Source organism: Roseobacter weihaiensis (assembly GCF_020622345.1).
GTDB classification, from domain to species: Bacteria; Pseudomonadota; Alphaproteobacteria; order Rhodobacterales; family Rhodobacteraceae; genus Roseobacter; species Roseobacter weihaiensis.
Genome location: NZ_JACNMO010000002.1, coordinates 225,459 through 340,801, shown reverse-complemented (window position 1 = coordinate 340,801; position 115,343 = coordinate 225,459). Strand labels below are relative to the sequence as shown.

Below are 115,343 nucleotides of genomic sequence, written 5' to 3'. Positions count from 1 at the left end.
CCTGCAGGCGGCAGGTTTTTACGCGATTGACGTCTGCCCGACAGAGATTTCTCTGACGCCGCCAGGCACAGTTGCCGAGATTGCTGAGACCGCAACATGCCTTGGCCCCGCATCACGGACGCTAGAACACTTTGGCGGCGACCGGGCAGATGCGGACAGGATTACCGATCTTGTTGCCGAGGCTTTCGAGGTTTTCACCACGGCGGACGGTCTGCAGGTCCCCGCAGAGATCAACTTTGTCACCGCCCGCGTCCCGGCTGCGCAATAATCCTTGACGCCCGCCCGGTCAGACCATATTCGAACGCATGTTGCGGGTATGGTGAAAAGGTATCACGGCAGCTTCCCAAGCTTTAGTTACGGGTTCGATTCCCGTTACCCGCTCCAACACAACGCCTTGCGGATCAGTTCAGCTCAAAGGTCAGACCAAAGGTGAAAAGCGCATCCAGGGAGTCGCCGTCTGCCGGGATGAATTGCACAAAGACATTCTTGTAGCGCGCCTGAAGCCCGGCCAGCGGAACGAGGTCGCCGGCAGAGTACCGGAATTCGTCCCCGTCCCCAGGGTAGATCGCCAGCGCGAAGAACGCGCCGACATCAAAATCCGTTGCGACCTCGTAGTCGTAGCCAACGGAGGCCAGCGCCGAAATCTCTTTGTAGCTGTTGTAGTAGAGGCCAACGCTGTAGTTCAGCTGTCGCTCCCACGTGAGAAAGACACCGGGGTTGAATTCCTGAAAGCTCCGCGTCGCATTGACGTGGTTTGAGCCCAACAGGATCGATAAGCGATCAGGTCCTGCTGAGGCGGCAACGGGGGCAGTCAGGGCCAGGGTTGCCGTCAGGCACAGGGCTATCGATTTCACGTCAAATCTCCTCTCGCTATGCGGTAGTTATGCTCCGCCGGTTCGCGTCGGTCTACCGAAAAGAGATTAAAACGGTTTTACGATGTGAGGAGTGACTTATAGGTTTCACGTAGGTCGCGCTTGAGCACCTTGCCCGTGGCGTTGCGTGGCAGGCTTTCGGCAAAGACCACCCGGTCCGGGATCTGCCAATGCGCGATTTTACCCTCGAAGATATGCAGCACTTCTGTCTCTGTAGGCTCTTGTTCAGGGGCCGCCACCGCGACCAGCACGGGCCGCTCGTCCCATTTGGGGTGGGCCACGCCAATGACCGCCGCATCTGCCAACGCAGGGTGGGCAATGGCGATGTTCTCCAGCGCCACCGAACTGATCCATTCACCGCCCGATTTGATGATGTCTTTCGACCGATCCATGATCGTCAGGTACCCGTCTGCATCAATCGTCGCAACGTCACCGGTGTTGAACCAGCCGTCTTGCAGCGTCTCCTCCGTGCTCATGTGGAAATACGCCTCCAGAATGAAATGCCCCCGCACCAGCAGGTCGCCCTGGGTCTTGCCGTCCTCCGGCAGGCGGTTACCGTTTTCGCCCACCAGCGCCAGTTCGACCCCCCAGGGGGGCCGTCCCTGGTTTTCGCGCAGCCGGTGCAGCGTCGCCGCGGGCATCGACAGGTGTTTGGCCAGCGGCTGGTTCACGCTGCCCACGGGCGACATCTCGGTCATTCCCCAGGCATGTATCGTCTCGATCCCATATTCCTCGCGAAAGGCTGTCATCATCGAGGGTGGACAGGCAGAGCCGCCAACAATGGTCCGTTTCAGGCTGCCGAGCCGGGTTCCGCAGTCGCGCGCCGCCGCCAGCAGCCCGAGCCAGATCGTGGGCACCCCCAAGGCAACGGAGACCTTGTAGCGGTCGATCAGCGCCACCAGCGACGCCCCATCCAGACCGGGCCCCGGCAGCACCATCGCTGATCCGACCATCGCGCAGGCATAGGGCGACCCCCAGGCATTGACATGAAACATCGGCACCACGGGCAGCACCACATCCATGGCCGAAAACCCCGCGCTGTCCTTCAGATTGAGCGCCATGCTGTGCAGCACCGTGGAGCGATGGGAGAACAGCACGCCCTTGGGATGGCCGGTGGTGCCCGAGGTGTAGCACAGGCTGGAGGCCGTCAGCTCATCAAAGACCGGCCAGTCGTAACCGTCATCGCCACGCGCCAGCAAGACCTCGTAGGGTATGATCTCGGGCAGGTGGCCGGCGGCATCGCCGATGTCAGCCTCCATCAGCACGATGTGCTTGAGCGTACTCAGCTGATCGCGAATTGCGGCAACCAGCGGCACAAAGGTGCTGTCGATAAACAGAACATCATCTTCGGCATGATTGATGATGTAGACCAGCTGCTCGGGAAAAAGGCGCGGATTGATGGTATGGCAGACAAACCCGGCACCCGAGGTGGCAAAATACACTTCCAGATGGCGCCGGTTGTTCCAGGCGATGGTGCCACAACGCGCCTGCGGAGAAAGCCCCAGCCCGTGCAGCGCCGAGGCCAGCTTGCGCGCATTGCGGCCCACCTGCCCCCAGGTGGTCTCTTCCACGCCGCCGCCGGTGTTGACCGAGGTGATCGCCGTTTGCGCATGGTAACGTTCCGCATGCTCAACCAGCGACGAAATCAACAAGGGGGTCGTCATCATCTGACCCAGCATCGCAGTCTCCTCCCAAAGATCCCGCCAGCGTGCAACGTCGAGGGGCTCAGCGCAAGGCTTGGCAAGCCTGAAGCCGCGGGGTAGAGCCTGCGTTATGACGCTTCTTTATCACACCCCGCTCTCCCCCGAGGCGCAATCAGAGCTTGGCATCGCCCCGCCTGCCCCGCTGGCGATGGCCGATCAGGTGCGCTTTTCCGAACTTGACGCGCTCTGCCATGTGAACAACGCGGTCTATCTGCAGTGGTTCGAACGCCTGCGCGTGAAATACACCCAAATCTGCGGTCTTTCGCGCAATCTGGGCGGCGAGACTGGGCCACGCATCGTGATCCGCTCGGGGACAATCCACTACATCCAGGAGATGCTGATGGATGAGAAATACGTGGTGACCTGCGGGTGCGCGGCCTTTCGCAACACCTCCTTTACCTTGCACCAGGAACTCTGGTCCGATGGGCAAAAGCGCGCCACCTTTGACTGTGTGCTGGTGCTGCTTCGACAGGATGGGTCGGGGCGCTATCCGATCCCCGAGGCTGTCCGTGACCGCTTCATGCGCGTGGACGGGGCACAGCCCGAAGCCTGAGGTCAGCCCGCGTGGCGCAGGATGTAGTCTACCAGCTGCGCGGTGGAGCCGTCCTTGCCTGCGGTATCCTTGCGGCCCTCGATCACGGGCTGCAACGAGGTGGCCAGTTCCTTGCCCAGTTCAACCCCCCATTGATCGAAGGAATTGATGCCCAGGATGACGCCTTCGACAAAGACGCGGTGCTCATAAAGCGCGATGATCTGGCCCAGCGTGAAGGGATCGAGCCGGGGGTAGACCAGAGTGACAGAGGGCCGGTTGCCCGCAAAGACGCGGTGGCGGGCCTGACGCTCCAGCGCATCCCCCTTGAACCCTGCGGCTTGCATCTTGGCGCGCGCCTCCGTCAGCGAGCGGCCCCGCATCAGCGCCTCCGATTGGGCAAGACAATTGGCAACCAGCAGTTTGTGGTGATGGGCCAGCTCAGGCTCATGCCCTTCGGCCGCGACAAGAAACTCACAAGGCACCACCCGCGTGCCCTGATGCAGCAGCTGGTAGAAGGCGTGCTGACCATTGGTCCCCGCCGCGCCCCAGACCACCGGGCCACTGTCGACCGTGACGGGTTCGCCGCCCATCTGCACGCTCTTGCCGTTTGATTCCATCTCAAGCTGCTGCAGGTAATCCGGCAGTTTCGACAGCCGCTGATCGTAAGGCAAGACCGCGCGGCTGGCGTAGCCGCAGACCTGCGCATGCCAGAGCCCGACCAGCGCCAGCATCACCGACAGGTTGTCGCGCCAGTCCGCAGCCTGAAAATGCCGGTCCATCGCTTGGCCGCCGCGCAGAAAGGCGTCGAACCCCTTGGGGCCGATGGCGATCATCAGCGACAGGCCAATGGGCCCCCAGACCGAATAGCGCCCGCCAACCCAATCCTCGAACCCAAAGACCTGCGCGGGCGGGATGCCGAAATCGGCGGTCAGATCGTCGGCGGTCGAGAGGGCGGCAAACTGTGTGCCGGGGTCGCCGCCGTGATCCTGCATCCAGGCGCGGGCGGTGCGCGCGTTGGTCATGGTCTCGATTGTCGTAAAGGTCTTGGAGGCGACAATCACCAGCGTGCTCTTGGCCTCAAGCCCCCGCAGCGTGTCGGCAATATGCGCGCCATCCACGTTCGAGACAAAGTGACAGCGCGGCCCGTCGTGATAGGGGCTGAGCGCCTCGACCGCCATCGCAGGCCCCAGATCAGAGCCGCCGATGCCGATGTTCACGACATCCGTAATCTCACTGTTGCGGATCTTGTCGGCAAAGTCCCGCATCCGGGCCAGCGTGGCCAGAACACCGGGCATCACATCGCGGCCCCCGACGTCGATCGGGGCCCCGTCAAGATTGCGCAGCGCCGTATGCAGGACCGCCCGTCCTTCGGTGTCGTTGATCGGGGCACCGGAAAACATCGCCGCGCGTTTCTCGGCCACGCCTGCGGCCTCGACAAGCGCGCCGAGCATATCCAGCGTCTCGGCATCCAGGTTGGTCTTGGAATAGTCCAACAGCATGTCGCCGGTCTGCGCACTGAAGTTCTGTGCCCGCCCGGCATCCTCAAACAGCGACAGGATCGTGCGACCCTTGATCTTTGAGAAACGTTTTGCCAGTGCGTCCCACTGCGATGTCAGGCTGCCCAATGAATCTGTCCTTCTTCCAAAACGGCATTGATGGGGGCCTCGAGTGGCGGTTTTCCCGATGCCTCTTCGAGCGCACGCCGCTTGTCCTCGCCAAAGATCACCAGATGCTTGTCCATCGCGCCCTTGAGGACCGGCGCGCTCAGAGTGATCCGCGGCTCGGGCTGGCTCTCTGTCTCTATGGCACAGACGGCGGGGGCATCCGGTGCCATTGCCTGCGCCAACCCGGTTGCGCTGGGAAAGAGCGAGGCCGTGTGCCTATCCGCTCCCATCCCCAGCAGCACCAGTGATAGGGGAAGATGCCCCGCCATATCCTCGGACAGCAGAGGGGACGCTTCAGCAGCACTCAGCCCCTCGCGGTAAAACGGCATGAACCGCGCCTTGGCGGCAGGTCCCTGCAGCAAGCGGTCGCGGATCAGACCCGCATTGGAGCGCGCATGGGTGTCCGGAACCCAGCGCTCATCCGTGAGCATGACCGTCACCCGCTCCCACGCCAGATCGGCGGCACTCAACACGTCAAAGACCGGACCCGGTGTGGTGCCGCCCGGAACGGCGAAGCTGGCCACGGGATGCACCAGCAAGCATTGCTTGAGCGCCCCGGCCAGAACATCGGCCACACGCATGTACGCCATGTCGCGATCAGGATATTCGATCAGATTCATATCTCACACCTTTTGCCATTCGCGACCGTCACGCCGTATCAGCTGCAGGGCTGCATCCGGGCCCTGACTGTGACTGTCGTAAGGTTTGGGCACATCACCGCGCTCTGTCCAGCCCTTGATGACCGGATCGGTCCACTCCCAGGCGGCTTCCACCTCGTCGCCGCGCATAAAAAGGGTCTGGTTGCCCCGGATCACATCCATGATAAGCCGCTCGTAGGCGTCAACACTTTCGCTGCCCTCAGGGCCAAGCGCCTCGGCAAAAGTCATGTCGAGCGGCACATCGATAAGCCGCATCCCCCCCGGCCCCGGTTCCTTGATGGTCACGCCAAGGGTAATGCCCTCATTGGGTTGCAGGCGGATCGACAGGATATTGCGGTGCCGCCCGGCATCTTCAGGAAAGATCGAATGCGGTGTGTCCTTGAACACAACGGTGATTTCGCTGGAGCGCGCCTGCATCCGCTTGCCGGTGCGCAGGTAAAACGGCGTGCCGGCCCACCGCCAGTTGGCGATATGGGTCTTGAGCGCGACAAAGCTTTCGGTGGTCGAGCGCGGATTTTCCACCGCCGTGCGATAGTCGGGGTGCGCATCGGCGTTTTCGGGGTCCGCCTCATACTGACCGCGCACGATGTGGTGTGGCTCCACCGGATCGAGGGCGCGGATCACCTTGAGCTTTTCATCGCGCACCGCGTCGGGGTCAAATCGCGCGGGCGGCTCCATCGCAATCAGGCACAAAAGCTGCATGAGGTGGTTCTGCACCATATCGCGCATCGCCCCTGAGCGGTCGTAATACTCGCCCCGCCCGCCAACGCCCACAGTTTCGGCCACGGTGATCTGGATGTGGTCGATGAACTGGCTGTTCCACAAGGGCTCAAAGAGCATGTTGCCAAAGCGCACGGCCATCAGGTTCTGAACCGTCTCCTTGCCCAGGTAGTGGTCGATCCGGTAGATCTGGCGTTCGTCGAAGTACCGCGCGAGCGTGGCATTGAGGGCACGCGCGGTCTCCAGATCGCGGCCAAATGGTTTTTCAACCACGATACGCGCCTCCCGGTCCGCCAGCCCCTGGCTTTGCAGCTTCTCGGCCAGAGGGCCAAAGAGCGACGGGGCGACCGAAAAGTAATAGGCCTCGACCCGGTCCTTGGAGGTAACCTTTTCGGTCAGCTCCTGCCAGCCGGCCGTCCCCTTGGCGTCGATCACCACATAGGAAATACAATCGAGAAAGGCGTCCAATGTCCCGTCTTCACAGGCCTTTCCGCCCCCAAACTCGCGAATGGCCGCGCCAACCAGATCGCGGTAGCCGGTATCGTCGATCTCCGAGCGCGCGGCCCCGATGATCCGTGCCGAGGCGGGCATCTGCCCGGCGCAGTAGCGTCTGAAAAGGCCTGGAAGGATTTTTCGCCGCGCCAGATCGCCGGTCCCGCCAAAGATGACAAGATCGAACGGATCGACAGGGATAACGCGAGAAACCATATTGTGGCACCTTTGTTGTCATGTTGGCGTCGGACACCCGACCCATGGCGCATCTGTTAGCGCAAACACCGCTTGATCGTAAAGTCTTCACAAGACTGTGCATCGAAAACAGGCGTCGTTTTCTTGCCTTCCGCTTAAGCCTATCGCAAACACAGCCAAGTTGCAGCAAGGAGCGGGACCAAAATGAAAGACCAGCTTGAGGCCAATCAGGGCAAGTTCCAAAACCCTGATGTCACCGCCGACGGTGCCCCCCGCGCGCGCGTCGCTCTGACCCGTCCCAAAACGCTTTGGTTCAATACCGGTACGCTGTGCAATATCCAATGCGTCAACTGCTATATCGAGAGCAGCCCGACCAATGATGCGCTGGTCTATATCACGGCCGGTGAAGTGCGCGACTTTCTGGATCAGCTCACCGCGCGGTCCTGGCCGGTGACAGAGATTGCCTTTACCGGCGGTGAGCCCTTCATGAACCCGCAGATGATCGAGATCGCCCGCGCATCCCTTGAGCGCGGCTATGATGTTCTGATCCTCACCAATGCCATGCGTCCGATGATGCGCAAATCGATGCAAAAGGGACTGGTTGCGCTACAGACGGCATTCCCCGGCAAGCTGACGCTGCGCATTTCGGTCGATCACTACAACCCCGCATTGCATGACGCGGAACGCGGCGTGGGGGCTTTCGCCAAGACGCTCGAAGGCATGCAATGGCTCCGGGACAACGGGTTTCGCATGGCGGTGGCAGGCCGCTCGATCATGGCCGACAGCGAGGCGCAAAGCCGGGCCGGATATGCCGCTTTCTACAAAGAGCACGGATTCGAGATCGATGCGCACGATCCGTCGATGACCGTGCTCTTTCCCGAAATGGACACCACCGTCGAAGTGCCCGAAATCACCGCGGACTGCTGGGGCATATTGAACAAATCCCCCAATGACATGATGTGTGCGTCCTCGCGCATGGTGGTCAAGCGCCGCGGGGCCGCGCGTCTCGCGGTGCTCGCCTGCACTCTGCTGCCCTACGCGCCGGAGTTCGAGCTTGGCGCGACCCTTGAGGAGGCCGAAAAGGATGTCGCCCTGAACCACCCGCATTGTGCGAAATTCTGTGTTCTGGGGGGCGCGAGTTGTTCTGCCTGACCGGCCTGACCTGCTAATGAAGGGTCAGCTCACCGGTCACGTTGCGCCATTCGCCGGGGCCGATCATCTTGCGGTGGGTAAAGCGCACCGAATGCAGTGGCCCTTCGATCTCCGACTGCCAGAATTCGACGAATTTAAACAGTTTCGGATGGTCTGGCGCGAGGTCATAGTCCTGCCAGACGTAAGTATTGAGCACATGCGTGTAATCCGGCATGTGGTAGAAGAATTCGGCTGTCGTCAGCCCGTAACCCTTGAGCATCATTTCTGTCTCTGACTGGGGCATTTCTTACCTCTTTACTGCTTCACTCTCGGCAGCATGGCATGAAAAAATTACTTTTCAATAAAAACAGCGTGTTATCACTTATCTTCTGCGGCTGCCAAGAGGCTGTGAACTCAAGGATTGCACCTTATGTGCGCCCTCTGTTATGATTGATCCACAAGATATAGACCCTGCGGGAAAATTGAGCAGACAACGTGAGCGACACACCACAACCTCCTGAAAACGATGATGAAATGATGCCCGAACGGCCCGCTTATGAGGGGCCGTCGGTCAGCATTGAGGACGAAATGCGCACGTCCTATCTCGATTACGCGATGTCCGTCATCGTCAGCAGGGCAATCCCGGATCTGCGCGACGGGTTGAAACCGGTGCACCGCCGCATTCTGTTTGCAATGCATGAGACCGGCAACAGCCACGACAAACCCTACCGCAAGTCCGCGCGACCCGTCGGCGATGTGATGGGGCAGTATCACCCCCATGGCGACGGCGCGATCTATGACGCGCTGGTGCGCATGGCGCAGGATTTCTCCATGTCGCTGCCGCTCTTGGACGGTCAGGGCAACTTTGGGTCGATGGATGGCGATAACCCCGCCGCGATGCGCTATACCGAAGTGCGCATGGACAAGCCGGCCGCCTATCTGCTCGCCGATATCGACAAGGATACGGTCGATTTTCAGGACAACTATGATGGCAAGCAGCAGGAGCCGACCGTGCTGCCCGCCCGTTTCCCCAACATGCTGGTCAATGGCGCCGGTGGCATCGCCGTCGGTATGGCCACCAACATCCCGCCGCATAATCTGGGCGAAGTGGTGGATGCCACGCTCGCGCTGATCGAAGAGCCGGACCTGACCTCCGAGCAATTGATCGACTATGTCCCCGGTCCCGATTTCCCGACGGGCGGTATCATGCTGGGCCGCACCGGGGCGCGCAAAGCCTATCTTGAGGGACGCGGCAGCGTCATCATCCGCGCCAAGACCCGCGTCGAGGAAATCCGCAAGGACCGCTGGGCGATTGTCGTGGACGAAATTCCCTATCAGGTGAACAAGGCCACGATGATCGAAAAGATCGCCGAACAGGTGCGTGAGAAAAAGATCGAGGGCATCGCCCATGTCCAGGACGAATCCGACCGCAACGGTGTCCGGGTGGTGGTCGAGTTGAAACGAGATGCAACGGCGGAGGTGGTGATGAACCAGCTTTACCGGTTCACGCCGATGCAGACCTATTTCGGCTGCAACATGCTGGCGCTGAACGGCGGGCGGCCGGAGCAGCTCACCCTGCGCAAGTTTCTGACCTCCTTCATCGACTTCCGCGAAGATGTTGTGGCGCGCCGCACGGCCTATCTGCTGCGCAAGGCACGCGAGCGCAGCCATGTGCTCTGCGGCCTGGCCGTGGCTGTGACCAACATCGACGAGGTGGTGGCCACCATCCGGTCGTCCGCTGATGCGTCCGCGGCGCGCGAAAAGCTGATGACCCGGCGCTGGCCCGCGCAGGACATCCTGCCCTATATCGCGCTGATCGACGATCCGACCCATACGGCCAATGACGACGGCACCTATAATCTCTCCGAGACGCAGGCCCGTGCCATTCTTGACCTGCGGCTTCAACGCCTGACACAGATCGGCGTCAAGGAAGTCACCGACGAGCTGGAAGAACTGGCGGGCAAGATCAAGGAATACCTTGAAATTCTGGGCTCCCGCGACCGGATCATGGGCATCATCGCCGAAGAGCTGCGCGAAGTGCGCGAGCTCTTCGCCGTGCCGCGCCGGACAGAGATCGTCGACTGGTCCGGCGATATGGAGGACGAAGACCTCATCGCGCGGGAAGACATGGTCGTGACCGTGACCTCCGGCGGCTATATCAAGCGCACCCCCTTGGCCGATTTCCGCAGCCAGCGGCGCGGTGGCAAGGGTCTCGCAGGCATGCAGACCAAGGAAGAGGACGTGGTCACCACCCTCTTTGTCGCCAACACGCACACGCAACTGCTGTTTTTCACAACCGACGGCATGGCCTACAAGCTCAAGACCTGGCGGTTGCCTCAAGGGGGGCGCACCTCCAAGGGCAAGGCCATCGTGAACATCCTGCCGATCCCTGCGGGCGTCTCCATTGCGGCGATTCTGCCGATCGACCGCGACGAAAAGGACTGGTCTGAGCTGCAGATCGTCTTTGCGACTTCGGCAGGGACCGTGCGTCGCAATGCGCTGAGCGATTTCACCAATGTGAAATCCAACGGCAAGATCGCGATGAAATTCGAGGACGAACATGCAAAGACCACTCTGATAAATGCGCGCATCGCCTCGCCAGACGATGATGTGATGCTGGTCACGGCTTCGGGTCGGGCGATCCGATTCCCATCGACGGATGTGCGGGTGTTCAATTCGCGCAGTTCTTTGGGCGTGCGGGGCGTCAAGCTGACCGGCGAGGACAGGGTCGTCTCCATGTCCGTCATCCGCCATTTTGACGCAACCTCCGATGAACGGGCGGCCTATCTCAAGATGCGGCGCGCCATGGCGGGGCTGGCGGATGATGCCGATGCGCCTGCGGACGACGAGGAAACCGATGCGAATGCCACGATCAGCCCGGACCGCTACGCAGAGATGTCGGCGGCTGAAAACCTGATCCTGACCCTGACAGCGGGTGGTACGGGCAAGCTCAGCTCCAGTCATGACTATCCCGTGCGCGGACGCGGCGGCATGGGCGTGCAGGCGATGGATAAAGCCATGCGCGGCGGGGCGCTGGTGGCGTCCTTCCCGGTAGAGATGGATGACCAGATCATGCTGGCAACCTCCAAGGGTCAGTCGATCCGGGTGCCGGTAGAGGGGATTTCCTTTCGCTCGCGCAGCGCGGGTGGCGTCCGGGTTTTTAACACCGGCAAAGGCGAAGAAGTGGTCAGTGTTGCCTGGATTGCGGATCAGGGCGAGGCTGAAAACGGCACGGACGACACGGCTTAACCGCATATCAACTGTTTGACGGCACCCTTGTACAAAAGCTGTGCGAGGTGACCGGATGAATATCTATTGCTGCATGATCACATTGAAAGACGACGCCAAGGCCCTGCTCTTTGCCAAGGCGCTGGACGAATGGATGGGGCATCTGCAGGCGGCCGGGGTGATCGGCGCCTGGCGCCTGATGCGGCGCAAACTCAACCTCGCGGCAGATTGCTACCGCGACTTCATGCTGGAAATTGAGGTGGACGGGCTGGCGCAGCTGGACGAAGCTTTCCGGCTGACAGGGGCGCATGATGACGATGTGGCGGCAAAACACCGCGCCGTGAACGACCTCGTGGCCTCGGCGGAGTTCGCCCTCTACCGCCCCTACCCCGACATGGAGCGGGCAGAGCGCATGGCGCTTCTGTAACGCTCAAAGGCCGTATAGCGCGGTGAATTTCTTCGTCAGATAGGCCAGCAGGGGCGCTTCCGAAGGCGCGGCCCCGCGCGCCTGCGCGATCACTTCCCGCGGCTCATAGAGCCCGCCGTGGGTTTGCACATTCTCGCGCAGCCACGTGGTGGCAGCAGAGGTATCCCCCTGCGCCAACTGCCCGTCGAGATTTGGCAGCGCCGCGCACATCGCTTCATGCAAACAGCCCGCGTAGACATTGCCAAGGCTGTAGGTGGGGAAGTAGCCAAAGAGACCCACGGCCCAGTGCACGTCCTGCAATACCCCGTTGGAGGGTCTGTCCACGGCAAAGCCGAAATCAGCCAGAAAGCGGTCATTCCACGCGGTCTCCAGATCGCCGACCTGCAGATCACCAGACATCAGCGCGCGCTCCAGATCAAAGCGCAAGAGCACGTGAAGATTATATTGCAACTCATCCGCTTCGGTTCGGATAAATCCGTCAGAGACCCGGTTCACCGCGGCATAGAACGCGTCCTCATCCGGGATGCCGAAATCCCCAAACGCGTCTTTCATCTCGCCAAAGAGCCAGCCGGTAAAGGCGCGGCTGCGCCCGATCTGATTCTCATAGATGCGGCTCTGGCTTTCATGTACCCCCATCGACACGCCCTGCCCCAGCGGCGTCAGCAGGTAGCGGCGATCAATGTTCTGCTCATAGGCCGCGTGGCCGACCTCGTGGATCGTCGAATAAAAGCAGTTGAAAGGATCGGCGGGGTTGGTCCGGGTGGTGATCCGGACATCCAGACCCGAGCCGGAACTGAAGGGATGCACGGCCTTGTCCACCCGGCCATGCATCATGTCATAGCCAAAGGTCTTGGCAAGCTTGCGCGTGAGCTTCATCTGCGCCGTTTCATCAAAATGGCCCGTTACGGCGGCGGGCGCTTTCGCCTCCCGCACGGCGGCCCGCAGGGCGGTCAACTCGGGGCGGAGCGCGCCGAACATCGCTTCGATTTCAGCCCCGGTGGTACCGGGCTCGTAATCCTGCAGCATGGCGTCATAGATGTCGCCGCCCTCCGCGAGCGCCGCGCCTTCTTCGCGTTTCAACGCGATCACCTGCGTCAGGGTTGGGGCAAAACCGGCAAAATCATCCGTCGCCCGCGCCTCCGCCCAGACCCCTTGGGCTTCGGATGTGACGCGGGCAATCCCGGCTGCCAGTTTGGCAGGCACCTTGCTGGCCCGGTCAAAGCCGCGGCGAATATGGCGCAGTTGCGCTTGCGCCTCTCCATCAAGGTCCTCCCCCTCCGCCGCCGCAAGCCAGTCCGCCACGCGAGGGTCGGCCCGGCGCGCATGCAGCACCGTTTCCAGGGCCGCAACCTCTTGCCCGCGCTGTGCGCTCGCACCACGGGGCATCATGGTTTCCTGATCCCACTCCAACCGCCCGGCAATGGCAGACAGGGCTTGCGTGTCGCGGGCGAAAGACAGGAGTGCGTTGTAGGATGAGGCCATCAGGAGGCTCCTCTGACTGAGGTTGCAAGGGGATATCCGCTCAGGAACCGGGCCCGCAGGATCAGAACCCAGACAATGACGGCAAGCGTCTGGTGGAAAATCGCGATATGCGCGGGCGCGCCATAAAGCACCGTGACAATCCCCAGCACAATCTGCAGCGCCATGGCGGCCAGCACCGCATTGAAGGCAAAGCGCGTGTTTGGGTGCGAGGATTTGCGCCCGCGCAGCCAGACGACAACGGTGAAGGCGATCAGCACATAGCCGGTGACCCGGTGCATGAATTGGACCAATCCGGGGCTTTCAAAGAAATTGCGCCACAGCGGCTCGAAGCTCAGCGCGGTGGCGGGAAAGACCTGCCCGCCCATCAGCGGCCAGTCGGTATAGCTGCGCCCGGCGTCGATGCCGGCCACAAGCGCGCCCAGCAGGATTTGCAAAAACGTGAAATGCAAAAGCCCGGTCGAAAGCCCCCATTGCCGGGTCTCCTTGGCCCGGCGCGCCTGCATCAGATCAGAGGCCCTGCGGCCCAGTTCCATGATATACCAGGCAATGAAGCCCAGGATGATAAAGGCCAGCCCCAGATGCGTGGCCAGACGGTAGCTGGCCACATCGGTCATCCCCTCGCCCTGCGTCACACCCGACGCCACCATCCACCAGCCGATGGCCCCCTGTGCGCCGCCAAGCAGCCCCAGCCAGAGCAGCCTGCCATGCCACCCGGTGGGGATTTGCCGTCGGATGGCGAAGTACCCAAAGCCCAGAGCCCAGACAAGGCCGATGACACGGCCCAGCTGCCGATGCCCCCATTCCCACCAGTAGATGACCTTGAAATCGGCCATCTCCATCCACTGGTTCTGGATGCGGAACTCGTCGATGGCCTGATACTTTTCGAACTCGGACTGCCAGTCGGCGGCAGTCATCGGCGGCAGCGCGCCGGTGATCGGGCGCCATTCGGTGATGCTGAGCCCGCTGTCGGTCAGTCGGGTCAGCCCGCCCACGGCAATCATCAAAAAGACCAGCGCAAATAGCACTTGCAACCACAGCCGGATCGCGCGCCGCGCGCCGTCCTGGCCTTTGTCGATCCGGCCCGGCTGTGCTGCGGGTTTGGCCGCGTCGACCGTAGCCACTTCTTCAAACAACTTACGTTTGCCGCTCATCGGACATCCTCTTTGGCTCGCGCCGCGACCCTATGCCCGCGCGCGGGCAAGGTCCAGCGTGACTAGTCGCCGCGCGTCCTCCAGCGGATCATCTGGCGCATCATCCCGTGCAGCATCTGCACATCGGCGCGCGTCATCGGCATCCGGCTCCAGAAATTGCGCAGGTTGAGCCGCATGGAGTCCGATTTATGCGCCGGAAAGAAAAACCCCATCTCGTCCAGCCGCGCTTCGTAATGGCTGGCAAGGTGTTCGACCTCGGCAGTCTCGGCCCACTGGGTGCCGGCCATCTCGACGGTCTCGGGGGTGATCTCATGTATCGCGCGCTGCCATTCGTAGCCCATCAACAGCACGCATTGCGCGAGGTTGAGCGAGGGAAACGCCGGGTTCACCGGCACCGAAATGATCGCGTTGGCGCGCACGATGTCCTCGTTTTCCAGCCCTGCCCGTTCCGGCCCAAAGAGCACGGCCACGCGCTGTCCGTCGCGGATGCGCCTGGCTGTCGCGCGCATCGCTTCTTCGGGACTGAAAACCGGTTTGGTCAAATCGCGGGAACGCGCTGTCGTGGCAAAGACATAAGTGCAGTCGCTGATGCTCTCGGCCAGTGTCGGGGTCAGTTGTGCCTCATCCAGAAGCCGTCCCGCCCCGCTGGCCAGCGCCACCGCCGCCGGGTTCGGCCAGCCATCACGCGGCGCTACGACGCGCATCCGGTCCAGCCCGAAGTTCCACATGGCCCGCGCTGCCGCGCCGATGTTTTCCCCCATTTGCGGGCGCACCAGAACAAAGGCCGGGGAGGCGGGCGGATCAAGAACATCGGTCATGGGGGCCTCATACGATCCTCTGCGCGTCTTCGCAACGGAGCGCGTCCTCTGGTTGCGATGAAAAACCATCGAACGCGGGCAGATAGTTTTCATTTCCCGACACTTGCGCTACTGCTCCTGCGCAGCAAGACCCAAAGGACCGCGCGCATGGATATCCCCGAAAAACCGCAGCTTTACCTCATTACCCCACCGGAGTTTGAACTGAGCAGCTTTCCAGAGGTATTGGCCCGCACGCTGGATGCCCATGCGGTGGCCTGCGTGCGGCTTGAACTGGCCACACGCGACGCGGATAAGCTGTCGCGCGCCGCCGACGCGCTGCGCGAAGTGACCCATGCCCGCGATGTCGCGCTGGTGCTGGGCGACCACTCGGTGCTTGCGGATCGGTTGGGGCTGGACGGTGTGCATCTGACGGATGCGGCACGTTCCGTGCGCGAGACCCGCAAGGCGCTGGGTGAGGACGCCATTGTCGGCTGTTTCTGCGGCACCTCGCGCCATGATGGCATGTCCGCAGGCGAAGCAGGCGCAGATTACGTGGCTTTCGGGCCGGTCTCCGCCTCGGCCCTGGGGGATGGCAGCCACGCGCCGCTCGATCTCTTTGAATGGTGGTCGGAGGTGATCGAAGTTCCGGTGGTGGCCGAAGGCGGATTGGACGCCGCCCGGATTGCACAACTGACCCCGTTTACGGATTTCTTTGGTCTGGGCGAGGAAATCTGGCAGGCGGAGGACCCCGCCCGGCGGCTGGGTGAATTGATCGAAGCGATGGGCTGAACGGTCAGAAAAACACGCGCTCGATGCACCAGTAGGCCCCGATCAGCGCGATCAGCAGCGATCCGGGGATCGACACCGCGCGAAACATCACCGCATAGGTGCCCACGGGGGCTTCGACCTCAGAGAGATCAGACCGGCGCGCAAGCCTTGTGCATCCCAGCAGGACCAGGGCTGCAATGGCGATAACGGTCAGCTGCCCGATCTCGACCCCCACGTTGAATCCGATCAGGGCGGGGATGAACTGGTTCTCGGGCAGGCCGAAGGCCGCCAGAACGGAGGCAAAGCCAAGCCCGTGCAGCAGACCGAACCCGAAAATAATGAGCGGCCGCCAGCGTGTGAGACCGCGCTGAAACAGGTTTTCGACGGCCACATAGACGATGGAGGCGGCAATCAGCGGCTCCACGATACTGCCGGGCAGCGTGACCCAGCCCAAGGCGCCAAGCGCCAGCGTGACGGTGTGGGCCAGCGTGAAGGCACTGACCTGCCACAGCAGCGGGGCCCACTTCGTGCTGAGAAAGAACAGCCCCAGCACAAACAGAATGTGGTCGAGACCCTTGGGCAGAATATGATCGAAGCCCACCGGGATGTAGGTCAGAAAAGCGGCGCCCGGCGTTTGTGCCGCCCCACCGTCAAGCGCAATCGCGGGGCTCGATTGGCCGCCCTCCAGAAAGCCTGTGTAGGGGGCCTCCACCCCTTGCTGGCGCAAGACCAGTGCGCCGGAGCCCGCAGGCCAGTTGACGGTCAAAGCCTCCGTATTGGCAGGCAGCTGCCCGGTCACCCGCAGGTCCGAGATGCGCGGCAGTTCGACATCGATGTCATCCGGGATCGTCAACGCCTCAAGGCTCAGGGGCACCGCCTCCCCCGCCTGCACCAGCGGGTGCGCGTTCCAAAGCGCGATGATCTCCTGCGTCCGGGCCGTGATGTCGCTGGCAGGCAGCGCGCGCAGCACATCGTAATCCCCCGCCGCTGCATCTGCGTCGGTGTCCTCCACCGCATCAAGGTCGATGCCCGCCAGAAAGGCTTCGATGTTGATGCGCAGATCCAGCACCACCTGCCCCTCCCCGGTCACGGTGATGTCGGCGATGGTCGGCAAAACCTCATGCGCCGCGGGTTTCGACACCCCCGCCGCGAAAATGACCGTTGACACCACCGCCAAAAGGCACAGCTTTAAAACCAAACGGGAAAAAGGTTCAGACATGGGTTTCGCGCGCCTCTCGATCATTCTTGCACTCTTTGCCGGAGCCCCGGCGCTCGCGCACGAGTTTTGGATTGAACCGGAGCAATATCAAGTGGAAAGCGGCGCGCCGGTCATCGCGTCTCTCAAAAATGGTCAGAAATTCAAAGGGGTGTCTCAGGCCTACTTTGAAAACCGCTTTACCCGGTTTGAGACGATCCGGGGCGAGACCGTCAAACCGGTCGACGGGCGTCTGGGCGATAGCCCTGCCTTGCAAACCATTGCGCCGGATGAAGGTCTCTTGGTGATCGTACATGAGACAACCCCGTCGACCCTGACCTACCAGGAATGGGAGAAGTTTCTGGCTTTCGTGGCGCACAAGGATTTTCGGCACGCTGTTGAACACCATGAAGCAAAGGGCTGGCCGAAACAGCCGTTTCGAGAGCGCTACACCCGCCATGTCAAGGCGCTGATCGCTGTCGGAAGCGGCGCAGGGAAGGATCAACCCCAGGGACTTGCAACAGAATTCATTGCGCGCACCAATCCCTATCTGGAAGGTTTTGACGGCACGATGCGCGTGGAATTGCACGATCAGGGGCGCCCGCGCGCCGATGCTCAGGTCGAGGTCTTTGAGAAATCCGCTGATGGGGCCGTGGAGATCACGCTGTACCGCACCGATGCAAACGGTCTGGTGGCTGTCCCGGTGCGGCCCGGGCACAGCTACCTCTTTGATGCTGTCGTCCTGCGTGAAGCGCCCGCAGCGGCGGGGGACGACCGGGCACCCCTATGGCAGACGCTCTGGGCGGCGCTGACCTTCGCGGTCCCGGCACCGTGACCGGCAATCTAGGGGCTTGATCCGCCCTGGATTGCCGGTCACAAGACGGCATGACGCCAAAACCGGATATCCTGTGCATCGGGTCTGTTCTTTGGGACGTGATCGGACGTTCCGCCAGCGCGATGCGGCAGGGCTCGGATGTACCGGGACGCATCACGCGCCTGCCCGGCGGCGTTGCGATGAACATCGCGATGACGCTGGCGCGGTTTGGCCTGACACCGGCCTTGCTGACGGCGATTGGCCGCGACCCCGAAGGCGATGAGCTGATCGCCGCCTGTGCGGCCCGCGGCATGGTGACCGAGACGGTTTATCGATCCGATGATTTGCCCACCGACAGGTATATGGCGGTGGAAGGCGCAAACGGGTTGATTGCGGCCATCGCGGATGCACATTCCCTGGAAGCGGCCGGCGCGAAGGTTCTCTCGCCGCTGTCGGACGGGCGTTTAGCCTCGACGGCGGCACCGTATCAGGGGCCCGTGGCCCTTGATGGCAACCTGACGCTGGAGCTGCTGAGCGAGATCGCCCGAAGCCCGCTTCTGGCGGCGGCGGATTTACGGGTGGCCCCGGCCTCGCCCGGCAAGGCGGAACGTCTGACGCCCTTTGTGGCGGCCGGGCGCGGCACGCTCTACGTCAACCTCGAAGAGGCGGGATTGCTCTGTCAGACCACGTTCCGCTCATCACGACACGCCGCCGAGAGCCTGCTGGAAAAAGGTGCCGCCCGCGTGCTGGTAACCGATGGTGGTGCCGATGCAACCGAAGGCCACGCGGGCGGCCTTCTGACACAGACCCCGCCCCGGGTGCTGGTGACCCGCGTGACCGGCGCCGGTGATACCTTCATGGCGGCCCATATCGCGTCGGAAGTGCGCGGCGCGACGGCGGCCGACGCATTGGATCAGGCGCTCACCGCCGCCGCCACCTATGTTTCAGGAGAAACACCCCTATGACCGCCCTGCCCCTGCTGCATTCCACCGAAGTGGCCGCTGCCAAGGCCAGCAACAGGCCGGTCGTGGCGCTGGAAAGCACCATCATTACCCACGGCATGCCCTATCCCCGGAACCTAGAGGTTGCGCGTCAGGTCGAGGATGATTTGCGCGGCCTCGGCGTGACCCCCGCCACCATCGCGGTGATCGACGGCCGCCTGCATGCGGGTCTGGAACCGGATCAACTGGAGAGGCTCGCACAGGCCAAAGGCGTCGCAAAACTGTCGCGGGCCGATATCGCGGCCTGCATGGCCACGGGCGGCACCGGTGCCACGACTGTTGCCGCAACGATGATCGGGGCGCATCTCGCCGGGATCAGCGTTTTTGCAACCGGCGGGATCGGCGGCGTGCACCGCGGGGCGGAGAACAGCTTTGACATCTCCGCCGACCTGATGGAGCTGGCGCAAACGCCCGTAACCGTGGTCGCCGCCGGGGCCAAGGCCATTCTCGATGTGGACAAGACCCTCGAGGTTCTCGAAACCCAAGGGGTGCCGGTGATTGCCGTGGGTCAGGACCGGTTTCCGGCCTTCTGGAGCGCCTCCTCGCCGCTCAACGCCCCTTTGCGGATGGACAGCGCGGCCCAGATCGCCGCCGCACATCTCATGCGCGGCCAACTGGGGTTGCCGGGCGGTCAGCTGGTGGCCAACCCGATCCCGGCAGCGGATGAAATTCCGGCGGCGACCCTCGCCCCGATCATCGCGCAGGCGCAATCGGATGCAGACCGGCACGGGATCAAGGGCAAGGCCGTGACCCCCTATCTCCTGCAGCGCATTTTTGAACTGACGGAGGGCAAATCCCTCACCGCCAACATCGCGCTGGTGCGCAATAATGCCCGTCTGGCCGGGGCAATCGCCCAAGCCTTGAGCGCAGATGCACGCTGAGCGAGAATGAAGAAACCCAGTTTGACCCAGCCCATTGTAGAGCGCGGCGAAACCGCCTACCTACGCAGGGCGTCTTTTACGTCCGGACAGTGAATGAATACACCTTTCGATCCAGATACGCCCATGCCGCGCCGAGGATTCTTCGCGCGATTGCGGGCCAACTTTCTAACAGGTCTGGTCGTGATCGCCCCGGTCGGCCTGACAATCTGGCTGATCTGGTCTGTCGTCGGGTGGATTGACGGCTTTGTCCTGCCCCTGGTGCCCAACAACTACCAACCGGACCGGGTGCTTCAGGACCTGCTGGGTCTGGACCCCTCGGTGCAGATCAATGTGCGGGGCATCGGGGTCGTTATCTTCCTCGTCTTCACCATCATTGTGGGGTGGATGGCCAAGGGGCTGATCGGGCGGTCGCTGATTTCCTTTGCGGAAAGCCTCGTGGAACGGACCCCGGTGGTGCGGTCGATCTATTCGGGGATCAAGCAGATCTCCGAGACGGTCTTTGCCCAGTCTGAACGCTCCTTTGAAAAGGCCTGCCTGATCCAATATCCGCGCAAGGGGATCTGGGCCATCGGCTTCATCTCGACCCACACCAAGGGCGAGATCGCAGCACGGGGCAACGATGGCGCGCCGATGCAAAGCATTTTTCTGCCCACAACCCCCAACCCGACATCCGGATTCTTGCTCTTTGTACCCGCCGATGACGTGATCGAGCTGGATATGACCGTGGAAGAAGCGGCAAAACTGGTGATTTCTGCAGGACTTGTCTATCCAAACGGCAAAGAGCCCGAAAAGGCCTAGCTACTGAAACATCTCGACCAGATCGACCGAGCTTTGCTCGTTCAGTTCATCGCGATGCGCCGCCAGGAAATCATCCGCCGCCCTCTGTCCGGCCTGTTTCAGACGAGCCAGTGTATAAGGTGTGGGCAACAGCTTGGTTGCGACGGACAGCTCGTTCATCAGCGGATCATCGGCGATCATATGGACGAGCACGCGGCGCATTTCGCCCTTCTTCACCTTGCCCGCGGCCAGCAGTCGCTGCACAAAATCAATCGCGCGCAGTTCACGCAACAGAGATGAGTTAAAGCTGATCTCGTTGATCCGGTTCTGGATGCCCTGTGCCGTGCGCGGCGTTTCGCGCCGTTCCAGCGGGTTGATATTCACAATCACGATGTCCTCGGGCAGCGCTTCGTTAAACAGCGGGAAGAGCGCGGGGTTCCCGGTATAGCCGCCGTCCCAGTAGTCATCGGTCAGACCGGTCTCCGGGTCGGTGACCGCGACGGCCTGGAATATGGTTGGCAGACAAGCCGAGGCCATGATGACATCCGTGCTGATTTCGCTGTCCTTGAACACCCGGACCTTGCCGCTGCGCACTTTCGTGGCGCAAATGAACAGACAGGGCCCGCCGCTGTTTTCAGCGCAAACCTTATCGTAGTTGAACTGGGACACGATGGGCTTCAGCGGGTTGGTATAAAATCCGCCCAGGGCATAGGGCGAGACCGCCCGCGACCACGCATCCGCCGCCATGAAGGGGATCGAGTATTCAAGCGCCCGAGAGACACTGGACAGGGAAAACGGCACCATCCATTCTGGAATACGCATGTCGGGTCGCGCACCCACCTCCTCCCAGAGCCAGTCGAGCCGGGCGCGGGCCCCTTCCCGACCACCTTCGATCATGCCGGCCTTGAGCGCCGCCCCGTTCAAAGCGCCGGCGCTGGTGCCCGAGATCGAGGCAATTTCCAGGTCTTCATCGCTGAGCAGCCGGTCAAGTACGCCCCAGGTAAAAGCCCCGTGGGCACCGCCGCCCTGCAGGGCAAGGTTGATCCGTTTCTTTGTCATCGTCTGTTTCCACCTTTTTCAGGTCGTCCCCGCCGCAGTCGTTTTTCTGGGTCCAGAATATCCGGACCCTGCGCAAGAATTCCTTAAAGCGCCGTCCAGCCCCCATCGACGCTGATCGTGGTGCCCGTGATCTGGGCCGCAGCCTCGGAGCACAAGAAGGTCGCGGTGCCGCCCATCTGCTCCACCGTGGCAAACTCCTTGGAGGGCTGACGGGTCAGCATCACCTTTTCGATGACCTCTTCACGGCTCATGTCGTATTCCTTCATCGTGTCGGGGATCTGCTTTTCCACGATAGGGGTCAGAACATAGCCCGGACAGATCGCATTGGCGGTGATCGGCTCCTTTGCGGTCTCCAGCGCGGTGGTCTTGGTCAGCCCGACAATCCCGTGTTTCGCCGCGATATAGGCCGATTTATAGGGCGAGGCCGTCAGCCCATGCGCGGAGGCGATATTCAAGACACGGCCCCACCCCGCCTTGCGCATCATCGGCAGAGCCACAGCCGTGGTGTGAAAGGCAGAGGACAGGTTGATTGCAAGGATCGCGTCCCATTTCTCGGTGGGGAACTCGGGAATGCCCGCGACATGCTGGATGCCGGCGTTGTTTACCAGGATATCACAGACACCAGCCTTGGTGATGAGATCGCGGCACTGGTCGCCCTTGGACATATCCGCCGGAATGTAACGGGCAGTGACGCCGGTTTCATCGGCAATCTCCTTGGCCAGGGCGTGATCCTCCTCGCTGTCCGTAAAGGAATTCAGCACGATATCGGCGCCTGCACGCGCCAGTTCCCTGGCAATGCCCAGACCAATTCCCGAATTGGACCCGGTGATGACGGCGGTCTTTCCCGAAAGTGAAATCTCGAAACTCATGGTTGTGTCCTTCTCTGACCAGCGCATGCTGCATTGCACACATCATGGCGTGCTGCAGCTGCAAAGGAAACGGGAAACTGCCGGAAGGTGGCCCGCGCAGGGCATCCCGCGCGTCGTGTTACGGATCATAACCGCAGGACCCCAAAAAAAACGCCTGCACAAGGCAGGCGTTAAGTTATTGAGGCAGGTTTCATACAGGCAAGAAACCTATCGAGCAGTGCTCTCTTTATAAGCAATCTATGGCCGCTGTCCAAGCTAAAAGTTTGATAAGACGGAAATACCCCGGTAGGCTCTGGCGCAATAAAACAAGGGCAGCAGAGGATTGTCTCTGAAATGGGTACTGTTTTTTTCCATCGTCTTGGGCGATTTTTTGCTGCTGGGGCAGTGATTCTGTCGGGCGCCGCCGCGCAGGCGGAGCCGCAGCACGGGATATCTATGTACGGCACCCCGGCCCTGCCACCGGATTTTGTGTCGCTCCCCTACGTCTGGCCGGATGCGCCCAAGGGGGGCAGCATCACTTTGGGCAATACAGGCGGGTTCAACAGCCTCAACCCATACGTGCGCAAAGGGACCGTCCCCTGGCAGTTGCGGTTTTTCACCCATGAGGCGCTGATGGGCCGATCCTTGGACGAACCCTTCACACTTTACGGCCTGCTCGCCGAATCGGTTGAGGTGCCGGAGGACCGCGCCTGGGTCGAATTCACCCTGCGGCCAGAGGCGCGGTTTTCCGATGGCAGCCCGGTCACGGTCGAGGATGTGATCTTTTCCTATGAGCTTCTGGGAGCAGAGGGGCATCCGCGCTATCACAGCCTGCATCGGCAAGTGGAGACCATGGAACAAACCGGCCCCCGCAGCCTGCGCATCACCTTTAACAGCGACAATCGCGAATTGGCGCTCTTGGCGGGCATGCGCCCGATCCTCAGCAAGGCGCAATGGGAGGGGCGTGATTTTGCCAATGCGCCGCTGGAAGAGGTTCCCCTGGGGTCCGGCCCCTATATCGTCTCAAGCTACGAGGCGGGCCGGTTTGTCGAGCTGACCCGCAACCCCGACTATTGGGGGGCCGATATTCCGCTGCGACGCGGCACGAACAACTTTGACACCATCAAGCTGGACTTTTACGGTGATGCCTCGGTGATGTTCGAGGCGTTCAAGGCCGGTGAAATCTCCGCTCTGCGGGAGTTCAACGCGGAAAAATGGGCAACGCAATACAACTTCCCGGCCGTCACGCAGGGCAACATCGTGAAATCGGAAATACCGCATGGCAAACCTTCCGGGATGACAGGTTTCGTGATGAACAGCCGCAAACCACCCTTTGATGACTGGCGCGTGCGCGAGGCGATGATCCAGGCCTTCAATTTCGAATACATCAATGACACGCTCACCGGGGGGGCACAGCCCCGGATCACCTCCTATTTCTCCAACTCTGATCTGGCGTTTCAAAGTGGGCCCGCCAAGGGCCGTGTGGCGGACCTGCTGGCGCCCTTCGCCGCCCAGCTGTTGCCGGGCACGCTGGAGGGCTATGTCTTTGCGCAGTCTGATGGCTCCTTGCGCAACCGGCAAGGCATTCGCCGGGCCATGGCGCTGTTGGCAGAGGCGGGCTGGGCCGCCGAAGAGGGCGTGATGCAGGATGCGGAGGGCACGCCGCTGTCCTTCACCATCCTGCTTTCGCAGGGCAGCAGCGAAAACAAGGCCATTGCCGATCTCTATGTGAACACGCTGTCACGGCTTGGCGTCGATGTGCGCATTGAGACGGCGGATGATGCGCAGTTTGTGGCCCGGACAAATGCGTTCGACTTTGACATGGCCCCCTATCGCCGTGCGCTCTCGCTCTCGCCCGGCAACGAACAGAGGTTTTACTGGGGGTCCGAGGCTGCGGTACAGGAGGGCTCGCGCAATCTGATGGGGGTTGCCTCGCCGGCCGTGGATGCAATGATCGATGCGATGCTGACTGCCCGCAATGAGGCGGATTTCCTGGCCGCCGTCCGCGCTCTGGACAGGCTGCTCACGGCGGGGCGCTATGTCATTCCGTTCTGGCAGTTCACCACGGGGCGTATCGCGCATGAGGCGGAGATGGCGTTTCCCGACCGGCTGCCAATCGACGGAGACGGCCCGAACTTCATGCCGGAGGTGTGGTGGTCCGAGGCGCGCTGATCACACCAGCGAGGTGACCCAGAGGATATTGGCATCCTCGGCGCTGACAGACACAACGTTATGACCCATCGTGGCATCGTAATAGGCGCTGTCGCCGCGCCGCATCTCGATGGGTTCGTAGAACTCGGTATAGAGCCGGATCACCCCGGTCAGCACATAGAGGAATTCTTCGCCGTCATGGCGCACCCAGCCGTCAAACTCCGACATGTTGCGGGCGCGCACGCGGGCCCGATAGGGCAGCATCTGCTTTTTCGTCAACGTGTCGGCCAGAAGCTCGTGTTCATAAGTCACGGTTGCCTGTGCCGAGCCCTGCCCCGATTTCGTCACCGCAAGCCGTCCGTTGATCTGTCCGGTCTGCGGCGGCGTGAAAAGCTGCGGGATGGAAATTTCAAGGCCCACGGCCAGCTTTTTCAGCGCGTCGTAGGTGGGCGACATCTGCCCGTTTTCGATCTTGCTGAGCGTCGAGCGGGCCAGCCCGGCCTGGCTGGCGGCCTGCTCCAACGTCCAGTCCCGCGCCTTGCGCAGCTCGCGCACGCGCACGCCCAGGTCAAGCGGGGCTGCGGCTTCGTCAGGGCCGTTTTCGCGCGCGATGCGGATCAGGGTTTTGGGATCACTTTGGGTCATGCTCTTCTTTTTAGGGGGAAGTCTGACCGCTTGCAACGTCACCGGACGCAGGCTAGCACCAGCCTATGATGTCGCTGATCGATGACGGCCCCTTTCGCGCCTGCCCCGCACCTTTCAACATGGCCGCGCATGTGCTGGCCGCCGGCCAAAAGTCGCCCGAGAAAGATGCCCTTGTGGTGCTTTCCAAGACGCAGTCGGAGCGCTGGTCCTACGCCGCCCTGCGCCGCGCCGTTCTCGGAACCGCGCGCGGGCTTTTGGACCGCGGGTTGGTGCCGGGGGACCGGGTGCTCATGCGGCTTGGGAATACGGTGGATTTCCCCATCGCCTATCTGGGCGCGCTGGCCGCCGGGCTGGTCCCGGTCCCGACCTCCTCTGCCCTGACCGAAAGGGAGACGGCCTTTATCATCGATACCGTGTCGCCCGCCCTCACCCTGCATGATCCGCAGGTTGCCTGCCCGCCCGGCCCTGCGCGCCTCTCGCTTGAGGCCCTGCGCCGCTTCAGGGATCTGCCATCTGCCGCGTTTCATCAAGGCGATCCGGAGCGCCCCGGCTACATCATCTTTACCTCCGGCACCGCGGGCATACCGCGCGCCGTGGTTCATGCACACCGGGCCATCTGGGCGCGGCAGATGATGTTTGAAGATTGGTACGGGCTGGGCCCGGAGGACCGGCTGCTGCATGCGGGTGCCTTCAACTGGACCTATACGCTGGGCACCGGGCTGATGGACCCCTGGACGGTCGGCGCCACCGCACTGATCCCGGCCCCCGGCACCCCGCCCGAGGCCCTGCCGGGGCTGTTGCGGGAGCACCGCGCGACCCTCTTTGCCGCCGCACCGGGTGTCTACCGGCAGATGCTCGATCGCGCCTCGGACATGGAAATGCCGGACCTGCGCCACGGGCTGAGCGCAGGCGAAAAACTGCCCCAGAGCACGGCAGAGCACTGGCAGCACAGGACCGGCTGCCCGATCTACGAAGCCTACGGTCTGTCCGAATGCTCGACCTTTATCTCGCAGCCCCCGGCAAAACCGCGCGCACCCGGCACGCTGGGGCGTCCGCAGACGGGGCGGCGTGTGGCCTTGCTCAAGGACGGGGCCGTGGTGCCACTTGGCGTGGAAGGCACAATTGCCATCGACAGGCGGGATCCGGGGCTGATGCTTGAATACCTCAATGCCCCCGACGCCACCCGGGCGCGGCTCTCCGATTCGTGGTTTCTGACTGGAGATCAGGCGGTTATGGATACTGACGGGCAGCTCACCTATATGGGACGGCACGATGACATGATGAACGCGGGCGGCTACCGTGTCTCCCCCATCGAGGTGGAAAACGTGCTGGCACGTGTGCCCGGCATCACCGCCGTGGCGGCCACGGAAGTGGAGATCAAACCGGACACCACCGTGATTGCCGCTTTCTACACCGGACCGCAGGCACTGGACGACCAGCATCTGGCGGCTTATGTCACTGAAAAGCTTGCGCGCTATAAACAGCCGCGTCTTTTTGTTCATCTGCCTGCGCTGCCAATGGGGGCCAACGGCAAAATTCTACGGCGCGTTCTGCGTGACCAGTTCAAGAGGCAGACATGACAGATCCGATCAAGCTTGATATCATTTCAGACCCGATTTGCCCCTGGTGCTACATCGGCAAAGCGCATCTCGACAAGGCGCTGGCAGATCACCCCAACCATCCCTTTGCAATCGAATGGCACCCCTTTCAACTCAACCCCGATATGCCTGACGGCGGCATGGACCGTCGTGCCTACCTTGAGGGGAAGTTCGGCGGCAGAGACGGGGCCATCAAGGCCTATGCCCCGGTTGTCGAACAGGCCGGTGCGGCCGGTCTCAACATCAACTTCGAGGCCATGAAACGAACTCCGAATACCGTGGATGCCCACCGCCTGATTCATTGGGCGGGGATAGAAGGACGGCAGACGGCTGCGGTCTCTGCCCTCTTTGAGGCCTATTTTGTCGACGGCCGTGACATTGGCGATCATGAGGTTCTCTCCGACATCGCGGATGGGATCGAAATGGACGCGGCAGTGGTCGCCAAGCTGTTGAAATCAGACGCCGATGTGGAGGATATCCGCAAGCGTGATGCGCACAGCAGACAGATGGGTGTCAACTCGGTTCCGACCTTCATCGTGGCCGGGCAACATGCGGTGCCCGGTGCCCAACCCCCGGATCTGTGGCGCAAGGTGATTGCGGAACTCACTGCCGCTGCCTGATGCAGTTTCTTGCATGTTCGTTTTGTTCAGCACTTTACGCGATGTTGTGATTGAAGGGGCTTCAACTCTGAGTTATGTCTGACGCCAAATAGCACCAATTCGTAAACGCGTGTTTATACAGGGCGATCATTTTGACACGATCTTTTAACGAACTCCCGATGGGCCGGGCGGAGTTCATCGCATTGATGGCAATGATGTTCGCGACGATTGCGTTCTCAATTGATGCAATGCTGCCAGCCTTGCCCGATATCGCCACAGAGCTCAGCCCGCAGGAGCCAATGCGCGCGCCGCTGATTCTCACCTCATTCGTGCTGGGCATGGGAGTCGGCACGTTTTTCTCCGGCCCACTGTCAGACGCCTTTGGCCGCCGCGCGGTGATGTTCTACGGCGCCGGTCTTTACATCACGTCCTCCATCGTCGCCTGGGCCAGTCAGACGCTGGAGGTCATGCTGATTGCACGGATCCTTCAGGGGATCGGCGCGTCAGGTCCGCGGGTGGTCTGCATTGCCATCATCCGGGATCTCTTTAAAGGGCGCGAAATGGCGCGGATCCTCTCGATTGTGATGATCACCTTCACCATCATTCCGGCCGTTGCCCCTGCGATGGGAGTCGTGATCATCCATTTTACCGGTTGGCGCAGTATCTTTCTGGCCTTTGTAGCGTTTTCGCTGATCTCCGCGCTTTGGCTTGGCTTGCGCCTGCCCGAGACATTGCCGGTCACAGAGCGTCGGCCGCTCAAGCTCCACCTGATCTTGGACGCGGTACGGCAGATGTTTGCACACCCCGTTGTGCGCCTGTCGATCTTTGTACAGACACTGGCGCTGGCGATGCTGTTCTCCTTGCTGGTGCTGATCCAGCCGATCTATCAGTTTGTCTTTGACAAGCTCGACACATTTCCTTTCTGGTTTGGCGGCATCGCGCTGGCGTCCGCGCTCTCCAGTTTTCTGAACGCGATGCTGGTGATCCGCTTCGGGATGCGGCGGCTGATCACGATCGCGCTCGCCTTGCAGATCCTGTTGTCCGGTGGCCTGCTGCTGGCCAGTGGAACGATTGCGGCGCAGGGCTTTGCCATCTTTGCGTTCTGGCAGGCCTTTGTGTTTTTTCAGGCCGGTCTGACCATCGGCAACCTCAATGCCATCGCGATGGAGCCCATGGGGCACATTGCCGGGATGGCCGCCAGCGTGACCGGTGCCGTCTCGACCTTTCTGGCGGCGCTGATCGCATCGCCGGTCGGCCTGCTCTTTGATGGCAGCATTCGCCCGCTGGTCGGCACCGTCTTTGTGCTGGCCTGCACGGCGTTTCTGCTGATGGTCTACATGGGGCGGATCGAGGCACGGCAGCCTGCAGAATAGCCCTCAACCGGCTTTGACCTTTTTGCGCTTTTTCTCGGCCACCACCTTTTCCGCGAGGTCCCGCGCAATCGCGAAAGCTCCCTTGATCTTATCCGCATCCGCTTTCCAGTCGCGGCGCACGACGATCTTGTTGTCCTTGACGCGTGCCAAACCGCGCTGATCCTGAATGAATTCGACAAGCCCCTGCGGCGAGGCGAATTTGTCATTGTGGAACTGAACCGTGGCCCCCTTTGGCCCGCCATCAAGCTTGGCGATGCCCGCTTTCTTGCACATCGCCTTGATCCGGACCACCAGCATCAGCGTGTTGACTTCGCGCGGCAATTTGCCAAACCGATCAATGAGTTCGGCGGCAAAGCCTTCCAGTTCCACCTTGGTGGTCAGGCTGCTGAGGCGGCGGTAGAGACCCAACCGCACATCCAGATCGGGCACGTAGTCTTCGGGGATCAGCACGGGCACACCGAGGTTGATCTGCGGGGCCCATTGGTCATCTGCCTCCGAGAGCCCTTCCATCTCGCCCGCGCGGATCTTGGCAATGGCCTCTTCCAGCATCGATTGGTAAAGCTCGAACCCCACATCGCGCATCTGGCCGGATTGCTCTTCGCCCAGAAGGTTGCCCGCGCCGCGAATGTCCAGATCCTGGCTCGCGAGCGTAAAGCCCGCCCCCAGTGTGTCGAGGCTGGACAGTACGCGCAGCCGTTTCTGCGCCGTGTCGGTCAGCTTGGCGCGCGGTTTGGTGGTCAGATAGGCATAAGCGCGGGTCTTGGAGCGGCCCACCCGCCCCCGAATCTGATAGAGTTGCGCGAGGCCAAACATATCCGCCCGGTGCACGATCATCGTATTGGCAGTCGGGATATCGAGGCCCGATTCGACAATGGTCGTGGCCAGCAGCACGTCGAACTTGCCGTCATAAAAGGCGTTCATGCGGTCGTCGAGCTCGCCTGCCGCCATCTGGCCATGGGCCACCACATAGGTCAGTTCCGGCAGTTGCTCTTTGAGGAACTCTTCGATCTCCGGCAGATCGGAAATACGCGGCACGACGTAAAACGACTGCCCGCCCCGGTAGTGCTCGCGCAGCAGCGCCTCGCGCAGGGTGACCGTGTCGAATTCGCTGACATAGGTGCGGATCGCCAGCCGGTCCACCGGCGGGGTGCCGATGATGCTCAGGTCGCGCACGCCCGTCAGGCTCAGTTGCAGCGTGCGCGGGATCGGCGTGGCCGTCAGCGTCAGCACATGGATGTCGCTGCGCAGCTGCTTCAGGCGTTCCTTGTGCGTCACACCAAAATGCTGTTCCTCGTCGATCACCAACAGCCCCAGGTTCTGAAACCTTATACCCTTGGCCAGCAGCGCATGGGTGCCGATCACGATATCGACCATGCCGCGTGCCATACCCTCCCGCGTTGCGTTGGCCTCTTTGGTCGACACAAACCGGCTGAGCGTTGCTACGTTGATCGGGAACCCCCGGAACCTGTCGGCAAAGCTCTTGTAGTGCTGGCGCGCCAGCAGCGTGGTGGGCGCGATCACGGCCACCTGCACGCCGGACATCGCGGCGACAAAAGCGGCCCGCATGGCCACTTCGGTCTTGCCAAAGCCCACATCCCCACAAACCAGCCGGTCCATCGGGTTTCCGCTGGTCAGATCGTCGATCACCTCGCCAATCGCGCGAAGCTGGTCATCGGTTTCCTGATAGGGAAAGCGCGCGGCAAAGGCGTCCCACATGCCGGGCGGCGGCTCCAACACCGGCGCTTTGCGCAGGGCACGCTCAGCCGCCACCCGGATCAACTTGTCGGCAATCTCGCGGATGCGCTCCTTGAGCCGCGCCTTCTTGGCCTGCCAGGCCCCGCCGCCCAACCGGTCGAGCAGCCCTTCCTCGTGACCGTATTTGGACAGCAGTTCGATGTTCTCCACCGGCAGGTAAAGCTTTGAGCTTTCGGCATATTCCAGCAGAATGCACTCATGTGCGGCGCCCGCCGCCGTCACCACTTCCAACCCCTTGTAGCGCCCGATCCCGTGATCGACATGCACAATCAGGTCCCCAGGAGAGAGCGATTGCGTCTCGGTCAGGAAGTTTTCCGCGCGCCGCTTTTTGCGGGTCGACCGGATCAGCCTGTCACCCAGAACGTCCTGTTCAGAGATCACCGTGAGGCCCGGTGCCTCGAACCCGTGCTCCAACGCCCAGACCGCAAGATAGAGCCCGCTCTTGCCGATCGGCGTGGCATCCGGCACCGGGATGGTCTCGGCCAGACCTTCGTCTTCGATCAGCCCCATCAGCCGTTCGCGCGCGCCTTCGGAATAGCTGGCGATCAGAACCGGCCCCGCGCTCATCTTTACTTTAATATGATCCGCCAAAGAACCGAAAAGGCTGAGAGATTCCTGCTGTCGTTCTGGGGCGAAATTCCGCCCGATCCGCGCCCCCGCATCGGTGACAGCCAGCCCTGTTGGTTGCGGCAAGGGGGAAATCTGCACCACCCGGCGCTCCGCCATCTGCGCGGCCCAGGCGGCCTCATCCAGGTAGAGCCCCTCGGGAGGTGCCGGTTTATACACGCTGTCCATCCTGGAGCGGTGCGACATGGCAAGGCGGCGCGTCTCGTATTGATCGACGATACCGTCCCAGCGGGCCTGCCGCATGGCTGGCACCTGATCGTCCAGCGTGATGCTCGCCTCCGGCAGGTAGTCGAACAATGTCTCAAGCCGGTCGTGAAAGAAGGCCAGCCAGTGCTCGCCCCCCTGATGTTTGCGCCCGGCGCTGATCGCCTCATAAAGCGGGTCATCGGTGCCCGCCGCGCCGAATTCGATCCGGTAGTTCTGACGAAACCGGGTGATGGCGGCGTCATCCAGAATAATCTCGGACACGGGTGCCAGTTCGACCACCTCGAGCTTTTCGGTGGTGCGCTGGCTCGCGGCGTCAAAGCGGCGCGCGCCGTCCAGCACATCGCCAAAGAGATCGAGCCGCACCGGTCCCAGATCCCCCGGCGGATAGATGTCGATGATGCCGCCGCGCACGGCATAGTCGCCGGGTTCCGTGACCGTCGGGCTTTGCACGAACCCCATGCGCACCAGAAAGTCGCGCAGCGCTTTCTCATCAATGCGGCTGCCCACCCTTGCACTGAAGGCTGCGTCTTTCAGCAGGCGGCGCGCGGGAACCTTCTGGGTCGCGGCATTGAGGGTGGTCAGCAGGATGAACTGTGCCGGCATGCTGTGGGTCAGGGCCGCCAGTGTGGCCATCCGCTGGGCTGACACATCCGCATTCGGCGACACCCGGTCATAGGGCAGGCAGTCCCACCCCGGAAACACCACCACCGGCATCTGCGGCGCAAAAAAGCGCAAAGCCGCCTGCATCGCCGCGAGGCGTTTGTCATCGCGCGCCACATGCAGCACCGGCTGGCCGGTTCTGGCGACCTCCTCCAGCAGGTAGCGCGCGTCATACCCTTCGGGCACGCCTGAGACGGTGATATGGGCGGGGCTGGTCATGGGGTGCTTCAATTGGGCCTGCGCGCCATAGTGTCAACCGCCCAAAGCCCCGATCGACAAGTTTTGGTACATTCCCCACAGGGCGGTCAGAAAGATCGATATCACCCCTGTGATCTGCACATAGAGGCGATGCCGGGCGAGACGTTTGCGCAGGAGCTCTCCGCCGGCCTCTTCCTGCTCGATCAGGCGCGCGGTCGAGAGCGACAGCGCACCCACAATGCTCATCGGAAAGCCTAGCAAAAACAGGGCCTGTGCGATTTCGAGACTGTAGAAGAACCCCAGCACCGCCAGACCTGTCAGCACGAAACAGGCCAGCCCGAGAATCCAGAGCCCCGACACCCGCGCAATGAACAGCAGACGGTTGGTGTTGATGCGCACAAGGTCTTCGAGATCCTGTTGGGCCTGACCACCGTTGCGCCGGGCCCGCAGCACCATGTCATAGGGCACCCCCAGCACCCAATGGCTTGCGGTGGACCACATCACCGCCAGCGCGATCCAGAACCAAAGGTTCGAAAACGACCGCATGTCGATGAGTTCAAATATGCTGTTGTAGAGATCCAAGTGGGGTGCTTTTGTCGTTTTCTTTTTGCTGTCTTAGCGAGACCCTGTGGTGATTCATAGCCTTGGCTTGCGGAAAAATCCGTGGCACTCATGATCTGTACAGAAAAATGGACAGATCGCCGATGCGCCCGACCCAAGCCCCCTTTCCCGCCACCCGTCTGCGGCGGCTGCGGCAAAGCCCGTCCGTGCGCGCCCTGACGCGCGAGAACACCCTGACGGTGGATGACTTCATCTGGCCTGTCTTTGTCCGGTCAGGAGAGGGTATCGAGGAACCTATCCCCTCCATGCCCGGCGTCATGCGCCGGTCTGTCGACAAGATCGTGGAGGCGGCAAAAGAGGCCGCCGACCTCGGCATCCCCGCCATCTGCATCTTTCCCTATACCGGCCTCGAGGAACGCACCGAGGATTGCGCGGGCGCCTGGGACCCGGACAACCACGCCAACCGGGCAATCCGGGCCATCAAGGCCGCCGTGCCGGGGATTGCCGTCATGACGGATGTGGCGCTCGACACCTATAACATCAACGGCCATGACGGGTTTGTCGAAGACGGCCAGATCGTCAACGACCGCACGGTGGAGGCGCTGGTCAAGATGACGCTGGCCCAAGCCGAGGCCGGGGCCGACATCATTGGGCCGTCCGATATGATGGATGGCCGCATCGGCGCGATGCGCGGCGCGCTGGAAGCTGCCGGGCACCAGAATGTGATGATCCTGAGCTACTCCGCGAAATACGCCTCGGCGTTTTACGGACCGTTTCGCGACGCGGTTGGGGCCTCGGGTGCGCTGACCGGCGACAAGAAGACCTATCAGATGGATCCGGGCAACTCCGATGAGGCGCTGCGCCTGATCGAACGCGATCTGCGCGAGGGGGCCGATATGGTCATGGTCAAACCGGGCCTGCCCTACCTGGACATCTGCCGCAGGGTCAAGGACACCTTCGGCGCGCCCACCTATGCCTATCAGGTCTCCGGCGAGTATGCGATGATCCAGGGGGCCGCGGCCAACGGCTGGATCGACGGGGACAAGGTGATGCTGGAGAGCCTGATGGCGTTCAAGCGGGCCGGGTGTGACGGTATCCTGACCTATTTTGCCCCTGCGGCGGCAAAACTGCTGGCCCGGTAGCGATTTGCCGCCCAGAGACCTGCTTTGGGGTGACAGAGGCTCACAATAAGCGTAAACTTGCCACAAGTCGGGAAAACCGGCAGCAGAGCAACTTATACAGGCATTATCCATGAAACGTTCAGTAATGACGCGGCGGGTGTTTACGCTTGGCGCATTTTCCGGGGTCGCGGTGACCGCAGCCTGCGGCAATGGCGTGGGATCGACCGGCGCGCAAACCATCGACGCGCGGGTCGACAGCACCCTGCAGCAGATGTACCGCACCTACCCCAATACGCAAAACCTTGCGGAAAAGGCCAACGGGATGCTGGTGATGCCGCTGGTCACGGAAGCCGGCTTTGGCTTTGGCGGGGCCTACGGGCGCGGCGCGCTGCGGGTGAACGGTGCCACGGTGGATTACTATTCGATCACTGAGGTCTCGGGCGGGTTGCAGATCGGTGCGCAGCAATATGCGCATGTGCTGTTCTTCATGACCGAAGACGCGCTCACCCGCTTTCGCAGATCCCCCGGCTGGGCCGTGGGGGGAGACGTGGAATACGTCATCTCCGACCAGGGGGACGGTGCCAAGGCCAATACGACAACAGCGCTCAGCCCGGTTTTGGCGGCCGTCTTCGGCCGGGCGGGCATCTTTGTCGGGGCCTCCTTGCAGGGCAACAAATATACCCGGATCATCCCCTGATCTTTGGCCGGGCGTGCGCTTGCGCGCCCGGCCCGCACGTCAGCCCATAGATTGCAGCCGCTTGAAAAGGCTCGATGTGTCCCAGCGCCCGCCGCCCATGTTTTGTACGTCCTTGTAGAACTGATCGACCAGCGCGGTCACCGGCAGGCTTGCGCCGGTCTCATTGGCCGTGCGCAGGCAGATGTCCAGATCCTTGCGCATCCAGTCGGTGGCAAAGCCATGCTCGAAATGGTCGTCGAGCATCGTCTCGTATCGGTTCGACATCTGCCAGCTGCCCGCGGCCCCCTGGCTGATGACCTCTACAACGGCACGCCCGTCTAGACCGGCCTTCTCGGCGAAATGCAACGCCTCGCTCAGCCCCTGTACAAGGCCCGCGATGGCGATCTGGTTGCACATCTTGGTCATCTGGCCGGCCCCGCTTTCCCCGATGCGGCGGCAGATCTTTGAATAAACCTCCATGATCGGCACGGCGCGTTCATAAGCCCCCGCATCGCCGCCACACATGATCGAGAGCGCCCCGTTCTCGGCCCCGGCCTGGCCCCCGGAAATCGGCGCATCGACAAAGCTGATCTGGCTGTGGTTCGCCGCGGCATAGAGATCCCGTGTCACGGCAGCCGAAACGGTTGTGTGATCTACAAAAACCGACCCCGGTGACATGCTGGCAAAGGCGCCGGTTTCGCCCAGACAGACGCTGCGCAGGTCATCGTCGTTGCCCACACAGGACATCACGAAATCGGCACCCGCTGCCGCCTTGGCCGGGGTCGGGGCCATCGCGCCGCCGTGAGACTGGACCCAATCCTCGGCCTTTGAGGCCGTGCGGTTGTAGACGGTCACCGCGTGACCGGCTTGTTGAAGGTGCCCCGCCATGGGCGCGCCCATCACGCCCAGTCCCAGAAATGCCAGTTTGGCCATTTGAAGTCCCCTTTTGGGTGTTGCGTTACCGTGCCGTCCTACCTAACAGTCAGAACTCTAGGGTCAATTCAAACGAGCCATATTCCAAATGGGGTTTTGATGGGGCAGGTCTTTACGTGGCTATTGCGGATCGCCGGGGCGATGATCTTGCTGGTCGTTGCCGGTGTGGCGATGATCTACTACCTGGGCGCGCGGTCCCTGCCGGATTATGACGATGTGCTTGAGGTCCCCTATCTGACCGCCCCGGTCGAGATCGTGCGCGACAATGCCAATGTGCCGCATATCTTTGGCCAGTCCGACGAAGATGTTTTCTACGCGCTCGGCTATGCCCACGCGCAGGACCGGTTGTGGCAAATGACGATGATGCGGCGCACCGCGCAGGGCCGCCTGTCGGAGGTATTCGGCTCGCGCACGGTGGAGATCGACAAGCTGATGCGCCGGCTGGATATCTACCCCCTCTCTGTGGCATCGGTGGATGCGCAAGACGAGCGCACGATGCGCATTCTGCGGGCCTATGCCACGGGAGTGAACGTGCGGCTGGATCAGATCAACGCGCAGGCGCTGGGGCGCGGCGCGCCGGAAATGTTCCTCTTCAATGCGCCCATGGCCCCCTGGCGGCCCGCGGATACGCTGGCGATCGTCAAGCTGATGGGTCTGCGGCTTTCGGGTCATCTGGACGCCGAGGTGCTGCGCGCCCGCATGTCGCTTGCCTTGCCCGACGCCGGCAGGCTCCGCGATATTCTGCCCGATGCGCCCGGCTCCGGCGTGGCCGCGCTGCCGGAATATGCCCAGCTTTTCCCCACCGTGCCGCGGTTTGCCGATAGTATCCCGCTCGGTCCACATCCGCTGTCCCCCTTCGTGCGCCGCCCCCTAGCCGGGGCGTCGAATGTCTGGGCGGCCGCCCCCAACCGCTCGGCGGCGGGCGGCACCTTGCTGGCAAATGATCCGCATCTGGGCTTTTCCGCGCCCGGCATCTGGTATCTGGCCCGGCTTGAGTTGCAATCGGGCGGCATCATCGGCGGCACGATACCGGGCATGCCGATTGTGCTGACCGGGCGCAGCGCCGATCTGGGCTGGGGGCTGACCTCCGCCGGGATGGACGATCAGGATGTCTACATCGAAGAGGTCAACCCTGACGCGCCGGAGGAGTACCGCACCCCCACAGGATTCAAGCTCTTCGTGACGCGCAAATCCATCATCAACATCAAGGATGAGACCCCGATCACGATCACCCTGCGCTGGACAGACAACGGCCCCGTGCTGCCCGGGACGCATTACAACCTGGCCAGCATTACCCCCCCCGGCCATGTCGCCTCGCTTGCCTGGACGGTGCTGAGCGCGCGGGACACCTCGCTGGGCGCCGCCTTGCGGCTGATGGAGGCAAAATCGGTTGAGGACGGTCTGGTCGCGATAGAGGACTATATCGCGCCTGCGCAGAACCTGATGCTGGTGGACCGCACCACCATCGGCATGAAGATGATCGGGGCGATGCCGCGTCGTGATGCCCGGCACCAGAGCCAGGGCCGCCTGCCCAGTCCCGGCTGGATCGAGGCAAACCGCTGGCAGGGCCGCCTGCCCTATGCTTCCAACCCCAGGTTCGTGGCCCCCGCAGGCGGCATTCTGGGCAACACGAACAACAAGGTGGTGGAACGACCGTTTCCCAATCATGTCTCCTTTGACTGGGGCGACACACAGAGGGTGCAGCGCTGGCAGCGGCTGATGCAGGCGCGCCAGGTCCATACCCGCGACAGTTTCATCGAAGCGCAGCTCGATACGGTGAGCTTTACCGCCCGCTCGCTGCTGCCGCTCATCGGGGCGGAGCTCTGGTTCACCGGAGAGGCTGCCCCCGAGGGCACCCCCCTGCGCCAGCGCCAACGCGCGCTGGCCCTGCTGGGTGAGTGGTCGGGCGAGATGAACGAGCACATGCCCGAGCCGCTGATCTATGCCGCCTGGCTGCGCAGCCTGCAGGCGCGGATGGTGCAGGATGAACTGGGGCCGCTGGCGCGCGAACTGACCCATGTGGAGCCCTTGTTCATCGAACGCGCCTTTCGCAACATCGACGGGGCCGCGGTCTGGTGCGATGTGATCCAGTCCGCCCCGGTGGAGAGCTGCGCCGATATGGCACGCCTGGCCCTCGATGATGCGCTGCTCTGGATATCGGAGACCTGGGGCCCGGCGCTTGAAAGCCTGCGCTGGGGCGATGCGCATCAGGCGACGCATGATCATCCCGTTCTGGGTGACGTGCCGCTGCTGCGCTATTTCGTGAACATTCGCCAGTCGACCAATGGCGGGGACAACACCCTGCAGCGCGGCTTGACGCGCGGCACCGGCCCCAATCCGTTCTACAACGTGCATGGGGCGGGCTATCGCGGCGTTTATGATTTTGCCGATCCCGACAGTTCGGTCTTTGTCACCTCCACCGGGCAGTCCGGCCACTTCCTGTCGCGGCACTACGACGACATGGCGCAGCTTTGGCGGCGGGGCGAATACATCCCCATGTCGCTGGACGAAAACCTCGCGCGCGCGGGGGCTGTCGGGGTGACAACGCTCAGACCTGCGCGCTAGATGGCGCGGGTCATCCTGTTCAACAAACCCTTCGGCGTCCTGTCGCAATTCACTGACAATTGCGGCAAAGGATCCCCTCGCCCCACCCTGTCGCAGTTCATTGAGGAGCCGGGGTTCTACCCGGCAGGCCGTCTCGACCGGGACAGCGAAGGGCTGATGGTGCTGACCGATGATGGCAAGCTGCAGGCGCGGATTGCCAACCCGAAACACAAGATGCCCAAAATGTACTGGGTTCAGGTCGAAGGCAGCCCCACCCCCGACCAGATCGACGCCTTGCGCCACGGGGTGAGCCTGAAGGATGGCCCGACCCGCCCCGCACAGGTGGCGTTGATCGATACCCCGGCGGCGCTCTGGCCGCGCGACCCGCCCGTGCGCTTTCGCAAGACGGTGCCGGAGGCCTGGCTGCAACTGACGATCCGCGAGGGGCGCAACCGTCAGGTCCGGCGCATGACAGCGCATGTGGGGCTGCCCTGTCTGCGGCTGATCCGGGCTGGGATCGGGGCGTGGGCGCTCAATGATCTGCGCCCCGGCGCCTGGCGCTTTGCCGCCGCGACAGGACGGTAGTCAAAGCCGTTCGAACTGCGCTTCCTGTTTGGCTGTCCAGCGCACGGAAATCTCGAACCCGCTGTCGGTCTGCTGTTCGTCCTGCACCAGCTCCTGATCAAAGAGCCAGGCGCGTTTCTTGCCCTCGGCAAAGCCCAGCGACAGGGTGGCGGGCCGTTTCTGCCCCTGCAACGTCTCGGTGATGGCTTCCAGCAAAGCCTCGATGCCCGCGCCCGTCAGGGCCGAGGTGGTAAAGACATGATCGTCACGATCCGCACGCGCGCGCATCGCCGCCGCGGCCTCATCGCTCATCAGGTCCAGCTTGTTCCACACCTCGAAACGCGGGCGGTCCTCCTCCACCCCGAGCGACGCCATGATCTCGCGCACGTCCTGCGCCTGTTCTTCGGTCTCGGGGTGAGAGATATCGCGGACATGGCAAACCACATCCGCGGCCAGAACCTCTTCGAGCGTGGCGCGGAAGGCCGCCACCAGTTCCGTGGGCAGATTCGAGATGAAACCCACGGTGTCCGACAGGATTACCTCGGGCCCATCCGGCAGTTGCAACCGCCGCATGGTGGGGTCAAGCGTGGCAAAGAGCATATCCTTGGCCATCACCTCCGCCCCCGTCAGCCGGTTGAAGAGCGTCGATTTGCCTGCGTTGGTATAGCCCACCAGTGCCACGATGGGATAGGGCACCTTGGCGCGGGCGGCCCGGTGCAGGGCGCGGGTTTTGACAACCTTGTCGAGCTGCCGCCGCAACCGGGTGAGCTGGTCGTCGATGGCGCGCCTGTCCGCCTCGATCTGCGTCTCGCCCGGACCGCCGACAAACCCCAGACCGCCGCGTTGCCGCTCCAGGTGGGTCCAGGCCCGCACCAGCCGCGTGCGCTGATAGCTGAGGGCAGCCATCTCGACCTGCAACACGCCTTCGCGGGTGGCGGCCCGGTCACTGAAAATTTCAAGGATCAGCCCGGTCCGGTCGAGCAGCTTGACGCCCCAGGCCTTTTCCAGGTTGCGCTGCTGTACCGGGCTGACCGGCCCGTCCACCAGCACCAGCTCGATATCCTGCGCTTTCAGTGTCGCCTTGATCTCTTCGATCTTGCCGGACCCCAAGAGCATGCCCGCGCGCACCGTTTTCAGCGGCACGATCTCCGCCCCGATGACCTCAAGCTCCGGAAGGGCATGGGCCAGCGACACGGCCTCGGCCAGCGCATGGTCTGCAAGACGCCGCTCGGGGTCTGACTTGATCTCCGGGTGCAGCACCCAGGCCCGCGTCACGCGGGGGCTGTTGGTGTCATCGATTTGAAATGGCGGTCGGCTCAAGAAGCGTCTTCGCCCTCATAAAGGCTGATCGGCTGGCTCGGCATAATCGTCGAGATCGCATGTTTGTAAACCAGTTGCGATTGACCGTCGCGCCGCAGCAACACGCAGAAATTATCGAACCACGTGATCACACCCTGCAATTTCACGCCATTGATCAGGAAGATGGTCACAGGAACTTTGGTCTTGCGCACATGGTTCAGGAACGCATCCTGAAGGTTCTGTCTGTCCGACGCCATTCTGGTCCTCGCATTTTTTTCTTGTATGAGCCCGCGGATCGAACTCGTCCCTCACTGGCGATTATGAAGGTCTGTTCCCGGAGTTTCCACCCCTAAAAACAGTCCGTTACGGACCTATCGAAAGCGATCCTCAACTGCGCCACAAATCCGGGGTCAAAAGCGCGATAATTGCAAGAGTTTCGAGACGCCCCAAGACCATTGCCGCGCAAAAGACCGATTTCGCATAAGGGCCCAATTCGGCCAGTGGAATAGGTGTTTCTGTGGCCAGACTGGTCAGGGGGCCGGTGGTGGAAAGCCCTGCAATACTGAGGATCAGCGCATCTTCAAACGCCACCCCCAAGGCCGCCAAAAGCATGGTGAGGGCGGCCATCGTCATGGCAAAGAGCATAAAGAAAATCCAGGCGATGAAGGCCCCGTTGCGCTGCACCCGGCGGCTTTCCGCCCCCGCCCGGCTGACCGAGGAGGGATGCACCAGCCGCTCCAGCTCCCGCTTGCCGTTAAGATAGAGCGCAAAGACGCGCAGCAGCTTGACACCCCCGGCCGTGGTGGCCACGCCGCCCCCTGTCAGCGCCAGCCCCATCAGGATCAGCCCCGGTGTGTCCAGGCCCGACCACGCCTGTGTCTCCGCCCAGTCGGTGCTGGCAAAGCCGGTGGTTGTCAGAAAGGACATCACCGTAAAGATGGACCCCCAAAGCGCACGCGCCGCAAGGCTGATGTCATCCTCTGCGGCCACGTCAAACGCCCCGATCCAGTGGCGCAGAAACAGCACCAGCGGCACACCCGCCACGATCAGCAGGCCGAGGCGAAACTCAGGATCGTTGCGCAGCCCGCCATGCGTGGCCGTCACCGTGTCGGATGAAAACGTCAGCCGCGACAGGGCAAAGAGCATAAAGAGCAGCATCAACGCCTCGCCGGTGATGCCGGACGTGCTGTTTTCGACGCCGCCCACGGCGGAGATACCGGAGGTGGACATGACCGACATCGCATGGGTCAGCGCCACCAGCGCGCTGTCGCCACTTACCAGCAGCAATATCCACAAAACAACGGTCAGTCCCACATAGATGGGCACCAGGGCGACCACGATCCGCAAGAGCCGGGCGCGCGGATCGGTCCGACCCACCACGTTGAAGCGGCTCTCGCGCTGGCCCGGTTCGGCCTGGGCTGTTACTTCAAACCCGCCGAGGTTGAGCGGCGCCAGGATGGCCGAGGCCGCGATCCACATGGTGATGCCCCCCATCCACCCGACCTGCGCGCGCCACAGATGCAGCGTGTTGTTGAGCCGGCCGGGGTCTTCAAAAAGCGTCGCCCCGGTGGTTGTCACCGCGCTGACCATTTCGACGTAAGCATTCAGAAAGCTCGTCGTTCCAAGGCTTTCGTAAAACGGGACCGCCAGAAAAACGGGCAGCACGACGAATGTGGCAAAGATAGACAGCAGATTGCCCAACACGCCATGCCGCGGCCGCCGCCCTACCTGCGCGATGACGATCATGGCAAAGATCACCAGACCAAAGAGGCCGGTGTAGAAAAACGCCCGTGCTGTCTCCAGCGACCGGCTCGCGCCGCCATGCAGTGCCGGGATCAGCATCGACAGCGAAGCAATGCCGAAGATCAGAACGAAAAGCTGCTGATCCAGCATGTAGGCCAGGGCCGATTTGGGACGTGCCTTATGCTGTGGGGTGCCCACCACGCTAGAAAAAGTCGATGGATACTTGCATCAGACGCTCCACCTCGGGCACGTCCTCGGCCAGCGCAAAGAGGGCGACCACATCGCCTTCTTTAATGCGCGTGCTGCCCAAGGGCCGGATCACTTCCTCGCCCTTGCGGACCGCCCCCACCAGCACACCTTCTGGAAAATCGATCTCGGAGATGCGGCGCCCGGCAAGCGGGGAGGTGGACAGGACTTCCGCCTCGATGACTTCCGCCTCCGCGTCACCGATGGAGTAGACCGCCCGCACGCGGCCGTGCCGGATGTGACGCAGGATCGAGCTGACGGTGGTGGCGCGCGGGTTGATATAGGCATCGATCCCAAGCGGACCCATCAGCGGCACCAGCGTCGGGTCGTTGATAAGCGCGATGACATAGGGGCAGCCTTCGGCTTTTGCCCGCACACAGGCCAGCATATTGGTCTTGTCATCATCGGTGATCGACAGCATCGCATCGGCGCGCGCGATGCCCGCCTCTGCCAGCAGGCCCGCGTCCAGCCCGTCGCCATTCAGCACAATCGTGCGTTCCAGCGCCTCGGCGGCGCGTTCCGCGCAGTGCCGTTCCTTTTCGATCACCTTGGTGCGGACACGTTTGACCCGTTGCTCCAGCGACTGCGCCACCGCCAGACCAACGTTCCCGCCGCCCACCAGCACGACACGTTCCTGTTTCGACTGGGTCTTGCCGAAAATCTCCATCGTTCGGGGAATGTCATCCACGTGACAGAAAACGTAACAGTCATCGCCAACAAAGATCTGGTCCTTGGCCTCCGGTGCAAAAAGCGTGCCCTCACGGCGGACCGCAACAACGGTGGCGCGCAAGGTTGAGAACAGATCCGTCAGCTGGCGCAGCGGCGTGTTTACCACGGGGCATTCTTCTTCGATGGTGATGCCCAGCAATTGCGCCTTGCCATCCATGAAGATTTCGGTGTCAAAGGCCGCGGGTGCGGACAACCGTTGCAAGGCGGCAGAGGCCACCTCGCGTTCCGGGCTGATGACCACGTCGATGGGCATGTGATCACGGCGGTAGAGGTCGGAGTAAATGGTTTCCAGATAAGACTGGCTGCGCAGCCGCGCGATCTTGCGGTTCACGCCAAAGACCGAATGCGCCACCTGACAGGTCACCATGTTGACCTCGTCGGAATAGGTGGCCGCGATCACCATCTCCGCATCCCGCGCCCCGGCCCGGTCCAGCACATCGGGATAGCTCGCAAAGCCCGCAATCCCCTGAACATCAAGGGAATCCGTAGCCCGGCGCACCAGATCGGGGTTGCTGTCGACCACAGTGACGTCGTTGCGTTCGCCCGACAGATGCCGCGCGATCTGCCAACCGACCTGGCCAGCGCCGCAAATGATGACCTTCATGTTTCGCGTCCCTCAGGGCGTTCGTCAGACCTTCTGCATGGCAGAAGCACCTGTAACGGTCAATTCAATTGTCTCGGGCGTGAAACCGCGCCAAACTGGCACCATGAAGAGACCCGTCGCCTCCCTGTTCCTCTGCGTCACACTGGCAGGCTGCGCGCCACCCGCGGTTTACCACCAGCCCGGCGTCAGCGTGGCACGGCTGCAAAGCGATCTGCTGTCCTGCGAGGTGGCCGCGCTGAAAGACGCGCCGGTGGCCAATCAGATCCGACGCAGCCCACCGGTTTTCATCCCCTCCCGCCGCTTTTGCAACTCCGATGGCCATTGTTATCACCGCGGCGGGTATTTTGCGCATGGCGATGTCTACACCGTGGATGTCAACGCCCGCCTGCGCAATGATCTTGAGGATCAATGCATGACCCGCAAGGGGTACCAGTCTGTCGCGCTGCCCAGATGCACTGGCGCGGTGGTCCGCACACCCGCCGCCACACCCGGACGGGTCAATGTAATGCAGGCGCTGACGCCCAACAGCTGTGTGGCGCGCGATGACGAGAACCGCTGGCAAGTAATCCCGCAAGCGCCGCGTGACCTGTCGCTTTTGGGCTGGCTGAGCGGGCGCTCCGATTTTAAACCTTCGGGCATGACTGCAATGATTCCCACCCCTGCCCCCGATCTCGATCCTGTGAAAGCCGTCAGCCAGACCTACGCGGCGGCGCTGGAAGCAGCCTCTGCGCAGACGGTCGCGTCAGTTTTGTCAGAACACCTCGCGCCGGACTGCCGCTGGTATGGCATGCACCCCTTTCACGAACAGACCGGCCCGGCGGCCATCGCCGGCACATTCTGGGAGCCCTTTCTGACCTCCTTTTCCCGCGTGCAGCGCCGGGAAGACATCTTTTTTGCCGGGCTGAACGAAATCGACGGGTTTTCGAGCACTTGGACATGTTCCATGGGGCATTTCATGGGGCTGTTTGACGCCCCGTTCCTGAATATCCCGGCGACCCGGAAAATTGCGATGCTGCGCTATGCGGAGTTCAACAAGATTGAAAACGGGCGCATCACGCAGTCCGCGCTCTTCATCGACCTGTTGCACCTGATGGCGCAGGCGGGACTTGACCCGCTCTCGGTGACGCAAACCGGCGCGCAACTGGTGCAGCCGGGTCCCCGCACCCATGACGGGCTGCTCACCACCGCGCAAGACACCGCGCAGTCGCAAAAGACGCTGGCGCGGATCAACAATATGATAAGCTCCATCGATCATGCCAATGCCGCGATCAGACCACCGTCGCCCGAAGATGAACTGGCGGTGGACTGGCACGACGATATGGTCTGGTGGGGGCCGACCGGGATCGGCGCGACCTATACGATTGAGCGCTACATCCAGCAGCATCAGGCACCGTTTCGACGCGCCATGCAGGGCCGTGTCCTGAACGGCCACCTCTGTCGCATGGCCGAAGGGACCTACGGCGGGTTTTTCGGCTGGCCGAACCTGACGCTCACCAACAAGAACGGCTTCATGGGGGTGCCCGGCAATGACATCCGCGCGGACATGCGGGTCGTGGACATCTATCGCCGCGCGGGTGAAAAACTGGTCGAAAACTGGATTTTCATCGACATGCTGCATTTCCTGAACATGCAGGGTGTCGATATTCTGGCAGAGATTGACGCCTAACTCACCGCTTCGGCATCCTCGTCGATATGCGCGACCCGTGTCCCGGATTTCGCGGAGGTGACCACCCCCAGTGACTTGAGCTTGCGGTGCAGGGCGCTGCGCTCCATCCCGACGAAATTCGCGGTTTTCGAGATATTGCCCCCAAAGCGGTTGATCTGGGTCAGCAGGTATTCCCGCTCAAAGGCCTCGCGCGCCTCGCGCAGGGCCAGCGTGGCCAAGGCCCCCGACAGCACCACGCGGCTTTCGCTGTCTGCCGGATCATCGGCCACGGGCAACTCGCGCGTTTCAATCGGCCCGGTGCTGTCGCCCAGGATCAGCACCCGCTCGATCAGGTTCTTGAGCTGGCGCACGTTGCCGGGCCACTCCATGGTCTGCATCAGGGCAATCGCATCCTCGCTGATCTCGCGCAGGGGCAGGCCCTGACTGGCGTTGATCTCGGCAATGAAGTGACCTGCCAGTTCGGGAATATCCTCGCGCCGCTCTTCCAGCGAGGGCACCGCAATCGGCACGACGTTCAGCCGGTGATAAAGTTCCTCGCGGAAGGTGCCTGCGGCGATGGCCTCCTCCAGATGGCGGTTGGTGGAGGAGATGACCCGCAGATCGACACGCACTTTGTCATTGCCGCCCACGCGCTGAAATTGCTGGTCGACCAGCACGCGCAGGATCTTCGACTGCGTGCCAATCGGCATATCCGCGACTTCGTCGAAATAGATGATGCCGCCATGCGCTTCTTCCAAAAGCCCCGGCTCGACCCCGCGGTCCGGGGTTTCCCGTCCAAAGAGCACTTCTTCCATCCGGTCGGGCGCCACGCCCGCGCAATTGACCGTCACGAAGGGGGCCGAGGCCCGGTTGGAGTTGGCGTGGATGTAGCGTGCAGCGACCTCCTTGCCGCATCCCGCAGGGCCTGTCAGCATCACGCGCCCATTTGATTTGGTGACCTTGTCGAGCTGGCTGACGAGTGTGCGAAAGGCCGCGGAGCTTCCGATCATTTCCGACTGGGCGACATCCCGGCGGCGCAGGGTCTGGTTTTCGCGCCGCAGCCGCGAGGTCTCCATCGCGCGCCGGATCACCACCAAAAGCTGGTCGATGTTAAACGGCTTTTCGATGAAGTCATAGGCCCCCTGTTTGATGGCCGCGACGGCGATTTCGATGTTGCCATGGCCGGAGATGATCACCACCGGCACGTCGGGGTTGTCCCGCTTGACCGTCTTGAGGATGTCGATGCCGTCCATCCGGCTGTCCTTGAGCCAGATGTCCAGAACGATCAGCGCCGGGCTTTCGGCATTTATCGCGGCCATCGCGTCATCCGAGTTTCCGGCCAGCCGCGTGGCATAGCCTTCATCCAGCAGAATGTCAGAGATCAGCTCGCGGATATCGCGTTCGTCATCGACAATCAGAATATCACTCATGGCTCAATAGTCCTTCTTCCGGGAGAGTTGTTTCAGCAGGCGGCAGGCATGGCAGACCGATCACTGCCATTGCCCCCGCTTGCGTCTGGTTTTCGAACAGCGGTGCATCTTCAAGCGTCAGCGTGCCGCCATGTTCTTCGATGATTTTCTTGACGATCGGCAGCCCCAGTCCTGTGCCTTCGCTGCGGGTGGTCACATAGGGCTCAAAAAGCCGCGCGCGATCTTCCGGCAACCCGATCCCGTTGTCCGAAATCGTGATCTTTGCGCTGTCGCCTTCGGTGCTCAGCGTGACATGGATGGCTGGCACATGATCTTCTGGTGCGCCTTTTTCTCTCAAGGTATCAATCGCTTCGCCTGCATTCTTAATCAGGTTTATGAGCGCCTGACTGATCATGGTCGCATCAAGCTCACTGCGCACCGGGGTCTCTGGCAGATCCGTGACAAAGGTCACGCCCGGCTGACCTGTCTGCTGCAAAAAGACCGCATCCTTCACCAGCGCGGTCAGATCCACCTCCTCGCGGTCGGGCTCCGGCATGCGCGCGAATTTGGAGAATTCATCGACGATACGGCGCAAGTCCCCGGTCTGCCGCACGATGACATCGGTCATCTGCTCCAGCGCCTCGCTGTCCTCGCCGACGCGCGGGGAGAACTTGCGTTTGATCCGCTCCGCAGAGAGCTGGATCGGGGTCAGCGGGTTCTTGATCTCATGGGCGATGCGGCGCGCGACGTCGCCCCAGGCCGCCATCCGCTGGGCGCTGACCAGATCCGTGACATCGTCAAAGGCCACCACATAGCCTTCAAGCCGCCCATCCTCTGACCGGCGCGTGGCCATCCGCACCAGCAGGTTTTCCAAACGCCCCTGCCGGGTCACTTTGATCTCGTCCTGTACCGTCTCGGAGGGCGCGCGTTTGACGGCTTCAAAGAGCAATCCAAACTCCGGCACGGCGGCACTGATGGCCAGCAAATGCCGTTTCTCACGCCACCCCAGCAGCCTCTCTGCGGAGCGGTTGACGAAAGTGACGCGCCCCTCCGCATCCAGCCCCACCACGCCGGAGGTCACGGAACTGAGCACCGAATCAAACAGTCTGCGCCGCCGTTCGATCTGTTGCGTGTTGTCCATCAGCGTCTCGCGCTGCGCCTTGAGCTGCCGTGTCATCTGGTTGAAATATCGGCTGAGCATGGCGATCTCGTCATCGCCATCGTCTTCGCGGACCTGCACGTCAAGATCCCCCGCCCCGACCTGCTGCGCCGCCCCGGTGAGCTTGCCCACCGGCCCCGAAAGACGCTCCGCAAACCAGAGTCCCAGCCAGATCGCCGCCAGGATCAGGATCACCGCAAAGGCCAGATAGAGCAGAACGAAATCAAAGAGCAGCCGCCCCCGATCGCTCTCGAGCTGCTGATAAAGGCGCACCGTTTCCTGCGTTTCATCCAACAGCGACAGGATTTCCCCATCCACTTCGCGGCTGACATACAAAAACCGATCCACGAAGGCCGACAGCCGCACCAGCGCGCGAAATTCGTTGTTTGGCCAGTCCTCGATGACCACGACCTCGCCTGCTGCCGCTTCGCTCATCTGCGCATCAGAGGGGGCTTCATAATCAAAGAGATAGGACCGGTCGCCCCGCGCCCTGATCTCGGCTGTGCCGTCGATCATATAGGCCTCTCTGAGCCCGCGCTGGATTTGCCGCTGTCCTTCGCTCAGCAACTCACTGTCGGAGATGATGACACCGGCACGGCGGGCCTGATCGATGCTGCGCCCAAGGGTGCGGGCGTCCTCGGCCAGGTCCAACCGTTGTTCTGCCTCATAGGCCTCGGCCGCGGCCAGCGAGCTGCCGACGACATCACGGACCCGTTCCGAAAACCACCCCTCCAGACCGACATTCACCGTCAGCCCGGCGAAAATGGCGACCGTCACGGTGGGGATCAACGCCATGAGGGCAAAGACCCCCGTCAGGCGCAGGTGCAGGCGCGAGCCCGCAGATTTCGCCCGCCGGGCGGCGATCAGCCGGCCGACCTGCGCCAGAACCAGTGCTGCCACCACCAGAATATAAACCAGGTCCGCCAGCAGGATGAGCCGCAGGCTGAGCGTGTTGCCCGCCTCCCCCAAGGGGCCCAGGACCAGATAAGTCGCCAGCGCCAGCAGAGGACCCAGCACAACGAGGCCCAGGGTGGCTGCGTTGCGCACGCGTCTGATCCGACGCAAACGTCCCAGCTTGATCCAGAGTGACTTTTCTACTCGGGAAACCACCCGACATCCTCATGTATGATGTGGCGCACCTGTCGCCGACCGCTCTATTTTGTGGTCCTGATCAGAGGTGTCCCCTGATGGCCACGTTTATGTGGCAGTTTTACATCAATTTGCGGCGGCGTGTCACCTCTATATCGAGGTCGGTAATCTTCTTTCGCAAGGTATTGCGATTTATTCCAAGCAAATCAGCGCATTTCGCCTGATTTCCACCCGTAGCCTCGAGGGCAATTTCGATCAAAGGCGCTTCGACCTCGCGCAGGATTCGGGCGTAAAGCCCCGCGGGCGGCAACATATTGCCATGCAGGTCAAAGTAGCGGCGCAAATGCCGCTCGACCGATGCGCCAAGCTTTTCGGTATTGCCCGCCGCGCGCATCGGCTCCAGGTCGGGCTGCGCACCCAACACCTGCTCGACTTCCGCGCCGGTGATCTCGGCGGCCCGGCTGGTCAGCCCCAGACGGCGGATCGCGTTTTCAAGCTGACGCACGTTGCCGGGCCAACTGTAGTTGCGGAAGATGTCGGCAGCCTCTGCCGAGAGGTTGCGCGGGGCAGCCCCTGACGCCTCGGCGCGCACCAGAAAATGCTCTGCCAGCAGCGGAATATCGTCCACCCGCTCGCGCAGCGCCGGCACGGTCAATGTCGCCCCACTCAGCCGGTAATACAGGTCCTTGCGCACATTGCCCGCCTCCATCGCGCCATTGAGGTCGGTCTGACTGGTGGCCAGAAAACGCGGACTGTAGTCGCCCGGCGCGTCCATCATGCGCACCAGACGGGCTTGCAGCTCTTCAGGCAGATCGGCGATCTCCTCGATCAGCAGCGTGCCGCCCTTGACCCGCGCCAGCAGGCGCGCCGGGCCCTCAAGCTCCTGAAGATCCGCCGAGGTTGCGGCGATAAACGGCAGATTACGCCGGTCTGAGAAATCGTGAATGGCGCGCGCGATCAGGGACTTGCCCGTACCGGATTCGCCCCAGATCAGGACCGGCAGATCGGTGTTCATCACCCGCGCCACCACGCGGTAGAGCGACTGCATGACGGCCGTGCGCCCGACAAGCGGCAGGTCGTCCGGGCGGTCGTCGCTGATCGCAGGGGCCCGCCGGTTTTGCTGGCGCAGCTCCAGTGCGCGCGCGGTGCGTTTCATCAGATCGGGCAGGTCGAAAGGTTTGGGCAGGTAGTCATAGGCTTCGGCTTCGGCGGCCTGAATGGCCGTCATGATCGTGTTCTGCGCCGAGATCACGATGACCGGCAGCCCGGGCCGATCCTGAGAGATCTTCGGCAGCATCTCCAGCCCGTTGCCATCCGGCATCATCACGTCCGAGATCACCACGTCGCCCTTACCCTCGCCGACCCAACGCAACAGGGTCGTCAGGCTCGATGTGGCATGCACCTTGCACCCCGCCCGGGTCAACGCCTGCGTCAGAACCGTGCGGATCGTGCGGTCGTCGTCTGCCACTAAAACGGTACCGTCCATCTGTAGAACTCCTATTTTTCTTTGTGGGCCGCGTCTTTGGGGGCGCGCGCCAGGGAAATTCGAAAGACTGTCTTGCCGGGCACGGATGTAACTGAGATCCACCCGTTGTGATCCGAGATGATCTTGCTCACCAGCGCCAGGCCAAGGCCGGTTCCGTTTTCCTTGCCCGAGACAAAGGGGTCAAAGACATCGCCTTTGATGTTCTCCGGCAGGCCCGGCCCGTCGTCGATGATCTCGATCTGCAGCGGCAAGGACTGGCCCGAGCCGTCAGACCGGCGCAACCTGAACGAATGCTCAAAATAGCTGTGCAGCCGGATGGTGCCGCCCCCTTTGCCCGCTGCCTCGGAGGCGTTCTTGAGCAGGTTCAACACCACCTGGAGCAGCTGGTCGGGATCACCGTAGGCCAGCGGCAGCGAGGGGTCGTAATCCTCCACGATCTTCATATCGGCCCCGAACCCCAGCAGGGCCGAACGCCGGGCGCGGTCCAGCACGTCATGTATATTCACCGGCTGAAAGTCCGGCACAGAAAGGTTGCCAAATTGCTCCACCTGGCCGAGAAGCTTGACGATTCGCCGACTCTCTTCGACAATCAAGTCTGTAAGTTCAAGGTCTTCTGCGCCTAAATTCATGCTGAGGAGTTGGGCTGCCCCGGTGATCCCGGCGAGCGGGTTCTTGATCTCATGGGCCAGCATTTCCGCCATGCCGATGGCGGATTTCGCCGCCGATTTCACGGAATAGTTCTGCGTCATCCGACCCGCCAACTCGCGCGGAGAGATCATCAGGATCATATAGCCCGGCTTACCCGCGAGCGGGGCCACCTGAAGGTCGGATTGCATGGGCGCGCGCGATCCGCTGCCCACATCCACATCATTCACGAAGAGCGGCGTGTGGGTCTCGCGGGCGCGGGCGAAAGCCGTCTCGAGGGGGTCATTGACCGCGATCTGATCCCAGACCGGCATGTTGCGAATGGCTTTGGCAGAGACATTCAGAAACCCTTCTGCCGCGGAGTTGATATCCACGATCAGATTTTCCGCATCCACCAGCAGCGTGGGCACGGGCAGGCTGGCCCAAAGCGCGTTGTCGGTCATCATGCGGCCACCAACCGGTCTGCGCAGCAGGCCTCGGAGAGCAGGTTTTGCGTGGCCTCCACGGTCGGCGCGGTCAGCACCGCCTTGCGCAGCGGCCCAGGCGTGTCGCAGCTGTCCATGTACCAGCCCAGATGCTTGCGCGCGACACGCCAGCCCAGGTCCGCGCCGTAAAACCGGATCATCGCCTCGTAGTGGGCCTGAACCATGTCGGCGAAGCTTTGTCCGGCAGGGATATCCGGGGCGCCAGCGCCAAAGAGATCATGCGCGATCTGCGCCAGCACCCAGGGTTTGCCGCGCGCGCCTCGGCCCACCATGATACCATCGGCCCCGGACTGTAAAAGCGCCATACGCGCAGTCTGCGCACACAGAATATCACCATTTGCAATCACCGGGATGGAGACCGCCTCCTTCACCGCCGCGATCGCCTGCCAATCCGCCTGCCCTTTGTAGAACTGGCACCTCGTGCGCCCGTGGATCGTGATCATCGCGATCCCTGCGGCCTCGGCGCGCCGGGCAATCTCGGGCGCATTCAGCATCGCGTCATCCCATCCCAGACGGGTTTTGAGCGTGACCGGAATGGAGACCGCGCGCACCACCGCCTCGATCAACGTCAGCGCATGATCCGGCGTGCGCATCAGGGCAGAGCCGGAATAGCCCTGCGTCACCTTCTTGGCCGGGCAGCCCATGTTGATATCGATGACCCGCGCGCCCTGCCCCTCGACCATGCGGGCGGCCTCGGCCATGGGGGCGGCCTCACGCCCGGCCAGTTGAACAGCCGTGCCCACGTCCCCCAGACCCAGCTCCGCTTTTTCCCGGCTGCCGGGGCGGGCATTCAGCATATCGTGGCTCGCCACCATTTCCGACACCACCAGCCCCGCGCCAAAGGAGGCCACCAGATTGCGAAACGGCAGATCGGTGATTCCGGCCATCGGTGCCAGAAGCACCGGGGGCGATAAATCCACAGGAAAGACGGACGGGTTCAATTGCTTAATCCTTGAGCACAGATGACCTCCTATCAAACTAACCTAATTCTCTCAATGATCCAAAGGTCTTCGTGATTGTTTGCCGATAGCATGCGCCTAAAATTTAAGCACAGCTTCGGGCAATTGCGTCCCCGCGCCCAAAGCCCTAGACAAGTGTCATGAGACATTGGTTTTTTTCATGAAGGTCGGCGCCGTTATCGTTGCCGCCGGTCGCGGCCTGCGCGCCGGCGGAGAGCTGCCAAAACAGTGGCGTCTTCTGGCAGGGCGCCCCGTGGCCGAGCATGCGTTGGCCGCTTTTGCCGACCACCCGCAGGTCTCGGAGCTGGTGCTGGTCCTGCATCCCGAAGATCTGGAGACCGACCTTTGGCCCCGCGAGCCTCATGCCGAGATTGCGGTTGGCGGCACCACGCGCAGCGCCTCCGTTCTGGCCGGGCTGCAGAAATTATCGGCCCGCGTGGACTGTGTTCTGATCCATGATGCGGCCCGGCCCTGCGTCAGGCCCGACGTCATCGACGGTGTGCTCGCCGCGTTGCAAAGCGCACGGGCCGCCGCCCCTGCCGTGGCGGTCGTCGACGCCTTGTGGACAGGTCAGGACGGGCGCGTGACCGGCACGGCCGACCGCACGGGCCTCTTTCGCGCGCAGACCCCGCAAGGCTTTCACCTGACAGCCATTCTGGACGCCTATCAGACCTCGCCGGACGGCGCGGCGGATGATGTGGAAATTGCCCGCCGGGCCGGGATCGACGTTGCCATTACCCCCGGCGACGAGGATAATATCAAGATCACCACGCCTGCGGATTTCGCGCGGGCAGAAGCAATATTGAGAGCACGCAATGGACATTAGACTGGGCAACGGCTTTGACGTGCATGCCTTTGGGCCGGGCGACCACGTGACGCTCTGCGGGGTGGATATCCCGCATACCCACGGGCTTGTGGGCCATTCGGATGCGGATGTCGCGATGCATACGGTGACGGATGCCATCTACGGGGCACTGGCCTCGGGGGATATCGGCCAGCATTTTCCGCCCAGCGACCCGCAATGGAAAGGCGCTGCCAGTGCGATTTTCCTGGAGCATGCCGTTCATATGGCCCGCGACCGGGGGTTTGAGATCAGCAACGTCGATTGCACGTTGGTCTGCGAGACGCCCAAGATCGGACCGCACGCACAGGCCATGCGGGAAAAGATGTCCGCGCTGATGGGCCTTGCGACGGATCGCTTCTCGGTCAAGGCCACAACCTCGGAGAGACTCGGGTTTACCGGGCGCGGTGAAGGCATCGCCTGCCTTGCCACTGTTGCGCTGGTGTCGGCATGAGCAGAACCGCACGGCTGATCGGCACGGTTCTGGGGGTCGGATATGTGCGGCCCGCGCCCGGCACCTGGGGCTCGCTCATTGCGCTGCCCTGGGCATGGCTTTTGCACGTGCTGGGGGGCTTTCCATTGCTCTGCCTTGCAGTGGTTGCGGCGTTCTTCAAGGGCTGGTGGGCCACCGGTGTGATGACAAAGGGGGCTGCGGATCATGACCCGTCGGAGATCGTGGTGGACGAGGTCGTCGGCCAGTGGATCGCGCTGTTGCCGCTGTCTTATGCGGCCTGGTCGATGGGCATCAGCGTGCTTGTGATGTGGCCGGGCTGGATTGCGGCCTTTGTGCTCTTTCGGCTCTTCGACATCTGGAAACCCGGCCCGGTGGGCTGGGCGGATCGGCGCGCCGATGCCCTGGGGGTGATGCTCGACGACGTGATTGCGGGCGTCTTTGCCGCCCTCGGCGTGCTCGTTCTTGCGGGCCTTTACCACGGGGTGATGTGACGTGACGCTGGCGGCGGATGTCCTGAAAGCGGCAGAAGCCAAAGGCGTGATGATCGCAACTGCCGAAAGCTGCACCGGCGGCATGGTCACCGTCGCACTGACGGATATCGCCGGATCGTCGACCGTGGTCGACCGGGGCTTCGTGACCTATTCCAACAGCGCCAAGATGGACATGTTGGGCGTCCGTGCCGCGACCCTTGAGACCTTTGGCGCGGTGTCCGAAGACGTCGCCCGCGAGATGGCGCTGGGGGCATTGGCCCACTCCGAGGCTTCGGCGGCGGTTGCGGTCACGGGCATCGCGGGCCCCGGCGGTTCGGATCACAAACCTGAAGGAAGGGTCTGTTTTGGCTGTATCATCGGCGACAGGATGACCGTCGAGACCGTGGAATTCGGCGCCCGGGGGCGCGACACCGTGCGGCGCGCGGCACGCGACCATGCGCTTAAAATGCTTCTGGACGGTTTGCGATCACGCTAGGAAGCGCCATAGAGCGCATCCGCCCGCGCCTCGAAAGCGCGCACGATTCGTTGCATGGCATCGTTGAACACCACCCCGATCAATTTCTGCAGCACCATGTTGCGAAACGCAAAATCGACGAAAAATGACACTTCGCACCCCCCCTCCACATCCCGAAACGCCCAGTTCGATTTCATGTAACGAAACGGGCCGTCGAGGTATTCCGCATCGATTTTCTTGGATGCCGGCATCAGCACCACACGGCTGGTGAAGCGTTCCCGGAAAACCTTGAAACTGATGACGAGGTCAGCCTCCATCACGGCCGTGTCGCCCTGCGGGGTGACCGACTTGACCCGCGCCGCAGAACACCACGGCAGGAATTGAGGATAATCCGCAACATCTGCGACAAGATCATACATCTGTTGGGCGCTGTAGGGCAGAGTGCGGGTTTCTGAATGGGTTGGCATTGATTTGTAATGTTACTGCAGTTAGCCATCATGTCTTATGTCCGCCCGGTAAATTCAAGGTAAAACGCATGACAGCGCGTCCTTATGTCATAGACGAAATGATCTCGGCCAAGTCGATAGCGGCCCGGATCGAAGAGCTGTGCAAGGAGATCCAAAGGGAATTCCATGATACCAACAAGCTGGTCGTCGTGGGCCTGCTGCGCGGCAGCTTTGTCTTTATCGCCGATCTTGTGCGGGAGTTGGATTTGCCGATCGAGGTCGATTTTCTGGAAGCCTCCAGCTATGGCGACGGCATGGAAAGCACCAGGGAGGTGCGCATCCTCAAAGACCTGCGCGGTGCCATCGAGGGCCGCGATGTGCTGGTGGTCGAAGATATCGTCGACACCGGCCACACGCTGAATCACGTGACGCATCTGCTGGAAAACCGCAGGCCTGCACGGCTGAAATCCATCGCCCTGCTGGACAAACCCAGCCGGCGTGAAGTGGATTTCAAGGCGGACTGGACGGGCTTTGAAATCCCCGATGAGTTCGTGGTCGGATACGGCATCGACTTTGCGCAGCGCAACAGGAACCTGCCCTTCATCGGGAAGGTTCGCTTTACCGATGTGGGCTGAGCCATGAACCCTCTATGGCTCTTTCGGATGTCGCAATGGGCGCGCAATCCGCCCTCCGCCAAGCGCGTGAGGCTTGTCGCTATTGTGATTGGGACAGTGCTGATCATTGCCGGTCTTGAATACTTCGGGCTTTGGCCCGAAGCGCTCACCGCCGATAGGCTCCGACCGTAGCCGCGTATTTTAACTGCAACCCGCCCCTGATCCCAGGCCCCAGAGCGGGAGCGCAATCAGAATTTTGACGCTGACTTGCCCATATCACTCACCACCACGCAGGACCGCTCGTGATCCTGTTCGTCGCGGGCCAGGATCGCTTCTATGGCATCGTTGATATGACAGGAGGCCACATCATATCTGTTGTCATCCAAAGCATTTTTAATGTCTCGGAGGGCAAATACAGCCCAATGAATGTCCGACATAAGACGTAAATCCATCGTGTAAGGGGTCAACCCGGTTCAGTAGGTGAAGCACAAGATAACTACCCCTATGGTTGTGTAAAGTCCTTGACGGTGACTTTTCGCAAACCGAGGTAGATAGGACGCACTCACGCAAGTCCGAGGCGTTTTTCTCTGGCAGCCCGCAACCGCGCAAAGTCATCACCCGCGTGATAAGACGACCGGGTCAGCGGCGTGGCCGACACCATCAGGAACCCTTTGCCAAAGGCCGCTTTTTCATAGGCCGCGAACTCCTCCGGGGTGACGAAACGGTCGACCCGATGATGCTTGGGCGTCGGTTGCAGGTATTGACCTATGGTCAGAAAATCGATGTCGGCGGCCCGCATGTCTTCCATCACCTGCAGCACCGCCTGACGGTCCTCCCCAAGACCCACCATGATGCCGGATTTGGTGAACATGCGCGGGTCCAGCTCCTTGACCCGCTGCAGCAGCCGAAGCGAATGGAAATACCGCGCGCCCGGCCGGACCTCCGGATAGAGCCCCGGCACGGTTTCAAGGTTATGGTTGAAAACATCCGGGCGGGCCTCGACCACTTTTTCCAGCGCGTCGGGGGCACATTTGATAAAGTCGGGGGTCAGAATTTCGATTGTGGTTTTCGGGCTGCGGTGACGGATGGCCCGGATGGTCTGGGCAAAATGCGCCGCGCCGCCATCCTCGATATCATCCCGGTCGACAGACGTGATGACCACATGATTGAGCCCGAGCTTGTCGACCGCATGGGCCACGCGACCGGGCTCAAAGGCGTCCAGATCTTCGGGCGGTTTGCCGGTCGCAATGTTGCAGAATGTGCAGGCGCGGGTGCAGACCTCGCCCATGATCATCATGGTGGCGTGCCCCTGGCTCCAGCATTCGCCGACGTTCGGACAGCCTGCCTCTTCACAGACAGTCACAAGCTTGTTCTCGCGCATGATGCGGGCCGTCTCCGCATAGCCTTTCCCACCGGGGGCCTTAACCCGAATCCAGGACGGTTTTTTCGGTTGCGGGTTGTCCGGGCGGCGGGCTTTTTCGGGGTGCCGCTCCCGGGGGATTTTCAGGTCGCGCATGTCAGGTCTTTCTGGCGATATACTCGGTTGCGAAGAGTGTATCACATGGGACGCTCAGGGAAAGGTCCCGCGACGCATAGCCGCTCTGCCGGATCCAGGGGATTAGAAGGTGCGGCGAATCCCAAAAACCAGCGCATTGGAGCCACCGTTTGGCCGAAGCGTCCCAAAGGCGTTGGAGCGATGGTGCAACCGCGCAAAGAGAGTTTCGCCCGGTTCATTGGTCGCGAACTCCGCTTCCAAAAACCAGTAGAACAGATTGCGCCGCGATTCTCCGTAGACTTCACGCTCCAGATCGGAGATTTGCGAATAATGCGACCCGCCAAGCCCAAAGGCAAAGCTGTCAAAGACATCCCACCAACTGTCTTGCGGACGATACCGCAGGGTGAGCGGCAGGGCGATTTCGTAAAAATCCTGATCGCCGACATGCAAAACGGCCTGCAGCTCAAAGCCCAGCGAGAGCCGGCTTTGACCCAATGGCTGATCGTAGCCCAGCATCACACCGAAAAGATACTGATCCACGAACCGGACCCGAGTGGGGTTGAGGGCTTCGCTGGCCCGGTCGTCGGTCATGACACCAGCAAAACTCCCAAAAGACCACGTTGCATTGACGTGTTGGAGAGGTTGTGCGGCTGGGCTGCGGGGCAAGGGGACCAGCGCCAGACTGACCACAACCGCCAGAAACAGCATGACTTTCCGAACCGGGGCGATGCTATGTCTTTCCAAGGCTGATACCTCATATCCATCAGGGCGGCAAAGGGACTTCGACTTTACTTTGCAAAGTTTAGCCTCGAACGGAAAGGGTCGCCTTTGAACCAGATCAAAAACCGCGAAGAACTTCGCCGATGGCTCACACTGCGCTGAGGAAAAGGAAAGGCCTAGCCAATGAGCGGCCCACCGGGTCCAACCGTTTCGTCATAGTGCCGCTTGAGCCGGATCAGCGCAATGCGCAGCACGATCTTGCCCGAGCGCGCAGACCACCCCAGCTTTTTCTCTGCGGTCTCCAGGCCTTCCAGATAACAACAGCAGCGCAGCACCACGTCAGAAAGCCCAGGGCCCAGTTCGGCCAGCGCGTCGCTGATGCGTTTTCGGGCATTCGACGACCCGTCGCCCACCCCGCTGTCGGGCACATAGGTGCCCTGCCCGCCGGTGGTCAGAAAGCGATCCCAGTTTTGGGTGACCTGGGGCCCGATCTGTGCCAGTTCAAAATCCTCGCGCAGCCGTTCGCCCGCGGTAACCAGATCGTCCGTCAGGAAAGGTGCTCCGGATTTGTCCTTCCGACGCGCCAGAGCCGTCAACGGGCTTTCGGCAAGGTTGTAACGCATTCGCCGCGTCTGACCGCTGTCGGGATCGGGCAGCGTTTTTTCGCCCCAGGCGCGCGGGCTGTCGGTAAAGGGGGTCTGGGCTTCGGCAAAGCCTTGATGTTCGGCCTGGCCAAGCGTTTCAAACATCTGCTCAAGCGCGGCCCGCCCGGCGGACGTGATGGAGTAGCGGGTGATCTTGCCGTTTTGCTTGGGCGAAATCCAGTCTTTGAGGGCCATCGCCTCTGCAATCTTTCGATCCACGACACCTGTCCGCGTCGCGGCCCCCCCGACCCCATCGCGCACGATCACGGCCTTTTCCATATTGGTCGCAACCGCGAGAACGGCACCCGTTTCGCACAGGCGACGCAGCACTCGAGCGGCATCCGCATTGAACTCGGCGCTATCGGGGGTCTTGTCGACAGGTTTTGGCTGCGAGATCTTTTCTTGAAAACTCATGCGAATGGAATCCTTCTGATTCAGATGTGCTGGCAGGGAACATGGTTTGAAATGAACACTGCCCAGATTACGCAAAGCGGCATCCACCAGCGGATCGTCCCGGCGGGTTTCGATCCGTCTGATCTGGCGCAGGATCGTGGAGGCGTGACAGCCCGCAGCCCGTGCCAGAGCCCGGATCGGCAGCCCCGCCTCGGTATGCGCGAGATACATCTGTGCCGCAGTTGGGACCCAGTCCGGCAAGGACGGGGTCTCTTGGTAGCGAGGGTTCAGCGTGGTCGTTTCAAGGTCTTTCATGTCGACTTCACCAATGGCTCCATTTAGTTGTATTTGAATTCGTTAACACAACCCAGAGAAGAAATTGGTTACCTGTTCGTTAATATCGGCGAATATCCGGAGTATTGTATCTATTGCATAAACAGTATTTAAACCAACGTGCGGTCTATCCCTGTTTTACGCAACAGTGTCGCCACATTCTGGCGTACCTTGGTTACCCATAAAAAGGGTAAACAAGGTCTGAACCACCCCGCACGTCCGTCTCGTCGCCTGCGCAACACCGGCTAAAACTGTGTCATAAACTGCATCGGACATCAGATGATTTGATGTCGATCAGAAAAAGGACACGACCAATGCAGGATATTCTCTCCATGTTGCAAGCACTGCGCCGGCCCCCGTTGTTGATGAGGGCGGCACGCATCGGGGCTGAGGATTATCGGCGCGGCACCCATCTGCCCAGACTTCTGGGCTACGGTGTGCTGCCACGCCACGGGGCCGCCCTGATGCGGCTGATCGAGATCGAGGCGACGCTGAACGCTCAACGCATCAGTGGCAACACCAGCTATAGCCTGATCCGCCATGTGGATATCCTGATCGCGATGGTGGGCGAGGCGCGGGTCTTGCGCGCGGCCCAGCATGCCTGACTACATAAAACTGTCGGGCGCTTCCGCCTTCTTGCGATCGACAAACTCCCGCAGCGCCTCGGCTATGGCTGGGTCCAGGCTGGGTTGTTGATAATCGCCAAGCATCTTCTCGACCCGCAGGCTGGCCAGCGTCTGGGTATCGCGCGCCCCTTCGTCTTCCCAGGTCTCAAAGGGTTTGTAGTCCAGAACATCTGACTTCCAGAACGCGGATTTGAAATTCCGCTGGGTGTGATCGCAGCCCAGATAGTGGCCGCCCGGTCCGACCTCGCGGATGGCGTCCAGCGCCTGGGCGTTCTCATCAATCTCCACCCCGCGGGCCAGGTGATGCAGGACCCCCAACTGGTCTGCGTCCATCACGAACTTCTCGAAAGAGGACACCAGCCCACCTTCAAGCCAGCCGCAGGAATGCAGCATGAAGTTGACGCCTGAGAGAAGCCCCATGTTGAGGCTGTTGGCAGTCTCATAGGCGGCCTGCGCGTCGGGCAGTTTCGAGCCGCAGAACGAGCCCGCGGACCGGTAGGGCAAACCCAGCCGTCGGGCCAGTTGACCCGCGCCGTAGGTAATATGAGAGGCTTCCGGCGTGCCAAATGTCGGCGCACCCGAATTCATATCGATCGACGTGACAAAGGCGCCCATGATGACCGGCGCACCGGGGCGGATGATCTGGCTGTAAGCAATGCCCGCCAGGACTTCGGCCAGCACCTGGGTGAGCGTGCCAGCCACCGACACGGGCGCCATCGCGCCGCCCACGATAAAAGGCGAGATGATGCAGGCCTGGTTGTTGGCGGCATAGACTTCAAGCGCGCCCATCATCACATCATCGAATGTCATCGGCGAGTTGATGTTGATGAGCGAGGTCATGACGGTGTTCTGCTGCACGAAGTCCTGACCAAAGAGCACCCCGCACATATCCACACTGTCCTGTGCGCGGCTCGGCTCGGTCACGGACCCCATGAAGGGCTTGTCACTGAGCGTCATATGCGCATGCAACATATCAAGATGGCGCTTGTTGACCGGCAGATCGGTGGGCTCGCAAACCGTGCCGCCCGAGTGATGCAGCCACTTGGACATGTAGCCCAGCTTCACGAATTTGCGGAAATCCTCCATCGTGGCATAGCGCCGGCCGCCCACCGCATCGCGGACGAAGGGCGGGCCGTAGACCGGGGCCAGCACAAGGTTCTTGCCGCCCACCACCACGGTGCGGTCGGGGTTGCGAGCATGCTGCGTGTAGCTTGAGGGCGCCGTTTTGCACAGCGTGCGCGCCAGCCCGCGCGGGAGGCGCACCCGTTCGCCGTCCACCTGAGCGCCCGCGTCCCGCCAGCGTTGCAGGGCGGCGGGATTTTCGACGAAATTCACTCCGATCTCTTCCAGAACAAGCTCGGCGTTGGTCTCGATGATCTCAAGCGCCTCTTCGGTCAGTATTTCGAAGTTCGGGATGTGGCGTTCGATGTAGCGCGCTGTCTCGAAAGAGACCGCACTGCGTTCTGCACGCCGCGCCGCGCCGCCCCCGCCCCGCCCGCGTCTGCGTTCTGCTCCTGCCATAACCTGCCCCTTATGCCGACCTCTGCACCGCACTACCTCATTCCACCGCACCCGCACTCTCCCAGAGCGGCCATGCAGGGCAAAAAGCGACATGTGCCCAAGGGTCAGGCCGGGCGCGTCAAAATCTGATCGCAGGTCGCACAGCGCCTTGATCAGAGGCTTGCCACCGCCCGGCCAGCGGCATACTCAACGACTATGACGATATCTGAACATGACCGCCTCCTTATCATAGACTTCGGCAGCCAGGTGACGCAGCTTATCGCGCGGCGTCTCAGAGAGCTGAATGTCTATTGCGAAATCCACCCCTTTCATCTGGTCGATGACGGTTTTCTGGCTGAGTTCGCCCCGAAGGCGGTGATTTTCTCGGGCGGCCCTTCGTCGGTTTTTGCCGCGGGTGCGCCGATGCCCCCCCGGTCTGTTTTCGATCTGGGCGTACCGATCCTTGGCATCTGCTACGGCCAGCAGGTCATGATGCACTGTCTGGGCGGCAAGGTGGAGCGCGGCCACGGCACGGCCGAGTTCGGGCGGGCCTATGTGACCCCCACGCCCACAAGGCTGGATATTCTGGATGGCTGGTTCGAGACCGATCAGGACCGCGAGCAGGTCTGGATGAGCCACGGCGATCACGTGAGCGAGATTGCGCCGGGCTTTGAGGTCTACGGCACCTCCCCCAATGCGCCTTTCGCGATCACAGCTGATACAACGCGCGGTTTCTTCGCCGTACAGTTCCACCCCGAAGTGCATCATACGCCAAATGGCGCAAAGCTCTATGAGAATTTCGTACGCCTTGCCGGGTTCAAGGGCGACTGGACCATGGGGGCCTACCGCGAAGAAGCCATCGCCCGCATCCGCGCACAGGTCGGCGACGGCAGGGTGATCTGTGCCCTGTCCGGCGGCGTCGACAGTTCTGTTGCGGCGGTACTGATCCACGAGGCCATCGGGGACCAGCTCACCTGCGTCTATGTGGACCACGGTCTGATGCGGAAAGACGAGAGCGAACAGGTCGTGGGCATGTTCCGCGAACATTACAATCTGCCGCTAATCCATGCCGACGAATCCGATCTCTTTCTCGGCAAGCTCGAAGGCGTCAGCGATCCGGAAGCCAAGCGCAAGATCATTGGCGGTTTGTTCATTGAGGTCTTCGAGAAACATGCCAAGGAAATAGGCGGTGCCGACTTTCTGGCGCAGGGCACACTCTACCCGGACGTCATCGAATCGGTGAGCTTTTCCGGCGGGCCGTCCGTGACCATCAAGTCGCACCACAATGTCGGCGGCCTGCCGGAACGCATGAACATGCAACTGGTCGAACCTCTGCGCGAGCTTTTCAAGGATGAGGTGCGCGCGCTGGGGCGCGAGTTGGGCCTGCCCGACAGCTTCATTGGCCGACATCCTTTCCCCGGACCGGGTCTTGCGATCCGCTGTCCCGGCGAGATCACCCGCGAAAAGCTGGACATCCTGCGCGAGGCCGATGCGGTCTATATCGATCAGATCAGAAAGCACGACCTTTACGACGAGATATGGCAGGCTTTTGTCGCCATCCTGCCAGTGCGCACGGTCGGGGTGATGGGCGACGGGCGCACCTATGATTTTGCCTGTGCGCTGCGAGCGGTGACCTCCGTTGATGGCATGACCGCAGACTACTATCCTTTCAGCCACGAATTCCTAGGGGAAACGGCGACGCGGATCATCAACGAAGTGCCGGGCATCAACCGCGTGACCTATGACATCACCTCAAAACCACCCGGAACCATCGAGTGGGAATAGTGCAAACCCTCTCCGGGTCTATCAGTTTCTATCAAAAAGAAAGTATAACAAACTGATATAATTTATTTTTTCCTCAGCACCTATCCACCTCTATCGGCGACAAGCGGTTCGATCTGTCGGTACTTCTGACGGTATCGATCCATCTTGCTTTCCCTGTTTTCTCTTTGTGCCGTCAGGTACGATCGGCCCTGGTGACGGTATTTTTTTGCGTATCATCCTGTTTTCAAAAGATATATGCTCATAAATCTTGACTGTTTTGGCCTGACGGTACTTTGAGGTAGCTCGAGGTGGATCATGCTGACAGACACATCACTTAAGAACCTGAAGAAAAAGAATAAACCCTATAAGATCTCAGACCGGGACGGGATGTATGCGCACATAGCAACCTCTGGTACCGTCACATTCCGCTATGACTACCGCCTGAATGGACGCCGGGAAACATTGGTTATAGGCCGGTATGGAAGATCCGGGCTATCTCTTGCAGATGCGCGGGAAAAATCCGCCGCCGCCCGGCGTACAGTCTCGGAAGGGCGCTCACCGGCACAGGAGAAACAGGCCACAAAACGACGCCTGCGAGAGGCGAAAAGCCTCGGCGAGTTCGGCAAGAAGTGGCTGGCAAGTGATCGGATGGCAGAGAATACCCGCGCCATGCGTCGCGCGATTTTTGATCGGGACATTTTGCCAATCCTCGGCAAACGCCTGCTGAACGAGGTGAAACCGGATGACCTGCGTCATCTCTGCACAAAAGTCAAAGACCGGGGTGCACCAGCAACGGCTATCCATGTCCGGGACATCATCAAACAGATTTATGTCTACGCGATCCTGCATGGCGAAAAAGCGGCCAATCCGGCAGACGACGTAGGACCATCCTCAATTGCAACCTTCCAGCCGCGAGATCGTGCGCTTTCCCCCGCTGAAATCTGCGTCATGCTCAGATCGCTCGAAAAAGTGGCCACATTGCCGACGATCCGCCTTGGCATGAAAATGTACCTCCTCACCATGGTTCGTAAAAGCGAGCTGCAGGATGCCACTTGGGACGAGGTTGATTTTGAGAACGCGGTCTGGACTATCCCCTCAGAACGGATGAAGCGATCCAAGGCTCATAACATCTACTTGTCCCAGCAAGTATTGGACATCCTAGTCGCTCTGAAAACCTGTTCCGCAAATTCACGCTACCTCCTTCCGTCCCGCTATGATGCCGACGCACCGATGTCACGGGCGACTTTCAATCGCGTAACTTATGCGGTTGTGGATCAGGCAAAGAAGGACGGTTTGGCGCTCGAACCATTTACCGTTCATGACATACGTCGGACGGGTTCAACCCTCTTGAATGAACTCGGCTTCAACCGTGACTGGGTTGAGAAGTGCCTTGCCCACGAAGATCGCCGCTCATCACGTGCCGTCTACAATAAGGCTGAGTACGAACTGCAAAGACGCCATATGTTGCAGGAATGGGCTGATATTGTTGACGCATGGGCTGACAGGAGAAAGTATATTCCGACGCTGTTTCCAGCTTCGATGCAAATGTTGGTGCCCGACCCTAACCTTTGACAGGTCTGGACTTTCTCTGTCGCACATAAGGGTGCAAGCCGTCTTCTTGCTTGGAAGCATGACCACGCGTTGTCAGCCATGCCTCAACTTCCGCCAAATCCCAGGCGACGCAACGTGGCGTGAGAAAAAATCGGCGTGGGAAGCGCCCTCTCCGCTCCAGCTCATAGATTGTTGTGTCGGATAAGGGCACCATTAGGCGGAGTTCACTGCGCCGGATTGCGCGCATTGAGCACTTTGTTTCAAATGAGGTCGCACTTAATATCGCCGGTGGTTTTGAGGATTTCTCAGTCATCACTGCCCTCACTTTTGCACTCCACGACTGTGCATTATGAAGACTGCCTTGGCCATTCGTAGCCCTCCAAGCCAGTCTAACACGATCTATCTACACCGGGCGAAACTGGATAGATCTGGCTGCAGTCTACTACTGGACGGTTCACGACATCTTCAATTCTTTAGTTTCGCTCCGTCAGCGCGACCTATGCGATCAACACAACACACTGACAAAAAAACCGCTTGTTTACTTACTGCAATCAAAGCTTGACCTTCCAGTACTGGAGATCAGTACCGTTTTCTTATGAGCACGATTGACGAGTCTTCGAGACGGGATTTTCTCTACTATGCAACGGGCGGCGCCGGTATTATTGGAGGCGCTGCGGCGGTCTGGCCTTTGATCAACCAGATGAACCCGTCAGCCGACGTTCGGGCGCTTCTCAGTATCCAGGTAGATATCTCATCCTTGGCATCGGGCAGTCAGCTGACGGTGAAGTGGCGCGGCAAACCGGTCTTTATTCGATACAGAACCGAGGCAGAAATTGCCGCTGCTAAGAATGAAGATGCTGCAGCCTTGCCAGACGCGGTAGCCAGAAATCCAAACATTGAAGATGGCGCCCCTGCCACTGATCAGAATCGTGCAGTTGCAGGGCAGGAACAGTATCTTGTCATGATCGGCGTTTGTACGCATTTGGGCTGCGTACCCGTTGGTGATGGATCAGGCGATTTCGGGGGCTGGTTTTGCCCTTGTCACGGATCTCACTACGATACTGCTGGTCGCATTAGAAAGGGCCCTGCCCCGGAAAACCTGCATATTCCGCCGATGCAACTTTCCGACGATCTTATTCTGACCTTGGGCTAGAAGAGTTGTAATGATCCAAGCTGTTTATTAATTTGGTGTGCTTCAAAGCATCGACCACAGTAGCGCCGCCAGGATGCCGGCAACAACACCCATTGTAATGACCTCCATCGGTCCGAAGACCTCAGTCATATTCAACCACATACATTAAGGGTTCGCATGGCCCCGGTGGTTTTCCGGGCTTCAAAGCGTCCAGGCTGATCGAGATGTCTGCCATTTGCACTCATCGCTGCGAATGGGTATGAGAGTTGGCCTTCGAACTGTCGTTTGGTCTGACCGGTTGCTGTCGCAAGAAAAACCATTCGAACGCAAAAACAGCCGTCATCATCGTCAGCGCGATCACGACAATTGACGGATCACTCTGCCACTTCATAGTCGCAAATGCAGACAGAACTACCGCATCCAAGGCGATTGCGGTCAACATGATCCAGCCCGAGGCACCGATCTCGTCTTTGAGATTTCGATAAACGCCCCAGTGTATAATTATATCCATGACCAGATAGAAAAAGGCGCCGAGAGATGCGATCCTGCTGAGATCGAAAAACACTGTCAGAAACCCGGCTAATACAACCGTGTAGACAAGAGTATGTTCACGTATCGGCCCTGACATTCCAAAATGGCTATGCGGTATGAGCTTCATGTCCGTCAGCATTGCAAGCATCCGCGACACGGCAAAGACGCTTGCGATCATGATACGCTGGGTGACGCTTTCATAGACTGTCTGTCGATCTTGCTGCGGCATGCCCGCATCCTCCTGTGCTTCTCGCCATGCCTTTCCCCGGAAAGGGGGGTGGGCGATAAACGACCGGTGCCGCGTCGGATTGGGCGGGATGCAATTGCCTTGGTAGGAGAACGGGATCGATAGGAGTGCACTGAGAGCCAAGGCGGTTGCGAACCGGCTCGGCGTGGCAAAAAGGGAGTGTTCGCCCACCCCCCGCACCGCGGAAAAGGCCCAAAAACCGTCGGCGGCCGTCAGGACGCCGTCCTTGTTCCGAACCGTAGGTTCGGATTGGCGTTATGGATCGTGACCCTGAGGGCGGAGACTGAGCATGTCTCAGGCTCCGCGGAGCTTGCTGCGAAACCTCCGTGGCAAGCGAAGTAGAGCCCGGCGCTCAGCGGAGTTGAGCGAACGCCCGAATGATCAACCTTCAAGATCCATGCCATGGCCAGATCTATGGATAATCAGTGGCATCCGCCAACTCGAGAACAAGTTGTTGACCTGTGAGTGGGACGACACCTGCCTGTACCAACCGGACAGAGATCGGCCAAATAGTCTTGGCAGAGAAACCTGTACAAAGGTCAAACGGCACATAGACGTCGTACCCCTCGGACAACGCAGTGATCGAGCCCTGAACAAGCGATCCATCAGGCCACCCGCTGATAAAAATCAAGCAGCTTCTTCCTGCCGCATCTATCTCCTGTCGAAGCTCTGGATCATTTAAAGGATTGATGGCGGATCGTTCGAAAATGACGGCATCGGCCGCATCTGACGGCGCAATTGCACAAGGAGGCCTGTGTCTTCCGACAGTTTTGCATGAGGTGAAGCAGGGGATAGACAGGGCGTTTGTCACCTTCAGAACTTCTGCATGCGACACATGTGAAGCATGAGTGTCCAGCGGGTCGGATCGCTCAGTTGGATCAAAATCGACAAAGAGGACACAATAGTCATTCGGACTGAGCAACGCGTGATTCTTTTGCCGATTTATTTAAATCCTCATTTCACGCCTGCCTGACGTTGATTTGTGATATTCAAGGTTAAGCCACTAATGCGAGCAGCGCTCTTGTAAAAATTGTAAGCCTAAAATATTCGAGCTTCCCGCGCTGGAAGGTCAAACAGAAAATTTCAATGCGGCTGTTTAGGCGAGTTAACGCGTTAAAAACATGTATTTTTTGGTCAAAAACAAACTTCACAAAATTGTTGAAATGAAGTTGAATTTTCGACTTGACCCAATGCAGATGTAGTGTGGATAAATGAGGGATGAAAGCAGGGCCGCAGCAGATTAGGACTAGATTTATCATGACATTTGTCGTGATGATTTTTTCTATCGCCACGCTTCCTCCTGCTTCAGCTCATGCAGGTATGAACCATGGTGAAGTCGCTCATCACGGGATGACTCATCAGAATGCCGCAAAGCAAACCGATGCAAAAACTGTATCAGCCACTCATGAATGTGCGTCAATGTCTGCGGCGGACGAAGGTTCGAGCGATAGTTCTTCGATATGTTGCTCGGGGATTTGCGTGGCCGGATTTTTATCTGACAAACATAGCACCCCCTCGCCAGAAGTAGACTATCTGCACACTGCCGCGAATGTTCCTGGGCTAATGTCCATGGACACAGAAGGCTTGCTGCGTCCTCCAAGTACCTGAATGATATGCGCGCTTTTTAGCGCTTAGTTGCGCGTCATGCCTATTGCATGACGTCTTACCGACAGCACTCATTCAGGTCATCCAACATGAAAAAACTACTATTTGTCGGGGCTCTGCCCCTGGCACTCGGCGCGTGCGCCGACGCCACCACGCCACTCCCGATAGTGGTATCTCAACAAGCAGTTGCGTCTTCGACCATCTCATCACCGGTGAGATATGCCGACCCGCTTTCGGGGTTTGCAAACCGGAAGGTGACCGGCCCGCGTGACTGGCGCTCTGTCAACGAAGAACAGTCAGAGGCGAACTGATGGGCCGTCGGATATTATCAGTTGCAGTCATCGCGCCACTCTTGCTGAGTGCCTGCGCGACTGCGGTGCCTCAAGCTTACACAGAACCCAAAGCCGGGTTTGCAAACGTTTCAAGCCAAACCGCCGCAGCCATAGGCAAGCGGACAGCCTTTGCGCAAACACAGGAAGAGAATGAAGCGCTGAAAAAACAGGTGCACGCGATGGTGCATCGCAAGACTATTTCGGCCGATACCGCCGTGCAGGTTGCACTGCTGAACAACAAAGGCCTTCAGGCAGCTTACGCCAATGTCGGACTTTCGGCCGCCGAAGCCTGGCAGCAGTCGACACCTGAAAACCCAGTGGTCTCTATCGGTATATTGGGTATCGGCGCGGCGGAGCTTGGTGCCTACCGGGCGATCGAGGGTCTGTTCAGAACCAATATTCTGGATGCGAGAACGCGCAAACAACGCGTGGCGATCGCCGATGTCAGTTTCCGGGCAGCGCAGCTTGACGCCGTCAATGAGACCCTAGCGTTGGCCAATGAGACGCGCCAAGCTTGGATTGACGCCGTGGCTGCTTTTGAAGCGGTGGGCTATCTGCGCCGGGCCAAGTCCACCTCTGACGCAGGGTCCGAACTTGCCAAGCGGCTGGGCGAAACCGGGGCATTGAACAGGGCAGGACAGGCACGCGAACAGGCATTCAACGCGGAGCTTGCCGGTCAACTGGCGCAGGCCCGGTTGAACGCGACGATGGCAAAGGAAAAGCTGACCCGTCTAATGGGCCTTTGGGGCACCGAAGTGGATTACTTCGTGCCGGATGCATTGCCAACCGTGCCGCGTTCTGTCGACGCGGTCGCAGGCATCGAGCAAAAGGCCTTGCGCAACCGGATCGACTTACGGGTCGCCAAACTGGGACTGGAAGCGCAGGCCAAGGCGTTCGGTCTGACAGATCAGACCCGTCTGGTCACGGATCTGGAACTCGTTGCCGGGTTCGAGTCCGAGCGGGAACGCGAAGACGGCAAAACAGAGACCGAAACAACGTCGCAGGTGGAGTTGGAATTCGCCATTCCGATCTACGATACCGGCAAAGCGCGTATGCGCAAAGCCGAGCTGTCATACATGCAGGCGGCAAACGTCTTGGCCGAAAGAGCCGTCACCGTGCGCTCCGAAGCGCGTGGGGCCGAACAAGCGTATCGCGCCTCTCACCGGATTGCCCGTCACTATCGTGACGTTCTGGTGCCTCTGCGGGTGACCGTCGAGGAGGAGGCCCTGCTCAGCTACAACGGGATGATCACCAGCACCTTCGAATTGCTCACCGACGTGCGTGAAAAGCTCGGCGCGTCGCTCGAAGCGGCGAACGCGAAGAAAGACTTTTACATCGCCCAGGCAAATCTGACGGCCGCCATTTATGGCGGCGGCGCAGGTGGCATGGGCGGTGGTGAAGGGGCTCAACTTGCCGCCGGTGGCGGCCCAGCACATTGAAAGGACTGAAATCATGATGAACAGACGTCAACTCCTCGGGGCCGGTGCAGCAGGTGCCGCCCTGGTATCTTCCAAAGCATGGAGCCAGACCTCCAATATGGGTCTGCCCGAAGCGGCCATCATGGACAGCGCTGCAACGCAGATGACGCCGCGCCCGTCCTCGGGGCCTGATTACAACCCGGTGGTCACACTGAATGGCTGGACCCTGCCCCATCGCATGAACAATGGAGTGAAGGAATTTCACCTTGTTGCCGAACCGGTGGAGCGGGAACTTGCAGACGGCATGACCGCGCATCTGTGGGGATACAACGGTCAATCCACCGGCCCCACCATCGAAGCCGTGGAAGGTGACCGGGTGCGGTTCTATGTGACCAATAAGTTGCCCGAACACACCACCATCCACTGGCACGGCATGATTCTGCCCTCCGGTATGGACGGCGTCGGAGGGCTCAGCCATCCGGGGATACCGCCCGGCAAGACCTACATCTACGAGTTTGATTTGGTCAAATCCGGCACTTTCATGTACCACCCGCATGCCGATGAAATGGTGCAGATGGCGATGGGGATGATGGGCATGTTCGTCATCCACCCCAAGGACCCGACCTTCATGCCGGTGGATCGCGATTTCCTGATCATGCTGAACGCCTTCGACATCGATCCTGGGACGTACGTGCCTCGCATCATGACAATGACGGATTTCAACCTCTGGACCTGGAACAGCCGGATCTTCCCGGACATCGACCCTTTGGTGGTGAACAGAGGCGACAAGGTCCGCGTGCGCGTCGGCAATCTGACGATGACGAACCACCCGATCCACATGCATGGCTACGACTTCAAGGTCACCTGCACCGATGGTGGCTGGGTGCCAGAGACGGCCCAATGGCCAGAGGTTTCGATCGATATCCCCGTCGGAGCGATGCGCGCTTACGAATTCGTCGCAGACAACCTAGGCGACTGGGCGATCCATTGTCACAAGTCGCACCATACGATGAACGCAATGGGCCATGACATCCCGACGTTCATCGGGGTGAACAAATCTCAGTTGACTCAGAAAATCCGCTCCTTCCAACCGGAATACATGCCGATGGGCACAGCGGGCATGGCGGATATGGGCGAGATGGAAATGCCCCTGCCCGACAACACCATTCCAATGATGACCGGATGGGGGCCGCATGGGCCCATCGAAATGGGCGGGATGTTCTCCGTTGTCAAAGTCCGCGAGGGCATCGGAGCGGACGATTACAGCGATCCCGGCTGGTACGAAAACCCTCCGGGCGAACAGGCCTACGAATGGACCGGCGAATTGCCTGAATTCGCACGAGCCAACGATGCACAAACCCGTCTCACCCCCAAACCAACCTCAAAAGGCTGAAATGTCCTTTGAATTTAAGACCACCCTCCAAAAACCAACCATACAGGACCAAACCATGAAAAACCTTCTTCTAACGACTGCTTTCTCCCTTGTTCTTGCTGCTCCGGTCTTTGCCGCTGGCGCACATTCCGGTGGCCATGGCAGCGCCGAAGCTGACCACGCAGCCATGATGCTGGTTGGCATGCCTGGCAAGGCCGCAGATGTCGACCGTACAATCGACGTCACAATGCGCGAAACCGATGATGGTCAGATGATTTTCGAACCCGCCAGCTTTGATTTCGACGCAGGTCAAACTATCCGCTTCAACGTGAAGAACGACGGAGAGTTGGAGCACGAGTTCGTCATTGATACGGTTGAGCGCAATGTCGAGCACAAGGCCATGATGGCAGAGATGGATATGGAGCATGACGATCCCAACTCCGTTCGTCTCGATGCGGGTGCCGAGGATGATGTCGTCTGGACATTCACCAATGCCGGAACGTTCGAGTTTGCCTGCCTGATTCCAGGCCACTACGAGTCCGGCATGCACGGACCGATCACTGTTAGCGACACCATGGCCGAGGCAGACCTCGAATACACGACTGGCAAGATCAAGAAGATCGACGCCAAGGCAGGCAAGGTCACCATCATTCACGGCCCGCTTGTCAACCTTGATATGCCGGCGATGACCATGGTGTTCCGGGCGGATGAGGCGACAATCGCCAGCATGTCGGAAGGTCAGGATATCGAGTTTGTCGCGGATCGCGTCAAAGGGAAACTGACCGTCACGCGAGTAAGGTAAAATGTACTGCTGGGGGCAGCGAGACTTGTCGCCGCCCCCTATCCACACAAGCTCACATTGCCCTCACAGCAAGTGGTGATCGATCAGGTATTCTCGCAGCACCACCAGAAGGAGCCGATCATGAAAGCTGTCATTCTAACTTGCCTCCTCTCTCTCACCATCGCCTTGCCCGGGTGGACCGCACAGACTGGCGCTGTGCAGGACGCTCGCCTCCATGCGCAGGCCTGTATGATCGGAAAACCGGGTGATGACTCCGACGTCACCAGAATCATCGAAATAGCAATTCGGGAAACGACCGCTGGCCTCATGCTCTTTGAGCCCGACGCGATCCACATCGAACACGACTCTGTTGTGCGCTTTGTCGTTACCAATCTTGGTGCAGTCGATCACGAGTTTTTTCTCGGCTCGTTTGATGAGGTAAAAAGACATCAGCAATGGATGCGAAAAAATCCAGACATGCAGCATGCGGATGCGAACGCGGTCACGATCCGGCCTGGCGAAACTGCAAACCTGGTGTGGACCTTTTCCAACATCACCAATCTGGAATTCGTCTGCTTGGTGCCCGGCCATCGCGAAGCCGGCATGTGGGGCGTGATCATGGTGCATGATCATCTGGCGCCTAAAACTGTGGAATAGGTGCGCGGCGCGTGTCTATCTTGGAAAGATACCACATGCTCGTGCACAACGTCTCATCCGCTTTCGGGTATCAGTACGACGATGCAACGCCGGATTGGGTTCATCCGATCATTCATTTGATCCTCGTGCTCGCCCCGGCATTGCTAACCGGCGTAGCTGGTTATCTGATCGTCCAAACCATTCTAAATGTTTGGCGGCGTCAAAAACGGGTGCAGCCCCGTTCAGAGTTTATTCGAGGTCTAGACAGCAGCCTGCTTGGTTCCGTATTACGCCATGCTAGGAAACAGCAGGCTTTGATGATCCTACTGAGCCTCATCGCCATGCCGATCCTCTATCTCACGCTGGAACTGCCCAAGCAGATTGTAAACACCGCATTGAACTCCGACCGCTTTCCGGTTGACGTTCTTGGGCGTGAAGTCGATCAGGTCACGTTTTTAATGATCCTATGTGGTCTATACCTGCTCGCCATCGTCATGAATGGGCTCAAAGGCTACGTTGCAGAGAACTTTCTTCGACGCTTTCGCCTGCTAGTCTATCGGCAATGGCGCAGCGACCCGAATACAAAGTACCAGAGTGAGATCATTCCGATCCTTGCACAAGAGGTTGAACCCGTTGGTGGCTTTGCTGCCGATATGCTGACACTACCCGTCTTACAAGGCGGGACACTCGCAACCATCTTGCTGTTCATGTTCGTTCAGGATCCGGTTCTGGGGGCAGCCGCATTGACGGTTCTGCCCATTCAGCTGGTTCTGCTTCCGAAATTACAGCGGCGCGTCAACGTGTTGTCACGCATCAGAATTCAGGAAGTGCGGCAACTCGGCAGACAGCTGAGCGAACAGCTGAATGACGATGTGGAAGGACACTCTCGACTTGCGCAGGCCGGAACCCGTTTTCGCGAGCTGGAGCGCGTCAGACGGCGGATTTTCAGGCTGAAATTCTTCATCAAGGCACTCAACAACTTTCTGACTGCCCTAACCCCGTTTCTGTTCTACTCGCTTGGTGGATATTTCGTGATCGCAGGACGTATCACGCTGGGTGCTCTGGTGGCGCACAAGGAGTTCTCTGCGCCGCTGAGGGAGCTCTTCCGCTACTACCAGATGCTGGAAGATACCCGCATCTGGTATCTGGAAATCCTCAATTTCTTCAAAGGCGACCCCATCAAGATCGTGAGGTATGCCGATGCCCGTACCGCGTGATCTTTGTTCCGGGATACTGCATCACGCGGTCTCAGTCGCAGGATACCCTGCGTTCTTCAAGGCATCCATCACCCGTGCCGCATCCACGTCCGTCGTAACAACGACATGGCGCATGTCGAGATCCAGGGCGATGCTTGCGGAGGGATCAACAGAGGAAATCGCTTTCTCAACGGCTGTTTTGCAATGGCCACAAGACATATTGGGGATATTGAGGCTGATCATTTGGGGGCCTTTCCTTGGTGATCTTGTCGCCATACCGCTCTGTCCAACGGGAGGGTCAAGTAGGAAAATTCCAACCCGTCCCGTACGCAATCGAAAACTATTTTTCGATGACTCCTTGACCCTCCAGCTACTGGAAGCCCCATGTCACTATCAGATATGGCCAGCCGGGAGCGGGAAAATGAAAGCAAAAGACGTCTATAGCTTCGAAATTGAGGGCATGACCTGCGCCTCATGTGCAGGCCGCGTGGAAAAAACGCTGAAGGGCATTGACGGTCTGACGGATGCCAGCGTGAACCTTGCAAACGAGACAGCAAAGGTTTCCGGTGCTGCCCCTGCGAGTGCCTTACAAGCAGCACTCGATACGGCAGGCTATCCGGCCCGGACGGAAACGTTCAGCCTCACCATTGAAGGTATGACATGTGCGTCCTGCGTCGGGCGGGTCGAAAAGGCCCTGATCGCGCTGCCCGGTGTTCTGGAGGCGTCTGTGAACCTTGCTTCAGAGACGGCAACGGTGACGGTGCTTGCCGGAAGTGTAAATCTGATTGATCTGAGCGCGGCAACCAGAGCGATTGGCTATCCGGCAAAGGTGAGAGAAACCGCAACAGAGGATCAGCCTGACCACAAGGCGGAGGAGATAACGCATCTGCGCCGTATGACCCTGTTGGCCACGTTGCTGACATTGCCTGTCTTCGTGCTGGAAATGGGCAGTCATGTGATCCCGGCAATCCACCACTGGATTGCGATGAATATCGGCATGCAGAACAACTGGTTGATCCAGTTCGCCTTGACCACAATCGTTCTGGCCTGGCCGGGGATCAATTTTTACCGCAAAGGGTTTCCGGCTCTCTTCAAGGGAACACCCGACATGAACAGTCTGGTGGCCGTCGGGACATCGGCCGCCTGGAGCTTTTCGGTTGTCGCGACCTTTTTGCCGGGGCTCCTGCCCGCAGGCACCCACAACGTCTACTACGAGGCCGCTGCCGTGATCGTGACCCTGATCCTGTTGGGTCGCTTTCTGGAGGCGCGCGCAAAAGGACGAACAGGCGAAGCCATTCGCAAGCTGATCGGTCTGCAGGCGAAGACCGCGCATGTTGCGCGCGAGGGCAGCGTGATCGAGGTGCCCATCGCAGAGATCATTGTGGGAGACGTGATACATGTGCGTCCCGGCGAAAAGATCGCCGTCGATGGCGACGTGCAGCATGGCGCTTCTTACGTCGATGAAAGCATGATCACCGGTGAGCCAGTTCCTGTCGAAAAGGTGGAAGGCGCTGAGGTGGTTGGCGGGACCGTCAACGGCACCGGCGCTCTCGTTTTCCGAGCAACAAAAGTCGGCGGCGATACCATGCTGGCCCGGATCATCCGCATGGTGGAAGAGGCGCAGGGCGCAAAGCTTCCCGTTCAGGATCTCGTTAACAAGATTACCACGTGGTTTGTGCCTGCGGTTTTGCTGGTCGCCGCGGTCACAGTTGTGACGTGGTTGTTCTTGGGCCCAGACCCGGCACTGACCTTCGCGCTGATTGCCGGTGTGGCTGTGTTGATCATCGCTTGCCCCTGCGCAATGGGCCTCGCAACACCAACGTCGATCATGGTGGGCACTGGACGGGCGGCTGAAATGGGAGTTCTGTTCCGCAAGGGTGCCGCCCTACAGACATTGCACGACGCAACTGTTGTGGCGGTGGATAAAACCGGCACCCTTACCGCCGGACGCCCGGAATTGACCGACCTCGAGACCAACAGTAACTTTGCCGCTGACGAGGTCTTGCGCCTTGCCGCTGCGGTCGAGGCGCAGTCGGAACATCCCATCGCCGAGGCCATCGTGCGGGCCGCTCAAGAAAAGTCCCTTGATCTACCAACAATTACATCTTTCAACTCCCTTACCGGCTTTGGGGTCGAGGCACAGGTCGAAGGTAAGCTGCTTCTCATCGGTGCCGACCGCCTGATGGATCGTGAAGGCGTTGCTCTTGGTGATCTTGCCGAAGCAGGAAGCCGCTTCGGGCAAAAGGGACGTTCGCCGCTCTATGTTGCAATTGACGGCACCGCGGCTGCGGTGATCGCCGTTGCCGATCCGATCAAACCCAGCACGCCGGAGGCCATCACGGCTCTGCATGAGCTGGGTTTGAAAGTGGCCATGATCACCGGGGACAATCAAGGCACTGCGGACGCGATTGCCTTTGAACTGGGAATTGACCATGTGGTCGCCGAAGTGCTGCCCGAAGGAAAGGTCACAGCGCTCGAAAGCCTGCGGCTAGATGGGGCGACGATTGCCTTTGTCGGGGATGGCATCAATGATGCCCCGGCGTTGGCGGTGGCTGATGTCGGCATTGCCATCGGCACCGGGACGGATGTCGCCATTGAGAGCGCCGACGTCGTGCTGATGTCCGGCGACCTGCGCGGTGTGGTCAACGCCTTTGACGTCAGCCAGCGCACCATGCGCAATATCAAACAAAACCTGTTCTGGGCGTTTGGCTACAACACTTTGCTGATCCCGGTCGCAGCGGGGGTGCTCTATCCGCTGAACGGGATGCTCCTGTCCCCCATCCTCGCAGCAGGCGCAATGGCCTTGTCGAGCGTTTTTGTCCTGTCCAACGCCCTGCGGCTGCGCTGGGTAAAACCGGTTCTCAAAGGCGACGACCGCTCTGCACCACCGGTGACGCAATTGGCCGCACAACCGGCTGAATAGTCCGCTAATCGCAAGAGTTCGAGAAAGGAAACTGAGATGAATATCGGAGACGCATCAACCCGTTCGGGCCTGCCGCCCAAGACAATCCGGTACTACGAAGATATCAAATTGATCCTGCCGTTGCGTGACAGCAATGGCTACCGAGCCTTCCGCGACAGTGACGTCCACAAACTGACGTTTTTGGGACGGGCGCGGGCTTTGGGATTCACCATCGAGGACTGCCGCTCTCTGCTGGCGCTCTGGGAAGACAAGGAGCGTGCCAGCGCTGATGTCAGACAAATCGCTCGGGACAATCTGAAGATCATCGAAGGGAAAATCAGCGATCTGATCCGCATGCGCGAAACCCTCAGCCATCTCGTGGAAGCCTGTGCAGGAGATCATCGCCCAGATTGCCCCATACTCGAACGTTTGGGTAAGCTCGACGAAGACACAGACACGGGCCAAGCGGCTGACAAGCGAAAGGTCGCTGGCTGATCGCTTCAAGCGAATAGGACATGGCGCGCGCCTTCTGGTTAACGGACATGCTCCGGCTGATTTGGCTCGGCTACCCGCTGGCGGGACCTCCATCAGATTGTCTTGAAGACTTTGGTCGACAAATATGGTCCATCTACAAATGGTAAATCAATCAATCCATGTCAGCCTGGCAAGCATGGTCGCAGCGCTTGGTACAACCGACGGCTTTGAAGGCATATGCAACGCCAGTAGTTGTCCTTAACCGAATGTCACTATCATGCGAGAGATTGCGCATTCGCGGGCGCCATCGGCAATGTGATCGTCACGGCAAGACCACGGTCCTTGCGGTTGCTCAGTACAATATCCCCGCCATGAGCCTGAATGATCGTCTGGGCAATGGAGAGGTCAAGCCCAGTGCCGCCGGTTTCTCGGGACCCTCGAGGCGCAGGAAAGGTTCAAAGACCTTATCAAGACCCTGTTCGGGAAAGCCAGGGTACTGTCGTACCATGCTCTGCATTTCTTCGATTGACACGATGAGCCGATCACGGGTTTCTGCGTCCTCAACCATCTCGACCTGGACACGCAGTGCTGTGAGCGGCGAGCGCAGATCATGCCCCAAGGCTGCCAGAAGCTGCGTGCGGGCTGCAACAAAACGCGTCAACCGGTCCTGCATACGGTTGAAGGCCGACGTAAGATCCTGCACTTCGTTGGGTCCGGTCGGGACAAGCATATCCACATCTTCACCGCGCCGCGGCCAGTCCGAAACTGATCGTGAACGCCGGGTTCCACTGCAAGGGGGGCCGTTGAAACCGCGTACGGACGTTCAGCCACTGCCCTTCGCCATTCTTCAGGGGGGCAATCCAAGCACTCTGCAGGCACCATCGCCGCTCCACTATTGGGTTTCGACCCAGCCGCAGAGGAATTGGATTGCTTGTCGATACCTCCTGAACCTAGGGTGGCGGCTGAGGGTTACTGCACGTCCGCCATAACAGAACAGGTCGGCAATCCGTTTTCAAAAAAATTCTCCGGGATGTGACGCGCCTCGGTGATGATGAGGTTGTTGGTGGAATCCCAGACCATGTCACGTGTCCACACGACGCGACCATCTGGGTCGACTTCGAGAACCCTGCCATGTTCGGCGTTGGTCAGAAGAATATTGCCGTTGGGCAGATACTGATGCTTGCCCCGGCGCCAGGTGTAGAAAGGCACCTCTTCGCTTCCGGCGAACTCGACCGACATGCTGCCGTCTTTGGGGTCAACGCGCCGGATCAGGGATCTGTCCGTACCGGTTGCATTGTCGAAGACCGTAATCGTACCGTCGGCGTGAAAGTCCGGATCGTGTTGTTTCAGCCAGGGTCCATGTTGCCACCATCGCAGGATACCCGTTTCTGGATCGACGACAGCCACAAGGTTCAATTCCCGGAGGCTGAACAACAGATCCCCGGCCTCGAACATGGGAAAGGCATCGGCCATTTCCGGGCGCAGCATTTCCACGTCGTTGGAATGAAACGGGTCGTACAGATAGGCAAGCCCGTCATTCGGGCCGTCGGGCTCTATCGTGCGGATGTCAAAGATCGCCCGCTGCTCACCGTCGTTTGCCGGAACGACGTCCCGGACGATGCTGAGCGTAAAGGTCTTTTCGCCGGTGTCCTCGTCGAGCCGCACCATATCGTCGCCTTCCCAGGTCCAAAGCCCGCCATCACCGCTGCGGGTGATCGAATGGTGAAAGCCGCCCACCACGCTCCACATCGTCTCACCGCAGGCATCCACCCGTGCAATGGCCTGGCCTGTATCAAAGGTCGCAACGACAGAGCCGTCCTCGAACACCTCCATCCCGTGCAACATGACGTTCTGTGGACGGATCTCCGTGTCGAAGTTAGCGTATTTGATCGGCCAGCGATGGACTTCTTCCCCGGTGGCATCAAACATCCGCACAACATGCACAGAGGTTTCCTGATCGTCACTGAGACCGGCGATCAGGATGTACCCCGGTTGCTGTACGGCGCCCGGGGCAAGCCAATACCCCCGGTCGGGCGATGCCTCGCCGGTTTCGTTGGGCGGCACCAGATGGCGCGTTGGTTCAAGACCCAGATCGTTTCTCCAGTTGGTCGAGACATCAAGCAGGGTGCGATGCGCCAGCCCCACCTGTTTGGCGGGGAACCATCCCCACCAGGAGGACACGATGCCGTAAATTACGGCAATGAAGACGAGGGAAATCAAAAAGCCGCCAAAGAAAAGGCGGTCCGACAGCGATTTTTTCACTTTGCATACCCTTGATTTGAAACCGCAGAGCCTATGGCAAGACGGCGCAGTTCCGCATGAAGATCATCGGCGCGCCGCAGCAGCGCAGGCGATACATCGGAAAGATCCGGCACCGGGCCCGGCGCACGGAACATACCCCGCGTCGCCATCAGCCCTGTCGGGTCATCAAGGCCCATCGCCTCCGCGAGTCCGGGCAGAACGCCGGACGGGTCAGCGCACAGGGCATCATGATCGACAAAGACGACGGTGGGGCCGGCCGTGGCCAGAACATGTTCGTAGGCGGCGATCCAATAGGTCAGCCAAAACCCCGCGCGGTGCGCCGTCTCCGGCTCAGCCGACATCCCGTCAAAGCCGATGGGTCGCAGGGCTTCTCCGAACTCCAGATGGCCGATCCCTTCCATATACCGTCGGGCAAATGGCTCTCGGGCATGGAGCCCGCTGAAACGCTGATGCTGACGCATGAGGGAGCGGACCTGGGCGCGCGGGTTCCGGATTGGCATAATGACGCAGGCATCCGGGAACAGCCGCTCGATGAGGCCGAGGCGGGCGATATTGGCGTTGTTCTTGGACAGATACCGTGCGGCACCCGGCTTGGTAGCCACGATCTTGGCCATGTGGGTGCGAAAGAATGTCTCGAACTCCGGGTTTCTCTGTTCGGCGCGCCACGGTTCAATGCGGCGCTTGCCGTAATGCTCCGGCCAGAACGCGGTCCACAGCATTTCCTCAAAGGCCTCGGGGCTGTCAAAACCCACCTCGATGCCATCGCCGTGCGCCCGCTCCGCCTTTTCGCTTGGCTTGCGGAACGCGCTGGAAAGCCCGCCCCACATCAGCGGTGACAGCGTAAAAGGCATATGCCTGTAGGTCGCAGAGGCGAAGTGCGGCAAGCCTGCAAGCACTTCCAGCATGATCGTGGTTCCGGCACGCGGCAGCGAGGTCACGAAGACAGGGCGCTTTACCCGGTCCATATCGATGCGGCCTCTGAAAATGGTACTTTCAAGATTTCCAAGCATGCGCTGGCGCTGAGGCGAGGCAAAGGCGAAATCGTGCAACGCAATATCGAGTTTGTTGTAAGCGACCTCTGCGGGCTCTGCCGTCTTCGACAGCGAGGGGCGTTTCAGACGGTCAAGGCCGATCCAGAGAGCGACTGCCGCGACACAGGAGCCAAGGATGAAGGGCCATCCAAGTGCGATCGCAATCGCACGATCAAGCGCATAGAAGCCCAGAGCGGCACCGCCCCAGACCAGCACTGCTGAGGCGGCAAAAGCCGCCACACCAATTGACGCAATCCAGAAGAAGCGTCCCATCAGCTTGAGAGAGGCGCGGCGCACCTGCGTCTCCTTCTCCGCGTCAGAGACATCCGTGTTGGCCATCACGCTGATGGCACCTTGTGTTGTTTGAATGACCTCACCGGCAAGTTGGGCGGCGTTGAAGATGCGCAGCACCAATATGAAAGCAAGCAGGCCCAGCAGCAGGGCCGCAATGCTCATTTGGGGGGCTCGGTATTGTCGGTTGTCTCGACTGGCGCTTTGTTCGCGCGCATCAATCGCTTGATCGGGTACCAGACAAAGCCCACCAGCGCGAGAATGAGTGCCGCGACAAGGGCGACCATCGTGCCAATGGCCGTCAGGCCGGCACCCGGGCCAACATAGGCGTGCGCTGCCACAGGCAAAACCGCGAACCCGATGCCAAGGACGAGCGCCACGGCGTTTCGTTGCACTGATTGTTCTATTGGTCTCATGTCCTGCTCCTTGAGGTTGATAAACGAGGGGACCTCAGTCGTGGGAGGAAATTGGTACGGGGCAACCCTCTGGTCAGCCAAATTTAGGAGCTTCCTCGGGTGGGGCCAAGCTGCCCAGCGGAAAGTGGCAAAAGCCTGCCAGCAGGTAAAACGCCAGAAACGGTATCAGCCGTTCAGACCGCTGTCGGGCCGTCAGGTCTGCCGGTTACATCTGCTGTGTGCGGCCCCCAGCGAAACCATGACAAAGCGCTTTTCTCTGCGCCAGTGAATGGGCCGCAACACTCTGTAAATAAGGTGAAATAATACAAATCTCCGCCTGGGATCAAGGCGTTTCAGCCCGGTGCTTCCGGGAGTACCTATGAACAGGAACGGCCCCTGGAACGGGCGATATGTCGCATTCTGAAACCGCCAAAGGAATGCGCAAAACGCTGCCGAATGGACGCCCGATCCCTGCGCATTGTCGGATTGGCATATATCCCGCAGATCGAGCTTGGGTCCTCACCTCATCAAACGCCGTTATGCCATCATTCTGTCGGCGTTGACGGGGCGGGTATCGTACTCACCTGCGTCGCGAGCGTTTCCGGATCAAGCCGCGCCTTCATCAGGAACACATTATAAAGAGGTTTCCACCGCGACATCGTAAAATACAATTCACCATCGATATCGGCACCCGGTACGATGTAGGGCGCATAAAGGCCCGGGTAATCGCGGCTGTCGGCTACGATCTGCATCTCGCTCCATGGTCCGGTCAGCGCAAGCGCATGGCGTAGAACAACGGCGCGCAGGTTCGGTTCATAATACATCATCAACCAGCGCTGGTTCGCCTCGCTCCAGGCAACAGACAACTCGCCAACTGACGGGGGCACCACCTCAACGGCCGCACGGATGTTCGGCACCCAGCGCGCACCATCCCAGTATTCATAGGACGCAGGGTCGAGCATCGCCTCTGGCGTGACACGGCCCAGCTTTGTGCCGCCAAACCGCCCCTGTGGAATGCCAAAGACATAGATCATACCGCCCCGCTCCACATAGGCCACCTGCTCGAACCCGGTTCCGGCAGGCCACACCGCCGTCTGCGATCTGGTCCAGGTCTGGCCATTGTCCTTTGACCAGGCCAGGCCGGAGCGGCGCACATACCAGCGGTCATCCGGCCCCCACATGCGCACGGACATGTAGTGCATGATCATCTTGCCCGAGGCGGAAATCGCATTTGTCGGGATCACCGTCCATTCAACGCCCGGCACACGCGAGGCGCGCACCAATTCGCTGGCGGAACCGTCGGCTGTCTCGGCCATCGCCGCAAAGGACAAACCGTTTCGCGGATCAGGATCGGCGATCCGGGCGAGCACATTGCTGCGCCAGTCCCCGCCATCGGGCCCGTAGGTATCACCGAACATCATGTAAAGGTCATCGTTGTGCAGGAACATATGCCCCAGATCGGTGCCATGCACGTTCCACCTGTCGGCTGTCGCATTCGCCGACGCAGCCCCGGTCAACTGGGTCACTACCTCTGCCGCGCCGACCTGGAGGCCGGAGACGGGTGCCTCGGCATCCTCATCCAAGGGCGCCACCAAATCCGTGGGCGATGCGAACATCATGCCCCCGAACGGGATTTGCCCGGCGGCGTGGCCCGGTTCGATATACACCTGATTGCCGCATGTCGCTTGTGACATCAAAAGAACCAGAAAAATCGTAAACTTCTTCAACATCGGGGGCCTGTTCTCCCATGACGGAGTTCCAACGGGTGCTCCGGTCCGAGGGTTGAAAGGCAAAGCCCGACACCGGCACGGGCAATAATTGACCGATGTTGAAGCAATAATAAAGCGATTTATCGCCTATTTTTGCATTTTTTGAATTTGTGATGGACATTTAATCATTGCCTCGAATCAGCCACCTCCCTCAGGCTGATCCGGCGCGGGTGGCTCGGCCCGGTCTTCGCACAGAAAAGCGTAGGCAGGCCAAGGTGTTCCGCTGGGTTGTTCAACCGGCATCGTCCGGCAAACCAGATCGGGGTGCCGGTGCTCGATCCATTGTAGAAACTGTTCACCGTCGGTGGGTACGACCAGACCACCCACCGGATCGCGCCTGGCAATCTCGGCCTGTGTACGCCATGTCACGCGATAGCTGGCCGGTTTTGGCACCTCGCCCAGCAATTCATGATAGAGAGTCGCCATGCGCAAACCATAGGTCATCGACACCACCGGATCCTCCACGGGCGACTGCGGAACGATAACCTCCAGTGTCTCCACCAGATTTGGGAAAATAGGCTCGCGTGTGGACAGATACCCTGCCATTTCACCTGTCCGCACGACGCCATACGCAACAAATGCCATGCCAACCCAAAGACGGGCCCCGGGCCAGCGCCCCAGCCACCAGCCAAGAGCTGCAATCGAACCGATCAGCAGCGGCCCGAGAACCGGCAGATGAAAGGCCCGGATGTCATAAGCACCATACCAAAGCGTGAAAGGGACAAAGGCCAACCCGATCCCCAGTATCAACGCAAGCCCCCGCCAACTGGCATCGCGGCGGCGGTGTCCAGCCACAAAAGCCAGAAAGCCCGCGGCGATGACCGGGGCTGACAGCCGGGGATGTGCAAACTGCAGGGTGTTCAGCAGGATCTCCGTGGTCTGGGTCGACGCAAGGCCAGACCCGTAAAGGTCGCCAAAATAGGTTCCCGCGATATACTGGATCAGTTCGCCTGTTGTTGGCGGCAGCGGCATGTATTCGGAGTAAGCGGTGCTGGGGGCGTGTGTGACCCAAGCCAGATAAAGGTACTGACTGGCCCCTGCCATGACCAGCAACAGGACGGTTATGATGATCCTCGGGCGCAGCAAAATACGGAAATGCGCAGCCGTGACCCACAAGAAAACGGGCACCAGCATGATCATCATCAGGTGATTCCCAAACGACAGCGCATAGACACCGCAGGCAGCGATGAAGTATCCAGGCCCCTTGGTATCGATAAATCGAAGGAGCAAGAAACCAACTGACAGGATGAACGCCAGCGCAAGCGGATAGACCTCCGCCTCGGTTGACTGCACCGCCATCAGCCCCGCGCTGCCCAGAAGCAGGGCAGCGGCGAGACCGAAGACACCGCTGCCTGTCAACCGACCAACGATCAGGAATGCCATGGTATTGGCGATCGCCCCCGGAACTGCGGCCATCAGAAAGGTCATCACCCACCATGGCTCAAAAGGCAGGGCCAGCGCCCGCACAAGGGCCCCGAGCATCAGGACAAAGGGGTAGCCCGGCCCGTGAACCAGAATGGATGTGTGGCCCAATGTCTGGAACTTGGCAGAATCCCCGGCATTGAGCATCCCTCCTAGTCCGGGGAAAAGGCAGTAGCCATAAAACACCAGCCAGAAAAGCAGCACGCAGGCCGCGATCAAACGACGGCCCCAATGCATCCCGATCAGCGCAGGGTCATTAAGCGACATAGGAGTTAACTTGCCTTCCCGACATCAGGCTGCGCGCATGGTGTTGTGATTGCCCTGTCAGTCTTCATCATAGGCATCGACCCGTGCTGCCGTCACGGTCGGCACACCGGCGGCAACCACCGGCGCAAACACTGTCCCCCCCACACCAAATGGCAGGTCGACAAGGGTATTTTCAGACCGCGACCCTGTCTCAGATAACGCCAACAACACCGCATTGCCGCCGACATTCATGGTACCTTCCGTCAATTGAACCTCGCCCAGCATGTTGATCCCGAACCGCTCGCCCGCAATGTGGACCTCCGAAACGCTGGCGGTCCCCGACACCAGATCGACACGCGCGTCCAATTGATCGAACGGCGTGCGCCCTGCGGCCGGGATAAGCGGCCCGTGCTCTTCGGTCATGAATTCGCGACCTCTGACCAGCGTTTCCAGCGTTGCAACCAGATCCGTCCCCGTCAGACTGCCATCTTTCAGCTGTGCCCTGACCGATCCGTTCAAACTGTCCACCAACTGGCCAAGCGTATTGCCGCGGGCATTTACATTAAATGTGCCGTTCATCATCCCCTCCGGCAACTGCGGCGTACCGATTGGCGGTGGCGGTCCTATCGCGGCCAGAAACTGGGTGATCTGGCCGACTGACATGGCATCAACACGCCCAGCAGCCGTTAACCTGACGGGTTCGCCGGTCCCCTGTTCAAGCGAGAGCCCCGCCTGCACATGGCCAAGCCCCTCCCTGTTTCCGGACAGATCCAACGATGTGGTGCCATCACGAACAACCAGTGAGAGTGCCGCCCGATCAAGCGTCAGATCCCCAATCGGCAAGGTGTCTCCTGTCAATGCGAAGTCCAAATCAAGACCATCAAACCCGGCCAGTGTCACAGGGACGTCGACCCAGCGGTTGTTATCCATCTCCGTGACACCCGCGACCAAGGCGCTGACCGTGGCGGGCAACCCCAACAGCTGCGCCATCACCGGCCGGTCTGCAGTTTCCGCGCGCAGATGGCCTTCAGCTTCGAGCCCGTCCAGCGAAAACGTCGCATCGGAGATAGCAACCACCTGCGGGGTCACCGAAAACATTCCCTCGACGACCATCGAACCGAGACCAACTGCCGACAGACCCAACGTCTCTGCCGCTTGCCGCAGTTTCTCGGTGATCTCGTAGGGAATCCCCGGATCAGACGCCGCGACCTCGCCCTCTTCGCCGTGATGTCTCGGACCCACCCGGAGTTTCAGACTGGCTTGCGTGCCGCTGTCTGAAATCAATGCGCGCAAGTCATCCAATTGCAAGTCAACACGCAGGTGACGCGCGCCCAGGAACACCCCCCCTTTTATCGCAACTGCATCCGTCACCTCATCGGCCCCCAAGCGCAAATTGAGGCCGGATACTTTATGACGGCCCATCATGCCGCCGAAACGCAGGGTGCCATCAACAAGTATCACTTCGCTGAACTGACGTGTCCGCCCGGTCGAGGCGCCCCCTCGACCGCCTGGCGGCACAGAGGCCGCAAAATGCTCCGCTGGCCTTTGCAAATCGATGTCGGGACGCAAAAGCATCAGCTCGGCAATTTCGACCCGGCCAAACAGCAGCGGAAGAATCCTCAGCGGCGCAACAATAGTGTCAGCGGTCAAGACAGGCGCCGCATCGGCATCGGAGACGGATACAAACGCCGGATCAGAAACAATAACACGGAACCCCGGTTCAATGGCGATCTCGGCATCGGCGTGCAGCCTGTACGCCCCACCCGTCCAGTGCCCGACGTGGTTGCTGATCTGTGCTTGGACGAGCCTTTCCGGCACCAGAGCCGGACCAAGAAGATACGCGCCCGCACCAATGGCAACGATCCAGACGAGCCACCAACGCAGCCCGGACGCCAAGCGTCTCAACCCCATGCGAAGTTGCATTGTTGCTCCCTTATCCTTCATGCGTCACAGCGACAAAGAGATCACCACCGTGACAGACCTCAAGCAATGACCAAAGACCGACCCAAGTCGATGGCCCCGCTTCCATCCCGCCAAAACACCTCGCACACTACATACTCCTGAATCACATGATCGTAAGCACGCGAACCCAATTTGACGCCAACATCCAGAAAATGATGAACCAGACCCGGGAAATATACTATTTTTCGCCGGTAAGTCGTCGAATCTAGCGCTTTTTTGCCAGACCGGACGCTGCGCACGAAACGCGCTCGTATCCTGTTGATTGTCTCGTCAATCTAATGTCTGCGCCCCTCAAGGGATTCTGATTGTCGCTGAAAACAAGGTGACCACGATGCGCGCGCGTCACACCGACGCGCCAGTCAGAAGCCCGGTTCGTAGCCGTTGGAGGGGTCTGATTTCGGGTCTGGATGGATCCCTCGTTGCGCCTATGCCCTATGCCGGGCTCGCGATGAAAACCCGTAACTAAGGAAGGGCCTGGATATGACTTTCAAAGCAAACACCGGTCCGCTTCAGGGCGCCTCCGCTGGTGTCATGGATGCAAATCTTGGGATTGGCAGGTTCCCGGGCAAATCTGTCGCGACCGCAAAATATGCCACCGCGGACGATCTGGATATGGATGTGAACGTGCCACTTGTCGTCGATCTCGATGGCACACTCCTGCGATCCGATCTTCTGCTCGAAACGGCGTTTCGCCGTCTGGGGAATGACCCTGCTGCTGCCTTTGGCATGCTTGGCGCACTCAAAAACGGAAAAGCCGCGCTGAAACACTTTCTGTGCGATGATGCGGAGTGCGCACCCGCCACACTGCCCTATGACGAAACGGTTCTCAGCATCCTGCACCGGGCCCGGGATGCCGGGCGTCGGGTCTATCTGGCCTCTGGATCGCATGAAAGCTTTGTCAGCGCGATTGCTGCACATCTCGTTGTTTTTGATGGATTTTTTGCCACCACATCATCTGTCAATCTATCTGGTCAAAACAAGGCAAAGTGCCTGGTCGATCAGTTCGGCGCAGGTGATTTCGACTATATCGGAAACGCTGCCGCAGACCTGCCGGTGTGGAAAGTCGCGCGACAGCCGATTGCGATCCGCACTTCGGGATCCGTGTCAGCGAAACTGCGCGAGATGGCACCGGGCGCGTTGTTTCTGGACCACAAACGCGCGTCGCTGAAGAGCTGGGGCAAGCAACTGCGGGTGCATCAATACGCAAAGAACGCACTGGTATTCTTGCCAATGTTCGCAGCTCACATGTTTGACTTTGCCAGTCTGTTCACCGCGACCCTCGCGGCGTTGGCGTTCTGTTTTGCGGCCTCCGCCTGCTACATGCTGAACGATCTGGTGGATCTGGCCGAAGACCGGATACATCGCACCAAGAAAGACCGGCCCCTCGCGAAAGGAGACATTCCACTGATCCATGCGATCATTGCAGTGCCCATATTGCTGGGATGTGCGACCATCGTGTCGCTGTCCATCTCCCTTCCGTTTGCAGGGGTGCTCGCGGTATACTTCGTATTAACAACGCTTTACACGCTACACCTCAAGCAGATTCTGCTTGTCGACGTGCTGACCCTGTCCGGCCTCTATACCATCCGGATGATCGGTGGTGCGGTCGCGCTCGGGATCGGCCTTTCGTCCTGGCTTGTGGTTTTTTCGCTGTCTCTCTTCGTCTCTCTGGCCTTGATGAAGCGGTTTGTGGAACTGGCGGCACGTATCGATTCTAAAATGCCCTCGCCAGCCAATCGGGATTATGAGAATTCCGATCTGACCATGTTGGCCGCCCTCTCCGCAGCGGCAGGTTTCAATGCGGTCACGGTGCTGGCGCTCTATGTCTCTGGCTATGCGGTGAGCTCGCTTTACACGCATCCCGACTTGCTGCTGCTGGCTTGTCCGATCCTGACCTATTGGATCGGGCGCGCGCTGATCCTTGCCCAACGCCGCAAGATGCAGGACGACCCGGTGGTCTTTGCCCTCAAAGACCCGATGAGCCGATTGAGCGGTCTGGCCATGCTGGCCGTCTTCGTGGCCGCGTCATGGTAGCATTATCGCGATCTGTGGTTCGGTTGGTCTCGGACAGCCACCCTTCCCTGCGCTACGCGATTTCGGCGGTCGTGTCGGTCGTGGCAAACCTGGTGGCGCAGCAGATCACGGTGGTTGGGGCATCTGCGGCCCCGCTGATGGTCTCGATCATTGTAGGCACCATCGTCGGCTTTGCCGTCAAATACCTGATCGACAAGACCTGGACCTTCCGCGAGGCCTATACCACCCCCAAGGCAGAAGCGCATCGCGTCACCCTGTCGGGCCTTTTCAGCGTCCTGACAACACTGATCTTTTGGGCGTTCGAGTTGGGCTTTTACGCAATCTGGCAGACTGATTTTGCGAAATACACAGGTGCTGTTCTCGGGCTGAGCATCGGTTATATCATAAAGTTCTGGCTCGACCGGCGCCACGTGTTTCGGGAAGCAACAGTGTGAAGGACCTCAGCGGCTGGGGCCGATATCCGCGCCAGATCGGGGCGCAGACAACCGCGGCGACCCCTGATGAGGCAGCCACCGAAACGACGGGCAGCGCGGGTCTGATCGCGCGCGGTCTGGGCCGCTCCTACGGTGACGCCGCCATCGGGCGTGAAACCACGCTGTCCATGACAGGGCTGAACCGCATGCAGTCTTTCAACCCCGAAACCGGTCTGCTTGCGACCGAGGCCGGGGTGTCACTGGACGACATCATCGCCTGCTTTTTGCCGCGCGGTTACTTTCCAGTTGTCGTTCCGGGAACGCGGTTCGTTACCGTTGGCGGCATGATCGCATCGGATATCCACGGCAAGAACCAACACAATGACGGCACCTTCGGACATCACGTCGCGTGGCTGAAACTGGCCCTGCCAGATGGTCAGGTCGTATGCTGCGCGCCGCACGAAAACGCAGCCCTTTTCCAAGCCACCATCGGCGGTATGGGGCTGACCGGTACGATCCTTGCGGCCGGTTTCCGGCTCAGGCCCGTGTCCAGCGGATGGATCCGCCAAACCACCCATGCCGCCAAGAACCTGTCAGAGGCGATCGCACTGCTGCGCCAGACTGAAAAGGCAACCTACACCGTCGCCTGGATCGACGTGCTGGCGCGGGGGGCATCCCTTGGGCGTTCGCTGATCCTCGCGGGCGAGCATGCCACAGAGGACGATCTTCCGGGGGGGTACAAACAATTTCCACCCGCCCGCACCGGACGTCTGGGCGTCCCGGTAGAACTGCCGGGGTGGGTGCTGAACACCGCGTCAGTTTCTGCATTCAACGCTCTTTACTATCGACGCGGCGCCAAGAGATCCGGCCAGACCACACTTGTTCCATGGGACAGCTACTTTTTCCCCCTCGACAGTATCTCGAACTGGAACCGTATCTATGGCCCGCGCGGCTTTGTGCAGCATCAATGCGTGATCCCAAATGAAGACGCCGAGCAGGTGATGAGCACAATCCTTGACCTTCTGTCGTCGCGCGGCGAGGGCTCTTTCCTTGCGGTGCTGAAATGTCTGGGGCCCGGGGCCGGGCTGATGTCCTTTCCGCGCGATGGTCTGACGCTGGCACTCGACCTGCCGGTCAGCGAAAAAGGGTTGGGGCTGCTGGCTGAAATCGACGTGCTTGTCGCACAGGCGGGCGGGCGCATCTATCTGGCCAAGGACGCCTGCCAATCGCGGGCCACATTCAGCGCGGGCTATCCGAACATCGCGGCATTTCGGCAAGTCCGACAGGATATCGGGGTTGCCGGCCATATGGCGTCGAAATTGTCCGAAAGGCTTGCTTTATGACGAACCTGCACAAACCCAAATCCATCAGTACGGGTAAGAGGCTGTTGGTCATCGGGGGTACGTCAGACATCGGGCGGGCCGTCGCTGATGCCTACGCGGCCAAGGGATGGGGTGTCGCACTCGCCGCCCGTGACGTTGAACGGGCGCGGCGAAACGCGGACGACATCCAAACCCGCCACGGCACGGATCACGTCTCGGTCCACCCCATCGACATCCTCGACACCGCCAGCTTTGACGCTTTCATCGACAGCCTTGGCGCGCTGCCCGACAGCATTGTCTGCGTCGTGGGCATGTTGGGGGACCAACCGCGCGCGCAGGGCGATCCCGATCACGCGACCGCGATCATCAGGACCAATTTCGAGGGACCCGCGCTGCTGCTGGAGGCGCTGGCGGGGCGGCTCGCCGCCCGCGGCGACGGGCTGATCGTCGGCGTCAGCTCGGTCGCGGGCGACCGCGGGCGAGCGTCGAACTACGTCTATGGCGCAAGCAAGGCCGGATTTTCAGCCTATCTTTCGGGCCTGCGCAATCGGCTTTCGCAAACAGACGTGCGGGTCGTGACCGTCAAACCCGGCTTTGTGCGCACCTCAATGACCGAAGGCATGGATTTGCCCGGCGCGCTGACAGCCGCCCCCGAGGCCGTTGCGCAGCGCATTCTGGGCCTGCAGACCGGCAACGCCAATGTCGTCTATGTCTTAAGCGCCTGGCGGCTGATCATGGGCATCATTCGCGCCTTGCCCGAACCGATCTTCAAACGTCTGAAACTCTGAAGGCTTGCCTATGCCACGCCCTTTCAACATGCGCTCACCCGTTGTCCTGACCGTTGTCGTGACCATTGCAATCTGCAGCGCGCTCCTCATCCTGCCAGGGGCGACAGCCACGTCCCGATACTTCAACGACCTTCTAATCTTCCTCGATGGCGGCTACCGGGTGGTCGAGGGCCAAGTGCCGAACCGCGACTTTCACACCGCCCTGGGGCCCTTGTCGTTCTATCTTCCGGGCTTTGGGTATTGGGTCACCGGCAATCTGGGGCTGGCGATGCCCGTCGGACTGGCCGCCCTGATGATCGTGACGGCACCCATCATGATCCATGTGCTTGGAACGCGGGTCAGACCGCTGATCGCCGTGCCCTGGGCCATCTTCCTGCTTTTGCTGATGATCACGCCGGTGAACACCGGGGAAATGGTGATGAACATCTCCTTTGCGATGTTCTACAACCGGATCGGCTGGGCCCTGATCGGGCTCCTCTTGATCATGCATTTGCGTCCGGAGCGGCCCCTACGTCATCAGGTTGCCTGCGACACCCTGGCCGCGACGGCGCTAACCCTGATGATGCTGTATACAAAGGCAACCTACGGCGTTGTTGCATTGGTCTTTCTATTCCTCATGCTGTTGCACCCCGTGCAACGACGTTGGGCGGCGGCTGCGATCCTGCTCACGGGCCTGTCAGGGGCCGTTATCGAGATGTTCTGGGGCGGCACGCGGATGCACATCGCGGATCTGGCCGTTGCGTCGAACGTCAGCGCCGTGCTGCCCTTGCGCGACTATGTCGTGTCACTGCTTGAGACATCCGGCGAATATATCGTGTTCGCCTGTCTGGCAGGGCTGGCTCTTTGGCAAAGGGGCCGCTTTACGGATTTTCTGTTCTACGGGTTTTGTCTGGGCGCGGGATATGCGTTGCTGATGCAGAATTTTCAGGTCCGGGGCATCGTGACCTTGCTTGCAGGCGGGGTCGTTGCGGCCGAACACCTGTCGCGCCAATGGCGACAAGGTTTGACATATAGCGTCGACATGATGACACGCGGTGCGGCCTTGTTGGTGATCGTCCTGATGCTCCCGGTTGGGTTGTCCTCGGCGGCCGCCTTGGGGCTGCATGCCACAATGGTCGCAACAGGTGCGGGCATCGCCTTGAACACACCAAACGGCAAGGACATCCGTGTGGTCAACACCCTCGATGACGGGCAGTTCAAATTCTACGCCAACTATGCTGAATCCCTGGAAAAAGGGGTCGCGGTACTGGAATCGCTCAGCCCACCGCCGACCAAGGTTCTGGTCATGGATTTCGTCAGCCCCATGACGTCGCTTGTGGGGCTCAACCCGCCGCAGGGGGGGACGGCATGGATGCATGATGGACGCAATTTTGACGCAGATTTCCACTTTTCAGCCGACGCGCTGCTCGGGGGCGTGGATGTGATCATGATCCCCAAACGCCCCATTGCCGAGTCGACGACCGACCTTATGGAAGAGCTCTACGGCCCCTACATCGGCAAACATTTCAAAGCGGTGCGACAGACCAGGCTTTGGCGGGTTTACCAACGCCAGGAGCCACCGCTTTTGCCTACGGAAGACTTTTGGAATGCCGCGCATGTGCCCCGCTGATGAGATGTGCCTGGCCCGGATCCTCGGCGTGCCGCGAGCCAGCCGCGGCGAGAGGCAGCGTAATGCGCGCCAGCCCCTATCGACATGAGCTCAGCGCCTGCGACGCGGATGGGACAGCGGGACACGTTCTTGCTGGCCGATATCGGAAAACATCGGCGTCCCGAGATGTCTTCTGGTCGCGCATCAGGTCTCCCGCCGAAAGGACACTTGCCTAAATTTGCCGCAACCAAGGCCAGTCCAACCAGAGTTTTTCGACAGCCTGTTAATCTTTAGGCAATAAACCAAGGTCATTGGCGAATTATCGCGGTCGGGGGTCCGGGTGAATGTCGCAGTACCGGCGGTGGAAACGGATGGCCTGCCACAGCACCCCCGGGGCCTCAAAAACCGCCCCTGACAGGCTGTGACGCGTTCATTACATGGCATTTTTTGTCTCTGGGACGCCTCTGGCGCGATTGCAGTCATCCGCTTGTCAGCAGGCCCGACACACAATGGGCAAAATCTGGCGCATGACGCATGGCCTGATGGCGAAATACGTCAGCAATTCCTCGCCGTTCTGAGGGCCGCTGCTTTGTTACGTCGGCCCCTGCCCTTTATATATCAAACAGTTCGCCGACCTCTGACCACAGCAATTGAAAAACCTCTACCGGCTCTGGGCTTTTGATGCATGCGGCAGACGCACCACAGCCCCAAAAAGGCCAACAAATAAGAAAGGTAGCCCCGTTGTTATGATCTCAAGACGTGCTCTTTTGGCCGGCATGCTCGCATCCACTGCGACCGCCGCCTGGCCCGTGGAAAACCTGATAACGGCCGAGACGCCGTTTAGCACGGAATGGCTGTGGGACCACGCCCGGAAATTGGCACAGCAGGAGTATCAGGCAAAGCCATTGATCCCCGCCGCGTGGCAAGAGCTGTCTTTTGAAGACTTCAACAAGGTCCAATTTGATCCCCAGAACGGCATCTGGATCGATGAAGACAGGCCGCTGAGAATGGATCTATTTACCGCCGGGCTTTACACAAAGCGTCCCGCAACGATCAGCATTGTGGAGGATGGCGTTGCAAAAACACTCGGCTATGATCTGTCGCTGTTCGAGGTCAGGGGCGATCTACCCGATCTGCCGGTGGATGATACGATGGGATATTCCGGGTTCCGCCTGCGGACCACACTGAACACCCCCGATCACTTTGACGAATTCATCGCGTTCAAGGGTGCAAGCTATTTCCGCGCGGTGGCCAAAGGTCAGGGCTACGGGTTGTCGGCCCGAGGTCTGGCGCTGCGCACGGGTGACCCGGACGGCGAGGAATTCCCCGATTTCACCGATTTCTGGGTCGAGGCTCCCGCCCCGGGGGACACGGTATTCACGGTTCACGCCCTGCTGGATTCGCCGTCAACCACCGGGGCCTATTCGTTCCGGACAACGCCCGGCGACACGACCCGGGTAGAGGTGACAGCCACGCTCTTCCCGCGCGTCGATCTGAACCATGTCGGGCTGGGCACCCTCACATCGATGTTCCTGTTCGATGAAACCAACCGCAGCCGTTTCGAAGATTTCCGCCCCGGCGTGCACGACAGCGACGGCCTTTTGATGTGGAACGGCGAAGGCGAACGGATATGGCGGCCGCTTGCAAACCCGAAGGCGCTTGAAATCAGCGTATTCCTGGACAAAAACCCACGCGGCTTCGGCCTGATGCAGCGGACCCGCGATCCTGAGAAATTCGCGGATCTGGAAGCCTATTACGAAAGGCGCCCGTCTCTCTGGATCATTCCGGACGGGGACTGGGGCGCCGGCACCGTGGAACTGGTCGAAATCCCGGCCGATAAGGAAATCTACGACAACATCGTCGCCTATTGGCGCCCGTCGGAACCGATGACTGCCGGGTCCGGACACAGCTTTGGCTATGCGATGGAATGGGGCGATCAGGCGCCAGGTCTGCCCGATCTGCCGCGCGTGTTGAACACACGCATTGGCAAGGCCTCCGACCAGATCGACACAATCATTGCAATCGATTTTGCCAACCATGCCCTTTTTGGCGAAGATCTTTCTGAAATCCAGGCCCTGATCACTGCGGATGTTGGCAAGGTATCCAAGGGTATTTTGCAGCGCAATCCAGGTACCGGAGGGGTGCGACTGGCATTCCGCCTTTCGCCTCAGGATGCGACACGGATTGAATTGCGTGCACAACTGGCCAAGGGCGACACACCGGTCAGCGAAGTATGGCTCTATCGATGGACAGCATGACCCCTTTGCAAAACGCGGGCCAAATGCCCGCACCGAAACCCCTGCTGCGACCGATCCAGAATCTGGACCGGCCGTTCAGGGATCCCACCGCTCCGCCAACACGGTCACACTCCCTGACCCCCATGTGGCGCGTTGTGGTCTTTCTGCCGGCGATGATCGCGACCTTGGGGCTGCTGGCCGCCTTTACCGGCTGGTTCGCCATGAACGGGTTTTCCTGGTTTGAAGGTGTCGTGGTCGGGTTGATCGCCTTTACATTTTTCTGGATATCGCTCTCTGTCAGCACGGCACTCGTGGGTGTCGTGACATTGCTGCGCCCCCGGCCCTGCGGCGAAATGGAGAAGGGTCCCGTCAAACCGCTCGACGTGGCCCTTTTGATGCCGATCTACAACGAGGTCACATCCGATGTCTTCGGCAACGCCGCCGCGATGTTGGCCGCGGTGCAAAATGAAGAAACAGCGCATAGTTTCACGCTCTTCATGCTTTCCGACACGCGCGACGCCCGCACGGCCGAACAGGAACTGCTGGCGTTCCAGACCCTCCGGGCCTCCTTTCCCGGCAAGGTCTATTATCGCCGCAGGCCCGAAAATATTGACTGCAAGGTGGGCAATCTGAACGAGTGGATCGAACGCTACGGCGGAGCCTATCCCGCAATGCTGGTTCTGGACGCCGACAGCCTTATGAGCGGTTCTGCAATTGTTGCGCTGACCGATGCGCTGGCCCGGTCGCCGGGGGCTGGGCTGGTCCAGTCGTTTCCAAAACTCATCGGGGCGCAAACGGTTTTTGGCCGGATGCTGCAATTCGCAACGCGCATTCACGGCGCAGCCCCGGCCGAAGGGCTGGCAAGATGGACAGACCGGGAAGGCAACTATTGGGGGCACAACGCCATCATCCGGACCGCCGCCTTTGCCACCTGTGCCGGCCTGCCAAAGCTGAAGGCCCGGCGCGGTGCCGCACAGCTCATCCTGTCACATGACTTTGTCGAGGCCGCCCTGCTCCGGCGTGCAGGGTGGTCGGTCCACTTCCTGCCACACATCGAGGGCAGCTATGAAGAGGCCCCCGCGACGTTGATCGACTTTGTCCTGCGTGACCGGCGCTGGTGCCAAGGCAACCTGCAACATCTGCGGCTGCTTGGAACACGCGGTTTTCACGCGGCCTCACGGTTCCATCTGCTCTGCGGCGTGATGAGCTATCTTGTCTCACCCGCCTGGCTTGCGCTTTTGCTTGTCTGGGCGCTGTTTGGTGACGGCACAGAAACCAATGCAGTGCGCTATTTCAGCGGGTTTGACCCGCAGGTCAGCTGGCCGGATGCCAACACCGGGAATGGGCTGGTCATCCTTGGGTTTGTGTACGCCATGCTCTTGGCGCCCAAACTCATGGGGGCTGCGATCGCGCATCGCACGGGCATTCGGATGCAGGACGTGGGCGGCACACCACAGTTCATCGTCTCGGTGGTGACGGAAATTCTGCTGTCAATCGCCTATGCCCCGATCCTGATGGTGCAGCAATCGATCTCGGTGGCCCGCAGGGCCGTGGGGTTCAGTGAGACCTGGTCACCGCAACAACGGCACGGCGGGACATACTCCCTTGCCGTAATGGCAAAGTTTCACTTCTTTGAAACACTTATCGGCACGTTGTTGGTCGCGGGGATTCTGCTGGGGCTCGTGACACCATGGCTTTCGCCGATTGCGGCAAGCCTGTTTCTTGCCATACCCCTGTCCGCACTCGGCAGTGTGAACCTGAACGCAAAAAGCTGGTCAGCCCGACAGCTCAGCACGCCCGAGCAACTGACCCCACAAGACATCATATGCCACGCCCAGGCTGAGCGCCGGCGGTTCGCCATGACACCCTCACCGTCTCAACCAATCGCTGCGGAGTAACGGGCATAGAACCGTGATCCCCGGCGGGCGAGTGGCGTCTCCACCGTGGCGATCCGGGCTCGGAGGTGCCGGTTTGTCCAGCATGTTACGGCATGCTACCGACAAGCTGTGTGCAGCATCGACATAGCGATTTCGCTCACCCGACGGGCGGTCGCACCGGCCGAATTTCGCGACTGTTTCAATCCTTCCTGGCCTGTCTGGCAGCGCTGCCAACAGCTTGCAGAAAAGCAGGTCATGGTGCTCAACGACGGGACGGGTGGAGCCTTGACAGACAGCACTTCGGGCCGCTGGATTGCGATGTAATGATCGGGCGCGCGGTCCCCATCAGCGCGGTCCCTGGCGCGCTTCCAGGTGGCGCCAGTCGATCGACCCACCTCGGGTCAAAGGGCAGGAATCATACAATCGCAGTAGATAAAGAACGCTTGATAAGCATATGAAAAAAATACTTTTCTCTTTTAGGATTCTCTATCCATGACAACCTGTTCGATCTGCCCGTATCAATCCGTCTTTCTTTGCCTGCGCTCTCCTTTGCACCGTCAGCCATCCGGGCCAGATTGCCAGCGGTCCGACCTGAGATGAAACGGTCCTTTTCGAGATGAGACACAAAGATGCGCTACAGGATGTCGCGCCGGGGCAAGGGACGGCCATCGCAATCTGATGGTCCGGGTTTCACATGCCAGCTGAACGCCGGCACAGCCCTGACCAGGGACACTTCCGTCAATTAATTTTTTCGATGACACACAATAGAAATTATGATTGGAGCTTGCCCCCGAAGTCGTGGAACACTTGGCGCATGCACATCTTAGGGAGTGACCTATGACCAAGACATTCAAACTGACAGCGCTCGCCATTGCCGCCTCCTTGCTCGCGCAGTCCGCCCTGGCCGAGACCTGGCGCATGGCAACCAAAATGCCCGTCGACAGCCCCGAGGGCAAAGTTTTCCAGGCCATCGCAGATAAAACGGCCGAATATTCCGGCGGCACGCTCGAAATTCAGGTATTCCCGAATGAGCAGCTGGGCAAGGAAGACGCCGTGCTGGAGCAGTTGCAAAGCAACGTGGTGCAAATCTACGCCGAAGGGTTTGGCTTTCTGAAAAAATGGGTGCCCGAAACGTCATGGTTCAGCGCCGCCTTCATGTTCGATGACCGTGCGCACTGGGCACGTTTCGTGAACGGTGATCTGGGAAAGGCCTGGTTCCAGCAGGTCGAGGAGGAGGCGGGTGTGACCGTGCTTGGTGATCCCACCAAGATCCTGCGCGGGCCCTATCGCGTGATGGTCTCTGGCCCCGAAGTCAGCAGCCTTGACGATATCGCGGGCCTGAAGCTGCGGATGCACCCCAACCAATTGGCCATCGCCACCTGGTCGCATCTGGGCGCCGAAGTGATCACCCTGCCGTGGACGGATGTCTACCAGAGCATCGACAGGGGCCTGATCAGCGCCGTGAACAGCCCCGTTGCTCTGGTGGAATCCATGCGGTTCAACGAAGTGGCCAAACACATCGCGCGCACCGATGAATACCACCAGTCCATCGGTCTGATGGTCAATGCCGAAGCGCTCGCCGCGCTGGACGACCAGCAACGCGACGCCCTGATGCGCGCCTATGACGAGGCCGCGGAACTGAGCGTGCAACTGATGAACGAAGCGACTGAGAGCAGCATGGCGCGGATGACCCGCGCCGGGATCACCTATACCGAGCTTGACACCGCACCCTTCGTGGCCCGCATGGCCGAATTCTACGCGGATCTCGAGGCCAGGGGCGAATTGCCCGAAGGCTTCCGCGCCGCCGTTGAGGCTGCCCGTCAATGACCCCACGCCCCCGCCCTGTCCCAAAGGCCATCGCGGTGGCCGATGCCCTCCTCCTGCGGATCGGGCGGGTGTTCTCCCGGATGTGTGCGTTCTGTCTTCTGGCCATGCTGGCGCTGACCGCCGTAACCATTCTGCTGCGCCCCTTCGACGTCAGCTTTTACTGGATTTTCCCCTGGGTCATGGTGCTCTTCGTCTGGCTCAGTTTCTTCGGGTTTTTCCCCGCCATGATCTTCAACCGCGACATCCGCATCGACTTTGTCGCCCGCCTTTTCGGCGACATGGGCATGCTGGTGACCCGCATCGTCGGACAGGTCGTGGTCCTTTTCGTGCTCTACTGGCTGCTGCTGGAACTGCCCGCCATCGTGGCGCGTCAATCCGGCAGCATCGACGGCGCATTGCTGCCCTGGGGCGGCGAGGTCAAACGCCGCCTGCTCTCGCTGCCGCTGCTGCTGTCGTGCCTCTGCATCACCGCCGCACTGCTGGTCGATATCGCCAAAATGCTGCTTGGCCTGCCGGAACGCGGCAGCGACCGGCTCCCCGGCGAAGTCGGAGACGCATAACCCGTGGCAATCCTCCTCTTCACTGTCTTCATCGCGCTCATTCTGCTGCGCGTGCCCGTCAGCTTCGCCATTGGCGCGGCGGTGGTTGCGGCCTTCCTGACGTCGGACTTCTCCAACGCGATGCAGGTCATCCCGCAGCAGATCCTCGAAGGCGTCGACAAGGCCTCGCTCACGGCGGTGCCCTTCTTCATCATGGCCGGAAACCTGATGAACGCCGCCGGGGTCACCGACCGCATCTTCAATTTCGCCAATGCGCTGGTCGGCCATTTCAAGGCGGGCCTGGCACAGGTCAACGTGCTGTCGTCGATGATCTTCGCGGGCATCTCGGGTGCTGCTGTCGCCGACTGTGCAGGCCTGGGTGCAATCGAGATCAAGGCGATGCGCGAGCGCGGCTACAAGCCCGAGTTCGCCGCCGCCATCACCGTCGCATCGGCCGTGATCGGGCCACTGATCCCACCCTCCATCGGGCTTGTGATCTATGCCTTTCTCGCCCAGCAGAGCATTGACCGGATGTTCCTCGCAGGCGTGATCCCCGGCCTGCTGGTGGGCCTGTCGCTGATGCTCTGGGTCCGCGCCATCGCGCGCTTCAAGGATTTTCCCACCCAGCCCCGCGCACCGGCCCGGGAGGTCGCCCGCACCGGCATCGACGGGCTTCTCGCGCTCATGGCGCCCGCGATCATCCTCGGCTGTATCCTGTCGGGCTTTGTCACCGCCACCGAGGCTGGCGTGCTGGCCTGCATCTACTGCATCGGCCTCGGCCTCTGGTATGGCGAGCTCACCTCGAAATCCTTCTGGGAAGCCCTGAATGAGACCGCGATGATGACGTCTGTCATCATGATCATCATCGGGTTCTCCATCGCCATGGGCTGGTTGCTGGCCATCGAACAGGTCCCGCAAGGGGTCGCGGAATGGGTGTTCAGCCTGACCGAAAGCAAATCCGTCTTCCTGGCCCTGATGATGGTTTTCGTGCTGCTGATCGGCTGCGTCGTCGAAGGCGTCCCGGCCAAGCTGATCCTGGTGCCGACCCTGCTGCCCCTGGTTGATCTTTACGGCATCGACCGGGTGCATTTCGGCATCGTGCTGCAACTGGCGCTGCTGATCGGCATCGCAACACCGCCCATGGGCATCGGCCTCTATATCGTCTCCGAAGTGGGCCGGGTGCAGTTCGACAAGGTGGCACTGGCCACGCTGCCGCTGCTGGTTCCGCTGCTGGTCGTGCTGATCCTGCTTGCCTATATCCCCGCGCTCTCCACCTTCCTGCCCGACCTGATCCTCGGGCCTGACACCTCCATTCTTTACTAACCGGAAAGGCCCAAGATGTATAAAATGCGCCCGCTCCCCGCTGCCGTCGATCCGTCCTATCTCGACCGCCTTGCCCGTCTGGAAACCGCCACCATCGGGCATACCCATCAGTTCGGGTTTGCCGACCCGTCGCTGCAATCGGTGCTGCCCGGCAAGACGATCGTCGGCACCGCCGTGACGCTGGCCCTGCCCGGTCAGGATTCGACCCTGCTGCATCACGTGATCGCGCAGCTCCGCCCCGGAGATTTCCTGGTCATCGACCGTCTTGGCGATATGCGCCATGCCTGTTTCGGCGGCGGCGTGGCGCTGGCTTGCAAGCAGCAGGGCTTCGCGGGCGCTGCCGTAGACGGCGTGCACACCGACACCTCCGAGATTGCCGAGCATGATTTTGCGCTGTGGTCCCGGGGGGCCTCCCCGATCACGACGCGCCTTTATGATATCGGCGGCGGCTTCAACGTCCCCGTCTGCTGCGCGGGCGCGGCGGTCCTGCCGGGCTATGCCGTGCTGGCCGATGAAAGCGGGGTGCTTTTCATCGATCCCGACGATCTGGACGAGGTGATCTCCACCGCCGAAGTCAAGACAGAGCGCGGCCTCGCCACCCTGAAGCGGCAGAAAGCGGGCGAAAAACTGGGCGCGATCAGCGGTGCCACCGCCAAGGTAGAGACATGGCTCGCAACCGCCAAGGGCTGATCCATGTCGGCTATGATCTCCGGCCCCCGATCCGTTTTGGCGCACGGTGGCCCCGCACCGGCCCCGCACCGGCATCGGCCTTGTTCACAGACAAATTCCTATGACCCCGCGCGGATTCTCAAAACCATCTATGATCCAATGTGTCGCCACGCGGGCTCTACTGCCGCCGAAAACGGGGCCAGACAGTTGAAAAGCACGCATTTCCCCAACAGTCTGGCAGAGGCCAACAAAAACCTGATATTCGGCCGGCGTTGCCCGCGTTACCCGACCAACCTCTTCAACCCGCATGTCCGGTCGCTGCCCTCAGAGGAGGTTTCATGAACCACGACACCGAACACTGGACCGTCTCAAAAACAGCCACGACCCACCCGGACGGCATGGTCAGCGCGCAAAGCATCCTCGCCGCACGCGCAGGTGCGGCGATGCTGGACCGGGGTGGCAACGCGGTGGATGCCGCAGTTGCAACAGCCCTCGCCCTTGGCGTGACCGAGCCCTGGATGTGTGGCCTGGGCGGCAGCGGCCTGATGGTGATCTGGCTGGCCACCAAAGAGCGCGCCGTGACGCTCGACTTTCAGGGCGTGCTGGCCGGGGCGACCGATCTCGCCGATTATCCCGTGGACCCCGATCTGCCGCAAACGCTGATGGGCTTTCCCACCGTCAGGGGAAACGCCAATATCGAAGGCTATCGCGCCATCACCATCCCCGGGGCCGCCGCCGGGTTCGAACATGCCCTGCGCAAATGGGGCACCCTGCCGCTCGCCACTGTCGCCGCGCCGGCGATTGCGCTCGCCCGGGGCGGGGTCGAGGCGACATGGTTCACCACCCTGCAGATCGCGCTGGCCAGCCCCGTTCTGGCCAGGGATGCGACCTCGCGCGATATCTACAGGCCCGGCAGCCACCCTCTTGCCCCGGAAACGCCGATGGTCATCCCCGGCCTTGCTGACACGCTCAACCGTTACGCCGAGGACGGGGCCGAGGGCTTTTACAGAGGTGATCTTGCCCGGGACATCGTTGCGGATCTCAACGCTGGCGGGTCGACGATCTGCAGCGGCGATCTGGCAGGCTATGAGGTGCTTGAGACCCCTGCCCACACCCATGATCATCGGGGGTCCACGGCGCATGTCATGGGCGATGTCAGCGGCGGCACCCGCCTGCGCGATTTCCTCGCCCATGGTGCAGCACATATCCCGACACCACCCAACCGTCCCACGCCAGACACATGGAGACACTACGCCACCGGTCTCAACGCCGCCTTCCGGGCCCATAACGCGCGCATCGGGCGGGAGACGGAAAAGGGCGCCTGCACCTCGCACCTTTCCACCGCCGACAAACACGGCAACATGGTCGCGCTGACCCATACGCTGCTCAACCGTTTCGGCGCTGGCGTGACCCTGCCACGCACCGGCCTGCTGATGAACAATGCCGTCAGCTATTTCGATCCACGCCCCAACTGGCCCACCAGCATGGCCCCGATGAAACGCATCAACGCGTCGAACATGTGCCCCACGGTGGTCACGCGCGGGGGTCAGGCCGCCTTCGCGCTCGGCGCCTCCGGTGGCAACCACATAATGCCCGCGGTGGCGCAGGTCATGGCGCTCATGCTCGATTTCGGCCTGTCGCTGGAAGAGGCGATGAACCATCCCCGGCTCGACGCTTCGGACCGCGCATCGGTCCGCGCCGATCCTGCGCTTGGCCAAGCGGTTCTGGACGCATTGGCGCAGGATCATGACCTCGAGATCGCACAGCGGCTGGTGTTCCCCAAGCTCTACGCCTGCGTGTCCGCGGTCGCCAATGAAGGCGGCGTATGGTCCGGCCTCAACGACCCCTCCCAACCCAGTGGCGGTGCCAGCGGCCCTGCCCCGTTCTCCGCCGATCCGGTTTCCGGCTCACATCAGGATGTCCGCGCATGACCATCGCCCTCTCGCTTCCCAACCCTGAAAAGCTGATCTGGTGGACCAAGCATCTGGGCAAGCTCCTGCCCGAACATGATGTCAAACCCGCCGACAGGATCACGCGACCCGAAGAGGTACGCTATGCCGTCGTCTGGCAACCGCCCGCAGGGTTGCTCGCCGGCTATCCAAACCTCACGGCGACGATCTCGATCGGGGCCGGGATCGACCATATCGCTGCCGATCCCGACTACCCCAAGGCGATCCCGGTGGTGAAAACCATCGGCCCCGACATGACGCAGCGGATGTGCGAATACGTGGCACTGCATGTGCTGCGCCTGCACCGCCAGCTTCCCGATCTGCAAGACGCCCAGCAGCGCGGCGACTGGCACCAGATCGTCACGCCCACCGCCCCCAACCGCAAGGTGGGCGTTCTGGGGCTGGGCCATCTCGGCCGCAGTGCCGCACTCAGCCTGCAGGCCCTTGGCTTCGACGTCGCGGGCTGGTCGCGCCGTGGTGATGCGCCCGATGGTATCAAAGGCTACGACACCAGCCAACTCCACACTTTCCTCGCGCGCAACGATATTCTCGTCTGCCTGCTTCCCCTCACACCCGACACCCGCGGCATCCTGCGTGCCGACACTTTCGCGAAAATGCCCAGGGGTGCATCTGTCATCAACGCGGCGCGCGGTGCGCATCTGGTGGAGGATGACCTGCTCGCAGCCCTCAAAACCGGCCAGATCTCGCGCGCGACGCTTGATGTGTTCCACACCGAACCGCTGCCGCGTTCTCACCCATTCTGGGCCCACCCGGATGTGCTGGTCACCCCGCATATTGCCTCGCTGATCGATCCGATCTCGGGCGGCGAGGTCATTGCCGCCAATATCCGAACCCTCGACGCCGGCAAAACGCCAGACGCGCTGACCCATGTGAGCCGGGGCTACTAGGCTCACTCGCCTTCGATGTAGCTGCACCACGCCGGGTTGGCCGCACACCAGTCCCGCGCAGCATTGGCGCTGACCCGCACCAGCCCCTCCACGATTTCGCCACGCGCCATGTTCGCATAGGCGCAGCGCACCTTCAAAACGCGCGGCGTGACCCTGACCGGGATCACCTTGACCTCGCCCGAGGCGAGCGCATCGGCGGCAACGACCGCCGGGATCGCCGCGATCCCCAGCCTGGCGGTGATCATTTTTGCAATGGTCCCGACCGCATTCGCGGTATGGCGTGGCCCCGCCTTGTACCCCTTGCCGACAAGCGCGTCCGACAGCGGGAAAAGCGGCGAGGTGCGTGGATATTGGATCAGGGGCATCGCCGCCAGGTCGCGGTCGGTATAGACCTCCTTGGAAGGGTCCAGCAGCTCCGCATGACAGACCCAGCGAATGGCATAGTTCACCGTAAAAAGGTTGGAAATCTGCATCTTCGGCGGCGCGTTCGACAGGAAGGCGATATCGACATCGGCCGCCTCCACATGGCGGGCCAGCTGAAAGTCGGACGCGCTGATCAGATCGCATTGGGTGCCGGGCATCTCGACCGCAAGCTGACGCATCATGTCCGGCACCCAGGTCATCACGGAGAGCGACACCGCCGCAACGCGCATTTTCTGCACCGGGGCGCCTCCCTCCTCCGCCCGCCGCATCATCGTGTCGCGCAGCTCAAGCAGACGCTCGGCATAAACCTGCATCTCATGGCCGCGCTCGGTCAGGGTGAAATGGCTCTTACTGCGGTCCACCAGGGCCGCGTTCAGATGGCTTTCCAGCGCAAAAATGCGTGCGGTGACTGCAGGTTGCGTGATATTCAGCTTATCGGCCACCCGCTGGTGGGTGCCCAGCTGGGCCAGCCAGTAAAACGCTTCGACATGTTTAAGGTTCATATCCGCACCCTAGGCCAGCATCGCCCGCGTCAAAAGAATTTCTTATGTAAGACAAAAAAACTTCGATTTTGCCAAGCCATGGGCGTTCCCCCGCAAGATCGCTTGCATGAAAACATCTCAAGACCTGCGCCAACGCCTTTGCAGCGGGCAAAGCCTTTCCGCCAGCTGGCTGTTTCCGGGCATCGTGCACGGTCAGGAAAACCCGATCCCGGTGTTGCATGCCGCGAAGTTCTGCGAAGTACAGAGATACCTGTTCAAGACCGGCCGCCAGATGTCCGCCCTGCCCTTCCTGATCCGCGAAAGCACCTGGCTGGGTCTCTCAGAAGCCGATCAGGCCGCGCTCACGGAGGCCGCCGCTCATGGTCAGACTGTTGTTGAGGAAACGATGGTCACCTTCACGGAAACGCTCGCATCCCACCTCGCCGCCCGGGGCGTGGAGATCATCGAGCCGACGGACGAAGAGAGCGACGTCTTCCGCGGGTCTGATCGATCAGATCCATGCGATGCCTCGATGAACCCGGTCCACGGGCAGTGCAAGACGCCCGCGCGCCGATCATATGAATGGGCGCCCAGACCCAATATGCCGGGGATGGGACATGGCCTGCAATTCTCGGCAAAAACCTTGCCTGTCCTGCACCCCAAACCGGGAAACCGACCAAAGCTCCTGGACAATCTGTTGCTGCGCTTCATCGGACAGGCAAGGGTGGCACCTTGGCCGCCCCAAGCCGGTCATTTCCGCGTGGCGCGGCAGGGTGCGTGCGATCCTTTGATAGGCTGTCGCCATTTCCAGACACCCGCCTGTGGCCAACTGACCCACATTCCGGCGGTAGATTTCCTGCCAGGAGGTCTGGTGCTGCAACGGCGGGGCAATCCAGGCTGCGGCGCGCGGGGCCCAGTCTTCCTCGGACATTAGCGCGTGCATCCTGCCCGCCGTCAGATCCAGCCGCACCCGGTCCCCCGTCCGGAGCAGGGCCAACCCGCCGTCCACTACCGCCTCGGGCGCGGCATTGAGGATCGACGCGCTTTCAGAGGTGCCCGATTGCCGCCCGTCCCCCACGGTGGGCAAATGGTTGACCCCCTGCCTGATCGGCGCATCGGGCGGCTGCATGTTCACCACCTCCGCTGAGCCGGGATAGCCGACGCAGCCCACGTTCCGAATGAACAGGATGCAATCGCCATAAATAGCCAGCGCAGGGTTGTTGATCCGGTCCATCAGAAAGACGTGGATCTTGTTGCAGGGCGTCAGATCGCTGCCCGTGTTGGCGATGCCGATGACGGGACGGCCCGCTTGCAGCTCTTCGCGGGTGAAGATCGCTTCTGGTAGCGCTCCAGATAAAGCGCGGTGATGCCGGGGGTATTCGGATTGTCGAACCATTCCTAAGAGCGGAATGTCTTGTTCGCGCGCCTGTTTGACATGGGGGTTTCCTTCACGGGTCGATTTTCCGACATCATTTGCAAAACTGTGGCATGCGGGTCTTGCCTCTGCAATGTATTTTTGTATCTTGTATACAAAATACTTGCACCGGGAATGAAACAAAAGGGGGGCATCATGCCGCCAACACCACCCAGCCTGACGCTGCCGGAGGATGGCTGTTTCGTCGGACGTATCTGGCACCCGGAACTGCGCGGGCCGTCACTGGTGTGCCTACGCGATGGTGCCGCGATCGACATCACCACGGCCGCGGCCCCGACCATGCGGGACCTTCTGGAGCTGGAGACCCCCGCGGATCATGTCACCGCCATCACCGGCACTCGGCTGGGAGACCTCCAGCAGATCGTAGACAACACATTGTCCGGGACAGGGGTCCACCTGCTTGCGCCCAACGATCTGCAGGCGGTCAAGGCCTGCAGCGTGACCTTTGCCCGCTCCATGGTGGAACGGGTGATCGAAGAACGGGCCGCCGGGGACCCCGCGCAATCAGAGGCGATCCGGGCGCAGATTAGCGGCGTGATCGGCGACAGCCTGCGCAACATCAAAGCGGGCTCTGACAAGGCCGCAGAGGTCAAGGAGGCGCTGTGCGACATGGGTCTCTGGTCGCAATATGTGGGGGTCGGCATCGGCCCGGATGCCGAAGTGTTCAGCAAGGCGCAGCCGATGGCCAGTGTCTGCTGGGGCGCACGTGTCGGTTTGCACCCGGTGTCGGCATGGAACAACCCTGAACCTGAAATCGTGCTTGCCTGTGCCAGTACGGCAGAGGTCAAGGGCGCCAGCCTTGGCAATGACGTGAACCTGCGTGATGTGGAGGGACGCTCGGCGCTGCTGTTGGGCAAGGCCAAGGACAACACTGCCTCCTGCGCCATCGGGCCTTTCATACGCCTTTTCGACGACAGCTTTGGCATGCAGGATGTGCGCCACGCACAGCTCGACAAGGTGATCGAGGAGCTCGAAGGCTACCGGCTGGACGGGCACAGCGCCATGACCGAGATCAGCCGCGATCCGCTCGATCTGGTGGCGCAGACCTGCGGCGGGCATCACCAGTATCCTGACGGCTTCATGTTGTTTCTGGGCAAACTCTTTGCCCCGACACAGGACCGTGATGTACCCGGCGAAGGATTCACCCACAAGACCGGCGATATCGTCACGATCCGCTCTGCCAAGCCCGGCAGCCTGCGCAACGAGGTTGCACTGTCGCCGGACTTTGCGCCCTGGACCTTTGGCGCATCGCACCTGATGCGCAACCTCGCCCTTCGGGGCCTTCTTTGACCTTATTCCAAAAGGATATGCCATGACCGTTTTCAACAATCTCATCGCTGGCGAATGGGTGGGCGGGGACGCCACCGACAACATCAACCCCTCCGATAGCGATACCGTGATCGGGCGCTACGTGCGCGGCAGCAAGGCCGATGCGAAAAATGCGATTGCCGCGGCCAAGGCTGCTTTCCCGGCGTGGTCCCGCAGCAACCCGATGGCGCGCCATGCTGTGCTGCGCAAGGCTGCTGACGAAATCACCGCCCGAAAGGAGGAGCTGGGGCATCTTCTGGCCAGCGAAGAAGGCAAGACGCTGGCCGAGGGCATCGGCGAGACGGTACGCGCCGCACAGATCTTTGACTTCTTCGCCGGTGAGGCCCTGCGGCTGGCCGGAGAAGTGCTGCCCTCCGTCCGGCCCGGGGTGACCGTCGAGATCACGCGCGAGGCGGTGGGCGTAGTGGGTCTGATCACGCCCTGGAATTTCCCCATCGCCATCCCGGCCTGGAAGCTCGCCCCTGCCCTTTGCTATGGTAATACGGTCGTGATCAAACCGGCCGATCTGACCCCGGGCTGCACCTGGGCGCTGGTCGATATCCTGCACCGTGCAGGCCTGCCGGAGGGCGTTCTGAACCTGGTCATGGGACGGGGATCCGTCGTCGGTGAGACCATCGTGCAAAGCCCGGATGTGGATGCCATCAGTTTTACCGGATCCGTGGGCACCGGATCGAAGATCGCCGAGGCCTCGGTGCGCCAGATGCGGAAATTCCAGTTGGAAATGGGCGGCAAGAACCCTCTGGTCGTGCTGGACGATGCCGATCTGGATGTTGCGGTCGACTGCGCCGTGAACGGCGCGTTTTTCTCCACCGGGCAGCGCTGCACCGCGTCGAGCCGTCTGATCGTGACCGACGCCATCCACGACCGCTTCGTTGCTGCCGTGATCGCGCGGCTGGGCGGGTTGACCGTCGACAATGCGGTCAAGGACGGCACAGATATCGGCCCGGTGGTGGATCAGTCGCAGCTGGATCAGGACATGGAGTATATCGAGGTTGCCCGCGGCGAAGGCGCGAAGCTGGCCTTTGGCGGCGAGCGGCTGAACCGGGAGACGCCTGGCTTCTACCTCCAGCCCGCGCTCTTTACTGAAACGACGAACGCGATGCGCCTGAACCGGGAGGAAGTGTTTGGCCCGGTCGCCGGCGTTATCCGCGTCAAAGACTATGACGAGGCGCTGTCGGTGGCAAATGATACGGCCTTTGGCCTCTCCGCGGGCATCTGCACCGCCAGTCTGAAACATGCCTGTGACTTCAAGCGCAACAGCGAGGCGGGGATGGTGATGGTCAACCTTCCCACCGCAGGCGTGGATTTTCACGTCCCCTTCGGGGGGCGCAAGGGCTCCAGCTATGGCGCCCGCGAGCAGGGACGTTATGCGGCGGAATTCTACACCACCGTCAAGACAGCCTATCAGAGCGCGGGTTAGACAACACGTATCGGGCTGCACCTCCAGATGCGGCCCGGTTCTGGCGGATCAGCGGCGGTTGATCCGCTCGATCTCCAGCAGCACGGCGCTGTGATCGGGATCGCCCTCATGATCGACCAGGCCACGGAAAAGCGCGGTGACCCGGTCCAGCAGCGGTCCGTGAAACCCAAATTCCTGCGCCGTTGCCAGCGCGTTGTCGAGGTCTTTGAGGTGGGTAACGCTGCGCCCGCGGGTCTCAAAATCACGATCAATCATGCGCTGGCCATGCAAGCTCAGGACCCGGCTGTCGGCAAACCCGCCCATCAATGCGGCCCGCACTTTGGCAGGATCCGCCCCGCCCTGCGCCGACAGGGCCAGCGCCTCGGCCACGGCGGCGATTGTGACGCCCACGATCATCTGGTTGGCCAGCTTTGCCAGCTGTCCGCTGCCCACCGGCCCCACATGGGTTGCCCGCCCCATCGTATCCAGAACCGGACGCACTGCCTCGAAATCGGACGCGGCACCGCCCGCCATGATCGCCAGCGTTGCGGTCTGCGCGCCCCCCGTGCCCCCCGAGACCGGCGCATCGAGATAGCGCACGCCCTGCTCGGCCAGTCGCATCGCATGATTCCGGGCTTCTGCCGGTTTGATGGAACTCATATCGATCAGCACCGCGCCCTGGCGCAGCGCGCTGGCCGCACATGCCACTCCCTCAAACAGCACCTGTTGCACAATGGGGCCGTTCTCCAGCATCGTGATGACGATATCGGCCTCAGCCACGGCCTGCGCCGGGATCTCGGCGACAACGGCACCCTTCAGCGCCTCGGCCTTGCTGCGCGTGCGGTTCCAGGCGGTGACATGATAACCGCTGGTGATCAGGTTTTGCGCCTGATGCCGCCCCATCAGCCCGATCCCCAGAAATGCAATTCTTGGCCTGTCAGTCATCGCTCATCCCCTCAAAGGCCACCACCCGTGCCGGGGCACCATCCGCCCCCTCAACCCGCAGCGGCAGCGCACAAAGAAACGTGCGCGGGCCCGTCAGGGCGGCTGCACCCACCAGATATTCGATCAGCGTCACCCCCCGCCGCAGCAAGACGTCGTGGGTCACATGTTCCTCGATCGGCGGCACGATGCCATCCAGCGAGAGCCGGATCGTGTAATCCTGCGGGAAGTCAAAGGCGATTGCCTTTGGCCCAAGGGCGGCCAGCACCTCTGCCCCGTCGCGCGTGATATAGGGCGCGTCGCGCCAATAGGCCGGTGTGCTCCAGTCGCGTTGCGTATCCCAGCAGCTGCGCAAAAGCAGGATCGGGTCGCCTCGGTATTCCTGCACTGCGGTGGTGATCCGGGCGGCATCAACCGCCTGATTGGGTGCGATATCCGCAAGATCGACCACGAAGGCGGCACCCGCGACATCCGCAAGCGGGGTTTGATCTATTGTCGGTGCGCCAGGCTGCATGTGGCGGCGGGCATCCACATGGGTGAAGGCATGGCAAGACAGGGACAGGCGGGTGACCTGAAAGGGCGCGGCATCGGTAAAATCCCCCGTAACCTCCCGCAGGGTGGGCCAGCGGAAGTGATCGGCGGTGATCGGCATCGACAGATCGACAAGGCGGGGTGGCATGTCAGCCTCCTGCATAGAGCGTGGGAAGGAAGGTGGTGATGGCGGGCACGACGGTCAGAACCGCAAGCGCTACGAACAGCGCGGCCAGAAAAGGCAGGCTTTCCCGCATCACATGTTCGGGGCGTTCCCGGGCGATATGGGCCGACAGGTAGATCAGGTAGCCAACCGGCGGTGTCGTCAGGCCGATCATCAGGTTAAAGACCAGCACGATGCCGAACTGGACAGGGCTGATCCCCAGCTCGATCGCGGTCGGCAGCAGCAGTGGCACCAGAATGACGAGGGCTGCCAGAGGATCCAGAAAGAGACCGATCAGCAGGGCAAAACCATTGACCAGCAATAAAAAGACGATCGGGTTCTCACTGAGCGCAAAGATCGCCTGACCGATGGCCTGGCTGAGCCGCAGATCGGAGACAATCCAGGCAAAGAGAGAAGAGGCGCCCACGATGACCAGGATCATCGCGGTGCCTTTTGCGGCCTGCACCAGCGCGTCGTAAAAGCCGCGCAATGTCAGCTCGCGGAAATAAAGCGCGCCGGTCAGCGCGGCATAGAGGCAAGCAATGGCCCCGGCCTCCGTCGCGGTCATCACCCCGCCCAGAATACCGCCCACAATGATCAGCGGCGTCATCAGTGCGACGCCCGCCGCAGCACCGCTGCGCGCGATGGCGCGCGCCGGCAGACGCGGGCTGCTTTCGAAATCCCGCCGCCGGGCCAGCAGTGCGACAGCCGACATCAGGCACAGACCGATCATGACACCGGGCAGGATGCCGGCGAGAAACATCAGGCCCACCGATTGCTCGGCCAGCACCGCATAGACGATCATCGGGATCGAGGGCGGGATGATCGGCCCCACCACAGAGCTTGCCTGGGTCACGGCAGCGGCAAAGGCGCCGCTGTATCCCTTGCGCTTCATCGAGGGGATCATGACCGATCCTATGGCCGCAGTATCCGCAACGGCGGAGCCGGAGATGCCGGAGAAAAACAGGCTGGAGACAACATTGACCTGCGCCAGGCCGCCCTTGAAATGCCCCACCAGCGCGCTTGCGAAATCGACGATGCGGCGGGTGATGCCGCCCCGGTTCATCAGCTCCCCCGCGAAAAAGAAAAACCCGATGGCCAGCAACAGGAACTGATCCATCCCGTTCATGAAAATCTGGGTGACCAGGACCAGCGGCATCTCGGGGCGCACCACCAACAGCGTGATGACCGACGCGGCCAGGATCGCAAACACCAGGGGGATGCCGAGGACGGCAAATCCAACCATCGTGCCGAAAAGCAGCAGCGTTTCCATCAGTCCGCGCCGCCCTGACGACCCAGATTGGCAATCAGGCCGGAGATCAGCACCCCGGCCCACAACAGCCCGCCCACGATGGCCGCTGTCCAGTACCAGGATTTCGACAGGCCCAGCGTCACGTACCGGTCACTGCCAAAACTGCCGTTGAGCGCAACCGCGCCCTGCACCAGCAACAACAGCAGCGCCAGCATGACAAGGGTCTGCACCGTTTTCAGAAGCTGTGCGGCGCGCCCGGTCAGCCGGCCGGAAAAGAGGGTGATATGCATATGCGGCGCGGTCGCCGCGGCGATCAGCACCAGCCAGACATAGAGCAGGCGGATGGCCTCTTCGGACCAGACAAGCGACGCGTTGAAGACATAGCGGCTGATCACCTGCCAGATGCCCAGACAGGTCACCGACAACAGCAAGAGCGCCGATGCCCCCTCTATGGCGGTGCGCAGGGCGGCATCCGCGCGCCGGATGATCTCGAACATGGCTTGCGCCTCCTTGGGTGCGGGCGCCCCCCGTCGATCCGGGGTCGCCCGCGTGTGATCAGCGCGCCAGTGCGTCGATCTTGTCCAGAAGCGTTGTGCCATGCGCCTCGATATAGGCGGCCCGCGTCACCGCGCTGACGGCCGCGCGAAAGGCAGCCTGATCGGGGGCCTCCACGATCATTACCCCGGCGGCTTTCATCGCGTCCAGGCTGCTGGCTTCCTCTTCATCATTGATCTGACGCTGATGCGCGGCGGCCTCGACCGCAGCTTCCTTCAGCGCGGTTTGCACCTCTGGCGACAGCCCGTCCCAACGGCCGGCGTTGATCACCAGCGGCGAGGTTGTGTAGGCATGCGCCGTCAGGCTGAGGTGTTTTTGCACCTCATGCAGCTTGTTGGCGTAGATATGATTGACGGGGTTTTCCTGCCCGTCGATCGTGCCGGTCTGCAAGGCTGAATAGACCTCCGCGAAGGGCATTGGCGTCGGGTTGGCGCCCATCGTCTGGAACGCCAGCACATGCGCCGGGTTCGGTGTGGTGCGCAGCTTCAGCCCTTCAAGGTCAGCGGGCGTCATGATCGCGCGGACATTGTTGGTCAGGTTGCGAAAGCCCAGCTCCCAGAACGCCAGCCCCTTCAGGCCCGACCCGGCCATCGAGGACATCAGCGTCGCGCCCACCTCTCCGTCGAGGGTGGCAAAGGCATGGGCGTCCGATTGAAAGAGGAACGGCAGATCCAGCAGGTTCAGCTGCGGCAGGCTGCCGGTAAAGAACGGATTGCCCACCGTCACGATATCGATAGTGCCGAGGCGCACTCCCTCCAGCATGGTGGGGCTGTTGCCCAGTTCCCCATTCCCGAAAAGCTCAATCACCACCGCGCCGTCGGTCTTTTCCGCAACCAGGTCGGCAAATCGTTCAGCCGCCGCCGTCACGGAATCGCTGGCCGATCCGTAATGCGCCAGCCGCAGGGTGGTCTCCTGTGCAGGCGCAGCAGCGCCCGCAAGGCTGAGCCCGATGGCGAGCACGGCCCCAAGGCCCCATGTTCTTCTATTCATCATGATCTTCCTCCCAGTTGAAAACATGTGATCCAAAACCGCTAGATCTGCCGGACCCGCACCGGGCCTTCCTCTGGCGCGCGGCGCAGGATATTGCGCAACGGGCGCCCGAACCCCGTTGCCGCAATCTCAAAGACGTCGCCCTCCTCCGGGCAGATACCATCCGCAAAGCTCAGTGTTGCGGTCCCGAAAAAATGGACATGCACATCGCCCGGCTGGCGGTGCAGGGGATACTTGAAATGGTGGTGCTCCAGATTGGCGAGGCTGTGGGACATATGCGCCTCGCCCGACAGAAACGGCTTTTCCCAGAGCGTCTGATTGCCGCGCAGAATGCGGGAGGTCCCCTCCACCCGTTCCGGCAAGGCGCCAAGCCGCAATTCCGGCCCGATCGCACAGGCCCGCAGTTTCGAATGGGCCAGCAACAGGTAATTCTGCCGCTCTGTCACATGGTCGGAAAACTCATTGCCCAGTGCAAACCCCAGGCGCAGGGGCGTGCCGTCATCGGCAATCAGATAGATGCCGGCGATCTCCGGCTCTTCGCCTCCGTCCAGAGAGAAACCCGGCATCACGAGCGGCGCTTCGGGCGCGGCCAGAATGCTGCCGTCGCCTTTGTAAAACCACTCAGGCTGCGCGCCCACTTCGCCCGCTGCCGGTTTGCCCCCTTCCAGCCCTGCGCGAAACATGCGCATGGAATCGGTCATCGGGGCATCGGCGGTGGTGTCGGCATGCATTGCATCACGCGTATCGGCGCTGCCCAGATGGGTCAGGCCGGTGCCGGTGATGCGCAGCCTTGCCGGTTCCGCATGGCTGATCGGTGGGGCAATGCGCCCCTCTGCCAGCGCGGTGGCATAGTCCTCGGTGGCCTCGGTCAGCCGGTCGGCTGCCGCCTCCGCGAGAGGTGCGCCCGTGCCCATCGCCGCCCGTGCCAGTGTCTCGACGTTCGGCGCATCGTCCAGCAGCGCCAGGCGGTCGCCCTGAACGACCGCCACAGTATTGGTGCCATCTCGGCGGCGCAGCTGGACCAGCCTCATCGTGGGATCAATCGCCATAGAATACCTCCACGAGGGTAAGGGAAACCGCTGGGACATATGTCACCAGCATCAGGACCAGAACCAGAACGCCGATAAAGGGAAGGTTGGTCCGGGTTGTGCCCCAGACGTCTGTTTTTGCGATGGAACAGGATGTCACCAGCACGCTGGCCACGGGCGGGGTTTGCTGGCCCAAAGCGATGTTCAGCGTCAGCAGGATACCGAACTGGACCGGATCGATGCCCAGCTGGTTCACCAGCGGCATGAAGATCGGCACCGCCAGGATGATCGCCGCCGCCCCGTGCAGCACCATACCGACAAAGAGCAAGAACACGTTGATGATCATCAGCACCGCCAGCTTGTTGGTGGTCAGCTCGGTGATGCCGGCGGCCATGCGTTGTGGCAGCTCCGTTTCGGTCAGATAGAGGCCCAGCACGGCGGAAGAAGCCACCAGCAGCATGACAATCGAGGTCTGCGTGACCCCGTCAACCAGCGCGTGATAGAGCTTGCGCAGATCGATCTCGCGGTAGATGAAAACACCGATGAAAAGCGCGGTGATGACCGCCAGGGCCGCGCCTTCAGTCGCGGTGACAATGCCGCCGAAAATCCCGCCCAGGATGATGACCGGCAGGATCAGCGCCCAGGACGCCTCCTTGGTCGCCCGCCAGAGCCGGCACAGATCGAACCCCTCTTCGCGGGGCAGGTCGTAACGCACCGCAAAATAGTAACACAGCGCCATCAGGAGCAACCCGCCCAGGAGGCCCGGGATGATGCCCGCCACGAAGAGTTGCACGATGGAGGTGCCCGACAAGGCGCCGTAAAGGATCATCGGGATCGAGGGCGGAATGATGATCGCCAGGGAGGCCGACGAGGAGGTCAGCGCTGCCGCAAAACGCGGCCTGTA

General features: G+C 60.9%; 101 protein-coding genes, 1 tRNA gene and 4 pseudogenes (2 of these 106 cut by a window edge). 54 read left to right on the top strand and 52 right to left on the bottom strand.

The genetic code is table 11. From position 1 onward, the window contains the following. Both H7847_RS03940 and H7847_RS03935 read left to right on the top strand, forming a co-directional pair. A protein-coding gene (locus H7847_RS03940) for a class I SAM-dependent methyltransferase (protein ID WP_227268071.1) crosses the window boundary here: on the top strand, window positions 1–268 show its 3' end. It extends 587 nt beyond the left edge of the window; only the last 268 of its 855 coding nucleotides appear in the window; its start codon lies off the left edge, out of view; it ends in the stop codon at window positions 266–268. Window positions 269–310: 42 nt separating this feature from the next. After that, a tRNA-Gly gene (locus H7847_RS03935) sits at window positions 311–384 on the top strand. A gap of 17 nt (window positions 385–401) precedes the next feature. Here H7847_RS03935 and H7847_RS03930 read toward each other — a convergent pair. Beyond that, window positions 402–854, bottom strand: coding sequence for a hypothetical protein (locus H7847_RS03930; protein ID WP_227268070.1), 453 nt, complete (start codon window positions 852–854; stop codon window positions 402–404). A 77-nt stretch (window positions 855–931) separates the two neighbouring features. Further along, window positions 932–2,551 (bottom strand): long-chain-fatty-acid--CoA ligase, encoded by a 1,620-nt coding sequence (locus H7847_RS03925; protein WP_227268069.1) that lies wholly within the window; start codon window positions 2,549–2,551, stop codon window positions 932–934. A gap of 94 nt (window positions 2,552–2,645) precedes the next feature. On the opposite strand from H7847_RS03925, the gene H7847_RS03920 reads away from it, so the two are divergent. After that, window positions 2,646–3,128: an acyl-CoA thioesterase gene (locus tag H7847_RS03920; protein ID WP_227268068.1), complete on the top strand. Its 483-nt coding sequence runs from the start codon at window positions 2,646–2,648 to the stop codon at window positions 3,126–3,128. A 2-nt stretch (window positions 3,129–3,130) separates the two neighbouring features. Here H7847_RS03920 and pgi read toward each other — a convergent pair whose 3' ends face one another. Genes pgi through zwf form a run of 3 tightly spaced genes read right to left on the bottom strand, consistent with a single transcriptional unit; the run spans window position 3,131 to window position 6,858 of the window. After that, window positions 3,131–4,723 (bottom strand): glucose-6-phosphate isomerase, encoded by a 1,593-nt coding sequence (pgi, locus tag H7847_RS03915; protein WP_227268136.1) that lies wholly within the window; start codon window positions 4,721–4,723, stop codon window positions 3,131–3,133. After that, window positions 4,720–5,391 carry a 6-phosphogluconolactonase gene (gene pgl / locus H7847_RS03910; RefSeq protein ID WP_227268067.1) on the bottom strand — a complete coding sequence of 224 codons (672 nt, stop codon included), beginning with the start codon at window positions 5,389–5,391 and terminating at the stop codon, window positions 4,720–4,722. The genes pgi and pgl overlap by 4 nt, the downstream gene beginning before the upstream one ends. A gap of 3 nt (window positions 5,392–5,394) precedes the next feature. Continuing rightward, entirely contained in the window at window positions 5,395–6,858 is a 1,464-nt protein-coding gene (gene zwf / locus H7847_RS03905; protein ID WP_227268066.1) for a glucose-6-phosphate dehydrogenase, read from the bottom strand. 183 nt (window positions 6,859–7,041) lie between these two features. Between zwf and H7847_RS03900 the strand changes: the two genes are divergently transcribed. After that, on the top strand, window positions 7,042–7,989 hold the full coding sequence (locus H7847_RS03900) for a radical SAM protein (protein WP_227268065.1): 948 nt from the start codon (window positions 7,042–7,044) through the stop codon (window positions 7,987–7,989). A gap of 13 nt (window positions 7,990–8,002) precedes the next feature. Here H7847_RS03900 and H7847_RS03895 read toward each other — a convergent pair whose 3' ends face one another. Then, on the bottom strand, window positions 8,003–8,272 hold the full coding sequence (locus H7847_RS03895) for an usg protein (protein ID WP_227268064.1): 270 nt from the start codon (window positions 8,270–8,272) through the stop codon (window positions 8,003–8,005). 230 nt (window positions 8,273–8,502) lie between these two features. On the opposite strand from H7847_RS03895, the gene gyrA reads away from it, so the two are divergent. Further along, complete coding sequence (gene gyrA, locus H7847_RS03890; RefSeq protein WP_227268135.1) at window positions 8,503–11,217, top strand: DNA gyrase subunit A; 2,715 nt, start codon at window positions 8,503–8,505, stop codon at window positions 11,215–11,217. 55 nt (window positions 11,218–11,272) lie between these two features. Next, a complete protein-coding gene (locus H7847_RS03885) occupies window positions 11,273–11,623 on the top strand; it encodes a DUF6614 family protein (RefSeq protein ID WP_227268063.1) in 351 nt (116 codons plus the stop codon). A 3-nt stretch (window positions 11,624–11,626) separates the two neighbouring features. Here H7847_RS03885 and H7847_RS03880 read toward each other — a convergent pair whose 3' ends face one another. From H7847_RS03880 to H7847_RS03870, 3 genes are all read right to left on the bottom strand, one after another. After that, window positions 11,627–13,105 (bottom strand): carboxypeptidase M32, encoded by a 1,479-nt coding sequence (locus tag H7847_RS03880; RefSeq protein ID WP_227268062.1) that lies wholly within the window; start codon window positions 13,103–13,105, stop codon window positions 11,627–11,629. Next, on the bottom strand, window positions 13,105–14,256 hold the full coding sequence (gene ctaA, locus H7847_RS03875) for a heme A synthase (RefSeq protein ID WP_227268061.1): 1,152 nt from the start codon (window positions 14,254–14,256) through the stop codon (window positions 13,105–13,107). The genes H7847_RS03880 and ctaA overlap by 1 nt, the downstream gene beginning before the upstream one ends. Before the next feature lie 62 nt (window positions 14,257–14,318). Beyond that, window positions 14,319–15,074 carry an RNA methyltransferase gene (locus tag H7847_RS03870; protein WP_227268060.1) on the bottom strand — a complete coding sequence of 252 codons (756 nt, stop codon included), beginning with the start codon at window positions 15,072–15,074 and terminating at the stop codon, window positions 14,319–14,321. A gap of 147 nt (window positions 15,075–15,221) precedes the next feature. Between H7847_RS03870 and H7847_RS03865 the strand changes: the two genes are divergently transcribed. Further along, on the top strand, window positions 15,222–15,842 hold the full coding sequence (locus H7847_RS03865) for a thiamine phosphate synthase (protein ID WP_227268059.1): 621 nt from the start codon (window positions 15,222–15,224) through the stop codon (window positions 15,840–15,842). A 4-nt stretch (window positions 15,843–15,846) separates the two neighbouring features. Here the strand turns inward: H7847_RS03865 and H7847_RS03860 are convergent, their stop codons facing one another. Continuing rightward, window positions 15,847–17,040: a HupE/UreJ family protein gene (locus H7847_RS03860; protein ID WP_227268058.1), complete on the bottom strand. Its 1,194-nt coding sequence runs from the start codon at window positions 17,038–17,040 to the stop codon at window positions 15,847–15,849. Between H7847_RS03860 and H7847_RS03855 the strand changes: the two genes are divergently transcribed. The 4 genes from H7847_RS03855 to H7847_RS03840 all read left to right on the top strand — a co-directional run bounded on the left by H7847_RS03855 (window position 17,039) and on the right by H7847_RS03840 (window position 20,510). Continuing rightward, window positions 17,039–17,851 carry a DUF4198 domain-containing protein gene (locus tag H7847_RS03855; RefSeq protein ID WP_227268057.1) on the top strand — a complete coding sequence of 271 codons (813 nt, stop codon included), beginning with the start codon at window positions 17,039–17,041 and terminating at the stop codon, window positions 17,849–17,851. The genes H7847_RS03860 and H7847_RS03855 overlap by 2 nt on opposite strands. A 50-nt stretch (window positions 17,852–17,901) precedes the next feature. Then, window positions 17,902–18,795 carry a PfkB family carbohydrate kinase gene (locus H7847_RS03850; RefSeq protein ID WP_227268056.1) on the top strand — a complete coding sequence of 298 codons (894 nt, stop codon included), beginning with the start codon at window positions 17,902–17,904 and terminating at the stop codon, window positions 18,793–18,795. Next, the gene (locus H7847_RS03845) at window positions 18,792–19,712 is read left to right on the top strand and encodes a pseudouridine-5'-phosphate glycosidase (RefSeq protein ID WP_227268055.1); all 921 of its coding nucleotides are present in this window, start codon (window positions 18,792–18,794) and stop codon (window positions 19,710–19,712) included. The genes H7847_RS03850 and H7847_RS03845 overlap by 4 nt, the downstream gene beginning before the upstream one ends. A gap of 93 nt (window positions 19,713–19,805) precedes the next feature. Beyond that, window positions 19,806–20,510 carry a DUF502 domain-containing protein gene (locus H7847_RS03840; protein ID WP_227268054.1) on the top strand — a complete coding sequence of 235 codons (705 nt, stop codon included), beginning with the start codon at window positions 19,806–19,808 and terminating at the stop codon, window positions 20,508–20,510. Here H7847_RS03840 and H7847_RS03835 read toward each other — a convergent pair whose 3' ends face one another. Both H7847_RS03835 and H7847_RS03830 read right to left on the bottom strand, forming a co-directional pair. After that, the gene (locus H7847_RS03835) at window positions 20,511–21,548 is read right to left on the bottom strand and encodes a patatin-like phospholipase family protein (RefSeq protein ID WP_227268053.1); all 1,038 of its coding nucleotides are present in this window, start codon (window positions 21,546–21,548) and stop codon (window positions 20,511–20,513) included. An 83-nt stretch (window positions 21,549–21,631) separates the two neighbouring features. Further along, on the bottom strand, window positions 21,632–22,417 hold the full coding sequence (locus tag H7847_RS03830; RefSeq protein WP_264479444.1) for a 3-hydroxybutyrate dehydrogenase: 786 nt from the start codon (window positions 22,415–22,417) through the stop codon (window positions 21,632–21,634). Window positions 22,418–22,750: 333 nt separating this feature from the next. Here H7847_RS03830 and H7847_RS03825 point away from each other — a divergent pair, with 333 nt between their 5' ends. Next, entirely contained in the window at window positions 22,751–24,568 is a 1,818-nt protein-coding gene (locus H7847_RS03825; protein ID WP_406675961.1) for an extracellular solute-binding protein, read from the top strand. Here H7847_RS03825 and H7847_RS03820 read toward each other — a convergent pair whose 3' ends face one another. Then, window positions 24,569–25,192, bottom strand: coding sequence for a helix-turn-helix domain-containing protein (locus H7847_RS03820; RefSeq protein WP_227268051.1), 624 nt, complete (start codon window positions 25,190–25,192; stop codon window positions 24,569–24,571). It lies immediately after the preceding gene. A gap of 65 nt (window positions 25,193–25,257) precedes the next feature. On the opposite strand from H7847_RS03820, the gene H7847_RS03815 reads away from it, so the two are divergent. From H7847_RS03815 to H7847_RS03805, 3 genes are all read left to right on the top strand, one after another. After that, window positions 25,258–26,772 (top strand): class I adenylate-forming enzyme family protein, encoded by a 1,515-nt coding sequence (locus H7847_RS03815; RefSeq protein ID WP_227268050.1) that lies wholly within the window; start codon window positions 25,258–25,260, stop codon window positions 26,770–26,772. Further along, a complete protein-coding gene (locus H7847_RS03810) occupies window positions 26,769–27,410 on the top strand; it encodes a DsbA family oxidoreductase (RefSeq protein ID WP_227268049.1) in 642 nt (213 codons plus the stop codon). The genes H7847_RS03815 and H7847_RS03810 overlap by 4 nt, the downstream gene beginning before the upstream one ends. Window positions 27,411–27,568: 158 nt before the next feature. Beyond that, entirely contained in the window at window positions 27,569–28,762 is a 1,194-nt protein-coding gene (locus H7847_RS03805) for a multidrug effflux MFS transporter (RefSeq protein WP_406675963.1), read from the top strand. Window positions 28,763–28,765: 3 nt separating this feature from the next. Here H7847_RS03805 and mfd read toward each other — a convergent pair whose 3' ends face one another. Beyond that, a complete protein-coding gene (gene mfd, locus H7847_RS03800; protein WP_227268047.1) occupies window positions 28,766–32,230 on the bottom strand; it encodes a transcription-repair coupling factor in 3,465 nt (1,154 codons plus the stop codon). Between the two features lie 33 nt (window positions 32,231–32,263). Continuing rightward, on the bottom strand, window positions 32,264–32,791 hold the full coding sequence (locus H7847_RS03795) for a component of SufBCD complex (protein ID WP_227268046.1): 528 nt from the start codon (window positions 32,789–32,791) through the stop codon (window positions 32,264–32,266). Window positions 32,792–32,913: 122 nt separating this feature from the next. Here H7847_RS03795 and hemB point away from each other — a divergent pair, with 122 nt between their 5' ends. Both hemB and H7847_RS03785 read left to right on the top strand, forming a co-directional pair. After that, on the top strand, window positions 32,914–33,912 hold the full coding sequence (gene hemB / locus H7847_RS03790) for a porphobilinogen synthase (protein ID WP_227268045.1): 999 nt from the start codon (window positions 32,914–32,916) through the stop codon (window positions 33,910–33,912). Between the two features lie 109 nt (window positions 33,913–34,021). Then, complete coding sequence (locus H7847_RS03785) at window positions 34,022–34,588, top strand: lipid-binding SYLF domain-containing protein (protein WP_227268044.1); 567 nt, start codon at window positions 34,022–34,024, stop codon at window positions 34,586–34,588. Between the two features lie 39 nt (window positions 34,589–34,627). Here H7847_RS03785 and H7847_RS03780 read toward each other — a convergent pair. Continuing rightward, window positions 34,628–35,512 (bottom strand): annotated as a pseudogene (locus tag H7847_RS03780) (NAD(P)-dependent oxidoreductase); the annotation flags it as partial. An 87-nt stretch (window positions 35,513–35,599) separates the two neighbouring features. Here H7847_RS03780 and H7847_RS03775 point away from each other — a divergent pair. Together H7847_RS03775 and H7847_RS03770 are read left to right on the top strand one after the other, a co-directional pair. Beyond that, window positions 35,600–38,065 (top strand): penicillin acylase family protein, encoded by a 2,466-nt coding sequence (locus H7847_RS03775; RefSeq protein WP_227268042.1) that lies wholly within the window; start codon window positions 35,600–35,602, stop codon window positions 38,063–38,065. Continuing rightward, the gene (locus H7847_RS03770) at window positions 38,066–38,629 is read left to right on the top strand and encodes a pseudouridine synthase (RefSeq protein WP_227268041.1); all 564 of its coding nucleotides are present in this window, start codon (window positions 38,066–38,068) and stop codon (window positions 38,627–38,629) included. Here the strand turns inward: H7847_RS03770 and hflX are convergent, their stop codons facing one another. The 4 genes from hflX to trkA form a co-directional block, all read right to left on the bottom strand. Beyond that, window positions 38,630–39,928 (bottom strand): GTPase HflX, encoded by a 1,299-nt coding sequence (gene hflX, locus H7847_RS03765; protein ID WP_227268040.1) that lies wholly within the window; start codon window positions 39,926–39,928, stop codon window positions 38,630–38,632. After that, window positions 39,925–40,164 (bottom strand): RNA chaperone Hfq, encoded by a 240-nt coding sequence (hfq, locus tag H7847_RS03760; protein WP_007119530.1) that lies wholly within the window; start codon window positions 40,162–40,164, stop codon window positions 39,925–39,927. Before hfq ends, hflX begins: the two co-directional genes overlap by 4 nt. A gap of 130 nt (window positions 40,165–40,294) precedes the next feature. Then, window positions 40,295–41,800 carry a TrkH family potassium uptake protein gene (locus tag H7847_RS03755; RefSeq protein ID WP_227268133.1) on the bottom strand — a complete coding sequence of 502 codons (1,506 nt, stop codon included), beginning with the start codon at window positions 41,798–41,800 and terminating at the stop codon, window positions 40,295–40,297. Window positions 41,801–41,852: 52 nt separating this feature from the next. Further along, window positions 41,853–43,229: a Trk system potassium transporter TrkA gene (gene trkA, locus H7847_RS03750; protein WP_227268039.1), complete on the bottom strand. Its 1,377-nt coding sequence runs from the start codon at window positions 43,227–43,229 to the stop codon at window positions 41,853–41,855. Here trkA and H7847_RS26950 point away from each other — a divergent pair. Next, a complete protein-coding gene (locus H7847_RS26950) occupies window positions 43,228–44,895 on the top strand; it encodes a nuclear transport factor 2 family protein (RefSeq protein WP_319799742.1) in 1,668 nt (555 codons plus the stop codon). The genes trkA and H7847_RS26950 overlap by 2 nt on opposite strands. Here H7847_RS26950 and ntrX read toward each other — a convergent pair. The 5 genes from ntrX to dusB form a co-directional block, all read right to left on the bottom strand. Next, window positions 44,892–46,304: a nitrogen assimilation response regulator NtrX gene (gene ntrX / locus H7847_RS03740; RefSeq protein WP_227268038.1), complete on the bottom strand. Its 1,413-nt coding sequence runs from the start codon at window positions 46,302–46,304 to the stop codon at window positions 44,892–44,894. The two genes, H7847_RS26950 and ntrX, sit on opposite strands and share 4 nt — an antisense overlap. Next, window positions 46,297–48,552 (bottom strand): sensor histidine kinase NtrY-like, encoded by a 2,256-nt coding sequence (locus H7847_RS03735; protein WP_406675960.1) that lies wholly within the window; start codon window positions 48,550–48,552, stop codon window positions 46,297–46,299. Before H7847_RS03735 ends, ntrX begins: the two co-directional genes overlap by 8 nt. Before the next feature lie 100 nt (window positions 48,553–48,652). Then, window positions 48,653–50,017 (bottom strand): response regulator, encoded by a 1,365-nt coding sequence (locus H7847_RS03730; protein ID WP_227268037.1) that lies wholly within the window; start codon window positions 50,015–50,017, stop codon window positions 48,653–48,655. Window positions 50,018–50,028: 11 nt separating this feature from the next. Further along, a complete protein-coding gene (locus H7847_RS03725) occupies window positions 50,029–51,108 on the bottom strand; it encodes a two-component system sensor histidine kinase NtrB (RefSeq protein WP_227268036.1) in 1,080 nt (359 codons plus the stop codon). Beyond that, window positions 51,105–52,088 carry a tRNA dihydrouridine synthase DusB gene (gene dusB, locus H7847_RS03720; protein ID WP_227268035.1) on the bottom strand — a complete coding sequence of 328 codons (984 nt, stop codon included), beginning with the start codon at window positions 52,086–52,088 and terminating at the stop codon, window positions 51,105–51,107. Before dusB ends, H7847_RS03725 begins: the two co-directional genes overlap by 4 nt. 178 nt (window positions 52,089–52,266) lie before the next feature. On the opposite strand from dusB, the gene ispD reads away from it, so the two are divergent. From ispD to H7847_RS03700, 4 genes are read left to right on the top strand one after another with little or no spacing between them, the layout of a single operon-like run. Beyond that, on the top strand, window positions 52,267–52,932 hold the full coding sequence (gene ispD, locus H7847_RS03715) for a 2-C-methyl-D-erythritol 4-phosphate cytidylyltransferase (protein WP_227268034.1): 666 nt from the start codon (window positions 52,267–52,269) through the stop codon (window positions 52,930–52,932). After that, window positions 52,922–53,401, top strand: a complete 480-nt coding sequence (gene ispF, locus H7847_RS03710) for a 2-C-methyl-D-erythritol 2,4-cyclodiphosphate synthase (protein ID WP_227268033.1) — start codon at window positions 52,922–52,924, stop codon at window positions 53,399–53,401. The genes ispD and ispF overlap by 11 nt, the downstream gene beginning before the upstream one ends. Then, window positions 53,398–53,892 (top strand): phosphatidylglycerophosphatase A family protein, encoded by a 495-nt coding sequence (locus tag H7847_RS03705; RefSeq protein ID WP_227268032.1) that lies wholly within the window; start codon window positions 53,398–53,400, stop codon window positions 53,890–53,892. The genes ispF and H7847_RS03705 overlap by 4 nt, the downstream gene beginning before the upstream one ends. 1 nt (window position 53,893) lies before the next feature. Beyond that, the gene (locus H7847_RS03700) at window positions 53,894–54,367 is read left to right on the top strand and encodes a CinA family protein (RefSeq protein WP_227268031.1); all 474 of its coding nucleotides are present in this window, start codon (window positions 53,894–53,896) and stop codon (window positions 54,365–54,367) included. On the opposite strand, the gene H7847_RS03695 is transcribed toward H7847_RS03700, so the two are convergent. Next, window positions 54,364–54,813: a type II toxin-antitoxin system RatA family toxin gene (locus H7847_RS03695; protein WP_227268030.1), complete on the bottom strand. Its 450-nt coding sequence runs from the start codon at window positions 54,811–54,813 to the stop codon at window positions 54,364–54,366. The genes H7847_RS03700 and H7847_RS03695 overlap by 4 nt on opposite strands. Before the next feature lie 68 nt (window positions 54,814–54,881). Here H7847_RS03695 and hpt point away from each other — a divergent pair, with 68 nt between their 5' ends. Both hpt and H7847_RS03685 read left to right on the top strand, forming a co-directional pair. Continuing rightward, window positions 54,882–55,427, top strand: coding sequence for a hypoxanthine phosphoribosyltransferase (hpt, locus tag H7847_RS03690; protein WP_227268029.1), 546 nt, complete (start codon window positions 54,882–54,884; stop codon window positions 55,425–55,427). A 3-nt stretch (window positions 55,428–55,430) separates the two neighbouring features. Further along, on the top strand, window positions 55,431–55,598 hold the full coding sequence (locus tag H7847_RS03685; protein ID WP_227268028.1) for a hypothetical protein: 168 nt from the start codon (window positions 55,431–55,433) through the stop codon (window positions 55,596–55,598). Between the two features lie 56 nt (window positions 55,599–55,654). Here the strand turns inward: H7847_RS03685 and H7847_RS03680 are convergent, their stop codons facing one another. The 4 genes from H7847_RS03680 to H7847_RS03665 form a co-directional block, all read right to left on the bottom strand. Next, window positions 55,655–55,792 (bottom strand): hypothetical protein, encoded by a 138-nt coding sequence (locus H7847_RS03680; protein ID WP_227268027.1) that lies wholly within the window; start codon window positions 55,790–55,792, stop codon window positions 55,655–55,657. Between the two features lie 176 nt (window positions 55,793–55,968). Beyond that, window positions 55,969–56,922 (bottom strand): lipoyl synthase, encoded by a 954-nt coding sequence (gene lipA / locus H7847_RS03675; protein WP_227268026.1) that lies wholly within the window; start codon window positions 56,920–56,922, stop codon window positions 55,969–55,971. Between the two features lie 102 nt (window positions 56,923–57,024). Next, the gene (locus H7847_RS03670; RefSeq protein WP_227268025.1) at window positions 57,025–57,645 is read right to left on the bottom strand and encodes a hypothetical protein; all 621 of its coding nucleotides are present in this window, start codon (window positions 57,643–57,645) and stop codon (window positions 57,025–57,027) included. Window positions 57,646–57,797: 152 nt separating this feature from the next. Next, a complete protein-coding gene (locus H7847_RS03665; protein ID WP_227268024.1) occupies window positions 57,798–58,973 on the bottom strand; it encodes a DUF6456 domain-containing protein in 1,176 nt (391 codons plus the stop codon). A 332-nt stretch (window positions 58,974–59,305) separates the two neighbouring features. On the opposite strand from H7847_RS03665, the gene H7847_RS03660 reads away from it, so the two are divergent. Beyond that, window positions 59,306–59,596 carry a DUF6477 family protein gene (locus H7847_RS03660; protein ID WP_227268023.1) on the top strand — a complete coding sequence of 97 codons (291 nt, stop codon included), beginning with the start codon at window positions 59,306–59,308 and terminating at the stop codon, window positions 59,594–59,596. On the opposite strand, the gene H7847_RS03655 is transcribed toward H7847_RS03660, so the two are convergent. Continuing rightward, window positions 59,597–61,138, bottom strand: a complete 1,542-nt coding sequence (locus H7847_RS03655; protein ID WP_227268022.1) for a trimethylamine methyltransferase family protein — start codon at window positions 61,136–61,138, stop codon at window positions 59,597–59,599. It abuts the gene before it with no gap. 201 nt (window positions 61,139–61,339) lie between these two features. Between H7847_RS03655 and guaA the strand changes: the two genes are divergently transcribed. Both guaA and H7847_RS03645 read left to right on the top strand, forming a co-directional pair. Beyond that, window positions 61,340–62,902, top strand: coding sequence for a glutamine-hydrolyzing GMP synthase (guaA, locus tag H7847_RS03650; RefSeq protein ID WP_227268130.1), 1,563 nt, complete (start codon window positions 61,340–61,342; stop codon window positions 62,900–62,902). Window positions 62,903–63,196: 294 nt separating this feature from the next. After that, window positions 63,197–64,453 carry a tyrosine-type recombinase/integrase gene (locus H7847_RS03645; RefSeq protein ID WP_227268021.1) on the top strand — a complete coding sequence of 419 codons (1,257 nt, stop codon included), beginning with the start codon at window positions 63,197–63,199 and terminating at the stop codon, window positions 64,451–64,453. Here H7847_RS03645 and H7847_RS03640 read toward each other — a convergent pair. Beyond that, on the bottom strand, window positions 64,443–64,679 hold the full coding sequence (locus H7847_RS03640; protein WP_227268129.1) for a helix-turn-helix transcriptional regulator: 237 nt from the start codon (window positions 64,677–64,679) through the stop codon (window positions 64,443–64,445). The genes H7847_RS03645 and H7847_RS03640 overlap by 11 nt on opposite strands. A 348-nt stretch (window positions 64,680–65,027) precedes the next feature. Between H7847_RS03640 and petA the strand changes: the two genes are divergently transcribed. Further along, a complete protein-coding gene (gene petA, locus H7847_RS03635) occupies window positions 65,028–65,585 on the top strand; it encodes a ubiquinol-cytochrome c reductase iron-sulfur subunit (protein WP_227268020.1) in 558 nt (185 codons plus the stop codon). 220 nt (window positions 65,586–65,805) lie between these two features. Here petA and H7847_RS03630 read toward each other — a convergent pair. After that, window positions 65,806–66,273, bottom strand: a pseudogene (locus H7847_RS03630) (amino acid permease); the annotation flags it as partial. A gap of 1,326 nt (window positions 66,274–67,599) precedes the next feature. On the opposite strand from H7847_RS03630, the gene H7847_RS03625 reads away from it, so the two are divergent. The 6 genes from H7847_RS03625 (at window position 67,600) to H7847_RS03600 (ending at window position 73,703) form a co-directional block, all read left to right on the top strand. Then, complete coding sequence (locus H7847_RS03625) at window positions 67,600–67,950, top strand: hypothetical protein (RefSeq protein WP_227268019.1); 351 nt, start codon at window positions 67,600–67,602, stop codon at window positions 67,948–67,950. Window positions 67,951–68,257: 307 nt separating this feature from the next. Then, complete coding sequence (locus H7847_RS03620; RefSeq protein ID WP_227268018.1) at window positions 68,258–69,718, top strand: TolC family protein; 1,461 nt, start codon at window positions 68,258–68,260, stop codon at window positions 69,716–69,718. Between the two features lie 13 nt (window positions 69,719–69,731). After that, window positions 69,732–71,090, top strand: coding sequence for a multicopper oxidase family protein (locus H7847_RS03615; RefSeq protein ID WP_227268017.1), 1,359 nt, complete (start codon window positions 69,732–69,734; stop codon window positions 71,088–71,090). A gap of 55 nt (window positions 71,091–71,145) precedes the next feature. Next, window positions 71,146–71,871: a copper-binding protein gene (locus tag H7847_RS03610; RefSeq protein ID WP_227268016.1), complete on the top strand. Its 726-nt coding sequence runs from the start codon at window positions 71,146–71,148 to the stop codon at window positions 71,869–71,871. A gap of 120 nt (window positions 71,872–71,991) precedes the next feature. Then, on the top strand, window positions 71,992–72,507 hold the full coding sequence (locus H7847_RS03605) for a cupredoxin domain-containing protein (RefSeq protein ID WP_227268015.1): 516 nt from the start codon (window positions 71,992–71,994) through the stop codon (window positions 72,505–72,507). Between the two features lie 35 nt (window positions 72,508–72,542). Then, window positions 72,543–73,703 carry an ABC transporter ATP-binding protein gene (locus H7847_RS03600; RefSeq protein ID WP_227268014.1) on the top strand — a complete coding sequence of 387 codons (1,161 nt, stop codon included), beginning with the start codon at window positions 72,543–72,545 and terminating at the stop codon, window positions 73,701–73,703. Window positions 73,704–73,724: 21 nt separating this feature from the next. Here the strand turns inward: H7847_RS03600 and H7847_RS03595 are convergent, their stop codons facing one another. Beyond that, window positions 73,725–73,925 carry a heavy-metal-associated domain-containing protein gene (locus tag H7847_RS03595; RefSeq protein WP_227268013.1) on the bottom strand — a complete coding sequence of 67 codons (201 nt, stop codon included), beginning with the start codon at window positions 73,923–73,925 and terminating at the stop codon, window positions 73,725–73,727. Window positions 73,926–74,103: 178 nt separating this feature from the next. On the opposite strand from H7847_RS03595, the gene H7847_RS03590 reads away from it, so the two are divergent. Next, the gene (locus H7847_RS03590; protein ID WP_227268012.1) at window positions 74,104–76,605 is read left to right on the top strand and encodes a heavy metal translocating P-type ATPase; all 2,502 of its coding nucleotides are present in this window, start codon (window positions 74,104–74,106) and stop codon (window positions 76,603–76,605) included. 36 nt (window positions 76,606–76,641) lie between these two features. Beyond that, complete coding sequence (gene cueR / locus H7847_RS03585; RefSeq protein ID WP_227268011.1) at window positions 76,642–77,079, top strand: Cu(I)-responsive transcriptional regulator; 438 nt, start codon at window positions 76,642–76,644, stop codon at window positions 77,077–77,079. 254 nt (window positions 77,080–77,333) lie between these two features. Here cueR and H7847_RS26945 read toward each other — a convergent pair whose 3' ends face one another. The 9 genes from H7847_RS26945 to H7847_RS03545 form a co-directional block, all read right to left on the bottom strand. Next, window positions 77,334–77,441 (bottom strand): hypothetical protein, encoded by a 108-nt coding sequence (locus H7847_RS26945; protein ID WP_319799745.1) that lies wholly within the window; start codon window positions 77,439–77,441, stop codon window positions 77,334–77,336. Next, a complete protein-coding gene (locus H7847_RS03580) occupies window positions 77,411–77,788 on the bottom strand; it encodes a histidine kinase dimerization/phospho-acceptor domain-containing protein (RefSeq protein ID WP_319799741.1) in 378 nt (125 codons plus the stop codon). The genes H7847_RS26945 and H7847_RS03580 overlap by 31 nt, the downstream gene beginning before the upstream one ends. 239 nt (window positions 77,789–78,027) lie before the next feature. Then, window positions 78,028–79,320 carry an arylsulfotransferase family protein gene (locus H7847_RS03575; RefSeq protein ID WP_227268010.1) on the bottom strand — a complete coding sequence of 431 codons (1,293 nt, stop codon included), beginning with the start codon at window positions 79,318–79,320 and terminating at the stop codon, window positions 78,028–78,030. Continuing rightward, on the bottom strand, window positions 79,317–80,807 hold the full coding sequence (locus tag H7847_RS03570; RefSeq protein WP_227268009.1) for a sulfotransferase: 1,491 nt from the start codon (window positions 80,805–80,807) through the stop codon (window positions 79,317–79,319). Before H7847_RS03570 ends, H7847_RS03575 begins: the two co-directional genes overlap by 4 nt. After that, on the bottom strand, window positions 80,804–81,058 hold the full coding sequence (locus tag H7847_RS03565; RefSeq protein WP_227268008.1) for a hypothetical protein: 255 nt from the start codon (window positions 81,056–81,058) through the stop codon (window positions 80,804–80,806). The genes H7847_RS03570 and H7847_RS03565 overlap by 4 nt, the downstream gene beginning before the upstream one ends. Window positions 81,059–81,582: 524 nt before the next feature. Beyond that, window positions 81,583–82,653, bottom strand: coding sequence for a DUF4185 domain-containing protein (locus H7847_RS03560; RefSeq protein WP_227268007.1), 1,071 nt, complete (start codon window positions 82,651–82,653; stop codon window positions 81,583–81,585). Beyond that, a complete protein-coding gene (locus tag H7847_RS03555; protein WP_227268006.1) occupies window positions 82,613–82,927 on the bottom strand; it encodes a hypothetical protein in 315 nt (104 codons plus the stop codon). The genes H7847_RS03560 and H7847_RS03555 overlap by 41 nt, the downstream gene beginning before the upstream one ends. Window positions 82,928–82,944: 17 nt before the next feature. Continuing rightward, complete coding sequence (locus H7847_RS03550) at window positions 82,945–84,495, bottom strand: protein O-mannosyl-transferase family (RefSeq protein WP_227268005.1); 1,551 nt, start codon at window positions 84,493–84,495, stop codon at window positions 82,945–82,947. Window positions 84,496–84,552: 57 nt separating this feature from the next. Then, on the bottom strand, window positions 84,553–86,397 hold the full coding sequence (locus H7847_RS03545; RefSeq protein ID WP_227268004.1) for an AsmA family protein: 1,845 nt from the start codon (window positions 86,395–86,397) through the stop codon (window positions 84,553–84,555). 519 nt (window positions 86,398–86,916) lie between these two features. Between H7847_RS03545 and H7847_RS03540 the strand changes: the two genes are divergently transcribed. The 13 genes from H7847_RS03540 to H7847_RS03480 all read left to right on the top strand — a co-directional run bounded on the left by H7847_RS03540 (window position 86,917) and on the right by H7847_RS03480 (window position 103,910). Then, a complete protein-coding gene (locus H7847_RS03540; RefSeq protein ID WP_227268003.1) occupies window positions 86,917–88,470 on the top strand; it encodes a UbiA family prenyltransferase in 1,554 nt (517 codons plus the stop codon). Continuing rightward, window positions 88,464–88,904: a GtrA family protein gene (locus H7847_RS03535; protein ID WP_227268002.1), complete on the top strand. Its 441-nt coding sequence runs from the start codon at window positions 88,464–88,466 to the stop codon at window positions 88,902–88,904. Before H7847_RS03540 ends, H7847_RS03535 begins: the two co-directional genes overlap by 7 nt. Then, entirely contained in the window at window positions 88,901–90,226 is a 1,326-nt protein-coding gene (locus tag H7847_RS03530) for an FAD-binding oxidoreductase (protein ID WP_227268001.1), read from the top strand. Before H7847_RS03535 ends, H7847_RS03530 begins: the two co-directional genes overlap by 4 nt. Next, window positions 90,223–90,993, top strand: a complete 771-nt coding sequence (locus H7847_RS03525; protein ID WP_227268000.1) for an SDR family oxidoreductase — start codon at window positions 90,223–90,225, stop codon at window positions 90,991–90,993. The genes H7847_RS03530 and H7847_RS03525 overlap by 4 nt, the downstream gene beginning before the upstream one ends. Window positions 90,994–91,003: 10 nt before the next feature. Beyond that, complete coding sequence (locus H7847_RS03520) at window positions 91,004–92,602, top strand: hypothetical protein (RefSeq protein WP_227267999.1); 1,599 nt, start codon at window positions 91,004–91,006, stop codon at window positions 92,600–92,602. 725 nt (window positions 92,603–93,327) lie between these two features. Continuing rightward, window positions 93,328–94,839, top strand: a complete 1,512-nt coding sequence (locus H7847_RS03515) for a glucan biosynthesis protein (protein ID WP_227267998.1) — start codon at window positions 93,328–93,330, stop codon at window positions 94,837–94,839. Then, window positions 94,815–96,716, top strand: a complete 1,902-nt coding sequence (gene mdoH, locus H7847_RS03510; protein ID WP_227267997.1) for a glucans biosynthesis glucosyltransferase MdoH — start codon at window positions 94,815–94,817, stop codon at window positions 96,714–96,716. The genes H7847_RS03515 and mdoH overlap by 25 nt, the downstream gene beginning before the upstream one ends. A gap of 816 nt (window positions 96,717–97,532) precedes the next feature. Continuing rightward, window positions 97,533–98,522, top strand: a complete 990-nt coding sequence (locus H7847_RS03505) for a TRAP transporter substrate-binding protein (protein WP_227267996.1) — start codon at window positions 97,533–97,535, stop codon at window positions 98,520–98,522. Next, on the top strand, window positions 98,519–99,082 hold the full coding sequence (locus H7847_RS03500; protein ID WP_227267995.1) for a TRAP transporter small permease: 564 nt from the start codon (window positions 98,519–98,521) through the stop codon (window positions 99,080–99,082). The genes H7847_RS03505 and H7847_RS03500 overlap by 4 nt, the downstream gene beginning before the upstream one ends. A 3-nt stretch (window positions 99,083–99,085) precedes the next feature. Continuing rightward, the gene (locus H7847_RS03495) at window positions 99,086–100,384 is read left to right on the top strand and encodes a TRAP transporter large permease (protein WP_227267994.1); all 1,299 of its coding nucleotides are present in this window, start codon (window positions 99,086–99,088) and stop codon (window positions 100,382–100,384) included. A gap of 24 nt (window positions 100,385–100,408) precedes the next feature. Continuing rightward, a complete protein-coding gene (locus H7847_RS03490; RefSeq protein WP_227267993.1) occupies window positions 100,409–101,074 on the top strand; it encodes an RraA family protein in 666 nt (221 codons plus the stop codon). 317 nt (window positions 101,075–101,391) lie between these two features. Continuing rightward, a complete protein-coding gene (locus tag H7847_RS03485; protein WP_227267992.1) occupies window positions 101,392–102,984 on the top strand; it encodes a gamma-glutamyltransferase in 1,593 nt (530 codons plus the stop codon). Then, complete coding sequence (locus tag H7847_RS03480; RefSeq protein ID WP_227267991.1) at window positions 102,981–103,910, top strand: 2-hydroxyacid dehydrogenase; 930 nt, start codon at window positions 102,981–102,983, stop codon at window positions 103,908–103,910. Before H7847_RS03485 ends, H7847_RS03480 begins: the two co-directional genes overlap by 4 nt. Window positions 103,911–103,912: 2 nt before the next feature. Here H7847_RS03480 and H7847_RS03475 read toward each other — a convergent pair whose 3' ends face one another. Further along, the gene (locus H7847_RS03475) at window positions 103,913–104,836 is read right to left on the bottom strand and encodes a LysR family transcriptional regulator (protein WP_227267990.1); all 924 of its coding nucleotides are present in this window, start codon (window positions 104,834–104,836) and stop codon (window positions 103,913–103,915) included. Window positions 104,837–104,942: 106 nt separating this feature from the next. Here H7847_RS03475 and H7847_RS27090 point away from each other — a divergent pair. Next, window positions 104,943–105,302 (top strand): annotated as a pseudogene (locus tag H7847_RS27090) (hypothetical protein); the annotation flags it as partial. A 276-nt stretch (window positions 105,303–105,578) separates the two neighbouring features. Here the strand turns inward: H7847_RS27090 and H7847_RS03465 are convergent. Next, window positions 105,579–106,043, bottom strand: a pseudogene (locus H7847_RS03465) (dihydroxy-acid dehydratase); the annotation flags it as partial. Window positions 106,044–106,385: 342 nt separating this feature from the next. Here H7847_RS03465 and H7847_RS03460 point away from each other — a divergent pair. Further along, on the top strand, window positions 106,386–107,540 hold the full coding sequence (locus H7847_RS03460; protein ID WP_227267989.1) for a fumarylacetoacetate hydrolase family protein: 1,155 nt from the start codon (window positions 106,386–106,388) through the stop codon (window positions 107,538–107,540). A 22-nt stretch (window positions 107,541–107,562) separates the two neighbouring features. Beyond that, window positions 107,563–108,999, top strand: a complete 1,437-nt coding sequence (locus H7847_RS03455) for an aldehyde dehydrogenase family protein (RefSeq protein ID WP_227267988.1) — start codon at window positions 107,563–107,565, stop codon at window positions 108,997–108,999. 48 nt (window positions 109,000–109,047) lie between these two features. Here the strand turns inward: H7847_RS03455 and H7847_RS03450 are convergent, their stop codons facing one another. The 7 genes in view from H7847_RS03450 to H7847_RS03420 are tightly spaced (at most 58 nt apart) and all read right to left on the bottom strand, a layout consistent with a single transcriptional unit that may run on beyond the window. Further along, on the bottom strand, window positions 109,048–109,923 hold the full coding sequence (locus H7847_RS03450; protein ID WP_227267987.1) for an NAD(P)-dependent oxidoreductase: 876 nt from the start codon (window positions 109,921–109,923) through the stop codon (window positions 109,048–109,050). Beyond that, on the bottom strand, window positions 109,916–110,599 hold the full coding sequence (locus tag H7847_RS03445; protein ID WP_227267986.1) for a cyclase family protein: 684 nt from the start codon (window positions 110,597–110,599) through the stop codon (window positions 109,916–109,918). The genes H7847_RS03450 and H7847_RS03445 overlap by 8 nt, the downstream gene beginning before the upstream one ends. Window position 110,600: 1 nt before the next feature. Next, window positions 110,601–111,887 carry a TRAP transporter large permease gene (locus H7847_RS03440; protein ID WP_227267985.1) on the bottom strand — a complete coding sequence of 429 codons (1,287 nt, stop codon included), beginning with the start codon at window positions 111,885–111,887 and terminating at the stop codon, window positions 110,601–110,603. Beyond that, the gene (locus H7847_RS03435) at window positions 111,887–112,363 is read right to left on the bottom strand and encodes a TRAP transporter small permease (protein ID WP_227267984.1); all 477 of its coding nucleotides are present in this window, start codon (window positions 112,361–112,363) and stop codon (window positions 111,887–111,889) included. The genes H7847_RS03440 and H7847_RS03435 overlap by 1 nt, the downstream gene beginning before the upstream one ends. Before the next feature lie 58 nt (window positions 112,364–112,421). Next, a complete protein-coding gene (locus tag H7847_RS03430) occupies window positions 112,422–113,414 on the bottom strand; it encodes a TRAP transporter substrate-binding protein (RefSeq protein ID WP_227267983.1) in 993 nt (330 codons plus the stop codon). A 38-nt stretch (window positions 113,415–113,452) separates the two neighbouring features. Then, window positions 113,453–114,460, bottom strand: a complete 1,008-nt coding sequence (gene araD1 / locus H7847_RS03425) for an AraD1 family protein (RefSeq protein WP_319799740.1) — start codon at window positions 114,458–114,460, stop codon at window positions 113,453–113,455. Then, window positions 114,450–115,343, bottom strand: the 3' portion of a protein-coding gene (locus H7847_RS03420) for a TRAP transporter large permease (RefSeq protein WP_227267982.1). It continues 393 nt past the right edge of the window; only the last 894 of its 1,287 coding nucleotides appear in the window; its start codon lies off the right edge, out of view; it ends in the stop codon at window positions 114,450–114,452. Before H7847_RS03420 ends, araD1 begins: the two co-directional genes overlap by 11 nt.

Excerpts from the sequence above, each read along its gene's own strand:
- H7847_RS03925 (WP_227268069.1), bottom strand. The coding sequence starts at position 2,551 with ATGCTGGGTCAGATGATGACGACCCCCTTGTTGATTTCGTCGCTGGTT.
- H7847_RS03920 (WP_227268068.1), top strand. The coding sequence starts at position 2,646 with ATGACGCTTCTTTATCACACCCCGCTCTCCCCCGAGGCGCAATCAGAG.
- pgl (WP_227268067.1), bottom strand. The coding sequence starts at position 5,391 with ATGAATCTGATCGAATATCCTGATCGCGACATGGCGTACATGCGTGTG.
- zwf (WP_227268066.1), bottom strand. The coding sequence starts at position 6,858 with ATGGTTTCTCGCGTTATCCCTGTCGATCCGTTCGATCTTGTCATCTTT.
- H7847_RS03900 (WP_227268065.1), top strand. The coding sequence starts at position 7,042 with ATGAAAGACCAGCTTGAGGCCAATCAGGGCAAGTTCCAAAACCCTGAT.
- H7847_RS03895 (WP_227268064.1), bottom strand. The coding sequence starts at position 8,272 with ATGCCCCAGTCAGAGACAGAAATGATGCTCAAGGGTTACGGGCTGACG.
- gyrA (WP_227268135.1), top strand. The coding sequence starts at position 8,503 with ATGATGCCCGAACGGCCCGCTTATGAGGGGCCGTCGGTCAGCATTGAG.
- H7847_RS03885 (WP_227268063.1), top strand. The coding sequence starts at position 11,273 with ATGAATATCTATTGCTGCATGATCACATTGAAAGACGACGCCAAGGCC.
- H7847_RS03880 (WP_227268062.1), bottom strand. The coding sequence starts at position 13,105 with ATGGCCTCATCCTACAACGCACTCCTGTCTTTCGCCCGCGACACGCAA.
- ctaA (WP_227268061.1), bottom strand. The coding sequence starts at position 14,256 with ATGAGCGGCAAACGTAAGTTGTTTGAAGAAGTGGCTACGGTCGACGCG.
- H7847_RS03870 (WP_227268060.1), bottom strand. The coding sequence starts at position 15,074 with ATGACCGATGTTCTTGATCCGCCCGCCTCCCCGGCCTTTGTTCTGGTG.
- H7847_RS03865 (WP_227268059.1), top strand. The coding sequence starts at position 15,222 with ATGGATATCCCCGAAAAACCGCAGCTTTACCTCATTACCCCACCGGAG.
- H7847_RS03855 (WP_227268057.1), top strand. The coding sequence starts at position 17,039 with ATGGGTTTCGCGCGCCTCTCGATCATTCTTGCACTCTTTGCCGGAGCC.
- H7847_RS03860 (WP_227268058.1), bottom strand. The coding sequence starts at position 17,040 with ATGTCTGAACCTTTTTCCCGTTTGGTTTTAAAGCTGTGCCTTTTGGCG.
- H7847_RS03850 (WP_227268056.1), top strand. The coding sequence starts at position 17,902 with ATGACGCCAAAACCGGATATCCTGTGCATCGGGTCTGTTCTTTGGGAC.
- H7847_RS03845 (WP_227268055.1), top strand. The coding sequence starts at position 18,792 with ATGACCGCCCTGCCCCTGCTGCATTCCACCGAAGTGGCCGCTGCCAAG.
- H7847_RS03840 (WP_227268054.1), top strand. The coding sequence starts at position 19,806 with ATGAATACACCTTTCGATCCAGATACGCCCATGCCGCGCCGAGGATTC.
- H7847_RS03835 (WP_227268053.1), bottom strand. The coding sequence starts at position 21,548 with ATGACAAAGAAACGGATCAACCTTGCCCTGCAGGGCGGCGGTGCCCAC.
- H7847_RS03830 (WP_264479444.1), bottom strand. The coding sequence starts at position 22,417 with ATGAGTTTCGAGATTTCACTTTCGGGAAAGACCGCCGTCATCACCGGG.
- H7847_RS03825 (WP_406675961.1), top strand. The coding sequence starts at position 22,751 with ATGGGTACTGTTTTTTTCCATCGTCTTGGGCGATTTTTTGCTGCTGGG.
- H7847_RS03820 (WP_227268051.1), bottom strand. The coding sequence starts at position 25,192 with ATGACCCAAAGTGATCCCAAAACCCTGATCCGCATCGCGCGCGAAAAC.
- H7847_RS03815 (WP_227268050.1), top strand. The coding sequence starts at position 25,258 with ATGATGTCGCTGATCGATGACGGCCCCTTTCGCGCCTGCCCCGCACCT.
- H7847_RS03810 (WP_227268049.1), top strand. The coding sequence starts at position 26,769 with ATGACAGATCCGATCAAGCTTGATATCATTTCAGACCCGATTTGCCCC.
- H7847_RS03805 (WP_406675963.1), top strand. The coding sequence starts at position 27,569 with ATGGGCCGGGCGGAGTTCATCGCATTGATGGCAATGATGTTCGCGACG.
- mfd (WP_227268047.1), bottom strand. The coding sequence starts at position 32,230 with ATGACCAGCCCCGCCCATATCACCGTCTCAGGCGTGCCCGAAGGGTAT.
- hemB (WP_227268045.1), top strand. The coding sequence starts at position 32,914 with ATGCGCCCGACCCAAGCCCCCTTTCCCGCCACCCGTCTGCGGCGGCTG.
- H7847_RS03785 (WP_227268044.1), top strand. The coding sequence starts at position 34,022 with ATGAAACGTTCAGTAATGACGCGGCGGGTGTTTACGCTTGGCGCATTT.
- H7847_RS03775 (WP_227268042.1), top strand. The coding sequence starts at position 35,600 with ATGGGGCAGGTCTTTACGTGGCTATTGCGGATCGCCGGGGCGATGATC.
- H7847_RS03770 (WP_227268041.1), top strand. The coding sequence starts at position 38,066 with ATGGCGCGGGTCATCCTGTTCAACAAACCCTTCGGCGTCCTGTCGCAA.
- hfq (WP_007119530.1), bottom strand. The coding sequence starts at position 40,164 with ATGGCGTCGGACAGACAGAACCTTCAGGATGCGTTCCTGAACCATGTG.
- H7847_RS03755 (WP_227268133.1), bottom strand. The coding sequence starts at position 41,800 with ATGCTGGATCAGCAGCTTTTCGTTCTGATCTTCGGCATTGCTTCGCTG.
- H7847_RS26950 (WP_319799742.1), top strand. The coding sequence starts at position 43,228 with ATGTTTCGCGTCCCTCAGGGCGTTCGTCAGACCTTCTGCATGGCAGAA.
- trkA (WP_227268039.1), bottom strand. The coding sequence starts at position 43,229 with ATGAAGGTCATCATTTGCGGCGCTGGCCAGGTCGGTTGGCAGATCGCG.
- ntrX (WP_227268038.1), bottom strand. The coding sequence starts at position 46,304 with ATGAGTGATATTCTGATTGTCGATGACGAACGCGATATCCGCGAGCTG.
- H7847_RS03730 (WP_227268037.1), bottom strand. The coding sequence starts at position 50,017 with ATGGACGGTACCGTTTTAGTGGCAGACGACGACCGCACGATCCGCACG.
- H7847_RS03725 (WP_227268036.1), bottom strand. The coding sequence starts at position 51,108 with ATGATGACCGACAACGCGCTTTGGGCCAGCCTGCCCGTGCCCACGCTG.
- ispD (WP_227268034.1), top strand. The coding sequence starts at position 52,267 with ATGAAGGTCGGCGCCGTTATCGTTGCCGCCGGTCGCGGCCTGCGCGCC.
- ispF (WP_227268033.1), top strand. The coding sequence starts at position 52,922 with ATGGACATTAGACTGGGCAACGGCTTTGACGTGCATGCCTTTGGGCCG.
- H7847_RS03705 (WP_227268032.1), top strand. The coding sequence starts at position 53,398 with ATGAGCAGAACCGCACGGCTGATCGGCACGGTTCTGGGGGTCGGATAT.
- H7847_RS03695 (WP_227268030.1), bottom strand. The coding sequence starts at position 54,813 with ATGCCAACCCATTCAGAAACCCGCACTCTGCCCTACAGCGCCCAACAG.
- hpt (WP_227268029.1), top strand. The coding sequence starts at position 54,882 with ATGACAGCGCGTCCTTATGTCATAGACGAAATGATCTCGGCCAAGTCG.
- H7847_RS03685 (WP_227268028.1), top strand. The coding sequence starts at position 55,431 with ATGAACCCTCTATGGCTCTTTCGGATGTCGCAATGGGCGCGCAATCCG.
- lipA (WP_227268026.1), bottom strand. The coding sequence starts at position 56,922 with ATGCGCGACCTGAAAATCCCCCGGGAGCGGCACCCCGAAAAAGCCCGC.
- H7847_RS03665 (WP_227268024.1), bottom strand. The coding sequence starts at position 58,973 with ATGAAAGACCTTGAAACGACCACGCTGAACCCTCGCTACCAAGAGACC.
- H7847_RS03660 (WP_227268023.1), top strand. The coding sequence starts at position 59,306 with ATGCAGGATATTCTCTCCATGTTGCAAGCACTGCGCCGGCCCCCGTTG.
- H7847_RS03655 (WP_227268022.1), bottom strand. The coding sequence starts at position 61,138 with ATGGCAGGAGCAGAACGCAGACGCGGGCGGGGCGGGGGCGGCGCGGCG.
- H7847_RS03645 (WP_227268021.1), top strand. The coding sequence starts at position 63,197 with ATGCTGACAGACACATCACTTAAGAACCTGAAGAAAAAGAATAAACCC.
- H7847_RS03640 (WP_227268129.1), bottom strand. The coding sequence starts at position 64,679 with ATGCGCGCAATCCGGCGCAGTGAACTCCGCCTAATGGTGCCCTTATCC.
- petA (WP_227268020.1), top strand. The coding sequence starts at position 65,028 with ATGAGCACGATTGACGAGTCTTCGAGACGGGATTTTCTCTACTATGCA.
- H7847_RS03625 (WP_227268019.1), top strand. The coding sequence starts at position 67,600 with ATGACATTTGTCGTGATGATTTTTTCTATCGCCACGCTTCCTCCTGCT.
- H7847_RS03620 (WP_227268018.1), top strand. The coding sequence starts at position 68,258 with ATGGGCCGTCGGATATTATCAGTTGCAGTCATCGCGCCACTCTTGCTG.
- H7847_RS03615 (WP_227268017.1), top strand. The coding sequence starts at position 69,732 with ATGATGAACAGACGTCAACTCCTCGGGGCCGGTGCAGCAGGTGCCGCC.
- H7847_RS03610 (WP_227268016.1), top strand. The coding sequence starts at position 71,146 with ATGAAAAACCTTCTTCTAACGACTGCTTTCTCCCTTGTTCTTGCTGCT.
- H7847_RS03605 (WP_227268015.1), top strand. The coding sequence starts at position 71,992 with ATGAAAGCTGTCATTCTAACTTGCCTCCTCTCTCTCACCATCGCCTTG.
- H7847_RS03600 (WP_227268014.1), top strand. The coding sequence starts at position 72,543 with ATGCTCGTGCACAACGTCTCATCCGCTTTCGGGTATCAGTACGACGAT.
- H7847_RS03595 (WP_227268013.1), bottom strand. The coding sequence starts at position 73,925 with ATGATCAGCCTCAATATCCCCAATATGTCTTGTGGCCATTGCAAAACA.
- H7847_RS03590 (WP_227268012.1), top strand. The coding sequence starts at position 74,104 with ATGAAAGCAAAAGACGTCTATAGCTTCGAAATTGAGGGCATGACCTGC.
- cueR (WP_227268011.1), top strand. The coding sequence starts at position 76,642 with ATGAATATCGGAGACGCATCAACCCGTTCGGGCCTGCCGCCCAAGACA.
- H7847_RS03580 (WP_319799741.1), bottom strand. The coding sequence starts at position 77,788 with ATGCTTGTCCCGACCGGACCCAACGAAGTGCAGGATCTTACGTCGGCC.
- H7847_RS03570 (WP_227268009.1), bottom strand. The coding sequence starts at position 80,807 with ATGAGCATTGCGGCCCTGCTGCTGGGCCTGCTTGCTTTCATATTGGTG.
- H7847_RS03565 (WP_227268008.1), bottom strand. The coding sequence starts at position 81,058 with ATGAGACCAATAGAACAATCAGTGCAACGAAACGCCGTGGCGCTCGTC.
- H7847_RS03560 (WP_227268007.1), bottom strand. The coding sequence starts at position 82,653 with ATGTTCGCATCGCCCACGGATTTGGTGGCGCCCTTGGATGAGGATGCC.
- H7847_RS03555 (WP_227268006.1), bottom strand. The coding sequence starts at position 82,927 with ATGTCCATCACAAATTCAAAAAATGCAAAAATAGGCGATAAATCGCTT.
- H7847_RS03550 (WP_227268005.1), bottom strand. The coding sequence starts at position 84,495 with ATGTCGCTTAATGACCCTGCGCTGATCGGGATGCATTGGGGCCGTCGT.
- H7847_RS03545 (WP_227268004.1), bottom strand. The coding sequence starts at position 86,397 with ATGCAACTTCGCATGGGGTTGAGACGCTTGGCGTCCGGGCTGCGTTGG.
- H7847_RS03540 (WP_227268003.1), top strand. The coding sequence starts at position 86,917 with ATGACTTTCAAAGCAAACACCGGTCCGCTTCAGGGCGCCTCCGCTGGT.
- H7847_RS03535 (WP_227268002.1), top strand. The coding sequence starts at position 88,464 with ATGGTAGCATTATCGCGATCTGTGGTTCGGTTGGTCTCGGACAGCCAC.
- H7847_RS03525 (WP_227268000.1), top strand. The coding sequence starts at position 90,223 with ATGACGAACCTGCACAAACCCAAATCCATCAGTACGGGTAAGAGGCTG.
- H7847_RS03520 (WP_227267999.1), top strand. The coding sequence starts at position 91,004 with ATGCCACGCCCTTTCAACATGCGCTCACCCGTTGTCCTGACCGTTGTC.
- H7847_RS03515 (WP_227267998.1), top strand. The coding sequence starts at position 93,328 with ATGATCTCAAGACGTGCTCTTTTGGCCGGCATGCTCGCATCCACTGCG.
- mdoH (WP_227267997.1), top strand. The coding sequence starts at position 94,815 with ATGGCTCTATCGATGGACAGCATGACCCCTTTGCAAAACGCGGGCCAA.
- H7847_RS03505 (WP_227267996.1), top strand. The coding sequence starts at position 97,533 with ATGACCAAGACATTCAAACTGACAGCGCTCGCCATTGCCGCCTCCTTG.
- H7847_RS03500 (WP_227267995.1), top strand. The coding sequence starts at position 98,519 with ATGACCCCACGCCCCCGCCCTGTCCCAAAGGCCATCGCGGTGGCCGAT.
- H7847_RS03490 (WP_227267993.1), top strand. The coding sequence starts at position 100,409 with ATGCGCCCGCTCCCCGCTGCCGTCGATCCGTCCTATCTCGACCGCCTT.
- H7847_RS03485 (WP_227267992.1), top strand. The coding sequence starts at position 101,392 with ATGAACCACGACACCGAACACTGGACCGTCTCAAAAACAGCCACGACC.
- H7847_RS03480 (WP_227267991.1), top strand. The coding sequence starts at position 102,981 with ATGACCATCGCCCTCTCGCTTCCCAACCCTGAAAAGCTGATCTGGTGG.
- H7847_RS03475 (WP_227267990.1), bottom strand. The coding sequence starts at position 104,836 with ATGAACCTTAAACATGTCGAAGCGTTTTACTGGCTGGCCCAGCTGGGC.
- H7847_RS03460 (WP_227267989.1), top strand. The coding sequence starts at position 106,386 with ATGCCGCCAACACCACCCAGCCTGACGCTGCCGGAGGATGGCTGTTTC.
- H7847_RS03455 (WP_227267988.1), top strand. The coding sequence starts at position 107,563 with ATGACCGTTTTCAACAATCTCATCGCTGGCGAATGGGTGGGCGGGGAC.
- H7847_RS03450 (WP_227267987.1), bottom strand. The coding sequence starts at position 109,923 with ATGACTGACAGGCCAAGAATTGCATTTCTGGGGATCGGGCTGATGGGG.
- H7847_RS03445 (WP_227267986.1), bottom strand. The coding sequence starts at position 110,599 with ATGCCACCCCGCCTTGTCGATCTGTCGATGCCGATCACCGCCGATCAC.
- H7847_RS03440 (WP_227267985.1), bottom strand. The coding sequence starts at position 111,887 with ATGGAAACGCTGCTGCTTTTCGGCACGATGGTTGGATTTGCCGTCCTC.
- H7847_RS03435 (WP_227267984.1), bottom strand. The coding sequence starts at position 112,363 with ATGTTCGAGATCATCCGGCGCGCGGATGCCGCCCTGCGCACCGCCATA.
- H7847_RS03430 (WP_227267983.1), bottom strand. The coding sequence starts at position 113,414 with ATGATGAATAGAAGAACATGGGGCCTTGGGGCCGTGCTCGCCATCGGG.
- araD1 (WP_319799740.1), bottom strand. The coding sequence starts at position 114,460 with ATGGCGATTGATCCCACGATGAGGCTGGTCCAGCTGCGCCGCCGAGAT.